The following is a 115,343-nucleotide window of genomic DNA, read 5'->3' on the forward strand; positions in this document are numbered from 1 at the left end:
CAGACCTCCCTGGGTAAAACAGACCTCCCTGGGTAAAAGTACAATCTTTCCCTCCACCTATCTGCTTCATTTACTTTGTATTGCTTTCGGCAGAAAGGACTTTGTTTTGTGTTGCAAACTCGTCCAACAATACTAGCCTCTTATGAAGTTCGTGTTCCTCAGACCGGAGGTTTGCCGCTCGCTTCCTTCAGATTCCACGTCACCATGGACACCCTTGCGTTAAGCTAACTGCTACTTCTGCCTTCACAGTTCGGGACTTACACCCTATAGATTGCACCCATGCCAGGCGCACAACCAAAAGAAGCAGGCTCCCCTATCGGGAACCTGCTTCTTTCAATACCAACTTCGCAACACTCTCAACATGCGCAGTCTGAGGAAACATATCCACAGGCTGGATGTACTCAACTTCATATGCATCGCTTAATGTCTTCAAATCCTTCGCAAGCGTTGACGGATTGCAGGATACGTATATGAATTTCTTCGGCTTCACTTTTAAAATTGTCTTTAGGAAGCTTGGTTCGCAGCCAGTCCTTGGTGGATCGACAACGACCACGTCGGGTCTCCATCCTTCTGCTTTCCACTTAGGAAGCCATTCTTCAGCAGTTCCCACTTCATATACGCTATTTTCCATTCCAAACTTTTCGCTGTTTTTCCTGGCGTTGTCGATGCTTTCTTTTATAACATCCATTCCGCGGATTTCTTTTGCCCCGCCTGACAGCCACATACCGATCGTTCCGACACCGCAATAGGCATCCACCAGCTTTTCATGCCCAGTCAATCCCGCCGCATCTCTCACCTCATTGTAAAGGTGGATGGTTTGTGAAGGATTCAGCTGAAAGAAAGCCCTGGCAGATAGTTCATATGAGAACTTATCAAGACGCTCAACAATTGATTCTGTTCCATAAAGATGAATCGTTTCATCTCCGAAAATGAGAGAGGTCGGTTTAGGATTGATGTTCTGTGCTACTGATTTAACTTCAGGCAGCCTCTTGTTGATTTCTTCTAAAATCATTTCTTTACGAGGAAGGTCTTTACCTACTGTTACAAGAACGACCTGGACTTCACCAGTTGTTACTCCGACCCTGGTTACTACCGTTTTGACAGTACCTTTTTTCGTTCTTTCATTATAAATCTTGACCTCAAAGTCGCTAAGGATTCTCTTCACTTCGTTAGTCACTTTGTTTGTAGACGGATGTTGTACAATGCATTCAGGAATGTCTACAAGCTTATGGGAATTCAAGCTGTACAATCCGGATATGATTTTGCCGTCCCTGAAACCCAATTGAAACTGGCTTTTATTCCGATAATACCAAGGCTCTACCATTCCGATCATCGGTTTAACATCGAGTTTTTCCAGATTGAATCTGGTATGCTTTTCGAGTGACTGCATGAGGATATCCCTTTTTTCTACAAGCTGCTGTTCATAGCTTAGGTGCTGAAGCTGGCAGCCTCCGCACTGCTCATAGACAGGACAAGGCGGCTTCGTTCTATGCTCTGATCTTTTTCTTACTTTTTTCACACGGCCTTCAGCAAACTTCGGATGTACCTTAACCGCTTCCACAACAACTTCTTCACCCGGCAGCGCGCCCGGTACGAAGACAACCTGTCTTTTGAAGTAGCCGACACCTTCGCCGTTGATCCCAAGTCTTTTGATAGTAAGCGGAAACTGCTGTTTTTCTTTGATTTTTATTGTTTGATCCTTCTTCACTTCTTCACTTCCTATTTTCAATACTTCTCCATAAATATAATGAGGCATAGCTTAAGTAAGGACTCCAGGCTGCACTCATTTTTTCAATCTCAGCCAATGTCGGTTTTCTGTCCATGCCATACAGCTTTTTCAAAGCATTCTGGATGCCGATGTCTGTTTTCGGAAAAAGATTCGGCCTGCCAAGAGCAAACATGAGATAGTTTTCGGCCGTCCATGGGCCAATTCCCCTCAGCTTCACCAATTCCTTTAAAATCATTTCATCGGTTTGTTCCTGAAGTTTTTCCAAGTCCAGACGTCCCTCTGCGATTTCCTTTGAGACACCGATCACATACTCGGCTTTCCTCTGGCTGAATTGAAGGTCCCTCAGTTCCGATACTTCAATAAGGGCTGTTTCTGATGGCCGGGGATAGAACCAGACGCCATCCTTCAACTGTCCATACTTGTGGACAAATCTTTCTGTCAGCGTGTGGGCAAATGACAGGTTAAGCTGTTGATGGATAATGCTTTTCATCAGTGTGGCATAGGGACTGAACTCAAGAACGACCGGCGTCCCGGAGTGCTCAAGAAAAATTTCTCTTAAGTCAGTTTCCAAAAAATGCTGATGAATGTTATGAAGAGTCCCTTCCCACTGAAAGATCCTTTTCAAAAAAGCAAGGCGGCTGCCATCTTCATCTGCACTATCCATCTTTATCAAAAAAGAAGGCTCATCGGTGCTGCCTGTGGCCGCCACCGTTAAAACCTCATTTTTTTCACTATAAAAAGGTACCTTCACTGTCCGATTTTCTATATCGACGATGTTCAATGGATCCAGGGATAATCTGTCCAAAACCAAATCGAAATTATAAGGAGGCGATACCGTAAGCAATTTTTCTCTCATAACACCCTCACTTTTAAAAACGTTTATGAGTATTATAGCATTTCTAGGCAAAAGGCATAAATTTTTACGATTATCAGGTATCGTGCCTTAAGCTACAGTTAACTGTACTGCTCTAAAGTGAGAGCGCATCGGTTATTTAAAGTTCTAAAGCACTAATAAAAAGGATAGAACATTACATGTCCTATCCCTATATTCCTTATGGTGTAAGCAGTGGATTTCTCCCGTTCTTACTCATTTCGTAATAATCTAGGCTCTTGAACGTATATCCCTCTTTCTTTAGATCCTTGATGACCTTTCCCAGTGCCTCAGCATTATCTTTGGATACAGTGTGCAATAGCATTACGGCTCCGGGATGGATCTGCTTCATAATATTATCATAAGAGTACTGCCACCCTTTCTGGCTGTCTGTGTGCCAGTCGACAAAAGCAAGGGACCATAGGACATGCGTATAGCCGGCATCCTTTGCAAGCTTCATGGTACGCTCACTGAACACCCCTCTTGGCGGTCGCAGATAGGCCATAGTCTGCTGTTTAGTGATATCGGCTGTTTTCTCCTTGACCATATCCAATTCTTTTCGCAGCTTTTCATCTGACACTGCCGTTAAATCAGGATGGCTCCATGAGTGGTTACCGACTATATGGCCCTCTTTCACCATTCTTTTCACCAAATCCGGCGCACTGTTTAAATAATGTCCTGTTACAAAAAAGGCTGCAGGCACCTTCTCTTCTTTCAGCACATCCAGTATTTTTTCTGTGTATCCATTTTCATATCCATTGTCAAAAGTCAGGTATAGAACCTTTTTATCAGGAGAATCTTTATAAAAAGCACCGTATTTCTTTAAAAGATCGTCATATGTTTTTCCGGCTTCAGCCTGTTTGCCTTCGCTGCCCTTTTTAAATCCCCAGCCGATACTTTTATTAGGCACCTGCGATGCTTGAGTATTTCCGTCAATGATCCCGAAAGTGAGAAAAGCACCTACAATTACAGTTAAGACTTTTTTCATCATTTCAACCTTCTCTCCATAGTAAGTCGATTGCCTAATTTCATTGCCTGGCCATTTCGTTCATATCGGCTTGGTTGAAAACTAACCGGTCACCCTATGACTAATAATAGGCATTATGAAATTACGTACTATTTTTAGTGTTGCAAAGGAGAACGGTAACATGCCTTCTAATTGATGGAAAAAGAGAAGAAACAGGAGAGTTGATGAAAAGGCTGCAGGTCAATGTGTAAAAGTTTAATTATAAGAAGCCTTTTTATTCCAAAAAAGAAAAAACCGCTGCCCAGTAAGACAGCGGTTCAGGACACTATATTCAGCTGAAGACCTTCTCTTTGAATTGAGAAAGCTTTTCTAGTGAGGATTTATCAATATCTTTATGAAGGCTGTTTCCGTGTGAATCCATTGTTACGACTGCAGTGAAGCCTTCCACCTCAAGATGCCACATTGCTTCAGGAATGCCGAATTCCATGAAGTCCACACCTTCTACAGATTTGATACAGTCAGCATAGTACTGGGCTGCGCCGCCGATGGCATTTAAATAAACACCGCCATGATCACCAAGAGCCTCAAGCGTTTTAGGTCCCATACCGCCTTTTCCGATTACGGCACGGATGCCGAATTTCTTCATGATATCCCCTTGATAAGGTTCTTCACGGATGGAAGTGGTCGGCCCGGCTGCTTTGACATGCCAGTTTCCTTCTTCATCCTTCATCATGACTGGCCCGCAGTGATAAATGACTTGGCCATCAAGATCTACCGGTGAATCATTATCGGAGAGGTGCTTGTGGATTGCGTCACGGCCTGTGTACATTCTTCCGTCGATACGCACAACATCACCGACCTTCAGGCTGCGGATTTTCTCTTCTGTAATAGGAGCTTTAAGAGTAATGACATCAGATTCCCCTTCTGATGCTGCTGCAGTTTCCTGCTGTGCTGTGTTTTCGGAGAGGTCTACCAGCTCGCCTTCCTGATAGAGCCATTCCTGTACCGTTCCTGTTTCTGCGTCAAGCTTGAAGCCCAATCTTCTGAAAGCCCAGCAGTTGTAGGCAACAGAAACAAAGAAGCTTGCCGGAATGCGGTTCATGACACCAACCTTACAGCCAAGCAAAGTCGTTTCACCGCCGAATCCCATCGTGCCGATTCCCAGTTCATTGGCATTATCCATGACATATTCCTCAAGCTTGCGGAGATCTTCATTGCTGTTTGTATCCTCCACAGAACGGAAAAGCTGCTCTTTCGCAAGGTCATATCCAGAAGAACGGTCTCCGCCGATTCCGACACCGATGAAGCCTGCAGAACAGCCCTGTCCTTGTGCTTGATAAACAGAATGCATGATGCACTTTCGAATGCCATCAAGGTCGCGGCCGGCACGCCCTAAGCCATCCAGCTCGCATGGCAGGCTGTATTGAATATTCTTGTTTTCACAGCCGCCTCCTTTAAGGATTAAACGGGCATCAATGTAGTCTTTCTCCCACTGCTCGAATTTGATGACAGGTGTACCTAGTCCCAAGTTGTCCCCACTGTTTGCTCCGGTGAGGGAATCCACTGAATTCGGGCGCAGCTTCCCATCCTTAGTTGCTTCTTTCATGGCGGCATAGATGGCTTCTTTAATCTGTAACTGGTTTACGCCAACTGGTGTTTTGATTTTAAACGTTGGCAATCCGGTATCCTGGCAGATCGGCGAAACTTTATCGTCGGCCATCTTAATATTGTTTGAGATGGTCGCCAAACTCATTGCTGAACGCGTTCCTGCACTCTCTCTTGCCTTCGCTGTCTTGATCGCTCTTCTAACATCCTTTGGCAGGTTCGTTGAAGTTTCAACAATCAACTGATACATGCTTTCTTGCAGTTTTTCCATGTTCATATACAATTCCCCTTTTCTCCCGCTGCGTTTTCTCTATAGTCTATAATTATCTAAAATTTTAATTTTTCACAATTCATTATACCCCTATAATTAGCAGAAAAAAAGACCTGATTGTAACCGATTACAGTCAAGTCGAGATTTTTTTTCTAAAATGAATTCTTTCGGCTTCTCTCTTATATGGTTGATATCCATTGTTCCTGTAAAAAGAGATGGCGTCACTCCATTCTTTATTAGTTTCCAGCACCGTATGTATGGCTCCTCTCCTTTGAGCTTCCTGCTCTAAGAACTGAAGCATCTTGCGTCCGAGCCCCAATCCTCTATAGGAAGACACCACTGACATCCTTACGACCCTGGCCTCTTCCGGTGTTTCGAGTATGAAGGCGCCTGTCGCTGCAAGTTCTCCCTTATAGTGACCAACATAGAAGAATTTATCTTCTTTGTAATATCCTGTTATGTCATCCAGATCCGGGTTCAATCCGTCGATGATGACACCAAAGCGCTCTTTGAAGCCTTGCAAGACGACATTTTTTGCCGCTTCTGTCTGTCCTTCGGTTATTAATGAAATGTTCATGAATCGATCCTCACTATCGTCATTTGGTATGTGTCCCTAAATTGATGAAGGACACCTGGTGGATTGTCGGGTGTCCCATTCCAAATTCTTGAGGAGCACCTTAGTGGCCTTTTCTTCTTTTGGTGTCACTCACCACTTCCTCGAGGGACACCTAAGGGGATTTTTTACTCTTCTGGTGTCACTCATTGCTTTCTCGAGGGACACCTGAGGGCCTTTTTTACTCTTCTGGTGTCACTCATTGCTTTCTCGAGGGACACCTAAGGGGATTTTTTACTCTTCTGGTGTCACTCACCACTTCCTCGAGAGACACCTAAGGGGATTTTTTACTCTTCTGGTGTCACTCACCACTTCCTCGAGGGACACCTGAGGGGATTTTTTACTCTTCTGGTGTCACTCACCACTTCCTCGAGGGACACCTAAGGGGATTTTTTACTCTTCTGGTGTCACTCATAACTTTCTCGAGGGACACCTGAGGGCCTTTTTTCTTCTTTTGGTGTCACTCACCACTTCCCCGAGGGACACCTAAGGGGGTTTTTTACTCTTCTGGTGTCACTCACCACTTCCTCGAGGGACACCAAAGGGGATTTTTTACTCTTCTGGTGTCACTCATAGCTTTCTCGAGGGACACCTGAGGGCCTTTTTTCTTCTTTTGGTGTCACTCACCACTTCCTCGAGGGACACCTAAGGGGATGTTTTACTCTTCTGGTGTCACTCATAACTTTCTCGAGGGACACCTGAGGGCCTTTTTTCTTCTTTTGGTGTCACTCACCACTTCCCCGAGGGACACCTAAGGGGGTTTTTTACTCTTTTGGTGTCACTCACCACTTCCTCGAGGGACACCTGAGGGGATGTTTTACTCTTCTGGTGTCACTCACCACTTCCCCGAGGGACACCTAAGGGGATTTTTTACTCTTCTGGTGTCACTCATAGCTTTCTCGAGGGACACCTGAGGGCCTTTTTTCTTCTTTTGGTGTCACTCACCACTTCCTCGAGGGACACCTAAGGGGATGTTTTACTCTTCTGGTGTCACTCACCACTTTCTAGAGGGACACCTAGATGCTTTTTACTCTTTTGGTGTCCCTGAAAACTACTCAAAAAACAAAAACTGACAATATCCCTAAGACTTACTTATAATAAGTGTAGTTTTTAGCATCCACTTTTGTAAAATTCTCATCAAGGACCTTTCTGATCGTCTTTCTTAAGTTAATAATCGCACACATAGCCTGAGTCTTAGTTGTAGTTAATTTCTCATTGGGGAACAAGAGCCTGAACTCCTCGATTGTCCGTAAAATAGCTGATGACTTGAGTTCACTTTCACCGCACCTATTGCAAAACAGTGATTTACCAAGATCAGCTTTATAAAAGATATTGCATTGAGGGCAAAAAATCCCTTTTTGAAGGCCATCAAAATCGTAATCAGGGAGTCTGGAATAAGGGGATTGTTCAATATGAAGGGACTTTAACTTCTCTGCTATTTTTAAGTCTCCATTGTTCACTTTTAGAGAACGACTTTGAAGTTTTCCCATAAATCGATTCAGTTGTGGGGCAAATATGATGGATTGGGTATCTGGAGGATTGTAAAGGTAGAATTCGGAGTTTATAAAAATCAGGTAAGACTCAACGTGGCAGTTGAATCCAAGTTGTTCAGTGTACTGGCGAATTAAAGATTCTGTTCTTTTCAACTGAAGCAATGGGTCTTTCTTTTCTTCACCGGATGGACTTATCCAATTACCATTCTTGACCCGGTAATCTCCTTCAAAATTCTTCACCTCAAAATTAAAAATTGTTTTAGAGGACAATGCACAGGAATCGATTTGAAATTTCGATCCTTGATGATCCAGCAGCAGATCGTTCAGGAAAACCATTTTACTTAACAATGGTGCGGCCCATTCATCAAATAATAACTCACCATGGTACCCTTTTCTTGCAGCATTTAATTTTCTCTGTTCACTTTCAGCCAAGCTCGTTCTCACATTCAGCGAACTCAACAGCTTCACCTCAGCCGGCTCAACTCGTTTCTTAATTATCATAAGCATCTCTCCTTTCCTGTCCATTTTATATTAGATTCCTTTTTCTTCATAGCTTATTGCAATAAATCTTTGAAAGAACAAAAGCGCATGCACCTCGATTAGCCCCGAGAGGCAAATGCAGCTGGACGTGGATCACATAGTTAAAGGTTGTCAACATTTAATTGTATAATTTTTCTAACAAAAAAAGAGCCAAAAACAGGCTCCTCGTTTGCATATACAATTCAAAAGGGAGTGCCCCTTTTACTTCTTAAATTGATCAACCTTCATTTCAAGATCATCAATCATTCCTATTAGACGGTCGATATCTTCTAAATCAGTGTGCTCTGGATCTATTGAGTCCAGCACTTCCAGGAACATGTTCAGTCTCTGTTTCAAATAAAGTACCTGATCGTCTCTGTTGCTTGCTGCTTTGCCCATATGTCCGCTCCTTTAAAAGAATTTCCTCTTTCATCCTACCGAATTCCGCAATGATTGACAAGCCAATTGGCCAGCCTGTCTTTGTCCTAGTAAAAAAACTGACACCCTATATTGATAGAGGTCAGCTTTTTGATGTTTAGCGTGGTTTATCAGTTGTAATGAATCCGAAAGAAACATGGTCCTGAACAGGGATCCAGGCACCGATTCCCTGGGATGTTACATTTTTAACCACAATGGAGCGTTTAGATCCTTTCATGACCAGATATACTTCTCCATAGGTCACTTTTCCTTTTTCGTTCACAGCAGGTGCATATCCATACAAGTAGCCAAGACGGCTTGGTGAAATGTTATAAACATGATCCTTTTTTGTTCCTGCTCCTACAATCGTTTGGAAGGAAAGTGGAAGCTGGCTGTTTTCCATAGCCTTTAACAACATCATTTTTTGAACATCATCTGAATGTGGAACCTTGGCCGTCAATCCGCCTTTGATGTTTTTTTGGGCTTCTTGTACGTAGTGTATCTGATAATTTTGATTTCCGCCGCGGTTGTCATAGTAGTTCGTGTTGATTTTCTGATACTCCCAGTTCGGAGCTGTCTCAGTTGATTCATAATTTAATGGCCATTCCCCAAGGTAAATGGTGGCCCTCATTCCTATTGCGAATGGTGTTTTATTCATACTTGACTCGTTAAACATTCTAATAAGGTTCGGGTTCTCAATTTTCACATCCGAGGTATCAAGCAATTCAGCAGTGAGCTCGCTTGGCTGAAGATATGGGAGATCCTGTGTCGGATTCGGATAAGTATTTTCTTTTGCGATATTCAAGACTGAAGATGGGATTTGGACTTTTGGCTCAGCCTGCTTTTCGGCAGCCTTCTCTTCATCCTTCTTCTGAACTTTCTCCTGCTTAGGTGCCTTTTGTTTGTCTTCCTGCTTTTCTGCTGAGGCAGAGGGCAGGATCAAAGATGAGAAAAGGAACATCATAAGTACGATGCGAAATAGTTTCATGGCGTTACTCCCTTCTTGCATTTGCTTTTTCTATTGTTAGTTTTTCCGTTGTTTGCATTGTTATCCAAGCTATTTTTAAAAAATGTGGGTTCTCACAAGCTTTAATGTTTATAAAGAAAAAGCTGCAGCTGGTTTTGGCTATAAAAAAAGGAAGAATATTATTAAGAAGGCGCTAACTGAGGTCCTTCACCCACTTTTAAAAATTGAATATTTACAAAATTCAATTTTTATATTATAATAAAAATACCAGCCGGGATACCGGCAAAAGATTTTCATTCCCTAAATTCCCTACTAAAGAACAAGGCGAGAGCTAAACAGCTTCGCCTTGTTTTTTTGCGGTTGCATTATAGACGGGCGGATCCCGGCAAGCTGAAAAATCATCTTAGTAACAGCGAGAAGCAGATGCTTATATATATTGGCTAGAGTGAATTGCGGTAATTCTCAGATTTGGCCACACAGGATGTGTTCTTTCACTTCTTGCACAGAATGTAACCATCCTTGTTACAGGAAGACCTGAAAAAACAGGCCCTTCTAAAAAACCTGGTTAAAACAACCTCCAATAGAACAGATTAATATCGTACATTTAAAGGAGGTTTAAATATGTCCGTTACATTAAAAGAAAAGATTGTGGAGTTGATCTCCCACCACAAAGTAGGAACATTGGCTACCATCAGGAATAATAGACCCTATTCCCGCTTCATGATGTTTTACAATGAGGAACTGACTCTATTCACTGCAACCAACCAGCATGCCCATAAGGCAGAGGACATTGCTCAGAATCCTCACGTCCATATTCTGCTTGGTTTTGACAGAGACAGCGATCATCAGCACTATGTGGAAATTGAAGCAGAAGCGGAGTTGGAGAAATCCGAGGAACTGAAGCACAAATTCTGGAATGATTATCTTAAGCCTTGGATTACTGCACCCGATGATCCGGAATATATGCTGCTCAAGCTCACACCTAAGACCATCCTTTATTACGAAAGAACAGGTAAAGAGCCTCAAGAGCTCAGTCTCTAATACTTAACACTTTAAAGCACGAAAAGGGACAGTCCCTTTTCGTGCTTTAAAGCGTGAACGCAAAAGAAGATGGTACGGTCATTAAGGAACCTTGCCGTACAGTAAGGGAATGAGATGGAAATGGTATGATTAATGAAATCAGGCTAATAGAGACCACCATGGCTGGAAATCGGCTTTGTTTGGGTCTTTGGGTCTCAAGGATGCGCTCTAGAGACCACTTCACGCGGAAATCAGCTCTGTTTGGGTCTCAAGAAAACTCCTAGAAACCACCTCACACGGAAATCAGCTCTGTTTGGGTCTCAAGGATGCATTCTAGAGACCACTTCAACGAGTAATAAGCTCTCTTATGGTCTCTAGGAACCACTAAGAAGCCACTTCAACCGAAAATGAACTTCGTTGGGGTTTCTAGAAAGTTCTCCTCTAGAGACTACTTCAACGAGTAATAAGCCCTGTTTGGATCTTAAGAAAAGCACTATAGAAATATAGAAACCACTTCAACTGAGAATAAGCTTTGTTAAGGTCTCTAGGAAACCCTTAGAGACCACTTTATGCAGAAATAAGCTCTCTCAGGGTCTCAAAGGAAGCACTCTAGTATCAACTTCGAAATGCACTAAGCGGACTGTCCCTCTAAACGCGGTGAAGCATAAATGCTTTTATGATTTTAATTCAAAGGTTTCTTCAACTTCTATGCTGCCGATGACCGACTGGACCATTGAGCAGTTCTTTCTTGTTAATTCCATGGCTTTCTGTATTTTTTCTTCTTTTAGGTTTTCTCCTGTTATGGTGAAGTGCAGTGAGACTTTTTCAATCCTGTTAGCTTCTTCTTCTTTCCTCTTTACGTCAGCTTTTATTGAAATATCTTTAAAATCCACCCTTTGCTTCTCAAGGATTTTCCTCAGTACTCCCCCGCTGCATACAGCGATAAAAGAAACCATTAATTGATAGGGGCGGAAGCCAAATTCCTCATTTCCTGAAACTTCCAATCGTCCATATGGAAGGCTGGCAGAAAAACCGCCTTCTTTCATGTTAAACTCCATTAAACTCACTCCTTTTTAAATCTGGAAGGTGCTTGACACTCTGTTCACTTTTACAGACGGTTTTCCAAACGGCCTGGTCAACACTATCCCTTACAGGACCAGCTGCCGGATATAAGCCGCACTGGAAAATAACCAGCCGCCCGAACTGAATGAACACATCCCTTGCCCAAAAGTTTACTTCATAATGTTTTATCTTGCCAATATAGTGAAATGACGATACCATCATAGAGGAAATACGTACGTCGGGAGATAGATATTTATGGATAAACAAATGAAATTCCGCTTTTGGGTGTTAATAAGTATTGTAGCCATTTCAGGATTCTCCCAAGGGATGCTCCTGCCTCTGATTGCTGTCATCTTTGAAGGAGACGGACTTTCATCTTCACATAACGGTTTGAATGCTGCTGGCCTTTACATCGGAATCCTTCTCGTTTCCCCTTTTATGGAGGACCCTCTTAGGAAGTTCGGCTATAAGCCAATCATTATTGGAGGAGGGCTGCTTGTCATTCTGGCCCTGGTTCTATTCCCTCTATGGAAATCATTCTGGTTTTGGTTTGGCTTAAGGATGCTTGTTGGAATCGGTGACCATGCCCTGCATTTTGGAACACAGACATGGATCACTTCCTTTTCCCCGGAAAGTAAGCGCGGACGTAATATATCGCTGTATGGATTGTTCTTCGGCCTGGGATTTGCGGTTGGCCCGCTGATGACTCCTTTAGTAAAAGTGAATGAATCACTGCCTTTCATCGTCTCTTCCTTGTTATGCTTAGCCGCATGGGTATTTTTATTTATATTAAAAAATGAACATCCAGAGCAAACAATGGAAGTCAGTTCCTTCCGCAGCACCATGTCGAGGTTCAAGAAAGCAACAAAGTATGGCTGGGTTGCCTTTCTTCCACCGTTGGGCTATGGGTTTCTTGAGGCTTCTTTAAACGGAAGCTTCCCCGTTTATGGACTGAGAAATGGCATAGATGTTACAAGCGTTTCCATCCTGCTGACCTCTTTTGCCATTGGCGGAATTGTATTTCAGCTGCCCCTCGGCATTTTAAGCGACAAATACGGAAGACGCAAAATCCTGCTGACGATCCTGCTGCTCGGTTTCATCAGTTTTACCGCTGCCGGCTTCCTTGAAGCGTATATACCGGCACTGACAGTTGTACTATTCATAGCCGGGATGGTTGTAGGCTCCACCTTCTCACTTGGCATCAGCTACATGACCGATTTGATGCCAAGCAAGTATCTGCCGACAGGCAACCTGCTGTGCGGAGTTGCATTCAGCATTGGCAGTCTTGCCGGTCCCTATACAGGCGGGATCTTCATCGAGCTTTTTAAAAACATAAGCTTCTTCATGATTATAAGTTTTATTCTTTTATTCATATTCCTGGTCATCCTGTTTTACGGAAAAGAAAAAGCGAGCATACAGCCGGGCCAGTCTTAACAGCCTGAACTTTATTCTTTCCAAAGCATATGCTGTATGGTAAAATTAGAAACAATCAAATAGGAAAATTCTGTTTTCAAACGTGCACTACAGCTGTCATCTCCCAAGATGACAGCTTTCGTCGTTTTAATGGGGAAATGATGCTGATTATTGTTATCAATTATGAACAAAAGCGGAAGCGCCTTGTACAGCCCCGACAGGCAAATGTTCTCAAGAGAAAAAAAGGCGCTCTTCCTTTTATTCTCTTGAGGTTATTTGACCCCGAGGGGCTAGGCGCTGAAGCTGGACGAAACAAAAGCGGGAGCGCCTTGTACAGCCCCGACAGGCAAATGTTCTCAAGAGAGAAAAAAAGGCGCTCTTCCTTTTATTCTCTTGAGGTTATTTGACCCCGAGGGGCTAGGCGCTGAAGCTGGACGAAACAAAAGCGGAAGCGCCTTGTACAGCCCCGACAGGCAAATGTTCTCAAGAGAAAAAAAGGCGCTCTTCCTTTTATTCTCTTGAGGTTATTTGACCCCGAGGGGCTAGGCGCTGCAGCTGGACGAAACAAAAGCGGAAGCGCCTTGATCAGCCCCGACAGGCAAATGTTCTCAATAGAAAAAAAGGCGCTCTTCCTTTTATTCTCTTGAGGTTATTTGACCCCGAGGAGCTAGGCGCTGAAGCTGGACGAAACAAAAGCGGAAGCGCCTTGATCAGCCCCGACAGGCAAATGTTCTCAAGAGAAAAAAAGGCGCTCTTCCTTTTATTCTCTCGAGGTCAAACCAGGCGCATACCGCATTTTTAAAAGAAAACGTTTAAAAGGAGAAGAGAATATGAGCTCACACGCAAAGTCGATGTCTGTAAACGCACGCACTGAATCCTCTGCTATTTCTATTCTTGAAAAAATAAAGCCGCATGCTGAACTGATCGCTGCACTCACCAGCGGAGTTTTCATTTTATTAGGCTGGCTGCTGGCAGATGATTCCTCTTCATTATCAGTCGCCTTCTATCTGCTTGCATTTGTGATTGGAGGCTTTGCCAAAGCAAAAGAAGGCATTGAAGAAACCATTGCCGAACGTGAACTGAATGTAGAAATGCTCATGGTTTTTGCGGCAGTTGGCTCTGCCATTATCGGCTATTGGACAGAAGGTGCCATTCTGATTTTTATTTTCGCTGTTAGTGGAGCATTGGAGACCTACACCCTTAACAAGAGCCAGCGGGAGATTTCCTCCCTAATGGATCTTCAGCCGGAAGAAGCTCTTCGTGTAACCGGCCAGTCTGAGGAAAGAGTGCACGTTTCCGAACTATCCATTGGAGATCATATCCTTATCAAACCGGGTGAAAGAGTTCCTTCTGATGGACACATCATCAAAGGATCCACAACCATTGATGAAGCTGCCATATCAGGCGAATCGATGCCGGTCACTAAATCCATTTACAGTGAAATTTTCGCAGGAACTGTAAATCTTAATGGAGCGATCACTGTGGAGATCACTAAACCAAGCAGTGAAACACTTTTCCAAAAAATCATTGACCTTGTCCATTCAGCTCAGAGTGAAAAGTCTCCATCGCAGCTTTTCATTGAAAAGTTTGAAGGAACTTATGTAAAGTTCGTCTTGCTTGTCGTCCTGCTTATGATGTTTCTGCCTCATTTTGTCCTGGGCTGGAGCTGGACTGAAACCTTTTACAGGGCGATGGTCCTTTTGGTAGTGGCCTCTCCCTGTGCTCTCGTGGCTTCCATCATGCCTGCCACGCTCTCCGCCATTTCCAATGGAGCTAGAAATGGCATTCTATTCAAAGGCGGTATGCACCTTGAAAACTTAAGCAATCTGCAGGCAATAGCCTTTGATAAAACGGGAACCCTCACGAAGGGAAGACCGCAAGTTACAGATATCATCACTCACCCTGAAATAACCGAAAGAGAAGTTCTCAGCATTACAGCCAGCATAGAGAAACAGTCAAACCACCCTCTCGCACAGGCAATAGTCAAACATACTGCCAGTTTATATCCTGACTTCCCATTAACGGAGCCCCAATCACTCCAAGATGTTTCAGGCTGGGGAGTAAAAGCAATGGTGAATGGTGAAGAGTGGAAGGTTGGAAAAGCGGAGTTTGTCGGAAGTGAAGCTGCAATGCAATTCACTGAAGGCAAATCGGATCAATTGGCTGCTGAAGGGAAAACCATTGTATATGCAGCAAATGAGAATGGAATAGCGGCTATGATTGCATTAAAAGATGTTATCCGTGAAGAGACGATGCAAGCTTTGAATTCTTTGAAAAAAGAAGGTATTTTCACCATCATGCTTACTGGAGACAGTGAGAGCACAGCTGGAGCAATCGCCCATGAAGCAGGAGTCGATGATTATATCGCCAAATGTCTGCCTGAAACCAAGGTGAATGAGTTAAAGAAACTCATCAATCAATACGGTACCGTGGCTATGGTCGGAGACGGCATCAATGACGCACCAGCCCTCGCAACGGCGAATGTCGGAGTGGCTATGGGGGAAGGGTCTGATGTAGCATTGGAAACTGCTGATGTCGTGCTAATGAAAAACGATTTGAAACGTATTGCTGATGCTGTTCGCTTATCGAGAAAAATGCAGCGGATCGTAAAGCAGAACATCATCTTCTCCTTGTCTGTCATCTTTGTACTGATAGCCTCCAATTTCTTGCAGGTTCTCGACCTTCCGCTTGGGGTCATCGGACATGAGGGAAGTACCATACTTGTTATTTTGAATGGACTGCGCCTGCTGCGTTCTTGACTATAGAAAAGTAATTTTACTCAAGTAGTTATAAGCTGCGTGCTCTATTACAGCTTTCATAAAAAAGGGTTTCCCAGTCGGGAAACCCTTCTTCCATATAGCTTCAAGTTCCCTAGTGGTAGCCGTTTTGACCATTAGCAGATCCTGAAGTTTTATTCTTTGGTTTCTGCTTGCTGTTCTGTTTAGTACCGCCATCTTTTTTAGTCTTTTTTGTCAAGGTCTTTTCCTCCCTTAAGTGGTAGTGAGGCTCCTTGTAAGCCTCTTTCCTTAGTCTGCTCTAACTGAAAAAAGAGTTTACCGGTAATAACCGGTAAACTCTTTTTAGTATCGAGAAACTTGTATTTTACTCTCAGCACCCTGATTTTTTCACATTCATGATAGCATTGATGTGGCCGCCAATCATGATAATGATACCCGTCAAATAGAACCAGATCATCAGGACAATGATACCCCCGATGCTTCCATATGTGGCAGAGTAATTTCCGAAATTGCTCACATAGTAAGAAAAAGCCAGCGAAGCACCTACCCAGCCAAGTGCTGCAAACACGGCTCCGGGAACAGCACTTAAGCATTTGATTTTCTTACTTGGGGCAATAAAGTAAAGCCCGACAAATACGATGAACAAAATGATAGGGGAAATCGCCCATCTTATGGCTCCCCAAATCGTCAGGAACTGATCGGAAAAGCCGAATTGAGAAAACAGAAACAGCCCGATCTGTCTGCCGAACACTGGGAGCAGCAAAGCAATGACAAACACAAAAATCATTGCGATGGTCAGAACGATTGACATAAGTCTCGTCACAATAAACGACCTTGTCTCCTCGACTTCATATGCATCATTTAAAGACTTGACAATAGCATTCATACCATTGGATGCCGACCAAATTGTCGCGATAATACTGAATGATAATAACCCTGTATTGCGATTGGACATGACTTCATTTATTGTGGACTGAATCATATCCATTGTTTCACCTGGCGCATAATCACTGATGACATTCAAAATATCTTCCTGTGCAACAGGCAGATACGGAATCAGCGTCACTATGAATATCAATAATGGGAAGAGTGAAAGAAGAAAGAAGTAGGCAAGTTGTGCAGCCAGTCCTGTCACATCTCCATCTGTTATCTTCTGAAATAGCTTCTTAAAAAATCCTTTTACTCCTCCAGCTTTGCTCCTCTTAGTCATCCTTTCACCTCTTATTATGCTTTATTTCTCCACACTGTTACTGGCGGAATGACCCTCCTCCTCGGTAAATACCTCTTTATACGATTCCGAAGAAGAATGCAAGGTTTCTTTGGTGTCTTCTATTAATTCCTTTACCTGTGGAGACAGCTCCTTAATTTCCTCTACTTTTGAATTGATGAATTCCATATCTTCACCAATTTGCTGAGCTGTTTCCCTGACCTTTTCATAAACCTCTCTAGTGGACTCCACCAGAAGCTGAGGATCACGGGCATAACGGCTGATGAATTCCCCGCCCTTCTTAGTGCTGTTCATCACATCTTCTCTGGTCTCTTTATTCAGCAATGTAATGAACCCCCCAGCTATAGCTCCAAAAACCAACCCTTTAAAAAATCTCTTCGTTCCCATAGTCATCCTCCGATACATTAATGTTGTTAGCTTGCACCTGTTTTCTTTCTTTAATCATATAACGATGAGAGCAAGTGAACAAATCTTAAAGACACCAACCTCTTCTATCTTCTTCCCGTTTCTTATCAGAACCTCTTTTTTACGGAGAGTTTTCTAAGAAAGGTTCCAGTGACAGAACAATAGTATTATTTATCCATCTGCGCTCTCATTCAAACATATCAATCGGCTTTGCCTCCCACCCTTAAGCGGTTTCATATTGACATCGCTCTCTAATAATGAAAAGATATTACTAATAACCAAACCCTAAAAGGATGGATGAAAAAATGGATCTTTCACAAAAATCAGCAGCAAACGTAGAATTTATGATTGAACAAATCAAAGAAAAATTAAGAGTCGTAAATGTCGGCGCCATTAAGCCTTCTCATTTTGATGGGGATATGTACGAAGAACTTCGTGATATTTACGAGATGGTTGAGCGCAAGAATAACTTTAGTCCCCGTGAAATGCAGGCAATCGTTGAAGAACTCGGGAACTTAAGGAAGCAGTAAAGCTTAACCACAAAGTGCAGTTATTGATGCTTTATGTCCTCCAGTAATCACTGGGGGCCTTTTTATTTGGCTGCTCAGCTTAACGTGGATGCTTGGTCTTTACTTATCAGGAATCTTTACAGTTTATAGGAAAGGACTGCCCTAATAGGCAGCCCCGTAATATTTTATTGTGCTTTCTTCAAAAGCTTTACTGATTCGCGGATAAATGCCGGGATGTCATCAGGGTTTCGGCTTGTGACAAGCTGGTCGCTGCATACAACAACTTCTTGATCTTTATATTCGGCACCAGCATATTCCATGTCGACTTTAATGGATTTGAATCCTGTCGCTGTTCTGCCCTCAAGTGTCTTAGCTGTAAGCAGCAGCTGCGGTCCATGACAGATAGCCAATACGGGTTTGTCTCCATCCATGAAGCTCTTTGTGAATTGAACGAAACGTTCATCTGCACGTAATTGGTCCGGAGAAAATCCTCCTGGCAGGAATAATGCGTCGAAGTCTTCAGGGTTAACATTATCGATAGCTTCATTAATTGAGACTTTTGCCTCACCCTGCTTACCCTCTACAGTCTTGCCTGCCTCTTTTTCAATAGTCACTACCGTATGTCCCTCTTCTTTAAATGCATCTGCTGGTTTGGTGTACTCCACGTCTTCAAACATATCTGTTACTAAACATGCGATTTTTGCCATTGTAACCTCTCCTTTTGCTCAGCATTTTTTTCTACACTTCATTTATTCCCTATGAAATTTCTTAAAAACATGCTCAGGGATATTAATTTATGGAAAAACCTTACTTCTTAAAAACAGCAATATACCAGCCGCCTTCTTTGATGATAGGATCAATGGATACCATCTTGAGCCCGGATTTCTTTGCAAAACTCTTCAGATCTTTTTCTGTTGGAACAGGATACAGATTATCAAATGTCATGAAAAAGCTGTTGAATGCACTTGAAAATTCTTTTCCATGCTTAGGCTTTTGGATGGGAGTTATAATCGAAAGAGCTCCATTCTTTTTAATCCATTGAGCAGCATTCTTAAAGAACCCAGCCCTTTCGCCTGGTTCAATATAGTGAAGAAGATTGTTGGCCATTACCAGCCTGTAGCGGTCCTCCGGCCGATACTCATTTATGTCTTTATTAAGGATTTCAATATTTCCATGTTCTTTTACTGCATCTCGGGCATTATCCGCTACTTCTTCATTCACTTCCACGCCGACCATTTTCTTATCCGGGAACTTTTTCGCCAATTTCCGGAGGTATCCTGCTTCCCCACAGCCGACATCCAGGATGGAATCCACTTTGTACCTTTTCATCACCTTTTCAACTTTTGGATAAGCAAGCTGTTCTAAAAGTGTGGAAGTTTTGGCAACCGTTGGTCCATGTACATCTGAATCAAAATGCTGCTTACTCTGATTCCTGAGAAGTTCGGGGTAGGCCAGTAATGAGGGAATATGAAGCTCCATCATTTCCTTTAAAATGATTCCTGAAGAAAAGCGATTGGATTTAGATTTTGGCAGTTTCCATTTCTTGATGGTCTTGACTTTCTCAGCTGATGTTCTTTTAAAGTGTTTGAGGATGATCCCAACTTCCACCCACTGCTCAAGAAGGTCATATTCAAGTTCTCTTTCCGCTGCCACTTCTTTTATTGATACAGGTTTTTTAAATGATTTAAATAAATCCAGCTCATATCCTACATAAGCATGCCAGCTCCGCAGGAACGGCATATTCTGTTTCATCCATCCCCTAGCCCGCCAAACCCTTATATACTCTCTTATCATACTAATTGCTCCTTCCATTTCCATGGGTAGTCCAGTCTATCCGTGAATAACTTGTCTTCTTTCTCTTGTTCTGTAAGCGGGGTGCTCCTCTTGGGAAGCAGGCCGCCTTGGATGAGCCGGTCTTTAATTGTGTCCTCCCACATACCGAGTCCTGATATATTCAGCATTTGTTTGAAATGAAGGATGGGATCTTGTTCAATCCTCATCAGGCTCCTTTTTCTCAGTTTCCCGACCGATTTATATGGATATGAATAGGCCAGGGCAGAAAGATGGCTCAGCTTCATTTGATTTTTAACCCTTTCCCTCCGCACATGGGGGTACCACTTTAGATTTTCTGTATTTAATTTCCCTTGAGAGTACATATCACATAAAAGCTCACCAAGTACATCTCCATCCTGAATGGCCATATTCATTCCTTCTCCCGCCATTGGATGGACAGTATGCACCGCATCACCAATTAATGCTTTATTGCCTTTTATATATTCTTCTGTATGATAGGCAACCGGCACCATGAGCTGAATGGTCTTCCAGTCCGGAATTTGGTTCACGTATCCCTCCATTTCAGGACATAATTCAATGTATAATTCATGGAAATGTTCAATTGGCTTTTTCCGCAGGTCTTTATACTCTCCTGCCGGAATGAGATATACCGACCGGACTTCGTTGTTCGGAAGGGGGAACAGCCCAAGGAAGCGATCGAAAGTCGATATGATTTTCCCTTCTGTAAAAGATGGGGGCCTAGGAAACGTGACTGTAAGAAAGTGATGATTGTACTGATTTTCTTCTTTTTCAATTCCCATCTCCTTCCTCGTGACCGATGCACGCCCTTCTGCGCCAATGAAAAAGGAGCTTTCATACAGTTCTTCTTTTTTATCTTTTCTATCTTCCACAATCGCCTTCCCTTCAGTGAATCCCTTGCAGCTGCTATTGGATTTATAATGAAAGGAAGGATAGGCAAGTGCAGCTTCCCTGATGATTTCCTTTAATTTTTCATGGTGGATCATCAAGGAATAGGAATACTGACCAGGCACAACATCGTATTTCATATTAGATTCATCAATGGAGCCAGCATTTTTATCTATTTCCAAAAGGTTTAATTCTTCGATAACATGTCCGTTTGCTTTGATATCTTCTAAAAGCCCCAGCTCGTCAAAAATCTGAAGGCTTTTAGGCTGAAGAAGTTCGCCTTTATATACAGGTGTTGGACCAGGAAGCTTCTCTATCACCGTTACGTCCACGCTGCATTTTGCAAGCTTGAGTGCAAGTGTAAGCCCTCCGATACCGCCGCCTGATATAAACACATCCGTCTTCATTTTGATCACCGCCTTTTCCCGGTATTTATCCTTTTTTTCAAATTTCGAAACCAGTCGATGGGCGGAGCATGCCTGCAGAAATTGCTGCTAGAGAAATTTTTCTTTAGAAATATTTCCCGGAAAATAAGAGCAATTGACGAGGGATAGGTTTTCTTGTGATATATCTGTACAAGACTTAAGATACCAGCCGCAAAAGCTGCCGATTTATGAGATGGAGTTCCATACAGCAGTCCGCAGATAATCAGGTTGTAAATAAAGAGCAGTGAATTTATCTTAGGGAAATGATAATCAAGTAGATGAATCAACTATTCTTAAGAAGAAAGATGCATCTCATCGGACTGTTTGTATTGCTGCCTTATGATTTTTCCTTGTGTACCAGGAATCTTCTCGGTGAACAGTGAGAGGGACCCTTTCATATTTGCTTAACAGAGATATCGCCGGAAGATTTCTCTTTCAAAGTCCTTTGAAAGAGCAGCAAAGTTTCGAGGAGAATCTTTTATGAGAAAAAAGCCGGCTGATGCATTGTGTACATCAGCCAGCTTCTTTTTAAGACTATTTACTTCTTTCCTATATCCTTGAGATAATAATGATCAGAAGTGAAAAACTCTTGAGTTAGCCTCTTCACTTCCTTGCTGAGAAGCAGTACGGCAATAAAAAAAGCGCACCAGCCAAATAGCTCAGGTGCGCTTTTAAATGCCAATATATTCACTGTATTACTCTCGGCAGAATCAATACTTCCACTCTTCTGTTTTTGGCTCTGCCTTCCTTTGTATCGTTATCAGCTAAAGGTTTGAATTCGCCAAAGCCTTTTGCACTGAACCACCGCGGATCAAGATTTTGGTTTCTCAAAATAATTTTCATGAAGTTGACGGCCCTCATGACACTAAGCTCCCAATTTGAGTCGTAGCTGGCATTGGAAATCGGGATATTGTCGGTATGACCACTGATGATGACACTTCTGGGAGTATCCATTTCCAGAAGTCCTGATAGTTCCCTTGCGACTCTCTCATCCTTACCTGCTACATTCGCTGATCCTGATTGAAAGAGTACGTTATCTCTTATAGTCAACAGAAGGCCTTCTGATGTAAGCTCTGTAGCGAATTGTTTCTGAAGCTCATTGGCTGTAATATAACCATTCACTTTGCTTTGAAGTTCTTCCAACTCTTGACGATCCTTCTTTTTTGCTGCTTCTAATTCATCGACAGTCAAAGGATTTTCGTCTTCCGCCTTTTTATTCTCCCCTAAATCACTTTCCGGAACTGGAGAAGGATACTCCATTACAGAGGCACCTCCAGTGAATATCTGATTGAAAGTTTGTGACAAGGCCTGAAACTTTCTCGCATCTACATTGCTAGCGGCAAAAAGAACAATAAATAATGCCAATAACAAGGTTAGTAAATCTGCATATGGAATCAGCCATGATTCATCAATATGTTCCTCATGATGTTGCTTCTTTTTACGCCGCCTCATCATTGACCACTTCCTCATCCGTAATTCGTTTTCTTTCACTTGCAGGTAAATATGATGCAAGCTTCTGTTCGATTACGCGCGGAGCTTCTCCTTCTATTATTGATAATATACCTTCTATCATCATCATTTTCTGTTTGACTTCCTGTTTTGATTTTCTTTTCAATTTGTTGGCAAATGGGTGCCAAAGGACATAACCAGTGAAAATGCCTAGTAGTGTTGCTACAAAGGCTGCAGAAATTGCTTGACCTAGATGCTCTATATCGTCCATATATCCTAGAGCGGCTATTAATCCTACTACTGCTCCAAGTACCCCTAAGGTTGGGGCATATGTGCCAGCTTGAGTAAAGATTAGAGCCCCAGCTTGATGGCGCTCCTCCATTGCATCAATCTCCTCATTTAGGACATCCCTGATGTAATCCGCGCTTTGTCCATCAACAGCCAGCCCCATCCCATTCTTTAAGAACGGGTCGTCAATTTCACTTGTCTTTGTTTCAAGGGCAAGCAGCCCCTCTCTTCTTGCTAAATCTGCCCATTCTGAAAACATACGGATTAACTCTTTAGGATCTTTAACTTCCGTTTCTTTAAAAATGATGCCGAATAACTTTGGCACCTTTACTATTTCCGATGTTGGAAAAGCAATTGTCACTGCTGCCACGGTACCCAAAACAATAATCAGTATGGCTGCGGGGTTAATCAGGGCTGTAATCTCCACCCCTTTTAACACCATACCTGCACCAACCGCTACAATTCCCAATACAACTCCAATAAATGATGTTTTATCCATAAAAATCACCCTAATTAATTATTCTTTCTTCTTATATCGGATGATGTAGAAATAATTAAAGGACAAATTTTGCATTTCAAAGATTTACACGTTTTTATCTTCAAATTTTCCTAATATGAATGGCTTGACCTATTCTCCCCTGCAGTTCAACATTCTGTCGGTATTTTTACTCAAAATTAATTATAAGCAGACAGAAAGTAAGAGTTAGTTCTACTATTTTATATTATTTTCCATTAAAGCTATTGAAAAATTGCGAAAACTGACGATAAAATAAGTAGAATGAATCACTAATCGACAGGAGAGACGTCCCATGACCATTGATGGTTTAAAACTGCAGGATTTAAAAAAGAAGAACCTTTTAATGCTGCTGCTCTATTCTGCTTCCTTGATGGCAGCTATCCTTTATACTGTTTTTAATAAAAACCCGTTAATTGAAACAATCCTCTACTCTGCCCAGCTCTCAGCCATGATTGTTTTCTTTCTCATTTTCCAGGCAGCTCTTAAAAAGTATCACTTGTTCCCCCTCTTTACTTTACCAGTTGTCTACATAATAATCGGAGTCGATATCCTGGTAAACGGCGGTTCTGGGAACAACCTGATCATTTTGCTGTTTCTTGCAGTTATCTCGGCCCTTCACTTTAAGCTTTCTCTATTCTCTATTGGATACGTCTCAGGTTTCATCCTGTTCATCATGAACAAGCAATTCTTTCAAGGACCTGGAGAAATTGATTCAATCTTTATTCCTGGAATTCTTGTTTATATAATGCTGGGAATTTTGCTGTACATTGTCGTCAAACTCAATACGAACCAATTTTCACAGCTTCAGAAGTTTATTGTAGAAGCTGAAGCCGAAAATATGAGAAAAGAAAATCAAAAAACTTTGCTGGAATCTGAATTGCAAACAATATTCAAAAGCATTAAGAAAGTGAATGATCAAATTCAGCACCATCTGCTCTCCCATAACGAGATGAAAACCGCACTACAGGAAATTTCGGCGGGCAGCCAGACCCAGAGCGACCAAATTAACAGCATTGCCTCCATTTCAGAGACTACGATGAGACAAATGGAAGGTATGGCCTCTATGGCAGAAGTACTGTTTCAGCATTCGGAAGAAGCGAATATCACTGCTATCAGCGGAACAGAAAAGGCAGACGGACTTCAGCTTGACATGAATGAGTTGAACACACTCATTGACGAACTTAGTATCACGTTCGCTGAACTGACGAATAAGTTTGAAGAAACGAACAGCTTTGTCGGCATAATTCAGGGAATAACAGAGCAAACCAACCTGCTTGCCCTGAATGCTTCCATCGAAGCCGCAAGAGCAGGTGAAGCAGGAAGAGGCTTCTCCATAGTGGCTGATGAGATCAGAAAACTTGCTGAAATGACAAGCACCACCGCTTCGCGCATCAATGAAAACCTTGCTTCTGTCAATCAGGTGAACTCCGCTGCACTGAAGAAGATGAATCTTAGCAGCAGCAAGCTGTCCGAAAACATTCAGGCTGTGGGAGATGTAAGCAGTTCATTCAAGGAATTGAGGTCCAAGCTTCACCTGCTTCAATCTGAGTTCCATACGCTGGCTGCTAATTCTGATTCTGTAAAAGAGCAAACCGTACACGCTGAACTTTCAACCAAAGAACTGGCTGCCGTCATCGAAGAAGCATCAGCAGGGCTTGAAGAGGTCAGCGCGACCATTGAAACATTGAATGAAGATACAGGCACCATTGCTTCATATGTCAATGAAACAGTGAAAAGTGCAGAAAAGATACAGGCCAACATCGATAATAAATAATGGCTGTACTCTGAAAATGGATATAGACGAAAAAAGGAGCATCCCGTCTGCAGAGGGGATGCTCCTTCAGTTTACAGAAGCTTTTTTTCTATTTTGTGTTCATAGTTTTTAAATACCGAACTATTCGTGCTGATTCTCTTCTTAGACATTAACCCATTAAACATCAGCAGTTTTTCATTCAAATTCTTTTTCAACTCTTCTTTCTCCAGCTGATCTTCGCAATCTCTGATTAAATCCTCTATTCGCAGCATTTCTTTTCTCAAGTGGTTTTCTTCTGTTGTAAAACCTGCATTTTTCATGATGCGGTGTGCCATACGAAGTTCTTGTGGAACATAGGAATCATCTTCCAGCTTCAAAGGTTTCCCATAACCTGGCAGCCGGTCAAACTCTCCGTCTTCGTAGGCTTTCTTGATTTTCTGTTCAGAAAGGATAGTGAATAAGTCCATGAAGATCCCCCTCCAGATTAAAAATTCAAGCACTCCACTCCCTAAAATCCCCTGTTTGAAAAGGGCATGGATAAGATAGTATAAAAAATAAGCGTAGAGCCAAATACTTACTATCATTATATCCTTTAACACATTATCGAACGTCTTCGATTCTGTCCATTTTTTGAAAATTACCCCAGGCATGATTTCTAACATAATATCTTCCGCAATGGCAAAACTAACAATACGATACAGGGAAAGGGGTGTTCATCATGAGCAGAGGAAAATCTTTTCAGCATAAAAAGAAAGGTCATCCAGGAAACAATCCTTCAGACTCACTGACCGAAAAACATACAAAAGAAAAAATTGAAGATGAAGAATATATCGTTACCCAGGAAGCATTCAAGAACCGTGTGGATGGGGATTGAGTTTTTGAGGGAATCTGCTTTTAGCGGGTTCTTTTTTATTTACTGAAGAAAAGATGAAAGAGACACCCGGACATACTTCGAGGTCACTGAAAAAGTCCACCAAAGACTTTTAATTGCTGAATCGTATTGTGCCGCTTTATGTGTTGTGAAGGGTGTTGGTTTCCGTTCAAGAAGCCCGCTCCACTTTGTTGTGCGCCTGATGGAATGGGCTTTATAGCGAAAGCGGCGTGTCATTTCATTAATTGGGGACCCAGCGGCAAAAATAAGCGAACTTTTTTCCCTTAATCACAAATTCAAGCTTATTTAGGGGTAAATAGAGGAACTTTTTACCCTTATATGATAAAAAAACTCATATTTTTAGTGTCTTAAGTTAAATAAGGGAACTTTATTCCCCTATCTTAGCTTTTTTCAGTGGTCTTTAGTAAATAACGGAACTTTTTTCCTCTATTTCCCACCAAAAAAGAACAACATTTGAAAGTACTATCGGTCACTGGATCTTTCTATCGACTAGATGAAAAACGAACCTTCCAACTCTAACAGGCAAATGTCCCTCAAATCATTACAGGATAATAAAGCCCATGTAGTATAGGGAAAGCACATACATTGCTTTTAAAGAAAGCTGTATTCGCATACATTGCGGCTTTCGGATATCCCCTTATACTAAGGTTTTCTCTCAAATCTGAGAGAGCAGCTCTTTCCTTTTCCTGTTTACGTGGTTATTCCGGTGAATATGTTTATTGTTTTCGGAATTAGACTGAAATAGCAACAAAGTTTACGAAAAGCGCCTAAAGAAAAAAAGTCAACTTTTCTTCCTATTTAAGGAAGGATAGTTGACTTTATCTTTGGTCATAACAAGCAGATTATAAAATTCAATAAATATTCAGTGCCCTTATTTGTTCCCCGGATACCTCTCACTAGAAATCGCTTCCTGCAATTCAAATTTCAAGGCGGGTCCAAAGAATTCGTAGCGGATGCGATCCAATGAGATGCCTATGCTCATTAATGAAGAAATGACGGCTTTCATGAATGGAGCAGGACCGCAGACATAGCAAGTACTGTCTCTGTCTACAAGGCTTTCCAATACATTTCTATTGATGTAGCCAAGATGGTCACAGCCTGCCTCAGAATTAATGTGACTTTCGTAAGCAAAAAATGCTTTTCCATTATCCATTTTGTCGATTATTTCTATTACTTCTTCTTTAAACGCCTGTACTTCTTCATTCCGGCTGGCATGCACGAATACTGTCTGCCTTGATGGATTCAGTCTGGATATGTCTTCAAGCATACTGAACATCGGAGTTATGCCTACTCCTCCACTGATGAGGGTGACAGGTGAATGGCCGCTTGGCTCAAGATAGAAATCCCCTGCGGGAGCGCTCACTTCGATCACATCTCCCGCACTCACCTTGTCATGAAGATAGTTCGATACCTTTCCTTCAGGAGAATATTCTGCCTCCCGTTTGACGGAAATACGGAAGTACTCTCCATTAGGTGCTGAAGATAAGCTGTATTGGCGATTGAAAAGATATTCCTCACCCGGCATTCCCAGCCTAACCGTAATATATTGTCCTGGTAAATAAGATGGCACCTTCTGTCCATCATTCGGTTTCAGATAAAAAGAAGTGATCAAAGAACTTTCGGTTTTTTTCTTGATCATGGTAAAGTCCTTGAATCCTCTCCAACCCGCTTCTTTTGCTTCAGCTTCTTGATACATTTCCTCTTCCACGTCAATGAAAACTTGTGCAATCACTCCGTATGCTTCACCCCATGCTTCCAGGATTTCATCGGTTGCTGCATCTCCCAAAACTTCCTCGATAGCCAGCAGCAAATGCTCCCCTACAATTGGATACTGTTCCGGCTTGATCCCAAGGCTGCGGTGCTTATGGGCAATTTGTTTCACTGCGGGAAGAAGTTGCTCCAGCCTGTCGATATTTTGTGCTGCGGCATATACAGTATTAGCAAGGGCCGTCTGCTGCCGGCCTTTCTTTTGGTTAACATGGTTAAAGATATTCAATAATTCAGGATGGTTTTTAAACAGTTTTTTGTAAAAATGAGATGTGATTTCCGTCCCCTTTATTTCTAAAACAGGGGCAGTTGATTTAATAATATCAATCGTTTGCTGAGCTAACATAAGATCGGTCCTTAAACATATATTTTTAATACACCTTTATGTTAGCTCCCGAATACTCTTAAAGCAATATTTCAAATACACCTTTAACTTTTTAGACACATTTAGACAGGTGCAGATTCAACTTGTATAATAAAAGTATCCTGGCAGCCTGCATATTTGAGGCTGCCACAATGAAGGTGACACAATTGAAACTTACTTTATATACTGATTACTCTCTGCGGGTACTCATTTACCTGGCAACAAGGACCGACGGCGAGTTGGCCAATATCAAGGAGATCGCCGACTCTTATCAAATCTCAAAAAATCACTTGATGAAGGTCACCCATGAGCTTGGAAAGATGGGCATTATAGAAACTATCCGGGGAAGAAACGGCGGGATCAGGCTCGCCATGGCTCCCTTGGAGATCAATATAGGCACACTTGTCAGAAAGACAGAGGAGGACTTTCATTTAGTCGAATGTTTTTCCCCTGAAAACAACACTTGCATCATCACGCCGGTCTGCGGACTTAAGCATGTACTTGCAAAAGCTTTGAAAGCCTACCTGGATGTTCTGGATCAATATACTCTGAAAGATTTAGTTCAGCGGCCCGAGGACTACCGTCTCCTGTTTTCATTAAATAACCCTCAAAAGAATGAATGATTAACCCCCGGCTGCTCTGGCCGGTTTTTTCATGATGAAAAACCTATCCATCTATTTACATTTTTTCTTTTTCCGTTAAACTCATTCTTAGTGCAATTCTCTTAAACTGCTTGTCAACGACTTACATGACATCGATTCTATTGAAAACATAAATTAAGAAATTCAGGTGATGAAATGAATAAAAAATATCTCTGGCTCTTTCTGCTCATTCTGCCGGCTGTCCCCTACTTCCTTTGGCTGTTAAAATCGGAAACACCTCTGAGTGTGGCTATCCTCGATAAGACTGTCCCGGCAGATGATTACAGAGAACACAGCGGGCTGACCTGGCTCCTCAATCACTGGAAAATTGTTCTGCCAGAAGACAGCAGTTCCTATCAACTGACTGATTATGCAGGCTGGCATCCTGAAAATGAAAAAGACGAAAAAATAAAGAACTTGGATTTGTCCACTATAAAACCTGATGTCATTTATATAGCCGACACCTACGGAGTATATCCTGAACAATCGGAAAACTCCGAGCGAGGGAATGACCCTATCTATGGCGGCTTAACACAGGAAGAAGTCTATCAAATAGAAAAGTCTTTAAAGGAAGATGGCTCCACCCTGATTACAGAATTCAACACTTTGGCCAGCCCGACAGATGAAAAAGCTAAAAAGTCCATGTATAACCTGCTGGGGATCCAATGGTCCGGCTGGACTGGCAGGTACTTTAATGAACTTGATCCTAATGAAAGTTCAGAACTTCCAAATTGGATTATTGACTCCTATCAATCTCAATCCTCCACCTGGACTTTTGCAGGTCCCGGATTTGTTTTCACAAACGAAGATGGAAGCCTGTTCGTCCTGGAGGAAGAAGAACATTACAACGAAAAAGGATTATGGATTGACTACACCGAAAAGGGCCGCAATCTATTCGAGCTGAAGGAATCCCCCTCCTACGGATACTGGTTTGACGTCATCCAAAACGATTCTGCGGAAGTATTGGGGAACTATAAGATGGACCTTACTGAAAGTGGTAAGACAGCCTTAGAGGAGTATGGTATTCCTGCTTCCTTCCCGGCCGTGACATTGCTTGAACAAGGGCCGTCCAAACGTTATTACTTCGCTGGAGATTTTGTTGATACAGGAAGTTCTCCAAGAATGCATAAGTATATTGGCCTTGAAAACATTCAGAAAATCTTCGCCTTTGAAAAAAAGGACAGGCCGCAGACTTTTTATTGGAAAGCTTATGTTCCGATGATGAAGGCTATCTTAAATGAGGCAAAAAACAGTGGTGAGGAAGCTGCTCAGCAAGCAGCAGATCCCAAGCCTATGCCTGCATTGGTGAAAGAGAATCAATATCAGGTCTTGAAAGATGGAAAATGGGAACAGCTGACAATCAAAGGCGTGAATATGGGAATTGCAAAGCCGGGCTACTTCCCTGGCGAAACTGCTATCACCCGTGATGAGTACTACCGATGGTTCGAAATGATTCATGAGATGAATGCAAATGCAATCAGAGTCTATACCCTTCATCCTCCTGGCTTTTACCAGGCTTTGAAACAGTTCAATGATGAACATAAGGATGATCCTTTGTATGTCTTCCATGGCATTTGGATTGACGAAGGGCCTCTGGAAGAGACGCTCGATGCGTTTGCACCTGGAAGCTCTGAACCTTTTATAGAAGAAATGAAACGGATTGTAGATGTTGTCCATGGGAACGCAAACATCTCAGATAAACCGGGACATGCAAGCGGAATTTATACTGCTGATATCTCTGATTATGTTATAGGCTGGATACTTGGGATCGAGTGGTACCCTTATATGGTTGAAAACACTAATAAGGTTCATGCCTCCATGGGTGAGTATGATGGCAGCTTCACTTATACAAAAGGAGCAGCACCATTTGAAAATTGGCTGGCGGGGATGATGGATACAATACTGGTTTATGATAATGAAAATTATGGCACCACCCGCCCTGTATCATTCACAAACTGGGTTACTACTGATTTGCTGGATCATCCATCAGAACCGCTTGAACAGGAAGACCTGGCCAGCGTGAATCCCAATGTCATTTACCTTAAGGAGGAGAAATCTGCGGGACAATTCGCCTCCTACCATGTCTATCCGTATTATCCGGATTTTCTAAACTTGGAGGAGAAGTATCTGAATTATGTAGACCATCGAGGGAATAAAAACAGTTATGCAGGTTATTTGAATGACTTACAGGAAGCACACCGCCTGCCTGTTTTGATAGCTGAGTTCGGGGTTCCGGGCTCAAGGGGAATGACACATGAAAACCCCTACGGCTGGAATCAAGGGTTCCATAATGAAGAAGACCAAGGAACCATTGACGCTTCCCTATTTGAAGACATCATAAACGAAGGGTACCTTGGCGGCCTTGTGTTTACCTGGCAGGATGAATGGTTCAAGAGGACCTGGAATACGCTTGAGCTGGATAATAGCGACAGGAGGCCTTTCTGGTCGAATGCCCAGACAAACGAACAGCAATTCGGCCTGCTCAGCTTTGACAGACACAAGGTGAAACTGGATGGCGATACGTCGGACTGGAAAGATGTACAAGCACTTTATGACCATACTGAAGAAAAACAATCCGAGCTTCAATCCCTCAAGATTGACCATGATGAAAAATACTTGTACTTGAATTTAAAATTGTCAGATTCAGCAATACAGGATTGGGAAGAAAGAGATATCCTCCTTCTTCTTGATAACGGTAAAGAAGGCGGAAATACGATTTCCACCTCAGACACCGATTTCGAGGGGATCGATTTTGTGCTACATCTGAATGGAAAGAAAAATTCCCGAGTTCTCACTGACAGCTTCTACGATCCATTTTATTATCAGTATAGTGAGCAATTGTCTTTCCTTTCCAGACAGCCGTATCACGGTACGCAAGGATCAGGTGTCTTCCATCCCATCAGGCTGGCACTGAATAAGCCGCTTTTCATCCCGAGTACTGGAGAAACCTTACCATTCAAAGCGTATGAAACAGGGAGATTAAAATTTGGAATCGGCAGTCCCGAAGACCCTGAATATGATTCACTTTCGGACTTTTACGTAAATGAGAAAGACGGCATTGTTGAGGTGCGGATCCCTTGGCTGATGTTGAACTTCAGAGATCCAAGCCAGAAAGAAATCATCGGAGATCTATGGAGCGCCGGCATGGATGCTTCAGAGGTAACCGATGGAATCAAGGCTTCTGTCCTTTTAGGCAGCGGGCTTGAAACGAATATCGAAAACCTGGCGATGAAAAACTTAAAAGTGACTGATATGCTCCCTGAAGACGGGAGTTCTGTAAAGAAGTATACCTGGGATAAATGGGACCTGCCTCAATATGAGGAGCGCTTAAAGAAGTCTTATTATATCCTTCAGGAATTATACGGAAAATACGAATAAGCAAAGAGGCTGGGACATAAGTTGAAAACTAATGGATTTAAGTCGAAATAATCAAAAATAAAACCGCATGAGATCAAGGTTGTATACCTTGATTCTTCATGCGGTTCTTTCATTTTATTAGGCCCTATTTAAATGATTTTGCTTTTAAGGTTATATACCACTTTTTTTGAACGTAGATGGATTGGAGCGGAAGGTGTGCGACCTCCTGCGGGACTAGCGGGACAGGTGAGACCCCACAGGCAAAGCCGAGGAGGCTCACCGCCCGCCCCGCGGAGTCGTGCACCTGGAGCGGAAATCCATTCTTTTTACCCTGGCTCAATCTTAGCGAAGAGTGCCTTTTATTTAGGTTTTGTCTCAGCCTCTTTCATATTTCCTTTATATAAGAATGACTTTTCTAAGTTAACTTTATGAAGGATTTCGATATCAGGACGAGACACCTTTCCTCTCCATGTCCCCCCATTGATGTTTTTTATTTCTTAATTGCAGCAAGCCTTGAATCCTGAAGAATGTCGTCATCGGACGGTACCAGAATGTTTCGGAAAGTGCGAGAAAGAATAGTTTGACCACATCTTTCAGCTTAGGATACTTCCGCAGACTCCACTCCTCGAGAAGCACTCCGCACATCGATAAAAAAGAACCGTACAACAGGCTCAAGCAAAATAGAAGGAGCGCCATTTTCCATGAAATCAACGAGAAGGTGATTCCCATAACAAGGACGACGTATCCGAGAAACTCTACCACGGCGCCGAGCAATTCGATCAGCAGAAAATAAGGAAGTGAAACGAGTCCTACACTTTTATATCGTGGATTCAAGAGCATTCCTTTATGAAGGTAAAGAGTTTCAAACAGCCCTCTCTGCCAGCGGCTCCGCTGTCTGCCAAGAACCTTGATCGATTCCGGTGCCTCTGTCCAGCATACCGGATCAGGAATATACTCAATCCGGTTCGTGCTTTTCTCATCTTTTAGAAGGCGGTGCAGCCTGACCACCAGCTCCATATCTTCGCCCACTGTATGTGGATTATATCCTCCTGCTTTCAATACCCAGTCCTTGTGGAATACACCAAAGGCACCCGAAACGATCAGAAGGATATTGAATTTGCTGAGCCCGATTCTTCCCATTAAGAATGCCCTGAGATACTCGATCACTTGCATGATGACAACAGGCCGCTTGGATAAGCCGACCTCAACGACTTCTCCGCGTTCAATTTTACATCCATTGGCGATACGCACTGACCCTCCTACAGCAATTACTTCTCCATTAGAATCAATGATCGGCTTCATCACTTGAAGGAAAGCATCCCTTTCAAGAATGGAGTCACCGTCCAGCGTGCAAAAATAAGGAAACTTCGAGATATTGATTCCTGCATTTAAAGCATCTGCTTTTCCGCCGTTTTCTTTATCCACAAGGTACACATGCTTGTACACCTTTGACTGGTAGACTGCTTTGATTGGCTGTGTGTCCAGCGACTTCCGGATGACCATCGGGATCTTCTCCATAGAGAACTGATTGATCATCACTTGAAGGGTATCGTCCTTGGAGCCATCATTAACAACGACAATCTCGTATTCAGGGTAGTTCATACTGAGAAGGGATCTTACACTTTGGACAATCCCCATCTGTTCATTGTAAGCAGGAACCAGTATGGTAACCGGCTTGGTATCATAAGAATATAAAAGTTCTTCATGCTGCCCGGTTTCCATGCCCAGTTTCTTTCTTAATTCAACCGCTGAAACAAAGAAAATGAACAGATAAAAAGTAAACACAAACAGCATATACACAATCAAAAGAGCACCAGCAAAATAAAAAATATCACTCAATACTGAATAGAACATCTATACACTTCCCAACCACTGTGAGGCCATATCTCTTGCAAATGCGTCCTGATGATTTTCGGCTGCATCCTTTAAGAGCAATTTTCCATCTTTAAATTTTGAAAGAGCTTCACCTGCATAGTACCTCACCCACCAATTGGAGGACGACAGCAATTCAAACAGCATATCTTTATAGCCAGGGTGGGCGATTTCCCCCGCTGCCTGCGCGAAACTCATCTGCTCCACCCAGCTTTCCGATTGGGAGTAGGGATACAGCGCCTGCGGTTTAGAGATGAAGCCTATACTCCTGATTGCCTTCACTGCATTAACCCTGACTTCATGATCCTCTGAATCCAGGCATGACTCTGTGAACGGAAGGAGAGACAAATCTCTTTTTTCCCCAATATAAGAGAGAATAGCCACCTTGAAGGAAGAAGAAATATCGTTGAAACTCGCTATAATAAGATTCAAGGTCTCCGGAGAAACCCTTCGGATGATTTGTTTATAAAAGAACGTCGATTGATAAGGTGAGGAGACAGCCAGTACATCCAGCAGCTTTTGATCATCAGCCCCCGCTGCTATTTGCAATATTAAGTTTTTCTCCTCCTGTGAAGTTCCGGACTTTTCATAGAGCTTCCAAAGATCCGGCACGAAGCTGTATATCTGAAAGTCTTTGATCGACACCAAAGCATTCATTCTATCGGCCCATCGACGGCTCGAAAGGTCCTTATTTAAAGAGTCAGAAAGGTATTTACCGGCAGTGTCCCCAATGGTTCTTTTAAAAGAAGAAGAATCAAGGTTTGCTCCCAGGTTTTTAAGCGTTTCTTCAATAGCTCCCTTAAAGACAGCATCTTTCTTGATCTGATTCAACTCTTCCTCTTCGCCCCTAAGGAGTTCCTGAATCAATAAAGGCCTGATTCTTTCTATCATCATACGAAGATCAGCCATCTTCCTTTGTTCGAGTTTTTTCCTGATAAGGAGGTAACCCAGCATTACCAAAAGGAGGCAGAGTGCCCCTGCTATCGCAATGGCAATCTGAAGATACGAAACATTAACCATCTCCGTTTTCCATCCTCTTGGCCACTCTTTTGATCCTTGCTATCAATTCGTTAATTTTGAACGGCTTTGTCACATAATCAAAAGCTCCAGCCTCCAGGGCAGAAACAATATCATTTTCCCGGTTGCGGCTGGTCAGCATGATAATCGAAACTTCACTTTCATTATACTTTTTTCGAATTTCACTTAATACTTCCATTCCGTCCATACGAGGCATAATCCCATCAAGAATAATGATATGTTTTCCATTCTCCTGCAGCCTTCCGCTGTTCAGGAAGGACTCCCCTTCCCTGTAAACCTGCAGGTCAACTTCCCACTCTCCCCAGTCTACCGCATCCAGTTGATCTCCAAGGAACATACGAATAACTTCATCATCATCCAAGATAGATAGTTTGAGATTCTTTTCAGAATAAGCAGTTTCTGTCTCTTCATGGAGGGACATCACTTCTGGGTCCACAACTTTTTTATAAGTGATTCCATCTAACTCAAGGTCTTCAGTGATATCTCTGCAGACTTTTCCTTCAAACACAGCGGTAAAGCCCTCTCCATTTCCGGCTGTCTCAATTGTGGCATTCAGAAGCCGCTCAGCTTCTTCTGCTGATTTTTCCGGCAGGATAACGGCCGCCCGGGAAAGACCCATTTCAAGGAAGAATGAATTATATGGCAGCATTTCTTTTACAGCCCTCCACACACTAGAATACTCTTCCTTTGCGAGGCGGTTCTCTATGCTGTAGTCCAATATATAAAAATCTATATGATTGATCCGCAAAAAATCCGTGTTCCTTTTAAGCGATTCCAAACCGATTTTCTTTTCCATGTTTAGGTGACCCCTTCCGTTTACAGCCTGGTCCATAGTGAACTGTTTCTTTCTATGTTTATATAGAGTCTCATCTCCTCGTGTTGTATATCAATTAAGGTACTCGCAGCTTGTTCCAGTCATTAACATTCGTATACCTCTGCTAGGATTCTTGGCCGGATTGCATTCCTGCTTCAGTTTAGAGCAGTGGCGTTTCTAAGAATCCTACCCTTACAGGCAAAAAGCCCTCAATAATCAATTCATCCATCTATTATAATTTACTTTTAGAAAGATATAAATTAATCATGTGCTTCTAAGAATAACTTTCCAGCTTAGTTTGCATAATAGAGGCAGTCTGTTCCGTAATGTTCAGTGTGTTTCTATAGCCTGTGCCCTTAGCTCGTGGTGATAGAGATCACTGCTGCTCTACTATAAAGGGAAACTGGTGTAATCAAGGTTTTAAGAGACCTTTACTTTTCTGAATGCTCGGGAAACTGGTTTCATTAGAGCTTTAAGAAATCAATGCGTCCGAGAGTTTTAGGCGAACAGGTCTTTAGGGAGCTTCTAGAGACCCATGCGATCAAGAATTTAAGGTGGACGGATCTCAACAAGTTTTCTAGACACCAATCAAACTAAAAACTCAAGAAAAACTTGTCTCACGAGACATTCAACGAAGATTGTATGAAAGAAATTAAATGAAAAAATTTGCAAAAGCCTTATGGATTGTTAAAATGAAGTTAGAAAGATTCTGAATTAAAGGAGAATACATATGGAAAATTTTAAACAAAACCTTGAGAAATACGCAGATTTAGCTGTGAAAGTGGGAGTAAATGTTCAAAAAGGCCAGACTTTGGTTGTCAACGCTTCCCTTGATGCAGCTGAATTTGTAAGACTTGTCGTTAAAAAGGCTTATGAGACAGGAGCAAAACATGTCTATGTAAACTGGAATGATGACACGGTCAACCGTTATAAGTATGACCTTGCACCAGATGAGGCATTCACTGAATTTCCAGAGTGGAAGGCAAGAGAAATGGAAACACTTGCGGAAAAGGGCGCGGCATTCATGTCCATCGTTTCTGCATCTCCTGATCTTTTAAAAGGAGTAAATCCTGAGCGGATCGCCAACTTCCAAAAAGCGGCCGGCCAGGCAATGGACAAATACCGTTCTTATATCCAATCGGATAAAGTAAGCTGGTCTGTTTTGGCGGCACCTTCTGAAAAATGGGCAGCGAAAGTATTCCCTGACGCGCCTGCTGAAGAGCAAGTAGACAGACTGTGGGATGCGATTTTCAAAGCTGTCCGTGCTGATCAGGCGGATCCTGTTCAAGCTTGGAAAGACCATGACCAGAACCTGCACGAAAAAGTGGATTACCTTAACAGCAAGAACTATAAGAAAATTCATTACACAGCGCCTGGAACAGACCTTACAATCGAGTTCCCTGAAGGCTACATGTGGGTCGGAGCAGGAAGCGTGTCAGAGCAAAATGTAAAATTCATGGCCAACATGCCGACTGAAGAAGTTTTCACTGTTCCATTGAAGACGGGTGTGAACGGTACCGTTTCGAGCACGAAGCCTCTAAGCTACGGCGGAAACGTAATCGACAACTTTAAATTGACATTCAAAGATGGACGCATCGTTGAAGTTCAAGCAGAGGAAGGCGAAGATATTCTGAAGCGCCTGGTAGAAACAGATGAGGGTTCTCATTTCCTTGGAGAAGTAGCATTGGTTCCACACCAATCCCCTATTTCCCAGTCCAATGTTCTATTCTACAATACACTGTTTGATGAAAATGCTTCAAATCACCTTGCCATCGGAAGCGCTTATGCATTCTGTGTGGAAGGCGGAAAGAAAATGTCCAAAGACGAGCTTGAAAAAGCAGGCTTGAATAACAGTATTACCCACGTCGACTTCATGATCGGATCTGCAGAGATGGATATCGACGGCATCACTGAAGACGGCAAAACTGAACCAGTGTTCCGCAATGGAGATTGGGCGTTTTAATTGAATGAATGACCTTGAACCAATTCGCATATTTGCGGATTGGTTTTCTTGTTTTACTGTCAACACTATTGGCCGCCAGCTAAGCCAGTCTTTGATTGTACCTTGTAGATTAAATCTGCCCCTTATGTCTCCCCGCTTTTTCAGCTATGGTGTTTACTATAATTCATCTTCTTTCGCCCTTTAGAAAACCTTCTTGCACCGGCCTTTCACTTCCGCTGATATTTACCTGCAGGCTCCTGATAGAAAAAAGAAAGAGATGCTTTCCTTGTTCATAAAAAAATCCAATACGTTTACCTGTGCAAATCCAAAAATTCTCTCCTAGTATAGTGATTAGCCCGTAAACACCCTACTAAAATCCAAAAAGCCTCTTCAAGTATAGTGATTAGCCGGTAAACACCCTACTAAATTCCAAAAATCCTCTCCAAGTATAGTGATTAGCCCGTAAACACCCTACTAAAWTCCAAAAAGCCTCYCCAAGTATAGTGATTAGCCCGTAAACACCMTACTAAAWTCCAAAAAGCCTCTCCAAGTATAGTGATTAGCCCGTAAACACCATRCTAAAWTCCAAAAAGCCTCTCCAAGTATAGTGATTAGCCCGTAAACACCCTACTAAAATCCAAAAAGCCTCTCCAAGTATAGTGATTAGCCCGTAAACACCCTACTAAAATCCAAAAATCCTCTCCAAGTATAGTGATTAGCCCGTAAACACCCTACTAAAATCCAAGAATCCTCTTCAAGTATAGTGATTAGCCGGTAAACACCCTACTAAATTCAAAGAATCCTCTCCAAGTATAGTGATTAGCCCGTAAACACCATACTAAAATCCAAAAGTCCTCTCCTAGTATAGTGATTAGCCCGTAAACACCCTACTAAAATCCAAAAATCCTCTCCAAGTATAGTGATTAGCCCGTAAACACCATACTAAAATCCAAAAAGCTTCCCCAAGTATAGTGATTAGCCCGTAAACACCCTACTAAATTCAAAAAGTCCTCTCCTAGTATAGTGATTAGCCCGTAAACACCCTACTAAAATCCAAAAATCCCCACCAAGTATAGCGAGCAGCTGGGAAGCACCAGGAAAATCCGGTCCACCGTTTCCAAAAACAGCCCCTTGTAATTATCTGGATTGAACTATATGATATTAAAGGTTAAATAAGGGGAACGGAGAGAATTTTTATGAGAATCAGAGATTGGGATCGGAATTTGAAAGTGAGACTTTTCGGGGAAGCGATGATGAACATTACGTTCTGGATGTTCTTTCCGTTTCTGACGATTTATTTTACAGAGGCATTCGGGAAGCAGATGGCCGGTTTGCTGCTTATTGCCTCGCAACTTTTTGCTGTATTTGCAAATTTGATGGGCGGCTATTGTGCTGACAGGTTTGGCAGGAAGACGATGATGGTGCTCTCCTCTGTTGGACAGGGATTGGCATTCCTCGTTTTTGCTTTTGCCAGCTCTCCATGGCTGGAATCAGCAGCACTTGGATTTGTCTGCTTCACTTTTGCGAGCGTGTTCGGTTCCTTTTATTGGCCCGCAAGCCAGGCGATGGTTGCGGACGTGGTCGAAGAGAAGCATCGGAGCCACGTATTCGCCATTTTTTATACGTCCATTAATATCGCGGTTGTAATCGGCCCGATTTTAGGAAGTATTTTTTATGTTCACTACCGCTTCGAGCTGCTATTGGTGTCAGCAATTATCTGCATGGTCCTTGGACTAATGCTGGCCAAAATGACAAGGGAGACAGCTCCTCAGAGAGAGGAAGAACTATCTGCTGCCCCTGGACAATCAAGGGTATGGTATCACGCTTTAATAGATCAATTTAGAGATTATAAAGTGATTATCAGGGACAGGACCTTCCTTCTTTTCATAGTGGCAGGTGTACTGGTCGGCCAGACCTTTATGCAGCTGGACCTTTTAATCCCGGTTTATATAAAAGATTCAATGGAAACTGCTACATTGCTGTCCTTCTCATTAACAGGAGAACAGGTTTTTGGTCTCATACTATCAGAAAACGGCCTTCTTGTTGCCCTATTCACAGTTGTCGTCACAAAGTGGATGACTAAGTATAAAGAAAGAAATGTGTTTATTCTTTCTTCATTGATTTATGCGGTATCCATCTTTATCTTTGGCCAGACATCCTCGATTTGGATGTTCGTCATTTCCATGGCCATTTTCACATTTGCAGAATTAATGACAGTAGGCATTCAACAGAGCTTCATTTCCAATCTTGCACCTGAAAATATGCGGGGTCAGTACTTTGCCGCTGCAAGCATGCGGTTTACATTAGCGAGGACGATTGCCCCTGTTTCTATTACTTTTTCATTATGGGCAGGGTACGAATTGACGTTCCTCATCCTTGCTGTTTTGGCAGCGCTAAGTGCCGTATTGTACTACGTGATGTTCTCACAGATCGATAAAGAAAACAGCATTAAGCAGGGTGCTCCAGCTCATACTGAACCCTGATTTGTTATGAATTTAAAAAATTGAACTTTACCCCTTTCGTCATAGATTTATAGATGTTACAATGGGACCCGGTTGAAATTTTATATTTCATTTAAGCTTTTTTCGTACACATTGCTGCCTTTGAATTAGGGTTGATCAAGCCATATCTAAACTCTATAACAATGCAGCGTCAATACTGAAAAAGCCGCTTGATTCCATTCAATAAATCGCAAAGAAAGGGTGTATTTCAATGCATTTCGGAAGCAAAGGCTGGTACGTGGAAAAATTAAAGGAAAAAGGTGTTCGCCGTTACGAGGAACGCAAATTGGAATCCTACAAAAAGCACGTTTTAGCTAACCTACTTGAGAAATATGAATAATATTTCCATCCAGCCGGAGAGTTCATCTTTCCGGCTTTTTATTTTGGGCTTTTTAAAAAGGCTGTTTTCACATAGAATATGGCTATTATAAAACTAATGGATTTCCACTCCTCCTCCGTAAAAACGGAGATGAGGATAATAAAGATAAAGCATTCAAAAGCAACATTTTTAAGAGTTGAGCCTTTTAAAAAGATGCTTTCTGCTGACTCACTATACTTCGTTTACATAGGGGGAATCCATTCACTTTTTTATCTGCCCTCACCAAATGAAGAAATTTTAATAAGAATATTCAAGCGTGTTTGTTTTGTATAAATTAGTGGATTATATAAGAAGAAGCCAAATTTGAAAGGTGATTATGATGATAGAATCCAAACGTGTAAAGGATACAAGGACGATCAAAACGAGCCATGTACTTCCTCCCGATACGAACCACCATGGAACATTGTTCGGTGGGAAGCTGATGTCTTATATTGATGATGTTGCTTCAATAGCTGCATATAAAATGGCGAGAAACCCCGTGGTAACGGCATCGACTGATTCGGTGGATTTTCTGAAACCAATCAAGGTTGGGGATGCCGTAACGCTTGAAGCTATGGTGACTTATACTGGCAGCAGTTCCATGGAGGTTTGTGTAAAAGTGACTTCCGAGAACCTGCTGACGGGAGAAACAGCAGTAGCGGCCATTTCCTTCCTCACTTTCGTGGCCCTGGATAATGAAGGAAATCCATGCCCTGTTCCGAAGATCATCCCTGAAACAGAAGAAGAAAAGTGGCTGAACGAAACAGCTGATAACCGGGCAGCACACCGGAAAGCGCGCAGAAAGCACAGCCAGGAACTTGCTGCATTTTTTGCGAATCAATAAGCAGTGCGAAAAACACCGTCCTTTCAACATTGAGGGCGGTATTTTTTTGGGGGTCTAAAATAGCCCAGCAAATGCTATTTGAATGAATGAGACTCAAAAGCAAACCAAAGCATTTTTCATTCAGAACCTGTACCATTTAGGCCTGACTGGTCTAATTTCCCTCACCGGCAATATAAATAAATGAAAGGGATCAGGGAAGGAGATCAGCCTGATGGTAAAAACATATTGGGGTGTGGATTCGTCAGCCAGCGTCACAAGCGATGTATATAACAATGTGTTGAAAAGATTTGGAAAACCTCTCTTTTGGGGAAGATGTTTAACGACTGTTGATGGCTATTCTGAGGGCCTGTCCAGAGCGGAAATTGAATTTTTGAGAAGCAGAGGGACAAAGCTTCTTCCCATATATAATAATTTCACTTCCGCAACAGGCGTTCGCAGCGGCATGACTTCTGCGGTGGATGCTGTATCAAGCGCAAGGAGAATGGGTATCCCAATGGGTGTCCCGATTTTCGCTAACCTGGAGCAATCATCTGGCGTTGATGGGGCCTGGCTAAGGGGCTGGTATGAAGGTATTCAGTCGAAAGGTTATACAGCCGGCTTCTATCAGGACCTTTCAGAAGATGAATTCAAAAATTCCTTTAGTGCGGCCGCAAAAGAGAATGAGAAGCTTCTTACAGATACCATCCTCTGGAGTGCTGAAGCAAGTTCACGTCCATCGGGAGAAAGAAATGCTCCTGCCTACAATCCAAGAACCCCCTCCCATTCAGCGAACGTGTGGAGCTGGAAATATGGAGGAGACTCTGAAACTGGTGCGATTGATACAAACCTCGCAACCAAAGCGTTGTATGATAGGCTGTGGTGACAAGTTCACTTTTACAAAAAGCAGCTTTGAGCGAGACCGGTTTTGTTGATGTGAATTTGTATCACAAAATGGAATGGCCAGCGGCTTGCCGCTGGCCATTTTCCATTAGGTGTTCGAGGGCAGTCTTCGCAGAGTTTGTGGCTTTCTTAGTGGTAATTAATTTCCATTCCGTGCGCCCGCCCTCCCGGCTTCACCTGTTTAAAAATTGGAGTTCCTTGGTCACCCTCGACTGGCCAATGTTCTAAAGAGATATAAAAGGTGATCTTTCCATTTATTTTCTAAGTGTCATTTGACTCCGAGGGGCTGCTTGTATTACAAAATTCAATTACCCACACCTAATTAATTTTCTTTATCACTTCCTCTTCATACTTTTCAATCTGCTTATTATTATCTTTAGTACCATATTTCTTTTCCAGTTGAGGTTTAAGCTTCAGCCAAATAACATTCTTTTCATAGAGATCTCTATCAAAATCGTGGTTAAGTTCTTCGATAGTTAACCCTAATGCATCTGCATAAGCTTGCTGCTGGGGCAGATCACTTGTATCAGGTCCTTCTTTGATAAACTCATCTATTTCTTCATCTGTTACGGTGATACCATATTCCTCTTTAGCAATGGATATCCACACTTCATATTCTTCCATCTCTCGTTCCGAAAGTTCCAACACCTCCTCATCTGTCAGCTCTGTTTCATAAAGTAATTTTTCATTGGCTAATGTTCTGATAATCCATTTGTTTAACTGTTCATCACTTTCCAATTTGTTTGCTTCAGAGACTGCTTCATCAAAAATCTTCCTGTAATCCTCGAGAGTATAAGTTTCCATGATCTTTTGTTGTTCTTCTTCACTTTTCATCTCAATTTCGATTTCCGTCTTTGCCTTCGGTTGACAACCGGAAATTAAAAGGATTGCCGTCACCCACAAAGTAAGCTTTTTCAGTACACTCACCATATTTTCCTCCCTGCATATTCTACTCTCCTTAAGTTTTCCATTCTTTAGTTGTTAGACGGAAAACATAGGATTTAAGTTTCAGATTATCTCAGTTTACTTTACAGTTGAACAAGAAGAATTATATTGGCTATAACTCAACTGCTGCCGAATGAACATTTTACAGGCGTTTCGATTTATCCAGGTTTTTTGAGCTCGAAAATTCATTTTTAATCTTAACAAACCTCTATAGCCGGCCGATACTAAAGGTACGGACATCTTATCTTTGTCCTACAACCGATTAGGAGGAGCATCAGTGAGAAATACATTATTTATACCTCTGATCATTGCTGTCTTATTTATAGCAGGATGTTCAGGCACTACAACTTCAAAAAAAATAGAAAAGGAATATAACATCGGGGTGCTGCTCTCTGATACCGGTCTTGGAGACGAATCCTTTAATGACTCGGCATTCAGAGGATTGGAGAAGGCCCGGGATGAATTGGGAATCCTTTTCGATTACCGGGAAGCTCCTGATGGTGATTTTGAAACACCGCTAGAAGAATTGACTCAACAAGGAAATGACCTTGTCATCGGCTTGGGCTTTTCTGTACAGGAAGCCATTGAAAAAACGGCTGAGAAATATCCAGATCAGGAATTCCTGCTCATTGACGGAGTCTCTGAACTTGAAAACGTCACCTCCATCACTTTTAAGGAACATGAAGGAAGCTTTCTTGTAGGGATGGTTGCTGCCATGGCAAGCAAGAGCCAGAAGCTTGGAATCATCGGTGGTGCCGATGTACCCGTCATCCATCGGTTTGAAAAAGGGTTCAGGCAAGGAGCTCAATACATAAATCCCAAAATCAATATTACCAACGAATATGCCAATACCTTCAGTGATGCCCAATTAGGCCGGGAGATAGCAGAAAAACAGTTTAAATCAGGGATTGACTTTATATATCCTGCTGCCGGTTTTACTGGAGTTGGGGCAATTCAAGCTGCCCAAGACAACAAAGTCTTCACGGCGGGAGTCGATTCAGACCAGTACTTTGTGGCGGAAAAAGCAGTCGTTACGTCCATGATGAAGAATATAGACGTTGCTGTATTCGACATAGCTGAAAGCCTTGTTAAAGAAGGGGCAATTCCACAAGATATTTATGAGCTCGGCTTGGCCGAAAATGGTGTTGGATTAGCACCAATCCGTAATTTCAAGTTGTCAGAAGAACAGTTAAAAGCAATTGAAGCCGCTAAAGATAAAATCATCTCCGGCAGCGTAACCATTAATTTAGACTAACAAGGGAGCAAGGTTTATGAAACTACGAAGCAGATTAATCATCTTAGGTATACTCCCTCTTGTATTTTCAATCAGCATTATCGCTTTTATGATATTCCAGATTGTCAATATCCAAAGTTCTGCCAAAGAGGATGTACATGTGTTAACGGCAACGGAATCACTGAACGGTACGCTGATTGTCACTAAGCAATCATTAGAAAATTACGCCTTCAACTCATCAGACTCAAATAAGACTGAAGCCCTCTCCTTGTTAAAAGATGCAGAAGAAGAAATTTACAGGCTGAGTAAACTTTTAATAAACAGTAGTGAGAAAGAAACTCTTAATAAGATTTCAGGAAAATTCTCACAATTAACAACAGCTTCAACAGAAGCGCTTGAAAGCCAAAATACAGCTGAAGTCAACCGGCAGTCTTTACGGATAGCCGGCGTCCTCAATGACATGCATCTGCTGAACAAGCAGACAGATGAATGGTATGAAGGGATTTTGAAGCAGACAGAACAAAAGATTTCATTCATCACCCTTTCCTCCATTATCGCCTCTGTCCTGTTGATCCTGATGTCCGTGGGGCTTTCTTTATACTTATCAAAAAAGATTGTTCAGCCAATCAACAGGATTGTACAGGATGCAGAAAGAGTAGCGGACGGAGATTTAACGGTGAGATCGCAAGCAGGGAGGAAAAACAGCGGATATGAAATTGACAAACTGCAAACTTCCTTTTCAGATATGGTCCAAAACCTGAAGCAGACGGTCCTATCTGTTGAATCCATTGGCGGCAGGGTCAAATCCTTTACCGATGAAGTGAACGTGCATATGCAGAGCCTGACTGAAAGCAGCAGCCAAGTAGCCGTCTCAACCGAAGAACTTTCAAGGGGAAGCCAGTCTATTTCAGAAGACATCAGCGCTGCAGCAGAATTAATGAATAACATGGGCGAAGAATTCGGAAAGAATGTACATGAAAGCAAACTTTCCGTTCAAACCAGCAGAGAAGCCTTGGACATGGTCACAATAGGAAAGACAACATTGGATAATCAGAAAGCATTTTCTGAACAGCAGTCAGAATCCTCCAGGGATATTATGCTTTCCGCGGAACAGTTCGCCAAGTATACGGATGAAATTGAGCAGGCTGCCTCCTCTGTTAAAAGCATTGCGGACCAAACGAACCTCCTTGCTTTAAATGCGGCAATCGAAGCGGCAAGGGCTGGTGAGGCTGGTAAAGGCTTCGCTGTAGTAGCAGAAGAAGTCAGAAAGCTTGCTGAAGACTCTTCAAAAGCTACTGAACTGATTGGGAAGATGGTTCTAAGTATTAAAGAAGGCATCGGCTCCATCATTCAATTGTCGAAGGACGGCAACCAAGTTTCACAAGAACAGCTCTCTTCTATGAACCAAACAGAAGAGGTATTTGAAAACATTTCTACCAAAATCACTTTGGTATATAAACAACTGAGTTCTTTGGTAGAAGGAATGAATCAATCCAATGAAATGACCAACAGTGTGATTTCGGCAGTTGAAAACATCTCTGCTGTTACAGAAGAAACAGCAGCAGGAACGGAAGAAATATCCGCCTCCACCGAAGAGCAATTAAATTTCTTTAACCAGATGAATACCAAAATCGGACATCTTCACCAAATGACAGAGGAAATGAACGAAGAACTGAGCAAGTTTAAATTATAAAAGAAGCCGGCTCCCATTGTGAAGTGGAGGCCGGTTTTTTGATGGAAAGAGGCTGCTTTCCAAAGGGAGTTTCAAGATTTTTGGATACATATGCTAAAGTTTCTCTGATATTTTTTTAAAAGGTGCTTTCCCCTGGACACCCCCCTCCTCCTTTTCTCCTAAACAATCTCCAAATTTTATCATTACAACTTTACAGCAAGTTTAAGTTTTATTAACACGGCAATATAACAACTATTGTGTTTTTCCTAATCTATTGCGGTGGATGATTGAGGAGACAATAAAAAAGGCCATTCTTCCGGAGAGGATCCTCTTGTAACAGGCTGTAACAATCAGTTTATGGTAAATTTATCCGGGACAATAACCGTCAAAAATCTCCTATAATTTATGAAGGATATAGAGATAGACTTTGAAACTGATAGTTTACTAAACATGAAAACAAGAAGAATGTCTAAAAGTTGGAGGAATAATGATGCTTTCAAACTCGGAAATCGGTATTGATTTAGGTACTGCCAATATTCTGGTGTACAGTAAAAATAAAGGAATCATATTCAATGAGCCTTCTGTTGTCGCCATTGACACAGAAACCAAAAGTGTTCTGGCTGTTGGGACGGAAGCCAAAAGCATGATAGGAAAAACGCCTGGCAAGATTATCGCAGTCAGACCGTTGAAGGACGGGGTCATCGCAGATTTTGATGTGACGACGGAAATGTTGAAGCAAATAATGAAAAAAGCAGGCAAGCAGCTTGGTCTATCCATCAGGAAGCCAAGTGTTGTCGTATGTACTCCTTCAGGTGCTACATCTGTCGAAAAAAGAGCCATCCAGGATGCAGTCAAGGGAAGCGGAGCCAAGTCCGTAACTTTAATCGAAGAACCGGTAGCAGCTGCGATTGGAGCAGACCTTCCAGTCGATGAGCCTGTTGCCAATGTAATTGTCGATATCGGCGGTGGAACCACCGAAGTTGGAATCATCTCCTATGGAGGTGTGGTATCCTGCAATACAATCCGTATAGGCGGCGATCAGATGGATGACGATATCATCCAGCATGTCCGCAAAAGATACAATCTATTAATTGGAGAACGCACTGCCGAGCAAGTCAAAATGGAGATCGGACATGCACTGATTCCACATGAAAAAATGACGATCGATATCCGCGGTCGTGACTTGGTAACGGGCCTTCCGAAAACGATTACGTTGGATTCGAATGAAATTCAGGAAGCCTTGAAAGAATCTCTGCTTCATATTCTAGAAACGATTCGTGCTACATTGGAGAATTGTCCGCCAGAATTGAGCGGTGACATTGTAGATCGCGGAGTAATCCTGACGGGTGGCGGAGCCCTTCTTGGCGGGATGCAGGAATGGCTGTCTGATGAGATCGTCGTACCAGTCCACCTTGCTCCAAACCCTCTGGAATCTGTAGCTATCGGTACAGGCCGTTCGCTTTCGGTCATCCATAAACTGCAGAAAATCGCTAAATGATGATGAATGTGCCTTGAGAATCCAATTGGATTCTCAAGGCATTTTTGTTTACAGCTCAGCCATTTAGATATGGTTTAATCATAGACAAACAAAAAAACCGGCTGCACAGCGTTCCGCAGCCGGGTATGAAGATGAAAGGAGGTTCTTCATAGTACATAGTATGAATAGATTCCTTCCGTGCTTGTACTTCTAACCATTTTTAAATTTTTTCAAGAATCGGGACCCTTCCTGTTGTTTATACTAGTACCAATAAACGGAAAGGATGTTTCCAATGACCGAATCACAAATGGAAGATCTATTTGATTTTTATGGCTACAGTACCCTTTATAAACGGTTCCGCTACCCGCTCTTCGTTTCAGCTTTATTGGATGAGTCAAGTACAGAGGAACTGGAAGACTTTTTTGAAAATTTTTCATTCCACGACCATCAGCCGCTGTTTGATGAGTTCAGGTACTGGTTTCAATACTTTTTAATTACCAGAAAAAGCTTTCACCAAGAATTCGGTCTTTAATTATAAGCTTTTTCCTGGTAAAAGTAGTTTGGTGATTTCCACTCGTTATTATAGCTTTTATGGAAAACATGAGTCGCTGCGGGTGAGACGGGCGGGATCAGCCAGGTCCAATCCCCTGTCAGTTCCCTTCCACATTGCTCCTCTTTATTTTCAAACACCTTGAATTGCTGGGCTGCGGTATGGTGATCGACAATGCTGACTCCCTTCTTTTTAAACGAATGCAGAACGGCAGCGTTCAGTTCAATCAATGCCCTGTCTTTCCAAAGAGTGGATGCTCTTGAAATATCAAGGCCCATACAGCTTCCCACCTTTGGCAGCATGTTGTAGCGATTTTCATCAGCCAGATTTCTTGCGCCGATCTCCGTCTCCATATACCAGCCATTAAAAGGAGCCGCTTTATAAGAAATTCCGCCGATTTCCAGTTTCATATCCGATATAATCGGCACTCCATACCACTTCAGGCCGAGATCTTCAAACCAGCTGTATTCGGGATGGCTTAATGTTACCTCCAGGAGATGATCTTGACTCACCTGCTTCCAGTGAGGTTTATTGTCCCCGATTCCAACTACCCATGGCAAAACATCAAAATGCGTCCCGGTGCCACTCCAGCCGAGTTCTTCACACTTTGCTGTAAACTCCACGGAAGCAGGATCGCCCAACACGCCATATTCACTACTATATCCCGCGTACCGAATCAGTTGATGGTTCCATATCCTGATATCCGGCTTGCCAGGAAGTGATGGACGAAATATAGTGATGGTTGGCCTGATTCTCCCGCCGTTAGAGGCAAACTTAAGATGCTCTTCCAACTCTGTAAATATCTCTTCTTCAGTGGATGCATCTCTTGCATCCCTCACATGCATAGTATCCCAGAACAGCCTTCCGATGCACCGGTTGCTGTTTCTCCACGCCATTTTAGCTCCATGTTCGATTTCCTCATAAGTATGGGTGTATACTCCAGTAGTTTCTATTTCCGATTGGACTTGGGTGATTCGCTGAGTGATTGATTCTTCAGCTTTTCCCAGTTCTCTATAACAAATTTGTATGAATTCGACAGCTTCTTCAATTAATTTAGCCAACATAAACTTCCTTTCGCCGCTAGTTGCTACCGTGATTATACCACGCATGAATTTAATCGAGAAAAACGAAAACCGCTTGATCATGACAACTTCATGAATTTCAGATACGAGGGTCTTTAAATTGATCCCTGTGAGGAGGGGCATGAGTTGATTTCTTAGAAGAAGGAGAGCTTAGGATGTCTCGAGCTATGCCTGTCTTGGCAAATGAAAAGAACGGCTGATTGTAGCCGTTCTTCCTTAGAGTTAATCATGACGTTTATGCTTGTTGAGGAATTCCTTCAACATATTGATAATGGTTGCTCTTTCTTCTTGATTGAATGTTGCCGTCCATTCTGTCACAAGCTTATTTTCATCGGGATGAAGCTCCCTTTGCAATCCATCTACCAGGATTTCATGTATCTCATCCAGGCTTTCTCTCCTGTTTCCTCCACGGATATCTTCCATGATGAAAAACCTCCCGTTCTTTTTTATAGGTTATTCCCTCAAGGAAGAAATCTAAAACTTTCAGGAAGACCACTGAGCACATTCATTCATTTTGCAGCGTTTTATCATTGTTCTCCGGAAGCTTCCTTCGTGCCCTTTTACGCATTTCCCTCTGGCAGCTAGAAGCTCCCTTGATTACCTTTTTATCCGTTCCTCATTCACTTTGGGCAGCTAGGAGACTTCTTGCTTACCTTTTTACTCGTTCCTCACTCAATTCGGGCAGCTAGAAGACTTCTTGCTTACCTTTTTACTCGTTCCTCACTCAATTCGGGCAGCTAGAAGACTTCTTGCTTACCTTTTTACTCGTTCCTCACTCAATTCGGGCAGCAAAAAGTCTTCTTGCTTACCTTTTTACCCGTTCCTCAGTCTCTTTGGGCAGCTAGGAGCTCCCTTGATTACCTTTTTATCCGTTCCTCATTCACTTTGGGCAGCTAGGAGACTTCTTGCTTACCTTTTTACTCGTTCCTCACTCAATTCGGGCAGCTAGAAGACTTCTTGCTTACCTTTTTACTCGTTCCTCACTCAATTCGGGCAGCAAAAAGTCTTCTTGCCTACCTTTTTACTCGTTCCTCAGTCTCTTTGGGCAGCTAGAAGACTTCTTGCTTACCTTTTTACCCGTTCCTCAGTCTCTTTGGGCAGCTAGAAGCCTTCTTGCTTACCTTTTTACTCGTTCCTCACTCAATTCGGGCAGCTAGAAGTTTTCTTGCTTACCTTTCCACTTATTCCTGACTCACTTTGGGCAGCTAGGAGCTGACGAGCTTACCTTTCCACTCATTTCTGACCCACTTTGGGCAGCTAGAAGCTCCCTTGCTTACCTGTTTACCCAGTCCTAACTCAATTCGGGCAGCTAGAAGTCTTCTTGCTTACCTTTTTACTCATTCCTGACTCACTTTGGGCAGCTAGGGACTTTCATGAATGCTTTATCTCTTGAAACTGGGAAACAGGCTGGTTATCCTTTTCATCTCTTATTCCTAAAACCCGTTTGAATACTTCGACACTCATCAATAGATTGGTTCAAGCTTCTATACCGGCTCTTACAGCAGCTGTTCAAGCAAAGAGTATTTGTCGTCTCGCTCTCTTTCCTTCAGTTCTTTTTCAGCATAAAGCTTTTGGAGAATTTCCAAATCCGTTTCCTTTGAGAGCTGCTGGTCTATGGACGTTATCTCAGCTTCAATGACAAGCAGCTCTTCTTCGAGGGCATCCAGCGACACCGAAGGCTTTTCTTTCTCCCTTTTGACTTGTTTCTCCTTGCCGGTTCCTTCTTTCGTTCTAGAGACAGGTTCCTCTTCCACTGTGAATTCATTGAGTTTTTCCTTTGCATAGGAATAGTTCCCAGAAAAGAAATACAGTTTACGGTCATGAATCCAATAAGTCTTCTCGAACAATTTGTTGAGAAAATATCGGTCATGGGATACCGCAAGTATAGTTCCGTTAAAGCTTTCGAGCGCATCTTCCAAGACCTCGCGGGAGTCAATGTCGAGATGGTTTGTCGGTTCATCGAGAACAAGGAAATTGATATCCTGGTGCATTAACTGTGCAAGGCGGAGACGCATTTTTTCACCGCCGCTCAGCTGGCCAACTTTGCGGAAAACAGCTGCACCATAAAAAAGGAACCCTGCCAGGATATGCCTTGCTTCTCCTTCTGTAACTGTGACCTCATCCCTGAAGGCATCAATCAGTCTTAAATTGGGATCAGCTGCTGTAAAGTGCTGTGAGAGGTAGCCAGTTCTGACATTGCTCCCCAGCCTCACTTCTCCTTCATCCTGCTCCATTTCTCCGAGGAGCATCTTGATGATTGTGGACTTACCGGTTCCATTTTTCCCGACGAGGGCAGTACGGTCTTTGAAGTGGACATCAAGAGAAGCGTCTTTAAATAAGGATTTATCATTGAATGACTTTCCTGCCTCTTTCATGGTAAAGACCATTTTTCCGCTGCGGTCACCATTTTCAAATTCCAGCCCCATTTTCTTCCTATCTAATACCGGGCGTTTTAGTTTTTCCATTCTCTCCAGGGCTCGCTCCATATTTCTTGCCCTTTTATGGAGGTCGGCATTAGGCGGGGTTGCCTGATTGGCCCACTCCTTCAGCCTTTTGATTGCTTCTCTCATTTTTTTGATTTTTTTCTGCTGCTCTTGGTACTGCTGAAACTCCAGCAGCAATCTATCTTCTTTTTCCTTCACAAACTGGGAATAGTTTGTATGGTAAAGGCGAACTTCTCCATCCTCAAGCTCAATTACCTTATTGATCGTTTCATCCAGGAAATATCGGTCGTGAGAAATCACGATAACCGATCCGCTGTATTCTTTCAGGAAGCCTTCCAGCCACTCCACTGCTCCGATATCCAGATGATTTGTCGGTTCATCCAACAGCAGCAGGTCAGGGTTTTTCAAAAGAATGAGTCCAAGACAAACTTTGGTTTGTTCTCCTCCGCTGAGGGCATTGAATGGTTTATGCAGCAAACCTGTTATTTCCAGGCCATTGGCTACTTTTGCTACTTCCGATTCTATTTCATAACCGCCCCCCAGTGTGAATGAATCCTGGAGAGGCCCATATTCTTCAAGCAGGCGCTGAAGTTTCCCGGCGTCCTGCTCCGTTCCCATTTTCCCTTCCAGTTCCTTTAACCGGATTTCTATATTCAGAAGTTCACTAAACGCCGATTTCAGAACTTCATTCCCCGTGACACTGTCCTCATATTGAGGAATCTGTGATAAATAACCGATCCTTGCTCCTTTTTTAAAATGAATCTCCCCTGTATCCGGCTGTTCGACACCTGCAATCAATTTGAAGACAGTCGTCTTGCCGGTGCCATTCCTTCCTACAAAGCCTATTCTATCGCCTTCGTGAACTTCAAAAGACAAATTTTCAAAAACAAGATTTCCTCCATACATTTTACTGATCTGCTGTACACTGTTCATTATCATTTTCATCTATCCTTTCTTCCTCATGGTTTTTAATGAGTAAGAGGATCTCTGACTATATCATTAAAGCTAAAGCGCCCTGTTCAACCCCGGGTATTTGACCCCGAGGGGCTGGGTTTTGATTCTGGACGCGGATTCCAATAGCCGAAAGTTACCCACAGTGGTGGATTTTCATAATTCCCTGAAATATAAAAAAGCCATGTATAAGGAAGGACCTTATACCATGGCTTTTGAAATTCGGGCATAAAAAAAGGAAAGCGTGACGCGCTCTCCCCCCGTTTTCTATAAAAGTGTGGGTATTGAGACCTCTTACCGTTCTGTTCATATGGAATTGCTAAAAAAGGGCATACGTATCCCGTTGACAGCAAAACCATGAAAAATCGCACGACAAATGTAGATATATTCTAAAAATTGACCGTGCAACCCGACAGAACTTTTCATCTCAATACACACCTCCTTATATTCCTAGTTATAATAATAGTATACAATTTTTCGAAAACTTTATACAAGGGGTATTTAAAATTTATCTTAAAGATTTTATCAGGCAAAGATTAAGTTCATCATCAAGCCTGACCATTTCTCCTGGTGCTGCCGGCTGGTAATCATACACTACTCCCTTTCCATCAGGAATATATCCATTTTAGCATACTCCTCCTGTGCGTCGAGCAATTTTGCCCCTATGCCTTCTCCTCATTGATTTGGAACAACTAACAAATCATTGATTTCGGGAATATTTTCTTCCCTGAAACCGGGATACCTGGATGTTAGCAGTAGATGACTGATGCCCACGGCAGTATTGCTGTCTGTCTTTGCAACAAACACGACCCGCAGCCCTTCTTTATAATCACGGATGCATAACTCCAGATATTCTTTACTTCTATTAACTCCAGCTGATTTTAAATCCCTCGATACTATTTCGACTTCATTTTCATGAAGGAAATCAATATTCACTCTGGACATTCAACCCTCTCCTTCTTACTGCCTATTAAAAAAGATTCGCCCTTTTAGAGCGAATCCCTTGTTTTACACCAGACGTTTGAAGTTCTGGCCGAGTATTTCATTCATGTTATGCACGGTGATGAATGCTGTATTATCCACTTCCGTAATAAAGCCTTTTAGTTTGGAGAAGTCCTTTCGACCAAGGATGGTTGTGATGACTTCTTTACTGTCAGAGGTGAACGCCCCCTTGGCTGTGTGGATGGTTGCACCCTTTCCAAGTTCTTTTACAATATAGGTGCGGATTTCATCGCTTTCCTTGCTGATGATGACCACTTCTTTGTTCGTATTGAATTGCTGAAGTGTGTAATCAATGACCAGACCATTTAAGATAACTCCGAAGAAGGCATACATCCCGACCTGTGTTCCAAATAGGAATGTAGACGACAGTGCTATGGCCAAATCGGAGAAAAGAACGGCACGGCCGATTTCAATATTGAAATATTTGTTTAAGATCATCGCAATGATATCCGTCCCGCCGGTTGAGGCTTTCTGATTGAAGACCAGTGCCATACCGGTTGCAGCGATGCATTGCCCGATAATCAATTGTATTAGAATGTCTTCGCTCATTGGCCCTTGCAAAGGGACAGCGGCTTCAAGCAGCCAGACATACCCTGACAGAGCAAAGCTGGCATAGACCGTTTTTGCGCCAAAGCTGAAACCAAGGAATATTATACCGATGATGAATAATACGATGTTAACCAGGATCATGAACATACCGATCGACATCTCCGGCATCACCGAATTCAGTAAAATGGATAAACCGCTGACTCCCCCTGTTGCCAAATTATTTGGTGAAAGAAAGAAATGAACATTCACCGCAACAAAAAAAGCACCCAGATTCATAAGGAAAAACGATATCAGCTTTTTTCGCATCACTGCAACCTCCTTTTATATAAAATAGTTATTATTTATTTTCATTAACAACGGGATTATATAGGTCATAAATACCTTTGTAAAGGGGTATGCATAAGGTTTAATTATTGAAAAAATTGCAAAGGTTTACACTGGTATTTTACTGAAGGACGGAACTTTTCGTCCTTTACAGCATCATCGGCCTGCTCGCTCACATTTATTGGTTTTCCGCTCGTAAATTGTCATTTTCAATCGCATTTGAATTTTCCCGCTCGCATTTCTGCATAATGCGCTCGTATTATGGATATTGCGCTCGCAAATCCCATTAGACGCACCTGCCACGCTTTCAACCTCTCGTCATAGTGCTCGCAATTACATTTCCTAAGCGAGTCAGAGCTCTTTAAAGCACTCTTCTCCTCTAAAAGTTGCTCCCAAAGAAAAAGACCACCCAAAATGGATGGTCTTAAGGCGTTATCCTGCGAATCCGACTCCACTGTCCTTTTCTTTACGGGCAAGCCGAACGAGAAGGTAAACTAGCGGAGTGTCGACTACAGCAACAACCAGTTTGAATAGATATTGTGTACCGATTAAGGCAAGAAGCGCTGTCAGCGGCATGGTGCCAAAGAATGCTATGGTGATAAAAATGGTTGTGTCTGCAAGCTGGCTCAACAGGGTGGATGAATTATTGCGCAGCCACAGTTTTTCAGATCCATGCTTAGCTTTGAGCTTGTGGAAAATTGAAACATCCAGGTTTTGGCTGACAAAGTAAGAAATCAGGCTGGCCAATGTAATGCGGAAGCTTCCGCTGAGGATAGACTCAAATTCTCCTTGCATTCCAAAGAACGGAGCCGCTGGCAGTTGGATCGCTGCTGCTATAAACACTAGTGCAAACACCTGAGTCAACAGTCCCGCTCTGACAGTTGAACGGGCAGCATCTTTTCCGTACACTTCGCCAATTACATCTGTAATCGGATAAGTGAAAACATAGACGATCACTGCAGCGGGCAAAACAGCCCAATCCCCAAGACTGAAGAGTTTTACGGCTAATATATTAGAAAGAATTAGAAGACCGACGAAGAGAGAATTGAGATAGATCAGCATGCTAATTTCTCCTTACCGGTTATCGATGGTTTCCGGATACAGATCATGATTCATCATCCGGTAATCGGCCATTTTTTCAAATTTGGTGCCCTTCTTTCCATAGTTGCAATATGGATCGATGGAAATTCCGCCTCTTGGAGTGAATTTACCCCAGACTTCGATATAGCGAGGGTCCATTAATTCGATCAAGTCATTCATAATGATGTTCATACAGTCTTCGTGAAAGTCACCGTGGTTTCGGAAGCTGAAAAGATACAGCTTCAGCGATTTACTCTCCACCATTTTAATGTCAGGGATATAGCTGATATAAATGGTCGCAAAGTCAGGCTGCTTTGTTTTTGGGCAAAGGCTCGTAAACTCCGGACAGTTGAACTTGACGAAATAATCTCTATTTGGATGCTGGTTATCAAAGGTTTCCAGCACTTGCGGTGCGTATTCAAATAAATAATCTGTCCCTTGGTTTCCTAGTAATGTAACATCTTGAAGTTGTTCATCTTTTCTTCCAGACATATTAAAAATCCTCCCTTTATTTACCTAAAATAAAGAGAATCCACAGCCAAAAGTTTATGATGAGGGACATAAAAAAACCATATCCGGCATGGATATGGTTACGAATGTAAGTCTCATCCATAGTTTTTTATAGAGGGTTTGGGCTATGAACCTCTCCTGCGATAGGAAACTATTTAATTAACACCTTTTATAGTAGGGCAGCATGTGAAGAATGTCAATAGTCAAAACAGAAAAAGATTATAATATTACAATAATTATTTTTATTTTCAGACTTATCATCTAGGGAGGCTTCAACTTCTTTTAATATGGATATATATTATTCTACAATATTATCAAATTGGAGGCAGACGCTCATGTTTAGTTGGTTGACATTCACCATAATCTCTTGTTTATTTTCCATGGGTCTTGTTGCATGGATTTCATACATAAAGACTAAAGGTTCTGTAAATGATTCTGATGGGTATTTCCTATCCGGAAGGGGACTGACTGGTACATTTATTGCCGGTTCTCTCTTGCTGACAAACTTATCGGCTGAGCAGCTGGTGGGATTGAACGCACAGGCATTCCGTACCAATTTAACCAATATGGCATGGGAAGTTACCGCAGCTTTTCAATTATTATAATGGCGATTTATCTTTTCCCGAAATATCTTGGAAGAAGTTTTACAACACTGCCTGAGTTCCTCACCCAGCGATATGATGAAGGAGTCAGGAAGTATACTGTCATCCTGTTCATGCTGGGATATGTATTTGTCACGATTCCTTCTATGCTTTACTCAGGTGCGCTTGCAGTATTAAAACTATTTGATGTTCCCGAACTTCTCGGCATCAGCTATACACAATCTGTTTGGCTTGTTATCTGGGTGATCGGGATCATCGGAGCCGTTTATGCTATCTTTGGAGGTTTAAAGGCTGTAGCCGTCTCAGATATGATCAATGGAGTTGGACTGCTTATCATCGGGATTCCTGTGCCAGTCCTTGGTTTCTTTGCACTTGGCGACGGAAACTTTATCGGCGGCATGAAAGAAGTGGCCACAACAAATCCTGAAAAATTGAATTCGATTGGTTCGAGTGAAGATTCTGTTCCTTTTTCCACCATATTTACAGGAATGATCTTTGCGAATCTCTTCTACTGGGCAACGAATCAATATGTGATCCAGCGGACGTTAGGAGCCAAAAATCTGGCTGAGGTCAGAAAGGTGTCATCTTCTCTGGATTTTATAAGCTTCTCGTTCCATTCATGATGATGATTCCTGGGGTCATTGCCTTCCATCTATTTGGTGACTCTTTAAGATCGGTTGATTTGGCTTATCCTACTTTAATAGCCAATATCCTTCCGAGTTACTTGACAGGGTTCTTCCTGGCTGTTCTATTGGGGGCTGTACTCAGTTCTTTCAACTCCCTTCTCAACAGTGCGGCAACGCTGTTTGCTTTAGATATCTATAAGCCTCACTTTAATAAGGAGGCGAATGACCAGCAGCTGATTTCCGTGAGTAAGAAGTTTGGTATTTTGCTCGCTGTCATTTCGATGTCAATTTCACCGATGCTTATGAATGCCACTGAAGGACTGTGGGATCTTATCAGGCGGTTCACTGGATTTTTCAACATCCAGATTGTCGTCATCCTGCTTGTAGGAGTTCTGTCAAAACGGATTCCTTTACTTGCGGCCAAGACGGTTATTATTTTCCATGTCATCACCTATTATATGCTGGTGTGGGGTACGAACCATCTATTTGGATATGAACTAGGCATTAACTTCATTCATATTTACGGCATTCTCTTTACGATTGAAGTATTGATGATGATTGTTATCGGTAAGTGGAAGCCGCTCGCTAAGGCTTATCACTATGTGGCAGATTCCAAAGTCGCTATGACACCATGGAAATATGCTTTGCCGATGTCGATTACCCTTCTCGCTTCTATAGCGATTGCTTATGTGATTTTCTCACCGATTGGTTTAGCCTATAGCGATGGTATCGTTTCTGCCTGGTTCTGGCCGGTCATTATAGGCCTTGTAATAGCAGGTGGACTTCTTATAGCTTATGCGTTGAAACATTGGAATAAGAAATATGCAGGCTATCTTGAACGGGGACATCCCAAAAAAGAGCTCAATCCTATCAAAAAACCATTAACAAGCTAAACCCGGCTCTTTCAAGTAAAAACGAAAATTAATACGGATATGATAGAAACAACGGACCGAAACCCGGTCCGTTGTTTCTGAGTTTCTCTGAATTTTATCTGATTTACCTATTCTCGTAACCCTTAAAGCTAGTAATGTGGACCATTTATGGTCTCTTGCTTTTCTTTTACAGCGTTACGTACTAAAATAGGGAAATAGACAAAACGAACTGCATAAAATATAAATATAACAAACTATTAATGGAGTGTCCCATTTGCAAAAACAAATTAGAAAACTAACTGAAATGGCGATTGCCGGCGACCTCCCAGAAATCCATAAATGGTACCAGGAAAACCGGGAACTGCCTCTCTCGACTATAGAATTTTATGAAAAGATCTTAAAACCTGTCATGGAAAGTGTCGGCAGTCTTTGGGAAAAGAATAAAATCACTGTTGCAGAAGAACATCTTGCAACCGCAAGCATTGACTACCTCATGACTCAGTTAAGATACCAGATTGTCCATCCAGGGCAATTGAAAAGGTCTCCTTCCATTCTCTTATTTTGCCTTGAGGGCGAGCAGCATTCTCTTGGTTTAAAGATGGTTTCTGATGTATTCAGGGAGAGTAAGTGGAATGTTAAATTCCTTGGTTCCAGTGTACCTACAGAAGAAGTCATCAAAACCATCGATAAATGGGAACCCGATGCCATTGGAATATCCATTGCACTTTCCCCCCTTCTGCCCAAACTGAAAGACTGCTTAATCCAGATTTCTGAGGCCAGAAAAGAGGTAGATATACTCGTGGGAGGGCGCGTCGTTTCTCTTTATGATTTAGAAGATTTCGGAATTAACAATGTTCATTTATGCCGCGATCTCAGGGATATTGAGTCGTTTGCCTTAAATGCCCAGAATAAATCCCAGCCTGTCTTGTCTGAAGGTGATTCATAATGGAAGAATTATATTATATCCCCATCCCTCTTTTTATATTAGATGCCCATCTGAATATCGAAGAAGCTTCATCAAAAGGTTCAAAGCTGATGCAAGGTCCAAGTTTTCTTGATATGATAGAAGAAGAAAGCGCAACAAAATTTTCTAAGTATTTTCACCGGCATTCCGCAGGGTCTATTGAAATCAACTTTAAATCTAAGGAAAAGCCGAGTATTCCGATTTTGCATGATGTCCACTTTCAATTCGTGGAAATTAAGCAGAAATACTTTGTGGCCGTCATCAGCAAAGCCGATAATTACTCGGATGTTTCAAAAAAACTCGACAGGATTCAGAAACAGCTGTGGAACCCGAATCAAGAGGATGAATTTCAAAAACAGCTGCATCCCAGCTCCTTTCACCTGGATTCTGCCGCCGGCCAGATCCGCAAACATGAGAATGATATCCAGGCAGCCCTGAAACAGCTTAAGCAGCTTAAAGATCAATTGGAAGACCTTGAACCAGAAAAAAAGTACCTGGTGAAACAATGCATGGAAATAGAAGAAACCCTTAAAAATAATATAAAATAATTTTGATCAATAGTGGAGGTACCCTATGTCTCTTTTAAATGACATTCTTTCCTTTAATAACAAATTTGTTTCTGAGAAAATGTATGAGTCTTATATAACAACAAAGTTTCCTGACAAACGGCTTGTCATTCTGACATGCATGGATACCAGACTGGTTGAACTCGTTACCAAATCAATCAATATGAAAAACGGAGATGTGAAAATCGTACGCAATGCCGGTGCGGTCGTTTCCCATCCATTCGGGAGCATCATGAGAAGCTTAGTGCTGGCCGTTTATGAACTTAAAGCCGATGAAGTACTTGTCATCGGCCATCACGATTGTGGAATGGCAGGTTTAAATGCAGATAAAGTCAAATCGAGCATGATTAAAAGAGGAATAGGTGAAGAAACATTTGATACACTGGAATATGCCGGCATTAACCTCGATGAATGGCTTACCGGATTCTCCAGCGTGGAAGAAAGTGTTGCGCACAGTGTAAAAATGATTCGAAACCATCCTTTGATGCATGAAGAAGTCCCGGTCCATGGATTGGTCATCGATCCTTCCACTGGTAAACTGGATCTCGTCACTTCAGGATATGAACTTCCAGAAAAATAACAGAACATATAAGCATCCATTTTGTTAACGGGTTCTGTGCTCGAGTACTGAATTAACAATTACACATCAAAAGGAGTGTCAAATCGCATTGATTTTGACACTCCTTTTTGGTTGATTTAGCGGTATTCTTGCTGATATATCTGTTCAATTGGTTAAACAAAATGCACCCTAATTAGCAAATGGAGAACTTTTTGTTCTTCAAAATTTGTGAAACAAGTTCCTTTAATCCTAACATTAATATGAAGGAAGGTGCGTGACCTGCGGGACTCGCATGCGTCTAATTCCAGCACCTAGCCCCGCGGAGTCACGCATCTGGAGTGGAAATCACTCTACCATTTCTTCGGCTAATTAGAAGTTTGTACTTCAAAACAGGACCCGTTACCATATTAAATGCTTTTTAATGCTCTAAGCGTAACCCCCTCGATCTACATACTTCTTGGATATTCGGGTATATATAATTAGAATATCAATTATTGAGAGGAGTATGACTGATGGATGAAATGACTTTACGAGTAAAAGAAGCGACGGATCGAACGGCTATTCAAAATTTAGAAAACGCCTTATTAAGCCTTGATGGAATTGAAAGAGCCCTTGTAGATACAGGAGACGGCGAAGTGAAAATCACTTATAACAATGATAAGATCTCCCGCATGGAAGTAGAAGAGATCATTCAGCAGAATGGCCTTAACGTACAATAAATAGTGTATTCACCATTGGTGTCTATCAAAAATAAGCCTAAAAAAAGAATCCCGTGGGATTCTTTTTTTAGATTGAAACTGGTATATGAATGATTAGTTTCGGATCATCCTGATGGGGATCATAATCAGCGGGATACTCTTCAAGATGCTGTAGAATTTGTTGATTCAACTTGCAGTCCTTCTCCTCTATCCATTTGTATAACACATTATAGGATGCCAGGATTTCAGGTCCCTCATGTTCCAGTACAGCATACGTATAAGCAGGCACTTCTATAATTTCAAGACCATACCGAATCTCCTCGATTTCTCTTACTTCCTGGCATAAGTAATAGGTGAATCCCCCAGTAAGATTATGATAGGACAGTCCTTTCACAATACCAGGTTCTGTTCTGTGTTCTATGCCCTCGGAAACCTCTCTCAGGTCATGGAACAGCTTTTGGAGGCCCCCTTGAGAAGCCTCATCAAATGTACCCTGCCATTTCAAACCGAGTGCCTTGAATCCTTCTTTTTGTACAATTCTTGGTTTCATTTTTCCTCTCCTATCCCGGGTTTTAGTAAAAAAAAGAGGCTGAAGGATATTATTTCCTCATCTTTTTTCTTCTGTCCTCCATTATTTCACAGCTACTATGTAAAGTATTTACCCAGAAAAAAATTTTTAATGGCAGTCTTTAATTAATTCTTTTATGACCTCTTTTGTCTTAATTACGCTCGGATTCGGAAAAAATTTACCTATTCAAAATTTGCTGCCTCACCGATAAACAGTATCAAATCGTGCCTTTTCCTAATTCTGTTGATCTATACAATTTTTTGAACCAAGGCAGCACCAGCGGAAAGGATTATTTAAGAATTCCCTTACTTCTTACGTCATTTCTATACACCTCTTTCCTGCCTTTATCATACTCTAATGTGAAGGAGGTGGTTGATTTGCTTTCACGCATTAAATGGCTTTCATTCTCAATAGAAGCCTTTCTCGCTCTTCCTATTTTCGGGAGTGTCGCTTCTGAATTGATGCCATTTTATCTCTGTTTCATCGCTGTATGGCATGCCTGTGTTTTAATGGTTTCAAAATCAGAAGATCAACCGGTTCTCGGCAGTGCTTTTGGGATAATTGCTTCCTTTTTGAACTTCTTTCCTTATGTACGGATCGCCGCACATGCTGTCACTGCATTCATCTTATATTTCGAAATCAAAAAAGCTCCCGGAATGGAGTGAACACTGCCGGCTCACCTGCTGAACCGGCTTTTACTTTTTCTTTTTCACCGTACAATCCTCTACCTTGGTGTTTTCATCCATTACCGCATATAAAGATCTTCCCAAATACAAAGGAATGGCTAACTTTCCGAAGTCAGGCAGTCCATTTTCATCAAATAGCTCCTCATCTTTATAAAACGTTGTTATATCCGCAGCAAACCAATCGTGGTCTCCATAAGAGTTAACATCGATCGTTTTACATTCATAGGCTACATAAGCTTCTTTTAAAATAGGCGCATTTGTTGTTTTCCCGCGTTCAAACTCCATTTTGCCTATTTCGAATTTATTTTCCTCACTGCCTGAATATACTCCTGATTGTTGAATGAATTCTGCAAATCGTGCCGGAACAAAGTTGATTGCAAACTCTCCAGCCGCTTTGACTAATCCGTATGTATGTCTTTCTCTCCCTATTGCCACACCATAAATGGGCGGCTCATAGGAAATATAGGAATGCCACCCGGCTGCCATTATATTATCTTCGCCTTGATGGGAGACCGTAACAAGAGCCACCATCCCTGGATAACTATGCATCACTGTTTTCTCCTGAATTATTCTCATATCATCACCTCTGTTGTTATTATCACACACTTTCGAAATATCTGTCACTTGTAAGAACAAAAGCGGAAGCGCCTTGATCAGCCCCGACAGGCAAATGTTCGCAAGAGAAAAAAAGGCGGGCTTTCCTTTTATTCTCTTGAGGTTATTTGACCCCGAGGGGCTAGGCGCTGTAGCTGGACGGAACAAAAGCCGAAGCGCCTTGATCAGCCCCGACAGGCAAATGTTCTCAAGAGAAAAAAAGGCGGGCTTTCCTTTTATTCTCTTGAGGTTATTTGACCCCGAGGGGCTAGGCGCTGTAGCTGGACGGAACAAAAGCCGAAGCGCCTTGGTCAGCCCCGACAGGCAAATGTTCTCAAGAGAAAAAAAGGCGGGCTTTCCTTTTATTCTCTTGAGGTTATTTGACCCCGAGGGGCTAGGCGCTGCAGCTGGAGGAACAAAAGCGGAAGCGCCTTGATCAGCCCCGACAGGCAAATGTTCTCAAGAGAAAAAAAGGCGGGCTTTCCTTTTATTCTCTTGAGGTTATTTGACCCCGAGGGGCTAGGCGCTGTAGCTGGACGGAACAAAAGCGGAAGCGCCTTGATCAGCCCCGACAGGCAAATGTTCTCAAGAGAAAAAAAGGCGGGCTTTCCTTTTATTCTCTTGAGGTTATTTGACCCCGAGGGGCTAGGCGCTGCAGCTGGACGGAACAAAAGCGGAAGCGCCTTGGTCAGCCCCGACAGGCAAATGTTCTCAAGAGAAAAAAAGGCGGGCTTTCCTTTTATTCTCTTGAGGTTATTTGACCCCGAGGGGCTAGGCGCTGCAGCTGGAGGAACAAAAGCGGAAGCGCCTTGATCAGCCCCGACAGGCAAATGTTCTCAAGAGAAAAAAAGGCGGGCTTTCCTTTTATTCTCTTGAGGTTATTTGACCCTGAGGGGCTAAGTCCGTTCCAGTGGGTACGGACTCTCAGGCGCTTCAGCTCTACGTGAATAACATAGCTATAAGTTACCCACAGAGGGTGATTTTACAATTTAAGCGGCAAGAAAAAAAGGTCAGGCATTATACTCTCCGTTTGATACCGGATTAATTTTCCTTCTATATAAAATTTCTCTTAAGTGCAACCTAGCAGATGAGGATTTGTACGTGCTATATAAAGGAGGATGTTTTATGAGCAGTGCTGGATGCGGGACTGGCACCGGAGGCCAAGGCAATAAAGGCAGTTCCGGTAAAGGAGATTTAAAGTGGTGGCAGCTGTCACTAATGGGGGTCGGATGCACCATCGGCACCGGGTACTTCCTCGGGTCGAGTATCGGAATCAAGCACACTGGCCCTTCCATTGTATTTGCCTTCATTTTAGCGGCAATCGGAACTTATATCGTTTTTAATCTGCTGGCAAAGATGACAGCAGAAGATCCCCAGGAAGGATCATTTTGTTATTATGCCAATAAAGCTTATGGAAAATGGGCAGGGTTCAGCTGCGGATGGAATTACTGGTCATCGAATATCCTGATTATGGGGAGCCAGCTGACAGCCCTTTCGCTTCTTTCACAGTTTTGGTTCGAGAAAGTCCCTCTGTGGGTGTTTGCAGCAGGATATGCTGTATTGTCAATTTTAGTTGTTCTGCTCGGAACAAAAGGGTTTGATAAAGTTGAAGATATCCTTGCTGTCATTAAGACAGCAGCTATTATCATGTTTATCATACTGGCAGCAGCTGTGCTGTTTGGCTGGATTAAAGGCGGCGGAGGCAAGCCTGATTTCCCTTCATCCACAGGAAAACTGTTTCCGGAAGGATTCAAGGGCTTCTGGTCTTCACTTATTTATGCCTTTTATGCTTATGGCGGTATTGAAGTCATTGGTTTAATGGCGATGCAGCTAAAGAACAAGGAAGATGCACCTAAAGCAGGAAAGATCATGCTTATTCTCCTGCTCGTTATCTATGTGATTTCACTTGGACTGGCCGTTTTATTGGTGTCTTATGATAAATTCACACCGGATGAAAGCCCATTCGTCACAGCTCTGAATGGCACAAATCTTAAATTTTTTCCACATGTATTCAACGGGGCTATCATTATTGCCGGATTTTCGACTATGACGGCCGCTTTATTTGGGGTAACCAACCTTCTTGTCACGATGGCAAAGGATGGAGATGCTCCTAAGCTTTTTTCAAAGAAGCTTGAGAAATTCAAAAAACTTCCGCTTCCCTCACTAGGTTTAGCAGCGGCGGGACTTTTGCTTTCTGTCATCACCGCCCTGCTCCTGCCAGGGAAGATTTACGAATACATCACGACGGCTGCCGGAATTTTGATTTTATATAACTGGGCTTTCATCATTATTTCAGGACTGAAAATACTGGAGAATAAAATGTGGAGTAAAGTTCTCGGAATTTTCGGGATGGTTCTGCTTCTGGCAGCAGTCAGCGGTACAGTCATGGAAAAAGAGATACGCTTCGGCTTCTTCATATCTCTACTTCTCGTCGCCCTGATTGCCATCGCTGCCTTTATCATGAAAAAGAAAAAATGGGACAAAGAGCAGCAAACGAGCGGGTAGAAACAAAAGTGGAAGCGCCCCGGGCAGCTCCGACAGGCAAATGTTCCGACGAGAAAAAAAGGTGCTCTTCCTTTTATTCTCGTCGGGTTATTTGACCCCGAGGAGCTGGGCGCTGGAACTGGACGAAACAAAAGTGGAAGCGCCCCGGGCAGCTCCGACAGGCAAATGTTCCGACGAGAAAAAAAGGCGCTCTTTCCTTTTATTCTCTTGAGGTTATTTGACCCCGACGAGCTAAGTCCGTTCCGGTGGGTACGGACCCTCGGGCGCTGCAGCTGGACGAACCAAAAGTGGAAGCGCCCAAGGATTCAAAATTTCCAACTTAAAAAGGCTGCCTCATATAATTCTCCTTGATGAGTCAGCCTTCTTCTGTTTTTTTTATTCAACAAGCGCATGTTTGAATGCATAAATGACCGCCTGAGTACGATCGGCTACATTCAATTTTCCAAGAATGTTGCTGACATGGGTTTTGACCGTTTTCAGAGCGATGAACAATTCATCGGCAATTTCCTGATTCGTTTTCCCTTCGGCCATGAGCAGTAATATTTCCATCTCACGGTTCGTTAACTCTTCATGAGGCTGGGAGGTATTCCTTCCTCTCATTTTCAACATCATTTTTCCAGTGACTTCCGGCTCAAGGATTGTCTGCCCTTGATAAGTAGCCCGGACTGCATCGGCTATTTCACTTGCTTTTGAGGTTTTCAGCATGTAACTTGTGGCACCTGCTTCAAGTGCCGGATACACTTTATCATCATCCAGGAAGCTGGTGACGATGATGATTTTGGCTTCTGGCCACTTTTCTATGATTTGGCGTGTTGCCTCTATTCCGTCCATTTCCTTCATCACTAGGTCCATCAAGATAATATCCGGCTTGTGTTCCAGAGCCAGACCAACGGCTGTACTGCCGTCATCCGCTTCGGCCACCACCTCGATATCCGGCTGTGCTGTCAAATAGGAGGATACCCCGATTCTTACCATTTCATGATCATCTACAAATAAAACTCTAATCATTATTCATCACCCTCTGTTCCCACCATTGGAACTTTTACTTCCAGCCTTGTTCCTTTGTTTGGCACACTGACGATTTTAAATGAACCGCCAATCTCCAAAGCGCGTTCCTGCATATTCTGTAAGCCATAAGAGCCTGTTTTTTCTATATCACTATCAAATCCTATCCCGTCATCCATCACCCTCAAGATGACAAGCGAATCTCTTTTAATCAAGAGGACTTCCAAAGAAGATGCTTTAGAATGACGGAGAGTATTCGAGACGGATTCCTGCAGAATTCTGAAAAGATGGTCTTCAATCCCTTTATCCAAAGCGATATCTTCCACTTTCCAATCCACTTCCATTGGCACCTTATTAGATAGTTCCACCAGGAGTTCCTGAATTCCTTCTTTGAGGGTTTTGCCTTTTAATGCGACCGGACGCAGATGCAGAAGCAAGGCTCTCATCTCCAGTTGTGACTGGTGAATCATTTCTTCCACCATCTTCAACTGTTTTGTCTCGGTGGGATTAGCCTCTGCTTTTTTCGATTCGTTGATTGCGGACATCATCATGGAAGCCGCGAATAACTGCTGGCTGACAGAATCATGTAATTCCCTTGCCAGGCGGTTCCTTTCTTGGGATACGATTTCCTGAATGCGTTTTTCCTGTTCTTCGGCTTTTTCATTAACAAGTTTCTGTGATTGCTTGGTCCTGCGGTTGATTTGCTCCTGTACTTTAACGAGCCCGTTCCACACTGTGGTCAATTCTATAATGGTGAAGATTTTATGAGAATCCAGAAGCCGCCCTTGTTCCAAGTCCAGCACCCCGGATTGGATCTCATTCAGCTTCCTTCTTAAAGGCAAGGATGCCCAGACACCGCCTGATATTCCGATCAGAATGGTGAGGAACGGAATATAGACAATCAATGGAATGTCCATGATTTCTTTTTTTATGAAAAACTGCCAATCAGGAAGTGGAAAAATGAAGGTGAAGATAGCTGTAAAAACGATTAGCAGAACAATTGACAGTATAAGGTTGTGAAGAACCTGGCGCTTAAGGATACTCATACTCTTCTCACCTCAAGGTCTCCCACAGCCAGCGCGGTGATGATTTTGACCTTCTGATGTGCACTGTCATATTCACTTGACTGATAATAAATGGATTGGTTGAACGATCTGGGTTCAGCACTTTCAAAGATATTGACTGCTCCTGCAAGACCATTATGATGAATGCTGACTTCAATATCATACGGCACCATGATCACAATATTACCGAGAATTTGACGCACGGATATAACTGAGGTTCCTTTTGGCAGAACGGTATTTCCTAAATCAATGACTGTATCGCCAATGCCCCCCTGAATATTGATATCATTCCACTCATATACATGCCCAGGGGTCTGCTGGCGGCCGAACCAGACATTCTGGAAGGTGGATTTTTTTATATAAACGGGTTCTTCTCCATCCGTTAGTGTCTGAACTAGATGCGGTTCAACCCTATTCGGATTTTTCTTGGACTCTGCGAACTTAAGGATCACCATCACTAAGAGAGCCAGCAAAAAGAACCTGAACGCCATTGTATTGAGAATCGTAAGCGAAAGACCGATGATTCCGGACCAGAACAATACTTTCCCTGATGATTTTGGAAGTCTTTTTCTTCCTGCATAAATGCATCCAATGGCTAAAATTAGAAAGAAAACAACTCCCCCATCATAAAAGGACATTTCAAAAAGGAGCATGATGATTCCAATCAGCAATATCCAACTGAACCTTTCCGTCCTGAATTTATCAAGCATGGGGGAACCCTCCTCTCTTTTGTTTCATATTCACAAGCAATTTTCAGTTATGATTATATGTTTGGGTTCTAGTATTTTACCTTCCAAAAAGACGCAGAAACCTGCGCCTTTTTAGAATACCATGTTTTTACTGTGAAATAGAATGAGTTTCTTCTATTTTCATCTCTTTTTCCAGTTGAGCAATTCTTCCATCAATGCTGCTGCGGTAATAGGAAGTGTTCACCCCATGCTCGAGGCGCTCAAGATAGGCTTCCATCTCCTCAAATCTTGAGAATGATGCGTCTGAGTATCCTTCAGATGATTGTAGCACCTTATTCATCCGGTGGTTCGCTCTGGCTATATTTTCGCGCCCCATCAGCTCCAAGCGTTTGATATACATATCTTTCAATTTATGCTTCATTTCTTCATACTTTCTTTCAAGCTCATCCAATCCATTTTCTGCTTCCTTCAAGGAAGCTTGAAGCCTCTCAGCCCTATCATTTAAGTTTTCATGCTCACTCATTGCAAACTGATAAAGTTCTGTTTCACCTGCATTGGAAGCAATATCTGCCTGGTGCTTTCTTTTGTCAGCCAGCTTTCGGGTTTCTTCAAATTTCTTTGTGAATTCCTGCTTTAATAAATATTGGCGCTCAACCAGCTTCCTCACTTTCTCCACTTCCGTTTCACATTGGCGCAGGTATTGATTCAGCATCGAGATGGGATTCTTTTTTTCCTTTTCATCGAGCATTTCATGAACATCTGAAGTGATTGAGTTTTTTAGTCTGTTAAATAAGTTTGCCATTGTCATATCTCTCCTTGTTTTTTAAAATATGAGGATAGCACCTTTAGCAGGTGTCCCTCTTAATCGCTTGTAAATCTTGAACTTAATTGTTTTTCAGATTAGCCCATTCGTTTTCAAAATTTGTGAAGGGGTCATCGTTTTCGATGATTTCCGGCTTTTCTTCATTCCACTTCTTTATCACGACGTATAAAAGGTATATCGCCGCCAAGCCGATGATGGCCGGGAAGTTCGAAGCTGAAGCACTTAGTGCAGCTAGACCAATGATGGCCCAGATGACTTTAGCAAAAGTCGAATCTGTCTTCATAAATTGCTTGAATGAGTAGTAAAGAACCAAGAGACTGACGGCCAGGCCGATCATCGGCCCCATATTCGCCAAGAGCACAATGGCTCCGATTCCTCCTAACACCAATAAACCAAACTTCCTCATGTTGCTTCCTCCTTAGGGCTGACAATTCAGCCTGATTTCGAAAGAATGTTTTGTTCTTCCGATTTCTTGTTTCTATCGTACCTTTTTAAAAGGTTCTTCATAACGAGCTTGAGCTTTATTTTCCTCTAAGACCTGAGGCTTAGTAAGGATAGGACTTCGCTTGGCTTATGTACCTATTTTCACTAAGAACAAAGGCGGAAGCGCCTCGATCAGCCCCGACAGGCAAATGTTCCAAAGCGAAAAAAAGGCGTCTTTCCTTTTATTCGCTTTGGGTTATTTGACCCCGAGGGGTTAGGCGCTGTAGCTCGACGTGGATAATACAGTTATAAGTTATCCACAAAAGATGGTCTTATAATTCCTACAACAAAAAAAAGCGCGGAGAATCTCCGCGCTTTACTACCTGCCTCTTCACCACAGTACATCTGTATACTCATTATCAAAAAGATTGGTGTCTATATTGCATTCTTGTGCATCCAATCCATATTGCCAGCCGATCACAATTGCTCCCTCTGGTGCAGCAGGCTGGTATTCAGGTGCATTTGCTTCGGTTGTGATGCCGACATTCGGAGCTGCGGTCCAGATGTATGTGTCTTCTTGTATATTGGAATTTTGACTGACCGCCTGATTATACGCCGCTGCAAGATTCCTCTCACTGGAAAAGATGCCGTATATTCCTGGTACATAGGCTGATGAAGACAATGCATCATACCAGCCTCTGATGAAGTCGCTGTTCACTGGATAGGTAGGTTCGATATCAGCAAAGATCGCTGTGCCTTCCGGTGCTCCCAATTCACGGGCAAGAGAAATGGCTTCTTCTCCTTCTTGTACTCCATTCTCAAAACCAGTGGCATCAGAGAAGCGGTTATGAATCAATAAAATCTCGTCATTGTTGGACTTTACCAACTCAGCTTCTTCCTGTGTCAACCCTGCAGAAACCCCTTCTTTATCTCCTAAATACCTTCCGACAACTTCAGGATCACCAAAATTATCACGGACGCACATGTTAAATTCCTCATTGGTGGCACTCGCAGTATCGATTCCCCAGACTAAATCTGACTCGCCATCTCCATTGCCGTTATCTCCGCCGCTGCCATTGCCACTGTCATTTTCATTTCCACTGCCGTTTCCATTGCCGTTTCCATTGCCACTGTCGTTGCCGTTTCCTGTACCATTCATGACGCCGTTTGAGATTGAATTCGTGACAGAATTAACGACATCGCCGTCACCTTCCACTGTCACTTTAACATTATTCGTAATATTATTCGTAATATTATTTTGGACCTCTTCCCCGCCCTGATTCTCAATCGTGTTTTCAACATTATTTTGTGCGGAATCAGCTCCATTGTTGTCTATGTTGTTTTGGATATTATTTGTTCCGTTCATGGATTGTGCAGCGTTAATTGATTCTTTTCCTTCAAGAAAACCTGTTTTATAGATATACAGCCCCGAGAAAAGTGATAGCAGTAACAGCCCGGCCGCCAAAAGCACTCCAAGATATTTTCCCTGGTTCACGCTTGATTCACATCCTTCATAGCTATTCCTTACAGCTTATGAGGGATAGGTGGAGATGTGCGGGCTCTGCCAACTGTATTATTATGGTAAAAACCTGCAAAGTTGTAATTGTAAATCTGAACCAGCCTGCCTGATGAATGAGGTGAAAAGAATTCTGTAACTAGGTGAGATTCTGCCAAGCTGAATAAGGATAAATAGAGAAATTTTGAAATCTTAGAGTTCCCTTTTTATACTGACACCTCTAAAACAAGGCACCTTAGATCCATAATCTTTAGAGTGCATTTCCATCCTTTCAACACATGTGACCTGCCCTTACTCTTTTCCGAGCTCCCTGAACTGGTAAGATGACTTCTCTGTCTCCAATGCTTCTCTATCCAATTTATATAAATCAAAATTGGTATAGTTTCGGCCTGGAAACTTTTTATTGTAAGCAAAATACACTTGGTTAGTGGATTCTGAATATACTGGATCTGTGACAAAGGCTTCCAAGAAGGTGAGCCTCTTCGTTTTATGCGTATCCAGATTCACACTGAATAGTTCATACTTATAGGTCGATCCGGAATCAGGGTTAGAGATTCCGCTGAAAATAATTTCATTTTGTGCTGTGTTAAAATCTGCGTCAAAAATATCTTGATGTCCTGTCTCTATACGCTGAATCGTTTGGTCTTTGATGGATAACTCATAAAGCCCCTGCTCTGCTTCGAACGGGTCTCCGCTTTTTGATTGATTCATAATGAAATAGAGTTTTTGAGACTGATCATCAAACACAAGTGATGAGATATATAAAGCATCTTTTTTCGTTAACTGTTGGTGCTCCTCAGTGTTAGAGTCATAGGAATAGATATCATAGAAGTGGAACGGATTGCCCTCATCGTCGGAATGCTGATAATTCCCTTTAACATAGAAGATTTTCTCGTTGGATTCAACAAACTCGCGTACTGGTGCATCCATCGTCATATGCTTTTCTATCTTATGGCTGTCGAAATCTATGGAATACAAGGATGTTTTTTCTGGGGAGTTTGCAAGATAGGTAACGTTTCTTGAAGCTGAATTCACAGTGGGATCCAAAATCTGATCGCCTTCCTTGGCGCTGATAAGCCTTTGGGTTTCTCCCGTTAATTCGTTTGCAAGATTGAGAGTCTGTAAACCTTCTTCATGATCTACATAAACTAAGAATTCTTTATCTATCGATAGTGTGCCATGCTGATAGGTGTTTCCTCCACTTTCATTAGCCATGTACATTTTACTGAAAATAAGCAGTGACACCAAAACAGTTCCACTTAACAATATGACCAATATAACGGTTTTCTTTTTCCCCACGTTACTCCTCCTTTTGGTCAGGTCATGTACCTGAGCATAATCAAAAATATTGCAATAAAGTCAGCTGTCAGGAACAAAATAGATATGGAGAGCCTCTTTTGGTAAAATTTCATCTGTGCCCAATAAGAAAGAGACCAGAGCAAAATCAGTCCCAGCGGTATAAGAAGCATTGGGCTATAACCGCCGAACAGAAGCACACCCATGCCAAAAATAAACGAAAAAGGGATCATCACAATTCCTAAAAGGATGTTGACCGTATGAAGAAGCGTCCTTTTCTTTTTCGTGCTCTTATCCATAGCTGCCGTCTTCCCGCTTCTGACCAGTGTCATAAACAGCGAAATAATAACAAGGACAGCGAGGATGCCAGCGAGAATTTCAAGCGGTCCTTTATACCATTTATCTGTTGTATCAATGATCAAGAGCCCCCAAAATAATAATGGAAAATAGAAAAACAACAAAACCGTCATCAGTATTTTCCGCCCAGCTGCAATAGAGGGGTAAAAACCGGAGAGGGTCATAAATACCCCAATGGAAAACAAGATGGTCAGCCAAATCGGGTGTGGTTCATTAATATGGGTCACTCCGTGCAGAAAAACACTTACTGCGTAAATGATGCTTGCGAGACCCAATCCAATTAAAACATCTTTCCGGTAAGGAGAGATACTTTCCTGCAGCTCGTCACCCACTTCGGAGTCTCCTCCAAAATCGTCAATCGCCTTTCTTTCCGCTTCTTCGTCAGAAAGTCCTTGTGCGATGTACTCTTCTTTTGCCGATAAGAGATGGTCTTTCATTTCTTCAACAAGCTCCCGCCTCTCCTCCGGCGTCCCTTCAACACGCTGCAGCACTTTTTGAATATGATGATCGATCGTTGTCATTCTGTTCCTCCCAATGTTTTGTCGATCAGGCGGTGGACAGCCTGCCAGTCCTTCAGCTTTAAGACTAATTCTTTCTGTCCTTTATCCGTGATATGGTAATACTTTCTTCTAGTGCCCTTATCCGTTTCATTCCAGTAAGAAGTGACCCACTCCTGTTTCTCAAGCCTCTTCAATGCTGGATACAGAGTTCCTTCACTCATGTTGTAAAGATCGTCACTGGATTCCTTCAGTCTTTTGACCATTTCGTACCCATACATATCTTTTTGTGAAATCAGGGACAAAAGCAAAATATCGATACTGCCCTTCATCAATTCCTTATTCAATGTTTTCCCTCCCTTAATTTTCCTTGAATACATTGTAATACTACTTGCATCGTATTACAAGGGTACCTTTTTACAAAAGTCGAAAAAATTAGTTTACTCTCTTAAGGCAGTCGTTCAGGCTTCACTTCTACTAACATCTGCTCGGGTTTATGGCTTGTCTGGCGGCACAGATTAGTATAAATAGAAAAAAGTTCACAAAAAAACCAGAGGCACTGCAATCTGCAAAATGCCTCTGGCTTTTTCTGTTTGTCTCACTATCTAATTCTTCAGACCTTCAACGATCCTCTAAATCCTCTCGCCGCATAATAAGAATCTGCTCCATTGTGATAAAGGAAGACATGACCGAAGCGGAAGTCGCAAAACAGTGCGCCTCCAAGCTTTCTGATATCGGCAGGTGTCTGCACCCAGCTCGATGTTTTCTTATCAAAATCACCAAGTTCCTGTAAAGCGCGATATTGTTTCTCATTTAAAAGTTCAATTCCCATTTCAGCAGCCATCTCAACTGCACTATTTTCAGGTTTAAACTTTTTCCGTGACTCTAAAGCATCCCGGTCGTAACACACACTCCGACGGCCTTTGGGGCTTTCCGTTGAGCAATCAAAAAAGATGTATTTCCCGCTTTCTTCGTCAAAACCCACAACATCCGGTTCTCCCCCGGTTTTTTCCATTTCAAAGAGCGACCATAGTTTTTCGGGAGAAGCATCCAGCTTCGATTGAACATTGTCCCATTCGAATCCTTTATGGCGGTTCATATTTTTCTCGAAACGTGACTTCAATCTTTGTAGTATATCTTCCACTTGGTCTTTAGATAACTTCTTGTTAGTCAAATTTTCTCCTCCTAAAACAAAATATTTACAGTTTGTCCTTTTTAATTTTACAGAATGTCAGAGCTGATCTAAACTTCCCAGTTATTCAATAAATCTTCGTTAAATGTTGGATCGTATCTAAGAGGCATCCTTCCTTGAGACGAGAGACTGCAATGTTTTCAGATGATTGGTGCTGCTGATGACTTTGTAATCATTGAGGTAATCCTGATCTAATTTTATGTTAATCACGTTAGTTAGATAACGATCTTCGCCTGCTTGATTTGTCACAATAATTTCTACATGGTATTGATAAAATTCCCTGGCCGTACCATCTTCTTTTTTTAGCTCTACTTTTGAAAAATCATTCATTAAGCGTTCAATGGTATCCTGATCTTCTATAACTTTGCTTGCACTTGTTTCTAATGAGTCATCCGAGGGGTCATACTCTCGAATATTGATCTCCTCAATAACGCTGTCTTCTTTAAGGGTTTTATCATAGAGTTCTGGAAAGCTTGTATACTTTAATTGCTGAACAGCGAAAAAAAATCCGATCACCAAAACTGTCATTACCATAAACAACGTTCGTTTTCTATTAATAAATTTACTCATAACTAGTGTAACAATTGCAATCAAGACTGCAATAAGAAAAAGATGAAAATATTGTAATGTAAAGTCAATAAACCCTCCCAATGCGCATTACTCCCCTCTATAAAATCAGGTTAGCTTCTCTAAATAAATCCGATTCACTTATTAAAAGTCCCGCTCCTTTAAACAGAATAAAGAAAAGCAGACCCAAAGTTTTACAAGTTGGTCTGCTATTCTTTATGTTTTTAGTTGTATTTTAGAAATTTAATTTTTAACTGTGAGTCCCTTTTCGGCTTTCATGGTAATAATAGGGACTGGTTTAAGGAAATTATTCAGTCAAACTCAGGAACTCTTCTACGTCATTGATACAAAGAGCGATTCCCTTTTCCCAGAATGCCTCTTTTGTAATGTCTTCGCCAAGATGCTTCATCGCCAGTTCCTCTACTGACATAACAGCCGTATCCCTGAGCAGTGCCATGTACTTCTCCTCATAGTTCTCATTCGCCTCCAGCGCTTTAGCATAGATGCTTAGTGAGAAAAGGTAGCCGAACGTATATGGGAAGTTATAGAATGGCACACCTGAAATATAGAAGTGCAGTTTGGATGCCCAGAAGTGCGGATGAGTTTCCTGGAGTCCTCCTGCAAAAGCTTCTTTTTGGGCTTCAGTCATAAGCTCATTCAGGCGCTCTGCAGAAACCAAACCATTTTTGCGCTCTTCATAGAATCGCGTTTCAAACAGGAAGCGCGCATGGATGTTCATGAAAAACGCGACGCTTCTTTGCAATTTATCTTCCACCAGGGCAATCTTTTCTTCCTTCGTCTGCGCTTCTTTCACTGCGGCGTCCGCCACGATCATTTCTGCAAAAGTGGAAGCTGTCTCAGCTACGTTCATCGCATAGTTCTTGTTTAAAGTGTGCATCGGTTTCAAGGCATGTGAATGGAAGGCGTGCCCAAGTTCATGTGCTAAAGTCGCGACGTTGGACATGCTCCCGGAATAGGTCATAAAAATGCGTGACTGCTCACTTTGCGGGAAAGAAGTACAGAATCCGCCCGGCCTTTTTCCAGCACGATCTTCTGCCTCGATCCATCTGTCTTCAAAAGCCTTTTTTGCGAAGGATGCCATTTCATTTCCGAAACGCTCAAAGTGCTTCAGGATAAACTCTGCTCCCTCGTTGTAGGTCATCGTAGAATTCGACTCGGCAACAGGTGCGTCCATATTATGCCAATCCAGTTTCTCTTTGCCCAGCAATGTCGCTTTGCGATCTAGGTATTTTACAAAAGGGGCCTTATTCTTCGAGATGGCTCCCCACATGGCATCAAGTGTTTCTTGCTGCATACGGTTATACTCAAGAGGTTCTTTGAGCACTTCATCCCAGCCGCGCTTTTTATAAACATTCAAGCGGAAACCGGCTAGATGGTTCAATGTCTTCGCAAATAACTCTTCTTTTTCGGTCCATGCTTTTTCAAGACTTTCAAAAATGTCTTTTCTAACCTTCTCATCCTGGTGAGAGCTGAGGTTATTCGCCTGTCCGATGGAAAGCATTTCACCGTTATAAGGAATCTCCATGCTGCCCACAATCGTGTCATACATCTGGCCCCATCCATGGTAACCATCAATTGATAGAGCCTGGATAAGTGCTTCTTCCTCGCTCGATAATTTATCCTTGGCTTTCTCCCGCCATTCGTTCAGTACGAAGGTCAGTTGGGAAAGGGAATCCGTTTGAAGAAGTTCCTCCCAGATATTTTCCGGCGTTTCGGAAAGCTTCTGCTGAAAACTATTAAAGGAAACCTGAAAATCTGCGCTGGCCGTTGTCAGTTCCCCGCGGAGCGAATTTGCTTTCCTGTCCTTCATATCCTGTGCTTCAAGACATCCAATAAATGCACCTGCCTGGCGGAGATAAAGCATGATTTCTTTAGCCTCTTCAATCAGGTTTGCTACCTGAACACTGTCTTCTTTTGACTGAGGTGCCTTAAATTCTTTTTCTTTCTGAGCAAACTCCGCCTTCTTCTTATCCAGTGTCTCCAAGTGATCTCTCAGCTGAGGCGAGCTGCTTCCTCCCTCAAAAAATACATCTAAATCCCAAACATCAGAGTATGTCATTTTGAATTTCTCCCCTTTTAAATATGTAATCTACTTATGTATATGTACAGTTTATCATTTTCCGACTTTTCTTGCTTTTATTTTTTACTTAAAAATACCTTTTCCAGACACCGTTATGTAAAAACATCACAGTGTTTCTAAAAAGGCGCTCGTGGAATAGTAGGAATAATAAAGAAATAATGGAGGTCTTATTATGGGCAGACTTTTACTTAATATTGCTGCATTTATACTGGTCGTCGTGGTGAATGCTTTAGCTGTGACACTTCCCTTGAACGGACAGACGACGGGTGAAATTTCGAATCGGCTGGATGTCTTTTTCACGCCTGCGGGTTATGTATTCTCCATTTGGAGCGTAATCTACTTGCTGCTGGGCATCTGGATTATCCAGCAGATACCAAAAAAGAACAGGGAATCTGACTATTATCGGACACTCAGTCCTTACTTTATTGCTACCTGCTTATTGAATTCCACCTGGATCTTCATGTGGCATTACAATTACTTCGGGTTATCGGTCATCGTTATGCTCAGTCTGCTGATTACCTTGATCCTTCTTTACAGAAAAGCGGAAGACTTATCAAATGGCTTCTTGGATATGCTTCCGTTCTCGGTATATCTAGGCTGGATTTCAGTGGCAGCGGTTGCAAACATCAGCTACTACCTTACCTTCCTAGAGTGGGGTGGCTTCGGATTGGGAGAAGCTTTTTGGGCCATATTCCTTTTGGCATTCTCTCTTGCACTTGCCGTTTATTTCAGGATCAAAAAACGGGATTGGATCTATCCACTGGTGTTTGTCTGGGCGACCATAGGAATCGGTGTCAATAACCAATCTGAACATCCAATCCTTTCTTCCCTGAGCTATGCAGTGGCAGTGCTGATCTTTCTAGCGGTTATGTTCTTTAGAGGTTACAAACAAACATAAATAAAGCCTCTCTGCACAAAATAGGGATGCCGAGGTGAAGATATGAAAGAGCAGAACAAGAAAAATCTCACAACGACTGGAACCGACATTGATGAGGTAAAGAGGCTCAATGCACAATCCGGCCTCTCCTATAATCAAGTGAAACAAGTGCTTGCCGATAGAGAGCGTAAGAATAGTTGAAAGTTCCGTTCACAGCATAAAAAGCGCAAGCGCCTTGATCAGCCCCGACAGGCAAACAGAATCGTGTCTTTTCCGCTTTAGGTGTTATGAAAAAGCGTTGGTTTCAGTTCAATAAGTCCACTCCACTTGGATATGTGCCTGATGGAACCGGTTTTATAACGAAAGCGGCGTCTCTCGTTTCATAATTGGGTAACCAGCGATAAAAATAAAGGAACTTTTTTCCCTTAATTGCAAATTCACGCTCATTTTGGGGTGATTAGAGGAACTTTTTTCCCTTATATGATAAAAAGGCACATTTTTCTAGTGTATTAAGTTAAATAAGGGAAATTTATTCCCCTATTTTAGCTCTTTTTAGTGTTTTGTAGTAAATAAGGGAACTTTTTTCCTCTATTTACTATCCAAAATACTGAACGACATGGATAAGTGCTATCGGTCACTGGATTAAATCAGTGTCTTTCTATCGAATAGATGAAAAAGGACCCTTTCAGCCCCGAGAGGCAAATGTTCCAAAGAGAGAGAAAAAAAGGCGGTCTTCCCTTTTATTCTCTTTGGGTTATTTGACTCCGAGGGGCTAGGCACTGGAGCTGGATTGCATAAAAAGCGCAAGCGCCTTGATCAGCCCCGACAGGCAAATGTTCCAAAGAGAAAAAAAGGCGGGTTTCCCTTTTATTCTCTTTGGGTTATTTGACCCCGAGGGGCTAGGCGCTGGAGCTGGATTCAGAAACGCTCCCTAATTTCCGAACTAAAAACTTTATACTTTCTTACCTTCTAAGAAAACCCCCTTGGGAATCCATCCCAAGGGGGTTTTCTGTTCTTATTTTTCTTTCTTGTTCTGTTTAGCTGGTTTTTCACGCTGTTCCACCAGCTTCTCCTGAATCTTATTGAATTCCTTGCATGGCTGCGTCAAACTTACGACAACATCTCCTGCTTCAGCCTTAGCTGATCCGTCCGGCGTGAAGAACTCAATTTTACCAGAAGGCTTTAGAACAAATAGAAGAATTGTATGCTCTTCTCTTTCTGACAAGTATTCATCAAATGGATATTTCTCCGTTATGTTGGTTTTTCTGATGATGTCTCCTCGTTCAATACGTTTGTTCAATTCATCCCAGGTGGCATTTTCCTGGAAGAGTATTCTTCCGCCAATTGTATGGACGAGATCTTCAATATCATCACTTCTTTTCCCTTTCAAGCTGAGCTGAAACAAGTTAGTACGGCCGATGGAAGGAACAAAAGTGGTACAGACTAGAGCGTTGTAAGAGTCTATCTCTGTCGCTGCAACCAGGTATTCATATGGCGTTAAATCCATATGATAATCTGTTTGTTCCGATAGAATTTCTCCCTTATAAAAAGGAACGCCGGCTTTTCGTGCTGAGAAAAGCCTTCTCCAGGAAGAGTCAGCAATCAAAACGGGAGTATTCAGTTCCCTGAATGTCTTTGCAAGCTCTGTATTGAAGCTGCTGCCGCCAATCAAGAGAACTCCCGGCCTGTCATTGATGGCGAGGTCAAGCTTTTTCGCAAGCCAGCCAATGGAAAATCCATGGACAGTTACTGTTCCAAATACGAGTGCAAACGTAACAGAAGTCAAAACCTCAGCATCTTCAAATCCAGTATCGAAAAGGATCGACGCAAAATAACTGGATACAGTTAGAGCAACTATTCCCCTGGGTGCGATCCACCCGACAAGAGTTTTTTCCTGCCAGGAAAGATCCGTTCCTAGTGTTGATAGAAAAATGGACAGGGGCCTTACAATGAAAAGCATCAAAAGGACGAAACCAATGATCTTCCAATTGAATATTTCAATTAATGTTTCTAACGAAAGAGACGCAGTCAGCATCACAAAAATCGTTGATATCAGCAGCACTGAAATATTTTCCTTAAAGTGACGCATATCATCAATGGATGATATGTGCATGTTTGCAAGCGTCATTCCCATCGCCGTTACTGCAAGAAGACCTGTCTCATGTGTGATTTCATCAGAAATCGTAAAGCAGGCGATTACCACCACAAACACGACGGGTGATTTTAAAAATTCAGGAACATGCCCTTTTTCAAACATCCAGCCTATTCCCTTGCCGCAAAGCCATCCGAACACAACAGCAAAGAAGGAAGACAGAAAGAACATTACAAGGGCATTCCCTCCTCCTTCTGTGGTGAAAAAGAGAATGAACTCAAAGGCAAAAAGTGCCAATAGCGCTCCGAAGGGGTCTACGACAATCCCTTCCCATTTCAGTATGGCTGCCGGGCGCGGCTTTAATTTAGCCTGCCTTAACAAGGGCAGGATTACAGTAGGGCCTGTTACGATGAATAATCCTCCAATGACGAACGCAACGGCCCATGAAAGTCCTGCAACATAATGAGCCGCCAAGGATCCGAGAATCCAGGCAAGGAAAGCCCCTATCGTGACAATCCGGAATACCGGCCTCCCGAGCCCCTTCACTTCCCGAAAATCAAGATTTAAGCTGCCTTCGAATAAGATGATAGCCACTGCTATTGAAATAATAGGTTTAAATAAATCCCCAAAGTCTTCTTCAGGGTGGATGATTCCAAGTAACGGCCCTGCCAGAAGTCCGACGATGGACATGATCACAATAGCTGGCATCCTGAACCGCCAAGCTGCCCATTGTGACAGGATGCCCAGCAGGCCAATAAGCATTAAGTTGAATAATATCGAATCAAACATTTAGTCTCTCCTTAAAGGATAAAAAGTTAGCTTTATTTTAGCTTGCCCTTCACAGTATGTAAAACCATGTGTTTCCCTAATGTTCTTAATTCCTGATGTTCGGCAAGAAGCTTATCCTTACACCCTTACTGAGCTCTTAAACCAAAGGGTGAGATTAAGGCGGCTGCATACGGTATGGTAATGAAGGAGCGTCAGGAGCACAGCACCTGCATTCATGCCGATCAGCACCCCCGCCATTCCGAACTGAGGAAGCGAACCCAGGAAATAGATCAGTGAAAATGAAACAAGGGTAGCCCATATAGTATGATACAAAGCATCTTTTATCAGTCCAAAACCAATCATGAATGCCTGAAGAGGCATCACGAAGAAATGGAAGAAAAAGTACGGCCACAGTAATTTCAGGTAATAAGCTGCCGAGGTGGAATGAAAAAATAGTGCTGTCAGCTCATCTCCCCAGAAGTAAAAGATCATGACAGCCGGCGCTCCGTAACTCAACGTAATCAAGACAACTTGCCTAAGTATTGAATGTATACCTTTAATATCATTCTTTGAAACCTTTTCCGATACGATTGGAATAAGGGCGATCAACAAAGAATGGGCAATAAAAGCGGGGAAAAATCCAATTGTCAAAGCAATTCCTGCCATCACGCCAAAGTGTTCAGTCGCCATAACATCGGTCATCCCGGCATGAAGAAGAGCTGCTTTGATCAAAAATGGCTGAATGGCGTGGGATACAGCATGAAAAATCCTTAAGACCGTCGTAGGAAAGGAAACCGACAACAGCGCTTTTCCCACTTCCGCTTTGTCTGCTGACTTAAAAGAAGAACCTTTCATCTTCCTTATAGATAAAACATAGGCCTGCATGAAATAAAGGAAAACCACACCTTCACTCCCGATAAAGGTACACAGGGCAATGATAATAGCCATATTAGTATCAAAAGAAAATAACTGATAAACCACGACCAGAAGAAGCAGCTGAGCAATCTTTCTTAAAAAATTGGCTGCGGCGATCTTGCCCATCTGATGGACTCCCATAAAGTAGCCCCGTGCTATTGAAGAAAAGGCAATGATCGGGATCAGAAGCAATGTCAGCCATCGTACGCTTGGATGATACTCAGCAAGAAATGGAAAAACAGAATATAGAAGTGTGGCTGCCAGCAAAAAAATACAGGTGAAAATAATGGTCATCCTCCACACCTGAGAAAGGATATTCCGGTGGTAGACGACATCCTTCTCAGCAATGAATTTGGACAGCGACACCGGCAGTTCAAGGCTCGCAATGATAGCAATCAGGAAGATGGAGGGCAAAATCGACATATAAATCCCCATCCCTCTCTCGCCAAGTTCCCTGGCCAGAATCATATTCACGATAAACTCCAAACACTCCCCCAAAAAAGCGGTGATTATTAAAAAGGATATTCCCCTGATAAATAATTTCATCTCTTCAACCTCCGAAATTTGTACATGCCCTATCATATGATGGAGGAGATGGGTTTAGGATTTTTTTCAGTTTTTACTGAGTTTACACATTATGGTCATAGGCACCCCCCCTCCAAAATGTATCAACTATTGACCTTTCCTGTTTAATAATTTTACTATTCCATCTATTTCGATTACCATTTATATATAGAACTGAAAAGGCGGGATTTCAATGGATTTCAGCACTAAAGAAGATTATGCATTCGAACTGGATAAGAAAGACGATTTGTCTCGGTTCAAAGAAGAATTTTACATAAAAGATGATTGGTACTATATGGACGGCAACTCCCTTGGCCTTCTTTCTAAAAAGGCAGAACAATCTCTTCTGACTTCATTGGAAGATTGGAAGCAGCACGGAATCGACGGCTGGACGGATGGCAGGGAGCCATGGTTCTATTACTCTGAAAAACTTGGAAAGATGACTTCACCCCTCATTGGCAGTAAAGAAGCCGAGACTATTGTAACAGGATCGATCACTACGAATCTTCATCAATTAATCTCGACTTTTTATCAGCCGGCTGGTGCCAAAACAAAGATACTTGCCGATGAGCTGACCTTCCCTTCGGATATCTATGCCATTAAGAGCCAGATTGAGCTTAAGGGATATAACGGAGAACAAGAATTGGTTCAAGTTAGAAGCAGAGATGGGCTGACCATTTCAGAAGAAGATATCATTGGGGCGATGACTGATGAAATTGCCCTTATCCTTCTTCCATCCGTTATGTACCGGTCAGGCCAGCTTCTGGATATGAAGCTTTTAACAGAAGAGGCGCACAAAAGAGGAATCATTATCGGTTTTGATTTAGCGCACAGTATTGGAGCCATCCCTCATGAACTTCATGACTGGAATGTTGATTTTGCCGTATGGTGCAATTATAAATATTTAAACAGCGGTCCAGGAGGAGTCGGAGGGCTCTTTGTACATGAAAAGCATTTAGGGAAGAAGCCGGGGCTGGCGGGCTGGTTCGGTTCAAAAAAAGAAAAACAATTTGATATGGAGCACACGTTAGCACATGCTGATACAGCGGGGGCATACCAAATTGGAACTCCCCATATCTTCAGCCTGGCTCCCCTTCTTGGCTCTCTGGAAATTTTTGAAGAAGCCGGCATTGAAAATGTGAGGAACAAATCACTGAAACTGACAGGTTATTTAATGCAACTTATTGAGAACAGATTATCCGATTACGGCTTCTCCATCTCCAACCCTAAGGAAGACCACGCGCGTGGAGGCCATGTTTGTTTGCAGCATGATGAAGCTGCCCGGATTTGTAAAGCTTTAAAGCAAAACGGGGTGGTCCCTGACTTCAGGGCTCCCAATGTGATTAGGCTCGCTCCTGTCGCACTCTATTCTTCCTTCCATGACGTCTGGAAAACCGTCGGAATTTTGGAGACCATTATGAAAGAAGAACTGTATAAACAATTTGAGAAAGGCCGCAATGTTGTGGCGTAGGAGGAACGAGAATGAAACTCATAGATATTTCACAAAGATTGAACAGCTCTACCCCTGTCTGGCCTGGAGACAGCCCCTTTTCCTTTTCATTGAATTGGTCAAAGGAAGAAACCGGTTCTGTCAATGTAGGAAAAATATCGTTCAGTGCACATACCGGAACGCATATTGACGCTCCCTTTCATTTTGATGATAATGGCAGGAGAGTTGCCGACCTTCCTCTTGACAGCTTTTTCGGGAAAGCCTTAGTGGTCGATCTTACTGGGAGGGAATCGATTGGTGCAGACGATTTGGAAGGCCTGGATTTGGAAGGGGTCACGAAATTATTGATCCGCACCGGCAGCTGGGAAGATAGAAATGCTTTTCCGGATAAAATCACCTATCTTCAGAAAAGCGCTGGTCCGCTGCTTAAAGAAAAAGGCATCAACTTAATTGGAGTGGATGTACCTTCCGTCGATCCTTTAAACAGTAAAAACCTCCCAGCGCATCACTCGCTTCAATCAAATGGCATCGGGATACTGGAGGGCATCGTCTTGGATGGTGTGGAGCCAAAAACGTATGAACTTTCGGCCTTTCCCTTGTCTCTTGAAGAGGGTGACGGCTGTCCGGTAAGGGCGGTTCTCATCGATCGTTAATTAAGGGAAAAATTGCTATTTTCATCTCGCAAGTTCCTTTACTTCATGCTGAGATGTTGGGTATAATTATAACTATAAGAATAATGGAAGACATGAGAGCTCCGGCTGCAACCAGAACCCTCATGCAAGCACACATTACAGGAAACAGCAGCTCAAATTTTTAGATACGGAAGTAACCTACCCTGGTTGGGAGCCATGCGGGTGGGTTACTTCTTTTTTTGGGTGACTGCGATTATTGCTACTGTCAATGTTCCAAACGCAATCATGATTTGAAGAACGTCAGCTACTTCTACCATTACAGTGACTCACCTCCCCTCAAGAAAGGGAGCAGCCGCTGCCCGCCCGGCATGTATACTATAGCACTATTTTAACACACAAAGGAACGTATGTTCTATTTTTTGTTTGTTTTTTCTAAAAATGGTCCGATTCTACTGAATTCTTCTTAAGGTCTATATGGATATCCCCCTTCATAAATTAGCAATAGGACGCGGAAAGAAGGAGGAGAAACCTTATGGACTTATTTGTATTTATTGGCTTTTCTGTTGTGCTGCTCTTGATTGGCGGTTTTTTTGTCTATTTTCTTAAAAGCACTTTAAACGTTTCAGACAGTACCTCGATTGATCCTCTTCCGGAAGATGAAAATATTACAGAATCTCAGAATAAATAGGTTCTGAGGTACTCAAGCCAGAAATTCTGGTTATAACGCCATGCTTTTGTGGGTCAACAGAAGCAAAAAAGACTCGTCAATTGACGAGTCTTCTTCCTTGTTTAAAGATAAGGGGTTTTTCGCAGCGAACGATAATGTTTAGATTGGTGCTTACTACTTCAATTTTATTGAATCCGCAATCTCAACAAAGACTTCAGGTGTTACCTTATCAGATAACCGTTTATCGATTCCAAACATATATTGCCAATCAGAGTTTTCAACAACAAAGAAGATAAAATTGCGGTCTACCACATAAATGGCTTTTTTCCCGTTTTTAAGAGTATATTCTGTTAGATTTTCTCGTCCTTGAAACTCTATCTTATTTCTTAAAGGTCGAATATCCATTTTGTAATGATTTGCTGAATTGTGTTGATCAAGAAACTCAACTTCTAAGGAATCGTTAATATCCCCATCAAGGTCAGTAAATCTTCCAAAATGGTGGGTGAAGGCAATCGGAGGCAGCCTATAGGGTAAAGGAATCTCTTTATTGAAGTGTAACTCAGCAGCCGATAATGCATCATCGATTGATGTATATCCAATTTTGATAAGAAGATCTTCGAACTGCCTTTGGTTTGCAAAGGCAGTGTAAGCCGGCTGAAACCCTAAAAATACAGGAACAAGGATCAGAACTATTCTTTTCATGCCAACCACCCTTTTTTACAGGTATTGTTCCCTAGCGTTTTTCCTATATACCGAATCATTTGCTGAGAAAATAAAAGGGGGTTGCTGCTTGTTCAGCAAACGCCCTGGTTAAACGTACTCATTCTGACCTTGCTCTCTAACCAATTAAGCAAAAGTAATACCAACAAACCAAAAACTAAACCTTTACATATATTTCATTCCCCCACTAATGCCTTTTATAAAAAAGCGAAATTGAAAACCATGTCCTTAATAGAGGATTAAGCGGGGTAAATAATAAGGGAAGATTATACCCTTAATTGCAGTCTTGAGCTTATTTGGCTGGTGAATAGGGGAAGTTTTTTCTCTTATCTGAAAATAAAGCACCCTTTTTTTTGATTTTGAATCTAATAAGAGAATATTTTTCCTCTATTTAAGCTATTTTGGGTGCTATTTAGTAATTAACGGAAATTTATTCCTCTATTTAAAAAACTCTTTTCTAAAAGATTGTTGCTTTTGAATACTATTTAATCCTCCTCCCTCTTTTACCTACTAGAAGGATTGTAGCGGAAGGCGTGCGCTCCCCTGCGGACTAGCGGACGTCTAGTTGCAGCACCCATCCCCTCAGGATCAGATCCACACAAAAAAACACCCAGTGTCCTTTTCACACTGAGTGTTGAGTCTTTTACCCGCTCACCCTTTTTTCACCTTTGACCATCCGTGCCTCGCACAGCGGACACACTTTTCTTTTTATACTTTGCTCGGCTTCTGTCTTGATCCTTGACCAGGCAATACAGTTGTCGTTGCTGCAAATCCAGGCTGAGACCTTTATCATCGGGCGCTCCCTCTTCTGCTTGTCCATTTCTGTTCCTGCTTGTTTCTCTGAAAATACATCAGTGAGGAAACGCGAAATTTCACGTTTTTCACCTTGATAGTATGCAGGGGAGCTGATGAAGAGCTCATTTTTGGCTCGGGTGATGGCGACATACATGAGCCTTCTCTCCTCTTCTAGTGCAAGCAGGTCCTTCTTTTTCCCATTCTGCTGAATTTTATCTTCCAGTTTATCCGCATTGAGTGCAGAGGAGTGAGGAAGATTTCCTTCACTTGCACCAATGACAAAAACAGATGGAAACTCCAGGCCTTTTGCCCGGTGTATCGTCATCAGCGAAACGGCATCCGAGTTTATTTTCTTATCTTCTTCCTGCATCCTTTTGTGTTTCTCTGTCATGCTGTCAATGAACGAGATGAAGGCAGAAATGGATGGAAACCTCGCTGCTGAGGCTTCAAGTTCTGATAATGTTTCTTTGATTGCCTCTTTATGTTCAGTTACTGAAAGGCGCTCGTTCGTATCCATGAAGGTATCATAAAACTCTTTTCTCATTCGCTTGATGGCTGATGCCGGCGGCTCTGCCGAAAGGTCTTTGATTAGCTTTATTCTTTCTTTCACTTTATCTTTCTGAAACGCCTTTAACTGGTCCATTTTTATCAAGTGGATGAGGGGGTATTTCTTTCTGGCTGTTTCCTCCTCGATGCTGATTTTTTTCATTCCGGCGTCCCTGTTGATATAAAGCGTGGAGAGGATTCCTTCAATCGCTGTAAAATTACGCGGCACAAGAGAAAGCCTTAGATGGTCAATCAGCGGTTTGACGATCCACTGGTCATAGAAATGCTGATCTCCGAGATTATAAGAGAAGAACGGAACTTCCTCGATGACTAACCGTTCGAATATGGCACGGCTGCTGCTGATTGTCCGATGCAAGATGGCAATGTCCTTATAGCTTGTATTTCCTTGCTCAATCATCCTTTTGATTTGGGAGATAGTCCATTCAGCTTCTTCATCCGAATTGGAGGGGCGGCTGTATTTCGGCTTAACCTCTTCTCCTTTTACAGCTTGAAGAGCCTTTTCTCTCCTGAAACGGTTCCGGCTGATTACTTCATTTCCAAGACCGACAATATATCGGTTCGACCGGTAATTCACATCCAGCGTGACCACCGTTGCACTGGGATATTCTTTATCAAAATCAAGGATAAAAGCATGATCAGCTCCGTTAAAGGAATAAATCGTCTGATCATCATCCCCTACAACAAAAAGGTTTCGCGATTGACGTGCGATCATTTTAATCAGCTCATATTGAAGCCAGTTTGTGTCTTGAAACTCATCCACCATGATAAATTGAAACCTTCCCTGCATGGCTTCAAGCAGAACTGGATCCTCATGAAGCAGCTCATACGCTTTAACGAGAATATCATCGAAATCCATTTTGTGATTACTTTCTTTCCATTCTTCGTACCTGGACAGAATCTTTTTTATCTCTTTTTCACCTGCCGTTTTATCTGGCAGCTTTTCAACCGGCAGCATTCTTATCTTAAGGCTGGAAAGAGTGGATAATAACGTCTCCGGCTGATAAGGTTCCTGAATTCCTATTTTTCTCTGTATCTGCTTTAAAATGATGTGCTTGAATCTTTCATTTCCCAGGATTTCCTGGTTCACTCCCCTACTTCTCAAAAGAAATAGGAAAAAGGAGTGAAAGGTTCCGGCTTGGATTCTATTCACTTCATGGGGATTGATGCCCGGCAGCGCTGAAACTCTTGTCTTCATTTCCATGGATGCTTTCTTTGAAAATGTCAAAAGCAGTATTTTTTGGGGAGAAACCCCTTGAACCTGCAAAAGATATCCAGTCCTGGCTACGAGGACCGAAGTTTTTCCGGAACCTGCCCCAGCCAGTGTCAGGCAGGGTCCTTCTAAATGTCTGACGGCTTTCATTTGAGATTCATTCAGGCGTATTCCATCCTGCTCGATCATCCGGAAGTAAAAGGCGTCTTCTTTGCTCTCTGGCTGCCTATTCTTATTTTGATAAATATCTGCATTTGGCATTACTTCATTTGATGAACCAAATGGCCTGTTGGAAAAATAGTTCATTTTAATAGTCACCCAGCTTGATTTTTATAGATTCTCTTCTTAAGTACATAAGCATATAACATCGGTCATCATCCTACATCCCCAAGCTTATCCGAGAATGGCAGGAACTCTATTAAAAGATAAAAAGAGTGCAAAGACAGACTGAGTCTTTACACCCTTAAAAACGTATTATTTTTGCTGAAAAAAGTCAATGAATGCATGATAGATTTCAACAGCTTGATAAGATAGAAGCGTTAACGCGGTAAACGAAAAAACTCCCATCATTATAAATCTGACCCACATATTTCTCCCTCCTTGAATATCAATTAAAACATTGATTATTCAAAGAGAAAGGCTTTACATAATTTGCCCCGAAATAAACGGGGGTTAGCTGAAGACGGATCCTATTTCCAGCATTGGGACGGTGACTCCCATTGGCTGTCAGACATAACGCCGTTAAAATCCCCGCTATGAAACTGGCAAAAGGATAAAAAGCATTTTTCCCAAGATCAGGATCTTCACCAGAAAGCAATTTATCATAGGCAAACTGCTCCATACTGGAAGCCTCATGAACTGCCTTTAATGCAACATGGGAAAACCCGATACTGTTGGCCAGGAACGCGAAGGATAATAGAATTGCCAGAAACAGATTTCTATTCATCATTCACACTCCCCATTTATTGATATCATCATTATATTCTATAACAAAGAATTAAGCACCATCAACATTTAGGAAATGACAAATCAATCCATCTTCAATGAAATTGGTAATTGTTTTTTCCTTGCTGCTTGACGGCATACATTGCCATGTCGGCTGCCTGAAGCAGTTCGTCCGCATTTCGGCTGTCTTCAGGAAAGAAGGATGCACCGAGGCTGAATGTTATGTTTACCTCTTCCCCATAGATGGAGTAGCCTTTTTGGTTTGCCTCAAAGAACTTCTGAATGAGGAATTCAATCTCTTTCTTCAATTTCCATTCTTCCAAAATAACCACAAATTCATCACCTGACTGCCTTGCTATGAAGGCGTCTTGAGGGAATACCTGTTTTATCCTAATAGTAAATTCAACCAACAGTTCATCACCGTAAGAATGGCCCAGCCGGTCATTGATTTCTTTGAATTTATCTATGTCGATAAATATAAGGGCAAATTTAACCTCTTTTTCATCAAGAGATTTTTCAAATAAGGTTTTCAATCTTCCTTCCAGTGCCCGCCGGTTCCATATATCCGTAAGCTGATCATGAAGGGCCATGTACTTCAACCTGGAGGAAGACTGTTCAAGTTCAGCATTTTTCCTCCTTAACTCTTCCGTCCTTTTATCCACTTGATTCTCCAAATCCCTGGCAAGCTCTTGATAAGATAATGTCATTTGATTCAATTGGGAACTTGCCAGAAGCTGTCTGAAATAAACAAGGAAAATGATCACCAGCAGCCCAGCGCCAGCTGTTAAATCATGACTGGCCGTAAAAATAAGAAAAAGAATGAGTATACTCCCAATATTGACGATGCTTCTTGCCACGGGGTACGAGCCTGCTTCATAGTGGAAGGTGTTTTCTCCCCTTCTGAAGGAAGATCTTTTCAGATATAATCGCAGCGCAGCAATTCCCTGGAGGACGATTGCTGAACTCCACATTACTTCCAGCAGGCTGTTCGGTTCAAATCTGCCGTAATATAAAGCAAGCAAATGCATAGTATCACTTATGAAAAACAAGGCTATAGAAAAGATGAGTGAAAGCATGGTTTTCAAAGGGAAAAAATATCTTTTCAGAAACATGGTCGCTGACAAGGCAAATAACAGGAGCAGTTCCAGAGCCGGATAAATAAATGATGTTACCCCCGGCCCATAAGCAACACCAGCTTCTTCATAAAGAGGATGAAGCCAATAAACCCATAGTATGGCAGTGACAGAAAAATAGATGATCAAAATATCAATCGCAAAATAGACAACCTGATAACGGTTCTTTATCGCAAAAGTCAATAATGAAAATGCCGCAATATACGACAGAAGATTCAATATGTATAGGATATTGCTCCAAAGCGGAACTGAATTAAGACCGCCGGCCAGTTTTTCTTCATAGAACCAGACAACTTCAGCTGCTGCATAGAGAATGGTTGCCAGCAGGAGCAGGCCGATAAACCTCCGCTGCAGCCCTTCTGTTCTCCTGACTGCCAGGATCTGCATCAGCAAGGTGAACACAATGGCCGCCGCAGCCATTGCGCTTACTCCCAAAGCTTTTATCTCTCCGTCTAATGTAAGGATCCCCCCGCAAAATATCATGACAAAAAACGCCAGGCCAAATAGTGCATTTCGTATGTAAATCGTTTCCTTCATGTCCATCGCCCTATTCTACTTTATTCAAGCAAGGTATTTTCGTACAGTGAATTCAATAAGTCTTGGTTTCCGCACACTCGTTAAACTATTTACAAAGTTTAGAAAGGAGTCTGTTTCTCTCTTTCATTAAACCTCTATTTAGTGTTAACAAGCTGGTCCATGACCCCTTTACCCTGATAAAGTATTTCCAAAACTCTTTTCGTTACTTTCAGACTAGTATATAATAACCATCCACCACACACTCCGGAGGTTTATAAAAATCGCTTAACGAGACAAGGGCCAAATAAAAGCTGTGAGGCTCGGTGAATAGCATTGGTGAACTTCTGTCTCCCCGCTCATTGGCTGCGGCCATAAAGATTGTTCCTCTATAAAAGATTGGGCTTCATACAATTCCCAAGGTTTATGCTTAATCGCCCCTTTATAGACTTGTTCATTCTTTATAGTCCAAAGACAATATCTTTCTGTCAGCCACTCTGTCAGTGACCCTTTAACTGTATTAATTCTTTTCCCGGGGGTATACTCTATTTTCAAACTCTCTCCATTTGTTCCTTTATGGACTCTCCTCGTGCTGTACTTCACTGTTCCATTACTGACCTCCATCTTCATATCAGCATTGAAGTAGGGCAGGGAAAAGAAACGCCGTGCACCGGCAACTGCAGGACCATGATTGGCATCAAGGCTGAAAAAATACACACCCGGTTCTCCTTTATACGTAACATATGTACGGACATTGCACTCAAGGAAGGACCGCGCAAACGGAATCTCAGGGAGTCCTCGGACCTTGATATGATTCATGGAGAATGGTACGATCCCGATCCACGCTTTTCCTTCATATGTATCAAGTTCCAGCTGGGCTGGCAGCTTTTCTCTCAGTTCATCCACTGGTACTTGCCAATGAAGGAACAATAAGTTTTCCCAAGTTTGCGTCATCATCCAGCCGGCCATTTCTTTATCCATGCTTTCTCCTCCTCTGCTTCTTCAGAATGAATCCTAATTACTTAGTTTTACTACAAAGCCAATTACTTTTTCAAATCAAGAACTGCCTTCTGTAACGTTTGCCCCTATATCGGAACCGGGAATATATACTATACCAATTAAAAGGGGGAGTCACAGCGTGAAACTCACGAGGTGGAGTTATTCCAGAAGATTCAACATCAAAGCGAGCTTTGACAGCTTTCCCCATTCGACCGTCCTCTTCCGTAAAATCAAAGGGTATTACTTTGTCTATAACGTCTATTGGTCTCCGGATGACCCCGTCGTCACCCGGAGAGAACTCATTGAAATGGAGCTGCTCCTAAACAGGGAGCTGGGGTCAGAAGAAGAATACATCAACCGCCGGAGCCTGAAATGACTTCACTCGATGTTTATAGTAAGGGGTATAACCTGTACCTGCACTTCCATTGTTTCGATTAATTTTTTCCATATACTATTCATCTGCTTTTAACACCTTTATAATGAAATGAGATAAAAAGAATTCAATAGAAAAGGTGCTTCCAAATGAGTATATTAACGGTAAATAATTTAAGCCATGGCTTCGGTGACAGAGCCATTTTCAATGACGTATCTTTCCGCCTGCTAAAAGGCGAACACATCGGCCTTATCGGTGCCAATGGAGAAGGAAAATCCACTTTCATGAATATCATCACCCGCAAGCTGGAGCCGGATGAAGGAAAAGTACAATGGGCAAAACGGGTCCGAGTCGGGTATCTCGACCAGCATACTTCCCTTGAAAAGGGCATGACGATCAGGGATGTACTAAAGACCGCTTTTCAATACCTATTCGATATGGAAACCGAAATGAATGAGCTTTTTGCCAAAATGGGAGAGGTTTCCCCGGAAGAACTTGAAAAGCTGCTTGAAGAAACCGGTACACTTCAAGATGCGCTCACTAACAATGATTTTTATATTATAGATGCAAAAGTTGAAGAGATTGCCCGCGGACTTGGCCTTGATGAAATCGGCCTCGAGCGCGAAGTACAGGATTTAAGCGGCGGACAAAGAACGAAGGTCCTCCTAGCAAAATTATTGTTGGAAAAGCCTGATATCCTGCTGCTTGATGAGCCTACCAACTACCTTGACGAACAGCATATCGTCTGGCTGAAGCGATATCTGCAGGAATATGAGAATGCATTCATCCTCATTTCCCATGATATCCCGTTTTTGAACAGTGTCATTAACCTCATCTATCATATGGAAAACCAGGAGCTTAACCGTTATGCCGGTGATTATGACGATTTCCAAAAGGTATATGAAATGAAACGCCAGCAGCTGGAGTCTGCTTATAAGAAACAGCAGCAGGAAATCTCTGAGCTGAAGGACTTTGTGGCGCGGAACAAAGCCAGAGTGTCCACAAGGAACATGGCTATGTCCCGCCAAAAGAAACTGGATAAGATGGACATCATCGAACTTGCAGGCGAAAGGCCCAAACCTGAATTTCACTTCAAACCGGCCAGAACTTCAGGCAAATTGATTTTTGAAACAAGGGATCTTGTGATTGGATATGATGAACCGCTGTCCAAGCCTCTGAACCTGCGAATGGAACGAGGCCAGAAGATTGCTCTTTACGGAGCAAACGGAATCGGAAAAACCACACTGCTGAGGAGCATCCTGGGCGAAATCAAACCGGTATCCGGCGAAGTAGAATTAGGAGAACATCAGCACATTGGCTATTTCGAACAGGAAATCAAAAAAGCCAACTACAACACCTGTATTGAGGAAGTCTGGAGCGAGTTCCCCTCTTTCACACAATATGAAGTCAGAGCCGCCCTGGCCAAATGCGGCTTGATGACAAAACACATCGAAAGCAAAGTTGAAGTGCTGAGCGGCGGCGAAAAAGCGAAAGTCAGACTCTGCAAGCTGATCAACAAAGAAACCAATATCCTCGTCTTTGACGAGCCGACAAACCATCTGGATGTCGAGGCCAAAGCAGAACTCAAAAGAGCACTGCAGGAATACAAAGGCAGCATCCTCCTCATTTCGCATGAACCTGAATTTTATCAGGACATTGCGACAGATCTGTGGAACTGTGAAACATGGACAACGAAAGTATTTTAAGATGAACTCTAAGGCTTCTGGATTGGAGGTTATGCAGCGGGAGCCATACTGCATATACCTTCCATACCCGAAGCCTTTTTGCTGCAGGCAGAAGAACGATTAATAGTTCATGATACAGGGAAAAGAAGAATATAGTCAGAATCGCGAGGGAGAGATTATATGAAAATCAAGACAACAGGCGCAGCCTTATTATTGTCGTCGAGTATGCTGCTGGCCAGCTGCACCAGCGAAGAAAACTCACTGGCGGAAGACGAAAATATGAATCAAGGAACCCAGGAAACTGACAAGGGCACCACTAATTCAGGCACACCTGCAGAAGAACCTGAGGCCGCCGGCTCAACAGAGGACGATTCTGCCGGCCAGGCAGATACCAATGAGGACCAGGCGGGTTCAGAAGATCAGAATAACACCGACCACTCTTTACAAAACAATGATACATCAGGGCTGCCAGAAGGAATCCAACAAACCGACTATGAAACCGTAAACAAAGCCGCCAAAGCATTTGACAATTACCGTGAAGTAAAACAGACGAACACTGACCTTGGGTATTCCATTCAGGCACTTGTCGAAGGAGCTGCCGGCCACCAATATATCTCATGGAATGAGGGGCGCTGGCTGATACAGATGGATTTCCCTACTGATCCACAGTACGCCTATGATCCTTATCCCGAGGGAGTTGATTTTGCCAAGGAAGTAGTGGAGTATCTTGAGACCCATTACCTTCCCGCACCTGAAGACCGCGGGATGATTAGCATCAATGGATTCGCAGAACACCCTCAGACCGACATCCAATGGCAAAAAGGGAAAACAGTGTATGAAATCAACAACGAAAACGGCAAGCCGTTCGAGGCGATCGATAGAGCTGTCGAATTTGGTGACGCGAACGAGTCATGACAAAGATGCTGAAAGGCCGGAAAACAATGATTGGTTTCCGGCCTTTTTCCATTAAAGCTTATAGGTATAATGAAATTCAGTATGTTTTTTGAATCCGAATTTTTCATATAGTTTTTGAGCGTTTTCATTATCATGGCCAGTTTCAAGTGTCAGTCCTTTGGCCCCTGTTTTCTCAGCCAGCTGCCTTGCACTGTTAAGCAACCCGGCCCCGATGCCCCTTCTTCTCGCTTTCTCTGTAACAAATAAGTCGTTCAAAAGCCAGTGTCTTTTCAAAGAAACGGATGAAAATATCGGGTACAGCTGTGTAAAACCCAATACTTCTAAAGCATCATCCCCTTCCTCTACAGCCAGGAAGATGACAGATTCATCCTTTTCCAGCCGCTCTCTTAAAAATTCACGGCATCTCACTAAATCATTATCCTCACCATAGAAAATTCTATACTGATTAAAAACCCCCGAAAGAATACCTAAGTGCTCTATTCCAGCTCTCATGTTCCTCATCTGAACTGCCTCCTTTTACGCTTATTCAATAGTATTGTAATCCAATCACCGTTATTGATTTCCTGCTTCTTTTGCTTCTTCATCATTCACAAGGATCCGTCCATTTAGACTCAAGTTATCACCCGGATCCTGCTGATATCCAGCACCCTCTTACTCAATGACTTATCAAGCCTGAAAACTTCATACACGCCATTAATTTTGATTTTCACTTATGAATATCCATCCGCCTTCAACTGCTCAATATTTATCTCTTCACCAACTTTTTCATTTTCCAAAAGTTCTTTTCGGAGTCTCACATGCCCGCTGAAACTTTTATCCGTTTCCAATTTCATGTTCTACTTATGATTTTTCTCACATTTGAAATGGTAGAATGGTAAATATTCTTTCCATTGGCTCCGGTTGAGTGTATCTCGAAACTTGACGGTTGGCCCTCAATTCGAGCAATGTTTTTCTATATACAATTCACTTTCCAAATTAATCAGCTGCCATGAAAAATTGGCTGTTTGCCTGTTCCTTCACCTCGTTGTAAAGGAACGGACCACTATTTGAATATTCTTTATATGCAGGGATATTCTCAAAGAAAACAAAAAAAGCTTCCCCATCTGGAGAACCTCACTTAACACACTGAAAATTGTTCCGTTCCTTTGTAATGGGATTAAAGACAGACGGGTTTCCGGTGGAAAAACGGGTTCATTTTTCCGTAAATCTGCTATCCTCATTTTAGTTTCCATTACAAAGTAGTCGTTGGCATACCAGGACAACTTCCTTTCTATTCAAATAGTATCGAGTTTATAGTAACATGGTTCATAAGTGATTTCCATAATTTTCTCACTATTCAACCACAAGGAGAAATGTAATTTGAATAAACAAAGTGCAGATATCATCATTAAAAGCGACTCGATTTTTACGGCAGATACAGACTTACCGATCCAAGGGGCTGTCGCGGTAAAGGGCGATACAATCCTGGCAATTGGATCAGAAGAGGAATTAGGGCAATACAAAGGTTCTCATACAAAAGAAATCGAAGCTTATGGCAAACTAGTCACTCCCGGTTTTCATGACTTTCATGTTCATTTGTGGCTAGGGGCAATGTTCCAGGAGTATGCTTCACTCACCTTCTGCGGAAGTGAGGAGGAAGCAGCAGATAAGATAGCACAGTACGCCGAAGAACATCCAAACGATCCATGGGTGCTCGGGTTCGGATGGCATCATGTCAGGTGGCCCGGCCAAAAGCTTCCTGCCCGCCATTCCCTGGATCAGCGAATAAAGGACCGTCCTGTCTTTCTTTTGAATGAAGAAGCACATAGTGCCTGGCTGAATACCAAGGCATTGGAAATCCTGGGGATCGATGAAATGACACCAGAGCCTCCATTCGGCGTAATAGAAAAGGATGAGGATGGCAAACCTACAGGGTTCCTATATGAAACGGCTGTTGGTTTGGCCGTGGAAGCCTTCAATCTTCCTTCTGAAAAAAAGCACAAGCTGATGAAATCTTTTTTAGAAAAAGCGGGCAGTCTCGGTATTACTTCGATCGGGGATATGCTTCCGCTCCCAGGTTTTACATTGGGGGATCTTGAGGAATACAAAAGATTTGAAGATGAGGGAAAGCTGACAGTGCGTATTCACTTCCTTGCTCCCTTGGACGGAAAACTTGAGAACCTTTCCTATTACACAAGGTTTGACTCGGACAAACTCCAATTTTCCGGACTCAAACAATTCATTGATGGTGTTCCTTTAACCTATACAGGCTATCTGTTGGAACCTTACTCTGACCGCCCTTCCACAATTGGCGGTACGATTTATTCAAGAGAAACTTACTTTAAATGGATTGAAGAAGCAGATAAAAAAGGATACAGAGTGAGGCTTCATGCTTGCGGAGATGCAGCAGTGAGGATGGCGCAGGATGCTTTTCAACATGCTAGAAACGTTAATGGCGTGCGGGACTCCAGGCATACAATCGAACATATCGAAGTCATCCATCCTGATGATATACCAAGATTTTCGGAGCTGGGTATTCTTCCTTCCATGCAGCCGGAGCATTTATCATCGAGCTCCATGGAATCACATGAATATATCGATAGGCTGGGACCGGAAAGACTGCCCTATACATGGCMAATCGGGGAGTTAGAGAAAAGCGGTGCCCAACTCGTTTTTGGCAGTGATTACCCCATCGTGGAGCTGAATCCGATGCTCGGGATCTACAGGGCAGTTACAAGGAAGCATGAAGACGGAACACCTTCCGGAGGCTGGAACCCTCAGCATAAAATCAGTCTTGCTAAAGCACTTACACATTTTACAAGGTCACCAGCTTACGGAAACTTCCGGGAGAACGACCTGGGAACTCTCCAAGCAGGTAAAAAAGCGGACATCGCTATATTGGACCGCAACCTATTTGAATGCGATCCTGAAGAAATCAAAGAGTGCAAGGTCCTGTTGACGATAATGGATGGCAGGATTGTTTATGACATAAATAAGCCAAAAGCATAAGCACCGGAGAAACAGCAACGCGCTGCCGCACCGAAGGGACATTCCCTGGTGGTACGGCAGCGCGTTGCTGTATCAAAAGGGACTGTCCCTCTTACCCTAGTGGTTAGTGTATCGCTCAGTTGAGCCAGGTTCAATTCACGCTTTTTGAGCCTGGCTCAGATTCCACCTTTGAGCCTGGCTCAGTTTCCCCTTTTTGAGCCTGGCTCAATTCACGCTTTTTGAGCCTGGCTCAGATTCCACCTTTTGAGCCTGGCTCAATTCACGCCTTTTGAGCCTGGCTCAATTCACGCCTTTTGAGCCTGGCTCAATTCACGCCTTTTGAGCCTGGCTCAATTCACGCCTTTTGAGCCTGGCTCAATTCACGCTTTTTGAGCCTGGCTCAATTCATGCCTTTTGAGCCTGGCTCAGATTCCACCTTTTGAGCCTGGCTCAACTAATTACCTTTATTACAAAACTCCCGAGAAGAGCCTCGCAAAAGATTCCTTCGCCCGCTCCACTACACCTCTCTTGTAGTATTCAACCGGCCTGACCCTCACGCTGTCCTCCATGTCTTCTTCATAATGGGCCGACAAATCGCGAATGGAACTGTTCCCCAGCAGAAAGACATTGACTTCAAAATTCAAGTGAAAGCTGCGCATATCCATATTGGCTGTTCCTACCGACGCAAGATTCCCATCCACTATGATGATTTTCTGATGCATAAAGCCTTTTTGATAAGAGTAGATTTCCACTCCACAGCGGATCAGCTCGGAAAAATAAGACCTTGTGGCATATTGTGTAAGAAAGCCGTCATTGATTTCCGGGACCATGATCCTGACTTCAATGCCTTTTGAGGCAGCGATGCGAAGCGCTGTCCTGATTGATTCAGTCGGTACAAAATAAGGAGTGGCAATCCAAATCGATTTAGTTGCTGAAGAAATTAGTGAATAGTACAGATCGCTCATAATTCCAAGCTGAGTGTCCGGTCCGCTGGCGACAACCTGAACCGCACCATCCAGTTTTTCCGATTGTATATAGGGATGCCCCTGGTATTTTTCAAGAATCATTTCACCTGATACGTATTCCCAATCCAGCAGGAATACTGTGTGAAGCGTAAATAATGCACCTCCTTCAAGCATCATATGAGTATCCCGCCAGAAGCCGAACTTTTCACTCTCCCCCAGGTATTCGATTCCTACATTCAAACCTCCCACAAAACCGAATTCCCCATCAATCACGATGATTTTCCTGTGGTTTCGAAAGTTGAACTTTTGATTAAAGAAACCGTATTTCAAGGGCAGGAAAGGCTGCACTTTAACCCCAGCCTGATCCATTGCCTTGACGTCCTTTGAAGAAAGATGCATACTGCCGACAGCATCAAAGATGAAGAGGACTTCAACACCCTGTTCTACTTTTTCTATCAGAATTTCAATAATTTCTTTTCCCAGCCGGTCGGAACGGAAGATGTAGTATTCCATGTGAATATATTTTTTCGCGTTCTTTAATTTATCCTTGATCTCATTAAAGGTTTCATCCCCGTTTTTCAAGATTTTTGTTGTTGAAGAAGTGCTGATCGGTGACCAAGCGACTTTATTTGAGAAACTGGCGAAATTTCTTTGGTTATCCTGAAGAAAGGCCAAATCAGGTGAATTCTCCTTTTTAAGCAGCTTCTGCCATTCCTCGCGGTCATTTCTGCGCTTGCTTTTAAAAAGGTACCCTTTTAAATACAACTGACCGGAGTACAGGTAAAAGAAATAACCGAAGACCGGGAAACAGACCAATACATAAATCCATAGCAAGGTATGCTGCGCTGATCGATTTTCAAGAATAAGTGAAAGCACACTAATCAAGATGATAATAATGTAAATAGCTGCTGCCGCCATTTTTATGTAAGTGTGATATTCGCTGGAAAGGAAGATGTACACACACGCAATCAGAATGATGACAAATAAAAATTCGAGTCTTCTTTTTTTCATATGACCAATCCCTCAAGTTAAGAAATACTTCCCTGTCGGATAAAAAATTCTATCCTCTATTGTTTCACATAACCCAATAACTACGCTAAATAATTTTTATTATGCTGAAAGTAGAAAAGTTCTTTTATGTATTCCCTGTTTCCTATAAAACCTAACCTGTATCCACCTATGTTTAACTAGAGCTCAAAAAGGAAAAAGAATAGTAAAATAACGAAAGGGTGATTCTGATATGAGTAAAGATAACGGTATGAAAGACAAGCTTAAAGGTGCGGCAAAGAAGGCTGAAGGAGAAGTTAAAGAAAGAACAGGAAAAGCTTCGGATAATCCAGACATGCAGCATGAAGGCAATGTCGATAAAGCAAAAGGAAAAGTACATGAGACAGTTGGAAAAGCAAAGGATGACCATGCAGACAAATTTTAATCCTCTACAATTTTGCTTAGGCACTCTGCAGCAGAGTGCCTTTCTTCTTTACTAGTTTAATTTTTTCAAAATGAGGGAAGTTAAACTTAACATGTCAAAGGAGGTTTCCATACATGCTCTGGACGATAATCGGTATATTAATTGTCTTATGGCTGCTCGGTCTTCTTTTTGAGATCGCCGGAGGTATCATTCATATTCTCCTTATCATTGCGGTCATTGTCCTTGTATACAAATTATTTATGAAAAAAGGAAAACGATAAATGAAAGCCCGGATTGAATGTTTCAATCCGGGCTTTCATTTATCGTTCCTTTGCTATTCGGCAAGAGCGCTGCATTACTGCCGGAGGGAGCCCTCCATGTTATCGATCTTCTGATATTTGCCCGCCATGAATACGCTTCTTGGACACTTTAAGGTCCAACTCGCCGGCCATCTTTTCCAAAAAGCTTTCCTCTCTTTTGGTGACCAAGGAAATGACTGTCCCTGATGCACCCATTCTGCCTGTTCTGCCAGAGCGGTGGATATATTGCTTTGTGTCTGTCGGAAATTCGAAATGGATGACATGGGTGACTCCGCTGATATCCAACCCTCTTGCTGCCACATCTGTAGTAAGAAGCATAGGGACTTTCCCGGCCCTGAATCTATCTAATGAATGCTTCCGCTCCATCTTCTTTGATTCTCCTGCCAGGACCTCCAAGGAAGTTTTCTGGTATTTCAGCTTTTCTTCCACCTCTGATAATTTTTCAAGGCTATTGAAGAATACCAATGCTTTGATATCCTTTACGTTTGATAGCTTTCGGAGCACTTCTATCTTATCTCGCTGCTCGGACAGCAGATACCCATGCTCCACATTGGAGGATGAAACGATGCCTTGATTGACTCGGATCACTTCATAATTGTCCATGAGTTCTGAAGCAACTTCGTCTGTAACATCCGAAAGGGTAGCTGAAAAGAATAGAAGCTGTCTGTCGGCCATAGTTGATTTAATGACCTGCCTGATATCGTTGATGTGTTCCTTTCCGATCATTGAATCAAATTCATCAACAACAATCGTTTTGATCTCATGCATTTTCAATTTCTTCATCTTAATCAATTCCATGATTCTGCCGGTGGTGCCAACAATGATTTTTGGTTTCTTTTTTAGTTTTTCTATTTGATTCTTCACATTGGCTCCACCAATCAAGGCAATGCTGTTAATTTCAGAAGCCTTTGTCCACTTCTGCACTTCCTGATGAATCTGCATGACCAGCTCATGTGATGGGGCCAAAATGATGGCTTGAGCCTGCATTCTCTTTTCATCAATCCTATTTAGGATGGGCAAAAGGTAAGCGAGTGTCTTTCCTGTACCTGTCGGCGATTCGCAGACAAGGTTTTTTCCTTCCAGGATTTCAGGAGCTGCTTTTTTCTGAATTTCAGTCAGTTCCTGAAATTGTGATGTTTTCCAAGCGTCCTGTAAAAAAGGCTTTAGTTCTGTTAGATATTCCATTTATTGATTCCTCTCTCCGTTAAAGATGCTGTAGTCCATTCTACACCATGTGCAATGGAAAAGCTGTATTGTCATAGTATTTTCTTGATAGAACTCTCATGATAGCGGCAGGGTGATGGTAACCGTTGTTCCTTTGCCTTTTTCACTCTCATACGTGATTTCACCCTGATGCCGTTCAATGATTTTTTTGCAGACAGCAAGGCCAAGGCCCGTCCCTTTTTCTTTTGTAGAATAAAAGGGTTCCCCAAGGCGGTCGATCCGCTCCTGGTCCATACCCGCTCCGCTGTCCTGTACCTTTATTAACGCCTGCGTCTCTGTTTTTGCTGTCACGACTTTTACGAACCCGTGATCATCAATTGCCTCTACCCCATTTTTGATTATATTGATTAACACTTGTTTCAATTGGTTTTGGTCGGCGTTAACGAACATGGGACCAACTTGGGAAGGAGCGAACTCAATTTCGACGTTATCCAGATTCGCTTGCGCTTCCATCAAAACAATGACCTGTTTAATGGTATCATTGACCTCTTCCTTGCCAAATAAGATGTCCTGCTGTTTTCCAAGAATGAGCATTTCACCTGAGATGAGATTGATTCTTTCAATCTCAGACAGCATTATACCGAGATGCTTATCGTCTGCTTTCTTGGTTACCTGCATTAATTGTACAAATCCTTTTAAGGATGTTAAAGGATTCCTTATCTCATGAGCGACTGCCGCTGCTAACTGTCCGATGACCGAAAGTTTCTCAGAGGCGATCATCATCTCCTCATTCTCCCTATAATGGGTGATGTCCCTTGCCATGCCGAAGACCCCTATGATTTTCTCGTCAACAATGATGGGGAGAAGGGTGCAGCGAAGGAGACGATTATTTCCGGATTTACCGAAAATGTTCATTTCAAACTTTTCAGGTTTTCCCATAATAGTGTTCTTGAATAGCCCTTTTACATAGTCCCGATCATCAGAGTGTATTAGACATTCTAATGGCTTGCCTTTCAAATCATCCACCGGGCGGCCTATGATTTTTTCTCCCTCAGGATTCAGTGCCGCCAGATTCCCGTCCCGTGTAATTTCAAATACGGCATCAGGATTGTGGTGGAACAAAGATTGGTAATGCTGATTGCTCTTTTGCAGCTGCTTCTCTTTATTCTTAAGTTTTTCTGCTGACTCCACCAGCCTGGATGCTCGTTGATAAACAAGGATATAAATGAGAAATCCAGTTATCAGTATGAATAACCAGCCTTTATATCGTTGAAAAAAGACGTATGCCCTCATCTCATTCTCAGCCAAGATCAAGGAGAACATATCGGAAAATATAATCCATAAGGCGCCGATGACTATATAAACGACCGCTATTTTCGCTGCAATTTTTTTTGATTCTTCCATTTGTGGTCTTCCCCTGCCTGCTGTTAATTTATACACCTATAATACCTCACTTAAAGTAATTTATGTTTGCCATCTTTAAATAAGGAAGTTCTCGCAAAAAAGGAGAGCACTATATTTCTTTTGGCATACCAGAATAGAAAGGAGTTATCACGAAATTATTATATACAGATATTTGAGGTGAACTTTATATCGTCTATACAGAGTTTAAGAAAAGAACCTTCACTAATCAAAGGCTCAACGTTTTAGTTCCATCTCCACAGGTTATTTAATAATAAGAGGTGAAAAAGCTGATGTGGGAAAAATACAAGTGCAAAGATTTCAGCAAAACCGGAAATGTAACATTGCCAAATCAATGGAGGAAGCAGTTCGGGCTCGTTCCCGGACGGCAGGCGGAAATTTGCTATGATGAGGAAGCCATCGTGATCAAAAAACCGGAACAAAACAGCACGAATAATAAGCGGTATATTTCCGAGAAAGGCGCGATTCATATCCCAAAAGAAATCCGGGACATCAGCGGCATCCAACCACACCAAGAATTCTGCCTGTTTGTGGATGAGCAGGACAAATGCTTCATTTTGAAAGTTGTTTAAGACAGAACTATAGCGCAAAAAAGTGAAGCGATTTTACTCACTTCACTTAAAGGAATACAGGATTTATTTATTTTTAGGTACCTTTATTATCTTCACTCCATGCGATTCAAGCTCATCCACTTGAGCAGAAGTGGTGGCTTCATCAGTTAAAATGATATCCAGCTTCTTCAAAGGATACATACTGGTGAATAAATCGGCCCCCACTTTTGTGTGTTCGACTAAAGTTATGATCCGGCGGGAGTTTTCATATACTTTTTCATGAAACAGAGCCACTTCGGGAGTAGCAGTACTTAAACCTCTTGCTGTCAATCCTCCTCCAGTAGCAAAACATAAATCATAATGAAAACGTTCCGCGAATTGGGCAGCGAGAGGGTCTGTGATATTGCCCGAAACCTTCATCTTTCCGCCGATTACATAAGTATGGATATTCTCAAACTCTCTCAGCTGATAAGCGATTTCAACAGAATTCGTTACCACTGTAAATGAAAATTCCTTTGGCAGGTAAGGAATCATGGCAAAATGGATGGACGCACCGCCGATAAAAACGGTTTGCTCTGGATGGATATAGGCAGCTGCCCTTTCAGCTATCTCTTTTTGGTAAGAAGTGCTCTCTCCAAATCTTTCATCATTATTCCTTGGCATTGACCTTACTGCTGGCAGAGGGATGGCGCCGCCATGCGTCCTTTTCAGCTGCTGGTCGTTTTCCATGATGGACAGGTCCCGGCGAATGGAATCGATCGACACTTCAAATTGTTCCGCGAGCTCTTTTACAAGAACCCTGCCTTCTCTTTCAAGGGTTTCAAGGATTTGCTTTCTTCTCTCCTCAGAGAACATTTTAATCCCGCCTTCCAATTCTTTTATCACTTCCTATTATTTCCGTTTTACTCACGCATTGTCAACTCATACTGCTTTTTTACGCTTATTTATGCCCGCTTAATTTGTTGAGCCGTATTCAAATTCCCAAGCAAGTGTAAAGTTATTAGGAATAGGTTCGCTTTCACCTGACCATCAAAAGCAAAAAAAACCAGTAAGATACTGGTTTGAATTTCTTATATCTCAATGCGATAGTAACTTCCGACATGTTTGACCACACTGGAATCATTCAACTCTACTAAGATATCTTGAAAGCTTTTTCTGGAGGCTTTGTGTGTCACCAGTACTATTTCAGAGATACTGCCTCTTGTGGGATTTTGCCATATTTTTTCTACAGAAATTCCCTCTTTTGAAAAAAGAGTTGTCACTTCTGCAAGTGTCCCCACTTCGTCTTCAACCACCAGCCTGATAAAATACTTTTTGAACACTTCATCCGCTTCCATCACCTTTTTGGTGAATTGCGGAAAAGCTGCACTGTGTCCGTTGACCCCAAGCCTCATATTCCTCATGACTCCGACAAGATCGGAAACCACTGCAGTTGCTGTAGGCAGACTTCCTGCTCCCGGACCGTAGAACATCGTTTCTCCAACTGCTTCTCCGTAAACATACACTGCATTATTCTCATTTTTCACTGCTGCCAAAGGGTGCGAATCAGTCACCAAGGCAGGCTGAACGGTAACATCGATCTTCTCGCCATCTCTTTCAGCGACCCCGATCAGTTTCATAGTATAGCCCAGTCTTTTTCCATACTCAATATCCTGCTGTGAAATGTTGGTTATCCCTTTGAACCTGACATCATGGAGTCCGACATTCATTGAAAACCCGAGCGTTGACAATATGGCCATTTTCCTTGCTGCATCGATTCCCTCGACATCAGCTTCAGGGTCCGATTCTGCAAATCCCAATTTCTGAGCCTCATTCAGGGCTTCCTCATAGGATTTTCCTTCATCACTCATTTTAGTGAGTATATAATTCGTTGTCCCATTGACGATCCCGATGATTTTGTGGATACGGTCTGAGGCAAAGCCATCTGCCACACTGCGTAAAATAGGGATACCCCCTGCCACACTTGCTTCGTAAAACAAATCACATCCATTCTTTGATGCGGTTTCTAACAGTTCCGGTCCGTGAAGTGCCATTAAATCCTTATTGGCCGTTACCACGTGCTTCTTTTTTTCAAGAGCTCTCAGGAGGAGTTTCCGCGTTTCCTCTATTCCTCCCATCACTTCCACAATGATATCAATGGCCGGGTCATCCACTATTTCATTGGAATCTAACGTCACCAGCTCCTGATCCACCACAACTTCCCGGGACTTCGCGGAATCCTGGACCAATATTTTTTTTATCTCAACTGGACATCCTACACCATGCACCAGTTTATCCTGATGATTGCGTATCACCTTCACAACGCCGGAACCAACTGTACCCAATCCTAATAGCCCGATCGAAATCTTTTCCAATCCTCCGCCTCCTGTCACTCACACTTTCGTATTGTATGAATGTATTCAGCAAGATTCGGGGTATTCCTGCATTATTTCAATAATATTTTTTTCTTAACTTCATGTTGCAGAAATATTCAGAGTATGATAGATATGTAATGTACAGACAATTTCATATTTTGAACAACACTAGGGGTGCGTTTAAGCTGAGAGAGACATTTACATGTCTTAACCCTGACTACCTGATCTAGGTAATACTAGCGAAGGGAAGTGGCGGACATATGTATGCATTGCAGACAGTAGGATCGTACTGCCTGTATTCTCTTTACATACTTAAATTTGTGCCAGACCACTTTCTTTTTGAAAGTGGTCTTTTTGTTGTCAATAAGGGGGAGGACAAATGGAGAACATGGTCAACCGTCTCATCCTTGAGGCTGAAGAACGGAAGGAAGAACTCATTGATTTACTGAAAAACTTGATTCGTTTTGAAACACCGAGTCCTCCTGCACGCAATACGAGGGAAGCTCAAAACTTCATTGCTTCGTTTCTCGAAGAATCAGGATTCACGATTGATCAGTGGGATGTATACCCTGGTGATCCTAATGTGGTCGGTACCAAAAAAGGAAGCGCTCCAGCTAGTCATAAAAGCTTGATTATCAATGGCCATATTGATGTCGCTGCAATTGAAGAGGGTGAAAACTGGACAACTGCTCCTTTTCAGCCAGAAGTAAGGGATGGCTTCGTGACCGGACGAGGCGCCGCAGATATGAAAGGCGGTCTCGCCGGCGCCTTATTTGCCATAAAGTTATTATCTGAGGCAGGAATCGACCTTCCGGGAGATTTGATCTTTCAATCGGTGATTGGAGAGGAAGTTGGGGAAGCAGGCACCCTGCAATGCTGCGAGCGGGGATATAGTGCCGATTTTGCAGTCGTGGTCGATACAAGTGACCTGCATATCCAGGGCCAAGGCGGTGTCATAACCGGCTGGATTACAGTGAAAAGCCCGACGAGCCACCATGATGCGGTAAGAAGAAACATGATTCATGCCGGCGGCGGCCTTTCCGGGGCAAGTGCCATTGAAAAGATGATGGTGATTATCCAGGGGCTGCAAGATTTGGAACGCTTCTGGGCAGTGACAAAACAATACCCTGGATTTCCTCCAGGTTCCAATACCATCAACCCGGCAGTCATTAAAGGCGGAAGGCACCCTGCTTTCATTGCTGATGAGTGCAGGCTGTGGATAACCGTTCATTTTTATCCTGACGAAACCTATGAAAGTGCGGCCAAAGAAGTGGAGGATCATATCCTTGAGGTGGCCAAATCTGACATCTGGCTTCGCGATCATCCTCCTTCCTTCCGTTGGGGAGGCACTTCAATGATTGAAGATGAAGGAGAAATATTTCCTTCGCTTGAAGTGGATCCTGAGCATCCGGGTGTGAAAGCCTTGTCTTCCTCTCATGCCGTGATGTCTGGCCATAATGCTGTCATAGATGTATCACCTACTGTCACGGACGGCGGCTGGCTGGGCAATGCGGGTATTCCGGCTGTCATTTACGGTCCTGGTGATTTACACAATGCCCACAGCGTGAATGAACGAGTATCGATAGATCAACTGGTCCGTTTCACTCAAGTACTGGTGAACTTTATATACGAATGGACCCGCACAAAGAAGGAGGAGAAATGATGGAGTTTACTGACCGTTTGTATCAGAAGGTACTGCCCATTTGGAACAAAAATCATCAGCACCCTCTCGTCCAGGGAATCGGCCAAGGGACGCTCGACCGGAACAAATTCCGTTTTTATATGATTCAAGACTATGTTTATTTAATAGATTTCGCCAAGCTATTTGCTTTAGGGGCCATGAAAGCAAGAGACCCAAAGACTATGGGGGAATTCGCAAAGCTGCTGGATTCCACTTTGAATGAAGAGATGGCTTTGCACCGCCAGTATGCAAAAAGGTTTGGCATTTCAACAGAGGAGCTTGAAACCGCTGAGCCCTCTCCCATCACACTCGCTTATTCTCATTACATGCTTCATGTCTCTGAAAATGGAACTCTTGCTGAATTGGTGTGCGCCCTTCTTCCCTGTATGTGGAGTTACTGGGAAATCGGCAAGGACTTGAACACCATAGATGGTGCCGCAAGCCATGAATTCTATGGAGAATGGATATCGATGTATTCATCTGATGAATTCGGCTCTTTATCTCTGTGGCTGATTTCCCTGCTTAACCGCTTAGCAGCCGGAAAAAGCGAAGAAGAATTACTGCGATTAGAAGAAATCTTCTTGAACACAAGCCGCTTTGAATTCATGTTTTGGGACATGGCCTGGAACGAAGAAATGTGGCCGACGGATGACTGATCTGCTCACCCTTGACCGTGTTTCTTTCTCTTACACAGGCGGCACAAAACAGTCCCCCGGCCACGTACTCGATGGACTCTCGCTTTCTATCAGACAAGGAGAATTCGTATCAATCATCGGTCCCAGCGGTTCTGGAAAAAGCACTTTGTTCCGGCTGATTACCGGCCTGGAAAATCAGACCTCCGGCAGGATCCTTTTCCATGGAGAAGAAATTGAACACCGCTTGGGACAGGCAGGGTATATGCCGCAGCAGGACCTATTGCTGCCATGGCGTACGGTTAGGGAGAATGCCATCCTGCCTCTTCAACTGCAAGGGATGAAGAAAGAAAAAGCGTGTGAAGAAGTCGGAGGGCTATTAAAGGAATTCGGCCTAAGTGGATATGAAGACCGGTATCCTCATAATTTATCCGGCGGCATGCGCCAAAGAGTTTCTTTCCTGAGAGCAGTACTGAGCGGGAAAGATCTTCTTGTACTAGATGAACCATTCAGTGCATTGGATGCTATCACAAAGCTTTCCATGCAGGAATGGCTTCTTGATCAATGGAGCAAATGGAAGAAAACCATCCTGTTCATCACCCATGATGTGGAAGAAGCCTTGTTTCTGGCGGACCGTATTTTTGTATTCAGCACCATGCCCGTATCACAACTGACGGAGATTAAGGTTCCTCTGCCAAGGCCCCGCGATTTCAGGGATCTTGCTCACACAGATATTCAAGGCTTGAAAACAACGCTGATTTCCGAGTTAAGGAAAATGGTGTCCCATTCATGAGAAAGCGGCGTAATTACATAAGCTCTTCTCTTGTGATCCTTTTCTTTCTGATCCTTTGGCAGCTTGGAGCAGCCCTCTATAATAAACCTTTTATCCTGCCGACTCCAGCGGAAATCGCGGCAGAACTCTGGGAATTGAAAGTAGTTCTGCTCATAAAACACCTGCCTGCCACCATGGCCATCATTTTAATCGGTTTAGCATTCTCGGTTGCAATCGGTATTATCCTGGCTGTCTTAATGAATTTTAGCAAATCGGCAAAACGGGCTTTTTATCCGATTCTCATTGCTTCCCAAACCATCCCGGTCATTGCCCTGGCCCCTATTTTTGTACTTTGGTTTGGCTATTCGATTTGGAGCAAGATCGTGGTAACCGTACTCATCACCTTTTTCCCCATCACCGTCAGTACCTTTGATGGACTTCGGTCTGTCAGCAAGGACTTGAAAGAACTTATGCTGACGATGGGTGCCGGAAAAAGAGAGGTCTTCCTGAAACTCAGCGTCCCTTCTGCCCTTCCGCATTTTTTCTCAGGATTGAAGGTGGCTGTCACCCTGAGTGTCATTGGCGCCGCTATCGGAGAATGGCTTGGGGCAGAAGCCGGGCTGGGGTACTTCAGCCGCAGGATGATGACCCAGTTTAACGGTGCAGCAGTGTTCGCACCCATAGTCCTATTATCGATTGCCGGCATCGTCTTATTTCTGCTTGTGACTCTGTGTGAAAATATATTTTTAAAATGGAGGAAATCCTTATGAAGAAAATGCTTATGTTCATGATTCTTGTAAGTCTTGTCATAATAGGAGGCTGTTCTCAAGAGGACACGTCTGCTTCAACAGAAGAAGAATTGGAAAAACTGACGATAATGCTGGACTGGTATCCTAATGCCGTCCATAGCTACCTTTATGCAGCAAAAGAAAAAGGATATTTTCAAGATGAAGGGCTGGACGTAGAGATCAAATTCCCAGCAAATCCAACCGATCCTATCAATCTTGCGGCGGCCGGGCAGATTGATCTCGGAATCTCTTATCAGCCAGATGTCATCAGTGCAAGAGCCAACGAGGGCATTCCCGTCAAGTCTGTTGCAGCCATTATCCGCTCTCCATTGAATCATGTGGTTTTCCTGGAAGACAGTCCGATTCAGTCACCCAAAGACCTGGAAGGAAAGAAGGTCGGATACCCCGGGATTCCCCTTAACGAAGCTCTTCTCAGCACAATGGTAGAGGCTGACGGTGGAGATCCGGCCAAGGTTGATACGATTGACGTCGGATTCGAGCTGGGCTCATCGATTGTCAGTGAAAAAGCTGATGCCGTCATCGGAGCCTATATCAACCATGAAGTTCCGGTACTGAAACACGAAGGCTATAAAACCCGCCATTTCAATCCAGTTGACTACGGCGTACCGAGCTTTTACGAACTGGTTTTTACCACAAATGATGAGACATGGAATGAAAAAGAAGAAAGCATCCGTTCATTCTGGCGTGCTGCCACTAAAGGCTACGAATTCATGAAGGAAAACCAGGATGAAGCACTGCAAGTCCTGCTGAGCAGCCAGGATGAAGCTAATTTCCCGCTGGTCGAGGAAGTCGAGAAAGAAAGCATGAGCATCCTGCTGCCCAAAATGGAGTCAGAGGATGAAGCGTTCGGAAGCCAAAGCGAAGCCTCTTGGCAGGAAACCATCGATTGGCTGAAGGCGTCGGGGCTGATTGAGGAAAAACCGGATACAAAAGATATTTATGTTAATATCGCAGAATGAATGACCAGCAGAAAAGGACTTCTTTGCCGGAAGTCCTTTTCTCATACTCTGAGCGTTTTGTTGCTCAAGGCAACTATGGTACTCAGATTTGTTTATGTTCTGAAATCAAAGTCTCCAGAGGATGTTTTGACTTTTATAGTATATTTGCCATCACCCATTGTCCCTTTGATGCGGTGGTCTTTCTTCTTTTCATAGTGAATGCCGTCCAATTCCAGGTGAGCTTCTCCTGAACTTCCTGAGAAATCAAGGGAGAAGGATTGTGGTTTCTTGTCAAAGTAGAGCATGACATCTCCACTCGAAGCTTCAGCCTCTATATTCCCTGTCAATTCTGTAGAATGAAGGTCAATCCCACCCGAATTTGATTCAGCGGTAATATTCCCCGTCCACTTCTTTCCGACTACTTTTCCGGAAGAAGCTTTAGCATGGATGTCAGCGGCTGTGAGGTTTTGCAGTAAAACTGTTCCGCTGTTTGCCTTGGCATATATCACAGGAGCCTCAATCCCATTCAAATGAATACCTCCGCTGTTTGTTTTACACTTAAATTCGGTGTGAGCCTTTATCCTTGCTGCATCCACCTCTCCTGAACTTGCTTTAAACTTCACTTTCTTTCCTTCCACGTCTGAAGCTTCCACTCCTCCTGAAGAAGTTTCAACTGTGATTTCCTCATACAGTTTGTTTGGAACCTGAACGCTCAGGGCCAGTTTGATTATTTCAATTCCGAAACTGAAGCCGCTGTCCCGCTCAAATTTCACTTGTACATTTAGTGCACGCCCCTGCTGCGTTACATTCATCCTGATGCTTTCTTCTAATTTAGGGCTGACCTCCCCTTTAAGCTCTAATTTGATATCTTCTGATGCATGGGGAGATAAAATGACTTCTGTTGAAGAGGTATCAATAGCCAGCACATTGATCTCGCTGCCATCCACTGTTTTCTCTCTATAGATTTCTTCTGTTTTTTTAAATCCTAACATTTTGTCACTCCTTCAAATTTTGCTTGCTTAGTTACAGCCTGTTTTGGTAACACTTGATGCCATGCTTCCAGATGAACTCTCATGAGGGTTACACCCAAGGTAAAGTTCAGAGCATTTACTTACATGAAACAACCAGTATCCTCCGAGGAAATTTCTCGATAGTTCTCTTTAACACTATTCAATGTATAAGGCGATATCCCTTTTAAATTACTAAAAAAGGGACACGATTGGTTATCATGCCCCTTCCTTGGACTATTCCATCCAGGTATACATATAGTTTTTGTCTTCGATAACGTGAGCTTTTTTGACGATTTTTAACGGACGGAATGTATCGATCATGACGGCGAGCTCGAGAGTTTCCTTTTTTCCGATACTCTTTTCAGTTGTGCCAGGATGCGGTCCATGTGGGATGCCACTTGGATGAAGGGTGATCGATCCCTCGCTGATTCCCTTCCGGCTCATGAAGTTCCCTTCTACATAGTAGAGAAGTTCATCGCTGTTCACATTACTGTGATAGTAAGGTGCCGGAATCGATTCCGGATGGTAATCATACAGTCGGGGCACAAAGGAACAAACGACGAAATTGTGCCCTTCAAAAGTCTGGTGCACCGGAGGCGGCTGATGGACACGCCCGGTGATTGGCTCGAAGTCTTCAATGTTGAAGACCCATGGGTACAGATAACCATCCCAGCCGACCACATCAAGCGGATGGTGATTCAAAACATGTGAATTCATCAATCCGCGGGATTTTGTGATGACTTCAAACTCCCCTTTTTCACTGAACGTTTCCAGCTTTTCAGGTCCGCGGATATCGCGTTCACAAAACGGACTGTGCTCGAGCAGCTGCCCATATTCATTTCTATATCTTCTGGGAGTTGTAATTTGGCTGAAGGACTCAATAAAGAGAATTTTCGTATCTTCTTCAGGCAGGACTCTATATATGGTGCCAATCGGGATGATGACGTAATCCCCTGGACGGTAGGTCAATGTTCCGAACATCGTTTCCACGGTCCCTTTTCCTCGATGGATATAAAGCATTTCATCTCCATCGCCATTGCGGTAATAGCTTTCCATATTTTCAGTTACCAGGATTGTACCGATGAGCAGGTCCTCATTCCCCAGCAAGTATTCTCTTCCTTTTAGAGCATCTCCCGACTTGGCTGCATTATCAGTCAATAAATGGCGGTGCTTCAGTTCTTGATTTTCTTCAAATTGCGGCAGATAGGAGCCCAGCAGTTCTGCTTTCGCCACCTCCGTCGGCATATGGTGATGATACAGAATTGACTGAGTTCCCGAAAAGCCTTTCGTGCCCATCACTTGTTCCCGAAACAGCGTTCCATCGTCTTTCTTGAACATCGTATGACGCTTATGAGGAATTTTCCCCAGGGTGCGGTAATACATTAAAATCCTCCTTCCTTAACCTCATTGCTCAATTTTCCCAAGGCTGTGATTTCAAGTTCCACAGTGTCCCCAGGCTCAAGCCAGCGGTGGACATCCGTGCCAAGTTCAAGAATGCATCCAGTCCCGACGGTGCCGGAACCGATTACCTCTCCTGGATAAAGGGTGACATCTGCGGAAGCCCTCTCAATCATCTCGGCGAATGTATAGTAAATGCTCTTAAAATTCCCGGAAGAAAGTTCCTGTCCATTCACCTTCGCTGTCATCTTCAAATCGTAGCGGTCTCCCTTGCGGTAAGGTTCCAGTTCATCCTTTGTCACGATATAGGGACCGATGGAGGTGGCAAAATCCTTCCCTTTAGCGGGACCTAATCCGACTTTCATTTCTTCTCTCTGAAGATCCCGTGCACTCCAATCATTCATGATGCAATAGCCGAATATGTATTCTTCAGCGTTATCTCTGCAGATATTCCGACCTTCTTTGCCTATCACACAGGCAATTTCCAGCTCATAATCAAGCCAGCTGCAGTTTGCGGGACGTTGAATCGCTTCTCCATCTCCTTTAACAGCGAGATGATTCGAAAAATAAAAAACCGGCATTTCATACCATTCGGGAACGACATCCAGGCCCCGGTTTTTTCTGGCGGTTTTCACATGTTCTTCAAAAGCATAGAAGTCGCGGATGCTGACCGGAAGGGGTACAGGAGCTTTAACCAATACTTCCTCCATAGAATATATGCCCTTACCGGCAGGGTTCAGTTCCTGAAGCAGCTTCAAATTCTTCTCACTGTTTTCCAAAAAAGACAAGATATTATCTGGCAGGGCACCTTCACTTGCTTCATGGACATCCACTACTGTATGTTTATCCTGCAGGATGCCGAGCCTGAGTTTACCATCCTTGTTTTGATAGCTTATAAATTTCATAGCCTCACCTTTTCCTGACCATTTCAAATGTCTCTGCCATAGGCTTTGTATACATCTGGCCGGCCATCCTGCCGACAGGCTTCAGTTGCTCGGTGTCAATTTTGCCGTCGTAATAAAGCTCGTCTGCCACACGGACATACTCTACCTTCCCGATGACCAGGCTTCCTGATCCGGCTCCATCGCCGAAATGAAGCACCTGTTGAAGGGAACATTCCAGCTGGACTTTGCTTTCCTTGACACCCGGAGGCTTCACCATGACGGACTCCAGCTTGTTCAATCCTGTTTCCTCAAACTCATCGATCCCTGATTCATATTCAATTGCGGTATTATTCATCTGTTCTGTAATCTCTTCGCTCACGACATTAATAACGAATTCCTTGGTGCTCTCAATATTGTTCAGCGTATCTTTCTTGCCGCCATCCGTTCCCCTTCTCATCGGCGAAAAACAGACAAGCATCGGATCTGCACTGATAGCTGTAAAAAAGCTGAAAGGAGCAAGATTGGCTCTTCCATTTTCATCGAGAGTCGAGACAAAGGCGATAGGACGGGGAACAATCGATCCGACAAGCAGCTTATAAGCATCTTTCCACTCGAGCGTGTCCGGTTTAATTTCCATGGGTTCTCTCCTTCTCTTCTGCAATGACCTGTTTCAGTCCTTGGATGAATGTGTGATTGTCCGTATCTGTTCCAATGGTGACCCTGACTGTGGTTGGATACCCAAGCAATGTACCGGCCCGGACAATGATTCCACGCTTCAGAAGCCCTGCTGCCACAATGTCTCCTCTCATGCCGCAGTCCACCATGATGAAGTTTGATTGAGAGGGAAAGCAGGATAATCCCATTTTACTGAATTCAGCCTGCAGATAATTTCTTCCTTTTTCGTTCATCCTCGCACACTCTTCAATGAATTCCTGATCCCCGATCGCGGCTATGGCAGCTCCCTGGGCAAGCCGGCTGACATTGAATACGTCTTTGACCTTCCTTAATTGGGTGGCAATCTCTTCATTCATCACCCCAAAACCGACACGAAGACCGGCTAATCCATATATTTTTGAAAAAGTCCGTAAAACAATTAAATTTTCAAACTGCCCGAGGAGAGGAATGCAGTGAAGATAATCCTCTGTCGTCACATACTCCACATAAGCTTCATCCACAATGACAAGAACATTCTGAGGGACCTCTTCCAAAAACCTTAAGAGCTCCAGTTTTCCATTTATCGTCCCAGTCGGATTATTCGGATTGCAGACAAACACCATTCTGGTCCGCTCTGTAATCTTCTCCAGCATCCCTTTTAAATCATGGACGCCATTGACGAGGGGAACAATAACGGGTGTGCCTCCTTCTAAAAATACATTGGTCTGATACCTCGGGAATGTGACATCCGCCATCACAGCTTCGTCACCTTC

At 42.7% G+C, this 115,343-nt stretch carries 109 protein-coding genes, 1 pseudogene and 2 riboswitches (1 of these 112 running past the window's edge); of the genes and pseudogenes, 46 read left to right on the forward strand and 64 right to left on the reverse strand.

The features are described from left to right. Positions 1-313 precede the first annotated feature (313 nt). The 8 genes from rlmD to FZC78_RS16695 form a co-directional block, all read right to left on the reverse strand. Positions 314-1,756: a 23S rRNA (uracil(1939)-C(5))-methyltransferase RlmD gene (gene rlmD / locus FZC78_RS16665; RefSeq protein WP_252183654.1), complete on the reverse strand. Its 1,443-nt coding sequence runs from the start codon at positions 1,754-1,756 to the stop codon at positions 314-316. Further along, positions 1,713-2,585: a DNA-3-methyladenine glycosylase family protein gene (locus tag FZC78_RS16670; RefSeq protein WP_148941253.1), complete on the reverse strand. Its 873-nt coding sequence runs from the start codon at positions 2,583-2,585 to the stop codon at positions 1,713-1,715. Before FZC78_RS16670 ends, rlmD begins: the two co-directional genes overlap by 44 nt. A gap of 196 nt (positions 2,586-2,781) precedes the next feature. Continuing rightward, the gene (pdaA, locus tag FZC78_RS16675) at positions 2,782-3,588 is read right to left on the reverse strand and encodes a delta-lactam-biosynthetic de-N-acetylase (protein WP_148941347.1); all 807 of its coding nucleotides are present in this window, start codon (positions 3,586-3,588) and stop codon (positions 2,782-2,784) included. A 310-nt stretch (positions 3,589-3,898) separates the two neighbouring features. Next, positions 3,899-5,449, reverse strand: a complete 1,551-nt coding sequence (locus FZC78_RS16680) for a fumarate hydratase (RefSeq protein WP_148941254.1) — start codon at positions 5,447-5,449, stop codon at positions 3,899-3,901. 127 nt (positions 5,450-5,576) lie between these two features. Further along, entirely contained in the window at positions 5,577-6,020 is a 444-nt protein-coding gene (locus FZC78_RS16685; protein ID WP_148941255.1) for a GNAT family N-acetyltransferase, read from the reverse strand. A gap of 1,124 nt (positions 6,021-7,144) precedes the next feature. Then, complete coding sequence (locus tag FZC78_RS16690; protein WP_187444972.1) at positions 7,145-8,050, reverse strand: nuclease-related domain-containing protein; 906 nt, start codon at positions 8,048-8,050, stop codon at positions 7,145-7,147. A gap of 240 nt (positions 8,051-8,290) precedes the next feature. Beyond that, positions 8,291-8,467 (reverse strand): SE1561 family protein, encoded by a 177-nt coding sequence (locus tag FZC78_RS23760; RefSeq protein ID WP_187442717.1) that lies wholly within the window; start codon positions 8,465-8,467, stop codon positions 8,291-8,293. A 136-nt stretch (positions 8,468-8,603) separates the two neighbouring features. Next, the gene (locus FZC78_RS16695; RefSeq protein WP_148941257.1) at positions 8,604-9,473 is read right to left on the reverse strand and encodes a YfkD famly protein; all 870 of its coding nucleotides are present in this window, start codon (positions 9,471-9,473) and stop codon (positions 8,604-8,606) included. A 600-nt stretch (positions 9,474-10,073) separates the two neighbouring features. On the opposite strand from FZC78_RS16695, the gene FZC78_RS16700 reads away from it, so the two are divergent. Further along, positions 10,074-10,493 carry a pyridoxamine 5'-phosphate oxidase family protein gene (locus tag FZC78_RS16700; RefSeq protein ID WP_148941258.1) on the forward strand — a complete coding sequence of 140 codons (420 nt, stop codon included), beginning with the start codon at positions 10,074-10,076 and terminating at the stop codon, positions 10,491-10,493. A gap of 653 nt (positions 10,494-11,146) precedes the next feature. Here the strand turns inward: FZC78_RS16700 and FZC78_RS16705 are convergent. Then, positions 11,147-11,530: an OsmC family protein gene (locus FZC78_RS16705; protein WP_148941259.1), complete on the reverse strand. Its 384-nt coding sequence runs from the start codon at positions 11,528-11,530 to the stop codon at positions 11,147-11,149. 259 nt (positions 11,531-11,789) lie between these two features. Between FZC78_RS16705 and FZC78_RS16710 the strand changes: the two genes are divergently transcribed. The 3 genes from FZC78_RS16710 to FZC78_RS16725 all read left to right on the forward strand — a co-directional run bounded on the left by FZC78_RS16710 (position 11,790) and on the right by FZC78_RS16725 (position 15,706). Further along, a complete protein-coding gene (locus FZC78_RS16710) occupies positions 11,790-12,968 on the forward strand; it encodes an MFS transporter (RefSeq protein ID WP_148941260.1) in 1,179 nt (392 codons plus the stop codon). Positions 12,969-13,105: 137 nt separating this feature from the next. Then, positions 13,106-13,354, forward strand: a complete 249-nt coding sequence (locus FZC78_RS24355) for a hypothetical protein (protein ID WP_252183655.1) — start codon at positions 13,106-13,108, stop codon at positions 13,352-13,354. 423 nt (positions 13,355-13,777) lie between these two features. Next, complete coding sequence (locus FZC78_RS16725) at positions 13,778-15,706, forward strand: heavy metal translocating P-type ATPase (protein WP_148941261.1); 1,929 nt, start codon at positions 13,778-13,780, stop codon at positions 15,704-15,706. Between the two features lie 349 nt (positions 15,707-16,055). Here the strand turns inward: FZC78_RS16725 and FZC78_RS16730 are convergent, their stop codons facing one another. Then, complete coding sequence (locus FZC78_RS16730; protein ID WP_148941262.1) at positions 16,056-16,895, reverse strand: YihY/virulence factor BrkB family protein; 840 nt, start codon at positions 16,893-16,895, stop codon at positions 16,056-16,058. Between the two features lie 21 nt (positions 16,896-16,916). Continuing rightward, the gene (locus tag FZC78_RS16735; RefSeq protein WP_148941263.1) at positions 16,917-17,300 is read right to left on the reverse strand and encodes a YtxH domain-containing protein; all 384 of its coding nucleotides are present in this window, start codon (positions 17,298-17,300) and stop codon (positions 16,917-16,919) included. Between the two features lie 323 nt (positions 17,301-17,623). Here FZC78_RS16735 and FZC78_RS16740 point away from each other — a divergent pair, with 323 nt between their 5' ends. Next, positions 17,624-17,848, forward strand: coding sequence for a DUF1128 domain-containing protein (locus tag FZC78_RS16740; RefSeq protein WP_148941264.1), 225 nt, complete (start codon positions 17,624-17,626; stop codon positions 17,846-17,848). A 164-nt stretch (positions 17,849-18,012) separates the two neighbouring features. Here FZC78_RS16740 and FZC78_RS16745 read toward each other — a convergent pair whose 3' ends face one another. The 6 genes and pseudogenes from FZC78_RS16745 to motA form a co-directional block, all read right to left on the reverse strand. Beyond that, the gene (locus tag FZC78_RS16745; RefSeq protein WP_148941265.1) at positions 18,013-18,534 is read right to left on the reverse strand and encodes a type 1 glutamine amidotransferase domain-containing protein; all 522 of its coding nucleotides are present in this window, start codon (positions 18,532-18,534) and stop codon (positions 18,013-18,015) included. 100 nt (positions 18,535-18,634) lie between these two features. Further along, positions 18,635-19,579, reverse strand: coding sequence for a class I SAM-dependent methyltransferase (locus FZC78_RS16750; protein WP_252183656.1), 945 nt, complete (start codon positions 19,577-19,579; stop codon positions 18,635-18,637). A 38-nt stretch (positions 19,580-19,617) separates the two neighbouring features. Beyond that, positions 19,618-20,934, reverse strand: a complete 1,317-nt coding sequence (locus tag FZC78_RS16755; protein WP_148941267.1) for an FAD-dependent oxidoreductase — start codon at positions 20,932-20,934, stop codon at positions 19,618-19,620. Positions 20,935-21,490: 556 nt separating this feature from the next. After that, positions 21,491-21,586, reverse strand: a pseudogene (locus FZC78_RS24360) (hypothetical protein); the annotation flags it as partial. A gap of 53 nt (positions 21,587-21,639) precedes the next feature. Beyond that, positions 21,640-22,404 (reverse strand): flagellar motor protein MotB, encoded by a 765-nt coding sequence (gene motB / locus FZC78_RS16760; RefSeq protein WP_148941348.1) that lies wholly within the window; start codon positions 22,402-22,404, stop codon positions 21,640-21,642. Beyond that, positions 22,391-23,188 (reverse strand): flagellar motor stator protein MotA, encoded by a 798-nt coding sequence (gene motA / locus FZC78_RS16765; protein WP_148941268.1) that lies wholly within the window; start codon positions 23,186-23,188, stop codon positions 22,391-22,393. Before motA ends, motB begins: the two co-directional genes overlap by 14 nt. Before the next feature lie 310 nt (positions 23,189-23,498). Between motA and FZC78_RS16770 the strand changes: the two genes are divergently transcribed. After that, complete coding sequence (locus tag FZC78_RS16770; RefSeq protein WP_148941269.1) at positions 23,499-24,980, forward strand: methyl-accepting chemotaxis protein; 1,482 nt, start codon at positions 23,499-23,501, stop codon at positions 24,978-24,980. A gap of 71 nt (positions 24,981-25,051) precedes the next feature. Here the strand turns inward: FZC78_RS16770 and FZC78_RS16775 are convergent, their stop codons facing one another. Then, complete coding sequence (locus FZC78_RS16775) at positions 25,052-25,426, reverse strand: DnaJ family domain-containing protein (RefSeq protein ID WP_148941270.1); 375 nt, start codon at positions 25,424-25,426, stop codon at positions 25,052-25,054. A gap of 251 nt (positions 25,427-25,677) precedes the next feature. On the opposite strand from FZC78_RS16775, the gene FZC78_RS23765 reads away from it, so the two are divergent. Then, positions 25,678-25,833 (forward strand): hypothetical protein, encoded by a 156-nt coding sequence (locus FZC78_RS23765; protein ID WP_187444522.1) that lies wholly within the window; start codon positions 25,678-25,680, stop codon positions 25,831-25,833. A gap of 889 nt (positions 25,834-26,722) precedes the next feature. Here the strand turns inward: FZC78_RS23765 and hmpA are convergent. Further along, positions 26,723-27,964 (reverse strand): NO-inducible flavohemoprotein, encoded by a 1,242-nt coding sequence (gene hmpA, locus FZC78_RS16780; RefSeq protein ID WP_148941271.1) that lies wholly within the window; start codon positions 27,962-27,964, stop codon positions 26,723-26,725. A gap of 185 nt (positions 27,965-28,149) precedes the next feature. Here hmpA and FZC78_RS16785 point away from each other — a divergent pair, with 185 nt between their 5' ends. Beyond that, positions 28,150-28,605: an RrF2 family transcriptional regulator gene (locus FZC78_RS16785; RefSeq protein WP_148941349.1), complete on the forward strand. Its 456-nt coding sequence runs from the start codon at positions 28,150-28,152 to the stop codon at positions 28,603-28,605. Positions 28,606-28,779: 174 nt separating this feature from the next. Further along, positions 28,780-32,001, forward strand: a complete 3,222-nt coding sequence (locus FZC78_RS16790) for a hypothetical protein (RefSeq protein WP_148941272.1) — start codon at positions 28,780-28,782, stop codon at positions 31,999-32,001. Positions 32,002-32,424: 423 nt separating this feature from the next. Here FZC78_RS16790 and FZC78_RS16795 read toward each other — a convergent pair whose 3' ends face one another. Genes FZC78_RS16795 through FZC78_RS16805 form a run of 3 tightly spaced genes read right to left on the reverse strand, consistent with a single transcriptional unit; the run spans position 32,425 to position 35,686 of the window. Next, positions 32,425-33,834 carry a glycosyltransferase family 2 protein gene (locus FZC78_RS16795; protein WP_148941273.1) on the reverse strand — a complete coding sequence of 470 codons (1,410 nt, stop codon included), beginning with the start codon at positions 33,832-33,834 and terminating at the stop codon, positions 32,425-32,427. Beyond that, the gene (locus FZC78_RS16800; RefSeq protein WP_148941274.1) at positions 33,835-34,872 is read right to left on the reverse strand and encodes a HEAT repeat domain-containing protein; all 1,038 of its coding nucleotides are present in this window, start codon (positions 34,870-34,872) and stop codon (positions 33,835-33,837) included. Beyond that, the gene (locus tag FZC78_RS16805) at positions 34,865-35,686 is read right to left on the reverse strand and encodes a response regulator transcription factor (RefSeq protein WP_187444973.1); all 822 of its coding nucleotides are present in this window, start codon (positions 35,684-35,686) and stop codon (positions 34,865-34,867) included. The genes FZC78_RS16800 and FZC78_RS16805 overlap by 8 nt, the downstream gene beginning before the upstream one ends. A 748-nt stretch (positions 35,687-36,434) precedes the next feature. On the opposite strand from FZC78_RS16805, the gene FZC78_RS16810 reads away from it, so the two are divergent. From FZC78_RS16810 to FZC78_RS16830, 5 genes are all read left to right on the forward strand, one after another. Next, positions 36,435-37,667 (forward strand): aminopeptidase, encoded by a 1,233-nt coding sequence (locus FZC78_RS16810; protein ID WP_148941276.1) that lies wholly within the window; start codon positions 36,435-36,437, stop codon positions 37,665-37,667. A gap of 1,175 nt (positions 37,668-38,842) precedes the next feature. Next, complete coding sequence (locus FZC78_RS16815) at positions 38,843-40,129, forward strand: MDR family MFS transporter (protein ID WP_148941277.1); 1,287 nt, start codon at positions 38,843-38,845, stop codon at positions 40,127-40,129. A 229-nt stretch (positions 40,130-40,358) separates the two neighbouring features. After that, on the forward strand, positions 40,359-40,487 hold the full coding sequence (locus tag FZC78_RS16820; RefSeq protein ID WP_148941278.1) for a DUF2639 domain-containing protein: 129 nt from the start codon (positions 40,359-40,361) through the stop codon (positions 40,485-40,487). 358 nt (positions 40,488-40,845) lie between these two features. Further along, complete coding sequence (locus FZC78_RS16825; protein ID WP_148941350.1) at positions 40,846-41,349, forward strand: acyl-CoA thioesterase; 504 nt, start codon at positions 40,846-40,848, stop codon at positions 41,347-41,349. 211 nt (positions 41,350-41,560) lie between these two features. Then, entirely contained in the window at positions 41,561-42,211 is a 651-nt protein-coding gene (locus FZC78_RS16830; protein ID WP_148941279.1) for a glycoside hydrolase domain-containing protein, read from the forward strand. A gap of 335 nt (positions 42,212-42,546) precedes the next feature. Here FZC78_RS16830 and FZC78_RS16835 read toward each other — a convergent pair whose 3' ends face one another. Continuing rightward, on the reverse strand, positions 42,547-43,158 hold the full coding sequence (locus FZC78_RS16835) for a hypothetical protein (RefSeq protein WP_148941280.1): 612 nt from the start codon (positions 43,156-43,158) through the stop codon (positions 42,547-42,549). Positions 43,159-43,450: 292 nt separating this feature from the next. Here FZC78_RS16835 and FZC78_RS16840 point away from each other — a divergent pair, with 292 nt between their 5' ends. The 4 genes from FZC78_RS16840 to FZC78_RS16855 all read left to right on the forward strand — a co-directional run bounded on the left by FZC78_RS16840 (position 43,451) and on the right by FZC78_RS16855 (position 48,088). Continuing rightward, positions 43,451-44,428, forward strand: coding sequence for a BMP family lipoprotein (locus tag FZC78_RS16840; RefSeq protein WP_435874152.1), 978 nt, complete (start codon positions 43,451-43,453; stop codon positions 44,426-44,428). 16 nt (positions 44,429-44,444) lie between these two features. Further along, on the forward strand, positions 44,445-46,100 hold the full coding sequence (locus FZC78_RS16845; RefSeq protein WP_148941281.1) for a methyl-accepting chemotaxis protein: 1,656 nt from the start codon (positions 44,445-44,447) through the stop codon (positions 46,098-46,100). 469 nt (positions 46,101-46,569) lie between these two features. Beyond that, positions 46,570-47,577, forward strand: coding sequence for a rod-share determining protein MreBH (mreBH, locus tag FZC78_RS16850; protein WP_148941352.1), 1,008 nt, complete (start codon positions 46,570-46,572; stop codon positions 47,575-47,577). Positions 47,578-47,848: 271 nt separating this feature from the next. Continuing rightward, positions 47,849-48,088 (forward strand): hypothetical protein, encoded by a 240-nt coding sequence (locus tag FZC78_RS16855; protein ID WP_148941282.1) that lies wholly within the window; start codon positions 47,849-47,851, stop codon positions 48,086-48,088. Here FZC78_RS16855 and FZC78_RS16860 read toward each other — a convergent pair. The 8 genes from FZC78_RS16860 to queF all read right to left on the reverse strand — a co-directional run bounded on the left by FZC78_RS16860 (position 48,085) and on the right by queF (position 56,030). Beyond that, a complete protein-coding gene (locus FZC78_RS16860; RefSeq protein WP_148941283.1) occupies positions 48,085-49,170 on the reverse strand; it encodes a nitric oxide synthase oxygenase in 1,086 nt (361 codons plus the stop codon). The two genes, FZC78_RS16855 and FZC78_RS16860, sit on opposite strands and share 4 nt — an antisense overlap. A gap of 240 nt (positions 49,171-49,410) precedes the next feature. Then, positions 49,411-49,611, reverse strand: a complete 201-nt coding sequence (locus FZC78_RS16865; protein ID WP_148941284.1) for a hypothetical protein — start codon at positions 49,609-49,611, stop codon at positions 49,411-49,413. 1,073 nt (positions 49,612-50,684) lie between these two features. Continuing rightward, positions 50,685-52,571 (reverse strand): ribosomal protection-like ABC-F family protein, encoded by a 1,887-nt coding sequence (gene abc-f / locus FZC78_RS16870; RefSeq protein ID WP_148941353.1) that lies wholly within the window; start codon positions 52,569-52,571, stop codon positions 50,685-50,687. Positions 52,572-52,889: 318 nt separating this feature from the next. Next, positions 52,890-53,009, reverse strand: a complete 120-nt coding sequence (locus FZC78_RS24605; protein ID WP_286365503.1) for an RAxF-45 family protein — start codon at positions 53,007-53,009, stop codon at positions 52,890-52,892. 249 nt (positions 53,010-53,258) lie between these two features. Continuing rightward, on the reverse strand, positions 53,259-53,528 hold the full coding sequence (locus FZC78_RS16875; RefSeq protein ID WP_148941285.1) for a hypothetical protein: 270 nt from the start codon (positions 53,526-53,528) through the stop codon (positions 53,259-53,261). Between the two features lie 63 nt (positions 53,529-53,591). After that, entirely contained in the window at positions 53,592-54,440 is an 849-nt protein-coding gene (locus FZC78_RS16880; protein ID WP_148941286.1) for a YitT family protein, read from the reverse strand. Between the two features lie 450 nt (positions 54,441-54,890). Beyond that, entirely contained in the window at positions 54,891-55,520 is a 630-nt protein-coding gene (locus FZC78_RS16885; RefSeq protein WP_148941287.1) for a queuosine precursor transporter, read from the reverse strand. A gap of 12 nt (positions 55,521-55,532) precedes the next feature. Beyond that, entirely contained in the window at positions 55,533-56,030 is a 498-nt protein-coding gene (queF, locus tag FZC78_RS16890) for a preQ(1) synthase (protein ID WP_148941288.1), read from the reverse strand. Between the two features lie 113 nt (positions 56,031-56,143). Then, a riboswitch (PreQ1 riboswitch) is annotated at positions 56,144-56,190 on the reverse strand. Between the two features lie 193 nt (positions 56,191-56,383). Between queF and FZC78_RS24880 the strand changes: the two genes are divergently transcribed. The 7 genes from FZC78_RS24880 to FZC78_RS16915 all read left to right on the forward strand — a co-directional run bounded on the left by FZC78_RS24880 (position 56,384) and on the right by FZC78_RS16915 (position 60,956). Next, positions 56,384-56,653 carry a sodium:solute symporter family transporter gene (locus FZC78_RS24880; RefSeq protein ID WP_435874153.1) on the forward strand — a complete coding sequence of 90 codons (270 nt, stop codon included), beginning with the start codon at positions 56,384-56,386 and terminating at the stop codon, positions 56,651-56,653. Continuing rightward, positions 56,653-57,273 (forward strand): sodium:solute symporter family transporter, encoded by a 621-nt coding sequence (locus tag FZC78_RS24885; protein WP_435874154.1) that lies wholly within the window; start codon positions 56,653-56,655, stop codon positions 57,271-57,273. The genes FZC78_RS24880 and FZC78_RS24885 overlap by 1 nt, the downstream gene beginning before the upstream one ends. Then, positions 57,270-58,169 (forward strand): sodium:solute symporter family transporter, encoded by a 900-nt coding sequence (locus FZC78_RS24890; protein WP_435874155.1) that lies wholly within the window; start codon positions 57,270-57,272, stop codon positions 58,167-58,169. Before FZC78_RS24885 ends, FZC78_RS24890 begins: the two co-directional genes overlap by 4 nt. A gap of 253 nt (positions 58,170-58,422) precedes the next feature. Further along, positions 58,423-59,094 (forward strand): cobalamin B12-binding domain-containing protein, encoded by a 672-nt coding sequence (locus FZC78_RS16900; protein WP_148941289.1) that lies wholly within the window; start codon positions 58,423-58,425, stop codon positions 59,092-59,094. Continuing rightward, positions 59,094-59,660 (forward strand): hypothetical protein, encoded by a 567-nt coding sequence (locus FZC78_RS16905; protein WP_148941290.1) that lies wholly within the window; start codon positions 59,094-59,096, stop codon positions 59,658-59,660. Before FZC78_RS16900 ends, FZC78_RS16905 begins: the two co-directional genes overlap by 1 nt. Before the next feature lie 25 nt (positions 59,661-59,685). Then, positions 59,686-60,258 (forward strand): beta-class carbonic anhydrase, encoded by a 573-nt coding sequence (locus tag FZC78_RS16910; protein WP_148941291.1) that lies wholly within the window; start codon positions 59,686-59,688, stop codon positions 60,256-60,258. Between the two features lie 491 nt (positions 60,259-60,749). Then, complete coding sequence (locus FZC78_RS16915) at positions 60,750-60,956, forward strand: heavy-metal-associated domain-containing protein (RefSeq protein WP_148941292.1); 207 nt, start codon at positions 60,750-60,752, stop codon at positions 60,954-60,956. A gap of 67 nt (positions 60,957-61,023) precedes the next feature. On the opposite strand, the gene FZC78_RS16920 is transcribed toward FZC78_RS16915, so the two are convergent. Continuing rightward, positions 61,024-61,485 (reverse strand): GyrI-like domain-containing protein, encoded by a 462-nt coding sequence (locus tag FZC78_RS16920; protein WP_148941293.1) that lies wholly within the window; start codon positions 61,483-61,485, stop codon positions 61,024-61,026. Between the two features lie 395 nt (positions 61,486-61,880). Between FZC78_RS16920 and FZC78_RS16925 the strand changes: the two genes are divergently transcribed. Next, on the forward strand, positions 61,881-62,168 hold the full coding sequence (locus FZC78_RS16925; protein ID WP_148941294.1) for a hypothetical protein: 288 nt from the start codon (positions 61,881-61,883) through the stop codon (positions 62,166-62,168). A 30-nt stretch (positions 62,169-62,198) separates the two neighbouring features. On the opposite strand, the gene FZC78_RS16930 is transcribed toward FZC78_RS16925, so the two are convergent. Then, a complete protein-coding gene (locus tag FZC78_RS16930; RefSeq protein ID WP_252183657.1) occupies positions 62,199-62,738 on the reverse strand; it encodes a flavin reductase family protein in 540 nt (179 codons plus the stop codon). Positions 62,739-62,838: 100 nt separating this feature from the next. On the opposite strand from FZC78_RS16930, the gene FZC78_RS24365 reads away from it, so the two are divergent. The 3 genes from FZC78_RS24365 (at position 62,839) to FZC78_RS16945 (ending at position 65,288) form a co-directional block, all read left to right on the forward strand. Further along, the gene (locus FZC78_RS24365; protein ID WP_187444974.1) at positions 62,839-63,219 is read left to right on the forward strand and encodes a hypothetical protein; all 381 of its coding nucleotides are present in this window, start codon (positions 62,839-62,841) and stop codon (positions 63,217-63,219) included. After that, positions 63,216-63,596 carry a hypothetical protein gene (locus FZC78_RS24370; RefSeq protein ID WP_252183658.1) on the forward strand — a complete coding sequence of 127 codons (381 nt, stop codon included), beginning with the start codon at positions 63,216-63,218 and terminating at the stop codon, positions 63,594-63,596. Before FZC78_RS24365 ends, FZC78_RS24370 begins: the two co-directional genes overlap by 4 nt. A 312-nt stretch (positions 63,597-63,908) precedes the next feature. Continuing rightward, positions 63,909-65,288: an amino acid permease gene (locus tag FZC78_RS16945; protein WP_148941295.1), complete on the forward strand. Its 1,380-nt coding sequence runs from the start codon at positions 63,909-63,911 to the stop codon at positions 65,286-65,288. A gap of 375 nt (positions 65,289-65,663) precedes the next feature. Here FZC78_RS16945 and FZC78_RS16950 read toward each other — a convergent pair whose 3' ends face one another. The 12 genes from FZC78_RS16950 to FZC78_RS17005 all read right to left on the reverse strand — a co-directional run bounded on the left by FZC78_RS16950 (position 65,664) and on the right by FZC78_RS17005 (position 76,797). After that, positions 65,664-66,296, reverse strand: a complete 633-nt coding sequence (locus FZC78_RS16950; protein WP_148941296.1) for a response regulator transcription factor — start codon at positions 66,294-66,296, stop codon at positions 65,664-65,666. Then, a complete protein-coding gene (locus FZC78_RS16955; protein WP_148941297.1) occupies positions 66,296-67,339 on the reverse strand; it encodes a sensor histidine kinase in 1,044 nt (347 codons plus the stop codon). The genes FZC78_RS16950 and FZC78_RS16955 overlap by 1 nt, the downstream gene beginning before the upstream one ends. Beyond that, positions 67,336-68,067 carry a cell wall-active antibiotics response protein LiaF gene (gene liaF / locus FZC78_RS16960; RefSeq protein ID WP_148941298.1) on the reverse strand — a complete coding sequence of 244 codons (732 nt, stop codon included), beginning with the start codon at positions 68,065-68,067 and terminating at the stop codon, positions 67,336-67,338. The genes FZC78_RS16955 and liaF overlap by 4 nt, the downstream gene beginning before the upstream one ends. Positions 68,068-68,194: 127 nt before the next feature. Next, positions 68,195-68,848: a PspA/IM30 family protein gene (locus FZC78_RS16965; protein ID WP_148941299.1), complete on the reverse strand. Its 654-nt coding sequence runs from the start codon at positions 68,846-68,848 to the stop codon at positions 68,195-68,197. An 82-nt stretch (positions 68,849-68,930) separates the two neighbouring features. Beyond that, positions 68,931-69,275 (reverse strand): flagellar basal body rod protein, encoded by a 345-nt coding sequence (locus FZC78_RS16970; protein WP_148941300.1) that lies wholly within the window; start codon positions 69,273-69,275, stop codon positions 68,931-68,933. A 408-nt stretch (positions 69,276-69,683) separates the two neighbouring features. After that, positions 69,684-70,787 carry a glycoside hydrolase domain-containing protein gene (locus tag FZC78_RS16975; RefSeq protein WP_252183659.1) on the reverse strand — a complete coding sequence of 368 codons (1,104 nt, stop codon included), beginning with the start codon at positions 70,785-70,787 and terminating at the stop codon, positions 69,684-69,686. A 312-nt stretch (positions 70,788-71,099) separates the two neighbouring features. Continuing rightward, positions 71,100-72,107 carry a DPP IV N-terminal domain-containing protein gene (locus tag FZC78_RS16980; RefSeq protein ID WP_148941301.1) on the reverse strand — a complete coding sequence of 336 codons (1,008 nt, stop codon included), beginning with the start codon at positions 72,105-72,107 and terminating at the stop codon, positions 71,100-71,102. Positions 72,108-72,124: 17 nt separating this feature from the next. Continuing rightward, positions 72,125-72,982, reverse strand: coding sequence for a permease prefix domain 1-containing protein (locus tag FZC78_RS16985; RefSeq protein WP_148941302.1), 858 nt, complete (start codon positions 72,980-72,982; stop codon positions 72,125-72,127). Further along, a complete protein-coding gene (locus FZC78_RS16990; RefSeq protein ID WP_148941303.1) occupies positions 72,979-73,305 on the reverse strand; it encodes a PadR family transcriptional regulator in 327 nt (108 codons plus the stop codon). The genes FZC78_RS16985 and FZC78_RS16990 overlap by 4 nt, the downstream gene beginning before the upstream one ends. A 266-nt stretch (positions 73,306-73,571) precedes the next feature. Next, positions 73,572-74,132 carry a DUF4256 domain-containing protein gene (locus tag FZC78_RS16995; RefSeq protein WP_148941304.1) on the reverse strand — a complete coding sequence of 187 codons (561 nt, stop codon included), beginning with the start codon at positions 74,130-74,132 and terminating at the stop codon, positions 73,572-73,574. A gap of 117 nt (positions 74,133-74,249) precedes the next feature. After that, positions 74,250-74,801 (reverse strand): hypothetical protein, encoded by a 552-nt coding sequence (locus FZC78_RS17000; RefSeq protein WP_148941305.1) that lies wholly within the window; start codon positions 74,799-74,801, stop codon positions 74,250-74,252. Positions 74,802-75,024: 223 nt separating this feature from the next. Continuing rightward, positions 75,025-76,797 carry a M3 family oligoendopeptidase gene (locus tag FZC78_RS17005; protein WP_148941306.1) on the reverse strand — a complete coding sequence of 591 codons (1,773 nt, stop codon included), beginning with the start codon at positions 76,795-76,797 and terminating at the stop codon, positions 75,025-75,027. A 193-nt stretch (positions 76,798-76,990) separates the two neighbouring features. Between FZC78_RS17005 and FZC78_RS17010 the strand changes: the two genes are divergently transcribed. After that, on the forward strand, positions 76,991-77,716 hold the full coding sequence (locus FZC78_RS17010) for a tryptophan-rich sensory protein (protein WP_148941307.1): 726 nt from the start codon (positions 76,991-76,993) through the stop codon (positions 77,714-77,716). A gap of 42 nt (positions 77,717-77,758) precedes the next feature. Beyond that, positions 77,759-77,896: a hypothetical protein gene (locus tag FZC78_RS23775; RefSeq protein ID WP_187444975.1), complete on the forward strand. Its 138-nt coding sequence runs from the start codon at positions 77,759-77,761 to the stop codon at positions 77,894-77,896. 814 nt (positions 77,897-78,710) lie between these two features. Here the strand turns inward: FZC78_RS23775 and FZC78_RS17015 are convergent. Next, entirely contained in the window at positions 78,711-80,576 is a 1,866-nt protein-coding gene (locus tag FZC78_RS17015) for a cation:proton antiporter (protein WP_148941308.1), read from the reverse strand. Between the two features lie 117 nt (positions 80,577-80,693). Then, complete coding sequence (locus FZC78_RS17020) at positions 80,694-82,016, reverse strand: oligosaccharide flippase family protein (RefSeq protein ID WP_148941309.1); 1,323 nt, start codon at positions 82,014-82,016, stop codon at positions 80,694-80,696. A gap of 211 nt (positions 82,017-82,227) precedes the next feature. On the opposite strand from FZC78_RS17020, the gene kynU reads away from it, so the two are divergent. Beyond that, positions 82,228-83,505, forward strand: coding sequence for a kynureninase (kynU, locus tag FZC78_RS17025; protein ID WP_148941310.1), 1,278 nt, complete (start codon positions 82,228-82,230; stop codon positions 83,503-83,505). A gap of 11 nt (positions 83,506-83,516) precedes the next feature. Further along, entirely contained in the window at positions 83,517-84,137 is a 621-nt protein-coding gene (gene kynB / locus FZC78_RS17030; protein WP_148941311.1) for an arylformamidase, read from the forward strand. A gap of 206 nt (positions 84,138-84,343) precedes the next feature. Here kynB and FZC78_RS24375 read toward each other — a convergent pair whose 3' ends face one another. Beyond that, complete coding sequence (locus FZC78_RS24375; RefSeq protein WP_222928531.1) at positions 84,344-84,433, reverse strand: putative holin-like toxin; 90 nt, start codon at positions 84,431-84,433, stop codon at positions 84,344-84,346. Between the two features lie 215 nt (positions 84,434-84,648). Between FZC78_RS24375 and FZC78_RS23780 the strand changes: the two genes are divergently transcribed. After that, a complete protein-coding gene (locus tag FZC78_RS23780) occupies positions 84,649-84,804 on the forward strand; it encodes a hypothetical protein (RefSeq protein ID WP_187444976.1) in 156 nt (51 codons plus the stop codon). A gap of 153 nt (positions 84,805-84,957) precedes the next feature. Here the strand turns inward: FZC78_RS23780 and FZC78_RS17035 are convergent, their stop codons facing one another. From FZC78_RS17035 to FZC78_RS17055, 5 genes are all read right to left on the reverse strand, one after another. Then, entirely contained in the window at positions 84,958-85,485 is a 528-nt protein-coding gene (locus tag FZC78_RS17035; protein ID WP_148941312.1) for a hypothetical protein, read from the reverse strand. 661 nt (positions 85,486-86,146) lie between these two features. Further along, positions 86,147-88,381: a UvrD-helicase domain-containing protein gene (locus FZC78_RS17040; RefSeq protein WP_148941313.1), complete on the reverse strand. Its 2,235-nt coding sequence runs from the start codon at positions 88,379-88,381 to the stop codon at positions 86,147-86,149. 301 nt (positions 88,382-88,682) lie between these two features. Then, the gene (locus tag FZC78_RS17045; RefSeq protein WP_148941314.1) at positions 88,683-89,024 is read right to left on the reverse strand and encodes a hypothetical protein; all 342 of its coding nucleotides are present in this window, start codon (positions 89,022-89,024) and stop codon (positions 88,683-88,685) included. Between the two features lie 91 nt (positions 89,025-89,115). Next, positions 89,116-90,690 (reverse strand): GGDEF domain-containing protein, encoded by a 1,575-nt coding sequence (locus FZC78_RS17050; RefSeq protein WP_187444977.1) that lies wholly within the window; start codon positions 90,688-90,690, stop codon positions 89,116-89,118. A 264-nt stretch (positions 90,691-90,954) separates the two neighbouring features. Beyond that, the gene (locus FZC78_RS17055) at positions 90,955-91,647 is read right to left on the reverse strand and encodes a YqjF family protein (protein WP_148941316.1); all 693 of its coding nucleotides are present in this window, start codon (positions 91,645-91,647) and stop codon (positions 90,955-90,957) included. Between the two features lie 157 nt (positions 91,648-91,804). On the opposite strand from FZC78_RS17055, the gene FZC78_RS17060 reads away from it, so the two are divergent. The 3 genes from FZC78_RS17060 to FZC78_RS17070 all read left to right on the forward strand — a co-directional run bounded on the left by FZC78_RS17060 (position 91,805) and on the right by FZC78_RS17070 (position 94,638). After that, a complete protein-coding gene (locus FZC78_RS17060) occupies positions 91,805-92,041 on the forward strand; it encodes a hypothetical protein (protein ID WP_148941317.1) in 237 nt (78 codons plus the stop codon). A gap of 146 nt (positions 92,042-92,187) precedes the next feature. After that, positions 92,188-93,744, forward strand: coding sequence for an ABC-F family ATP-binding cassette domain-containing protein (locus tag FZC78_RS17065; protein ID WP_148941318.1), 1,557 nt, complete (start codon positions 92,188-92,190; stop codon positions 93,742-93,744). A 159-nt stretch (positions 93,745-93,903) separates the two neighbouring features. Continuing rightward, the gene (locus tag FZC78_RS17070; protein WP_148941319.1) at positions 93,904-94,638 is read left to right on the forward strand and encodes a hypothetical protein; all 735 of its coding nucleotides are present in this window, start codon (positions 93,904-93,906) and stop codon (positions 94,636-94,638) included. 51 nt (positions 94,639-94,689) lie between these two features. On the opposite strand, the gene FZC78_RS17075 is transcribed toward FZC78_RS17070, so the two are convergent. Continuing rightward, entirely contained in the window at positions 94,690-95,139 is a 450-nt protein-coding gene (locus FZC78_RS17075; protein ID WP_148941320.1) for a GNAT family N-acetyltransferase, read from the reverse strand. 858 nt (positions 95,140-95,997) lie between these two features. Here FZC78_RS17075 and FZC78_RS17080 point away from each other — a divergent pair. Further along, entirely contained in the window at positions 95,998-97,626 is a 1,629-nt protein-coding gene (locus FZC78_RS17080) for an amidohydrolase (protein WP_148941321.1), read from the forward strand. Between the two features lie 446 nt (positions 97,627-98,072). On the opposite strand, the gene cls is transcribed toward FZC78_RS17080, so the two are convergent. Further along, positions 98,073-99,581 carry a cardiolipin synthase gene (gene cls, locus FZC78_RS17085; protein ID WP_148941322.1) on the reverse strand — a complete coding sequence of 503 codons (1,509 nt, stop codon included), beginning with the start codon at positions 99,579-99,581 and terminating at the stop codon, positions 98,073-98,075. 229 nt (positions 99,582-99,810) lie between these two features. Here cls and FZC78_RS17090 point away from each other — a divergent pair, with 229 nt between their 5' ends. Together FZC78_RS17090 and FZC78_RS17095 are read left to right on the forward strand one after the other, a co-directional pair. Beyond that, a complete protein-coding gene (locus tag FZC78_RS17090; RefSeq protein WP_148941323.1) occupies positions 99,811-100,002 on the forward strand; it encodes a CsbD family protein in 192 nt (63 codons plus the stop codon). Between the two features lie 113 nt (positions 100,003-100,115). Beyond that, positions 100,116-100,262 carry a lmo0937 family membrane protein gene (locus FZC78_RS17095; RefSeq protein WP_148941324.1) on the forward strand — a complete coding sequence of 49 codons (147 nt, stop codon included), beginning with the start codon at positions 100,116-100,118 and terminating at the stop codon, positions 100,260-100,262. A gap of 99 nt (positions 100,263-100,361) precedes the next feature. On the opposite strand, the gene FZC78_RS17100 is transcribed toward FZC78_RS17095, so the two are convergent. Together FZC78_RS17100 and FZC78_RS17105 are read right to left on the reverse strand one after the other, a co-directional pair. After that, on the reverse strand, positions 100,362-101,486 hold the full coding sequence (locus FZC78_RS17100) for a DEAD/DEAH box helicase (protein WP_148941325.1): 1,125 nt from the start codon (positions 101,484-101,486) through the stop codon (positions 100,362-100,364). Positions 101,487-101,582: 96 nt separating this feature from the next. Further along, positions 101,583-102,869 (reverse strand): ATP-binding protein, encoded by a 1,287-nt coding sequence (locus FZC78_RS17105; RefSeq protein ID WP_148941326.1) that lies wholly within the window; start codon positions 102,867-102,869, stop codon positions 101,583-101,585. 290 nt (positions 102,870-103,159) lie between these two features. Here FZC78_RS17105 and FZC78_RS17110 point away from each other — a divergent pair, with 290 nt between their 5' ends. Then, positions 103,160-103,459, forward strand: a complete 300-nt coding sequence (locus tag FZC78_RS17110; RefSeq protein WP_148941327.1) for a hypothetical protein — start codon at positions 103,160-103,162, stop codon at positions 103,457-103,459. Between the two features lie 63 nt (positions 103,460-103,522). Here the strand turns inward: FZC78_RS17110 and FZC78_RS17115 are convergent, their stop codons facing one another. Both FZC78_RS17115 and FZC78_RS17120 read right to left on the reverse strand, forming a co-directional pair. Continuing rightward, complete coding sequence (locus FZC78_RS17115; RefSeq protein WP_148941328.1) at positions 103,523-104,293, reverse strand: DeoR/GlpR family DNA-binding transcription regulator; 771 nt, start codon at positions 104,291-104,293, stop codon at positions 103,523-103,525. A gap of 215 nt (positions 104,294-104,508) precedes the next feature. Continuing rightward, positions 104,509-105,792, reverse strand: a complete 1,284-nt coding sequence (locus tag FZC78_RS17120; protein ID WP_148941329.1) for a homoserine dehydrogenase — start codon at positions 105,790-105,792, stop codon at positions 104,509-104,511. Positions 105,793-105,952: 160 nt separating this feature from the next. Then, a riboswitch (TPP riboswitch) is annotated at positions 105,953-106,057 on the forward strand. Between the two features lie 114 nt (positions 106,058-106,171). Between FZC78_RS17120 and FZC78_RS17125 the strand changes: the two genes are divergently transcribed. The 5 genes from FZC78_RS17125 to FZC78_RS17145 are packed head-to-tail and all read left to right on the forward strand — an operon-like array spanning position 106,172 to position 110,645. Next, the gene (locus FZC78_RS17125) at positions 106,172-107,455 is read left to right on the forward strand and encodes an acetylornithine deacetylase (RefSeq protein ID WP_148941330.1); all 1,284 of its coding nucleotides are present in this window, start codon (positions 106,172-106,174) and stop codon (positions 107,453-107,455) included. Beyond that, the gene (gene tenA / locus FZC78_RS17130) at positions 107,455-108,129 is read left to right on the forward strand and encodes a thiaminase II (RefSeq protein WP_148941357.1); all 675 of its coding nucleotides are present in this window, start codon (positions 107,455-107,457) and stop codon (positions 108,127-108,129) included. The genes FZC78_RS17125 and tenA overlap by 1 nt, the downstream gene beginning before the upstream one ends. Beyond that, positions 108,122-108,898 (forward strand): ABC transporter ATP-binding protein, encoded by a 777-nt coding sequence (locus FZC78_RS17135; protein ID WP_148941331.1) that lies wholly within the window; start codon positions 108,122-108,124, stop codon positions 108,896-108,898. Before tenA ends, FZC78_RS17135 begins: the two co-directional genes overlap by 8 nt. Further along, positions 108,895-109,647 carry an ABC transporter permease gene (locus tag FZC78_RS17140; protein ID WP_148941332.1) on the forward strand — a complete coding sequence of 251 codons (753 nt, stop codon included), beginning with the start codon at positions 108,895-108,897 and terminating at the stop codon, positions 109,645-109,647. Before FZC78_RS17135 ends, FZC78_RS17140 begins: the two co-directional genes overlap by 4 nt. After that, entirely contained in the window at positions 109,644-110,645 is a 1,002-nt protein-coding gene (locus FZC78_RS17145) for an ABC transporter substrate-binding protein (protein ID WP_148941333.1), read from the forward strand. Before FZC78_RS17140 ends, FZC78_RS17145 begins: the two co-directional genes overlap by 4 nt. Before the next feature lie 92 nt (positions 110,646-110,737). Here the strand turns inward: FZC78_RS17145 and FZC78_RS17150 are convergent, their stop codons facing one another. The 5 genes from FZC78_RS17150 to hisC form a co-directional block, all read right to left on the reverse strand. After that, positions 110,738-111,616, reverse strand: coding sequence for a DUF4097 family beta strand repeat-containing protein (locus tag FZC78_RS17150; protein WP_148941334.1), 879 nt, complete (start codon positions 111,614-111,616; stop codon positions 110,738-110,740). 252 nt (positions 111,617-111,868) lie between these two features. Next, positions 111,869-113,023 (reverse strand): homogentisate 1,2-dioxygenase, encoded by a 1,155-nt coding sequence (locus FZC78_RS17155; RefSeq protein ID WP_187444982.1) that lies wholly within the window; start codon positions 113,021-113,023, stop codon positions 111,869-111,871. Beyond that, the gene (locus FZC78_RS17160; protein WP_148941336.1) at positions 113,017-113,937 is read right to left on the reverse strand and encodes a fumarylacetoacetate hydrolase family protein; all 921 of its coding nucleotides are present in this window, start codon (positions 113,935-113,937) and stop codon (positions 113,017-113,019) included. Before FZC78_RS17160 ends, FZC78_RS17155 begins: the two co-directional genes overlap by 7 nt. Before the next feature lie 4 nt (positions 113,938-113,941). Continuing rightward, complete coding sequence (locus FZC78_RS17165; protein ID WP_148941337.1) at positions 113,942-114,553, reverse strand: flavin reductase family protein; 612 nt, start codon at positions 114,551-114,553, stop codon at positions 113,942-113,944. Further along, a protein-coding gene (hisC, locus tag FZC78_RS17170) for a histidinol-phosphate transaminase (protein WP_148941338.1) crosses the window boundary here: on the reverse strand, positions 114,543-115,343 show its 3' portion. It continues 321 nt past the right edge of the window; 801 of the gene's 1,122 nt are visible here — the last part of the coding sequence; the start codon falls outside the window, past its right edge — the gene reads right to left on this strand; it ends in the stop codon at positions 114,543-114,545. The genes FZC78_RS17165 and hisC overlap by 11 nt, the downstream gene beginning before the upstream one ends.

The sequence above is a fragment of the Rossellomorea vietnamensis genome, assembly GCF_008180415.1.
Classification (GTDB): domain Bacteria; phylum Bacillota; class Bacilli; order Bacillales; family Bacillaceae_B; genus Rossellomorea; species Rossellomorea vietnamensis_C.

Bases quoted from the DNA above. Each gene is read 5' to 3' on its own strand.
- rlmD (WP_252183654.1), bottom strand. From the start codon at position 1,756: ATGCCTCATTATATTTATGGAGAAGTATTGAAAATAGGAAGTGAAGAA.
- FZC78_RS16670 (WP_148941253.1), bottom strand. From the start codon at position 2,585: ATGAGAGAAAAATTGCTTACGGTATCGCCTCCTTATAATTTCGATTTG.
- pdaA (WP_148941347.1), bottom strand. From the start codon at position 3,588: ATGAAAAAAGTCTTAACTGTAATTGTAGGTGCTTTTCTCACTTTCGGG.
- FZC78_RS16680 (WP_148941254.1), bottom strand. From the start codon at position 5,449: ATGAACATGGAAAAACTGCAAGAAAGCATGTATCAGTTGATTGTTGAA.
- FZC78_RS16685 (WP_148941255.1), bottom strand. From the start codon at position 6,020: ATGAACATTTCATTAATAACCGAAGGACAGACAGAAGCGGCAAAAAAT.
- FZC78_RS16690 (WP_187444972.1), bottom strand. From the start codon at position 8,050: ATGATAATTAAGAAACGAGTTGAGCCGGCTGAGGTGAAGCTGTTGAGT.
- FZC78_RS23760 (WP_187442717.1), bottom strand. From the start codon at position 8,467: ATGGGCAAAGCAGCAAGCAACAGAGACGATCAGGTACTTTATTTGAAA.
- FZC78_RS16695 (WP_148941257.1), bottom strand. From the start codon at position 9,473: ATGAAACTATTTCGCATCGTACTTATGATGTTCCTTTTCTCATCTTTG.
- FZC78_RS16700 (WP_148941258.1), top strand. From the start codon at position 10,074: ATGTCCGTTACATTAAAAGAAAAGATTGTGGAGTTGATCTCCCACCAC.
- FZC78_RS16705 (WP_148941259.1), bottom strand. From the start codon at position 11,530: ATGGAGTTTAACATGAAAGAAGGCGGTTTTTCTGCCAGCCTTCCATAT.
- FZC78_RS16710 (WP_148941260.1), top strand. From the start codon at position 11,790: ATGGATAAACAAATGAAATTCCGCTTTTGGGTGTTAATAAGTATTGTA.
- FZC78_RS24355 (WP_252183655.1), top strand. From the start codon at position 13,106: ATGATGCTGATTATTGTTATCAATTATGAACAAAAGCGGAAGCGCCTT.
- FZC78_RS16725 (WP_148941261.1), top strand. From the start codon at position 13,778: ATGAGCTCACACGCAAAGTCGATGTCTGTAAACGCACGCACTGAATCC.
- FZC78_RS16730 (WP_148941262.1), bottom strand. From the start codon at position 16,895: ATGACTAAGAGGAGCAAAGCTGGAGGAGTAAAAGGATTTTTTAAGAAG.
- FZC78_RS16735 (WP_148941263.1), bottom strand. From the start codon at position 17,300: ATGGGAACGAAGAGATTTTTTAAAGGGTTGGTTTTTGGAGCTATAGCT.
- FZC78_RS16740 (WP_148941264.1), top strand. From the start codon at position 17,624: ATGGATCTTTCACAAAAATCAGCAGCAAACGTAGAATTTATGATTGAA.
- FZC78_RS16745 (WP_148941265.1), bottom strand. From the start codon at position 18,534: ATGGCAAAAATCGCATGTTTAGTAACAGATATGTTTGAAGACGTGGAG.
- FZC78_RS16750 (WP_252183656.1), bottom strand. From the start codon at position 19,579: ATGAAACAGAATATGCCGTTCCTGCGGAGCTGGCATGCTTATGTAGGA.
- FZC78_RS16755 (WP_148941267.1), bottom strand. From the start codon at position 20,934: ATGAAGACGGATGTGTTTATATCAGGCGGCGGTATCGGAGGGCTTACA.
- motB (WP_148941348.1), bottom strand. From the start codon at position 22,404: ATGAGGCGGCGTAAAAAGAAGCAACATCATGAGGAACATATTGATGAA.
- motA (WP_148941268.1), bottom strand. From the start codon at position 23,188: ATGGATAAAACATCATTTATTGGAGTTGTATTGGGAATTGTAGCGGTT.
- FZC78_RS16770 (WP_148941269.1), top strand. From the start codon at position 23,499: ATGACCATTGATGGTTTAAAACTGCAGGATTTAAAAAAGAAGAACCTT.
- FZC78_RS16775 (WP_148941270.1), bottom strand. From the start codon at position 25,426: ATGGACTTATTCACTATCCTTTCTGAACAGAAAATCAAGAAAGCCTAC.
- FZC78_RS23765 (WP_187444522.1), top strand. From the start codon at position 25,678: ATGAGCAGAGGAAAATCTTTTCAGCATAAAAAGAAAGGTCATCCAGGA.
- hmpA (WP_148941271.1), bottom strand. From the start codon at position 27,964: ATGTTAGCTCAGCAAACGATTGATATTATTAAATCAACTGCCCCTGTT.
- FZC78_RS16790 (WP_148941272.1), top strand. From the start codon at position 28,780: ATGAATAAAAAATATCTCTGGCTCTTTCTGCTCATTCTGCCGGCTGTC.
- FZC78_RS16795 (WP_148941273.1), bottom strand. From the start codon at position 33,834: ATGTTCTATTCAGTATTGAGTGATATTTTTTATTTTGCTGGTGCTCTT.
- FZC78_RS16800 (WP_148941274.1), bottom strand. From the start codon at position 34,872: ATGGTTAATGTTTCGTATCTTCAGATTGCCATTGCGATAGCAGGGGCA.
- FZC78_RS16805 (WP_187444973.1), bottom strand. From the start codon at position 35,686: ATGGAAAAGAAAATCGGTTTGGAATCGCTTAAAAGGAACACGGATTTT.
- FZC78_RS16810 (WP_148941276.1), top strand. From the start codon at position 36,435: ATGGAAAATTTTAAACAAAACCTTGAGAAATACGCAGATTTAGCTGTG.
- FZC78_RS16815 (WP_148941277.1), top strand. From the start codon at position 38,843: ATGAGAATCAGAGATTGGGATCGGAATTTGAAAGTGAGACTTTTCGGG.
- FZC78_RS16820 (WP_148941278.1), top strand. From the start codon at position 40,359: ATGCATTTCGGAAGCAAAGGCTGGTACGTGGAAAAATTAAAGGAAAAA.
- FZC78_RS16825 (WP_148941350.1), top strand. From the start codon at position 40,846: ATGATAGAATCCAAACGTGTAAAGGATACAAGGACGATCAAAACGAGC.
- FZC78_RS16830 (WP_148941279.1), top strand. From the start codon at position 41,561: ATGGTAAAAACATATTGGGGTGTGGATTCGTCAGCCAGCGTCACAAGC.
- FZC78_RS16835 (WP_148941280.1), bottom strand. From the start codon at position 43,158: ATGGTGAGTGTACTGAAAAAGCTTACTTTGTGGGTGACGGCAATCCTT.
- FZC78_RS16845 (WP_148941281.1), top strand. From the start codon at position 44,445: ATGAAACTACGAAGCAGATTAATCATCTTAGGTATACTCCCTCTTGTA.
- mreBH (WP_148941352.1), top strand. From the start codon at position 46,570: ATGCTTTCAAACTCGGAAATCGGTATTGATTTAGGTACTGCCAATATT.
- FZC78_RS16855 (WP_148941282.1), top strand. From the start codon at position 47,849: ATGACCGAATCACAAATGGAAGATCTATTTGATTTTTATGGCTACAGT.
- FZC78_RS16860 (WP_148941283.1), bottom strand. From the start codon at position 49,170: ATGTTGGCTAAATTAATTGAAGAAGCTGTCGAATTCATACAAATTTGT.
- FZC78_RS16865 (WP_148941284.1), bottom strand. From the start codon at position 49,611: ATGGAAGATATCCGTGGAGGAAACAGGAGAGAAAGCCTGGATGAGATA.
- abc-f (WP_148941353.1), bottom strand. From the start codon at position 52,571: ATGATAATGAACAGTGTACAGCAGATCAGTAAAATGTATGGAGGAAAT.
- FZC78_RS24605 (WP_286365503.1), bottom strand. From the start codon at position 53,009: ATGAAAAGTTCTGTCGGGTTGCACGGTCAATTTTTAGAATATATCTAC.
- FZC78_RS16875 (WP_148941285.1), bottom strand. From the start codon at position 53,528: ATGTCCAGAGTGAATATTGATTTCCTTCATGAAAATGAAGTCGAAATA.
- FZC78_RS16880 (WP_148941286.1), bottom strand. From the start codon at position 54,440: ATGCGAAAAAAGCTGATATCGTTTTTCCTTATGAATCTGGGTGCTTTT.
- FZC78_RS16885 (WP_148941287.1), bottom strand. From the start codon at position 55,520: ATGCTGATCTATCTCAATTCTCTCTTCGTCGGTCTTCTAATTCTTTCT.
- queF (WP_148941288.1), bottom strand. From the start codon at position 56,030: ATGTCTGGAAGAAAAGATGAACAACTTCAAGATGTTACATTACTAGGA.
- FZC78_RS24880 (WP_435874153.1), top strand. From the start codon at position 56,384: ATGTTTAGTTGGTTGACATTCACCATAATCTCTTGTTTATTTTCCATG.
- FZC78_RS24885 (WP_435874154.1), top strand. From the start codon at position 56,653: ATGGCGATTTATCTTTTCCCGAAATATCTTGGAAGAAGTTTTACAACA.
- FZC78_RS24890 (WP_435874155.1), top strand. From the start codon at position 57,270: ATGATGATGATTCCTGGGGTCATTGCCTTCCATCTATTTGGTGACTCT.
- FZC78_RS16905 (WP_148941290.1), top strand. From the start codon at position 59,094: ATGGAAGAATTATATTATATCCCCATCCCTCTTTTTATATTAGATGCC.
- FZC78_RS16910 (WP_148941291.1), top strand. From the start codon at position 59,686: ATGTCTCTTTTAAATGACATTCTTTCCTTTAATAACAAATTTGTTTCT.
- FZC78_RS16915 (WP_148941292.1), top strand. From the start codon at position 60,750: ATGGATGAAATGACTTTACGAGTAAAAGAAGCGACGGATCGAACGGCT.
- FZC78_RS16920 (WP_148941293.1), bottom strand. From the start codon at position 61,485: ATGAAACCAAGAATTGTACAAAAAGAAGGATTCAAGGCACTCGGTTTG.
- FZC78_RS16930 (WP_252183657.1), bottom strand. From the start codon at position 62,738: ATGCATAGTTATCCAGGGATGGTGGCTCTTGTTACGGTCTCCCATCAA.
- FZC78_RS16945 (WP_148941295.1), top strand. From the start codon at position 63,909: ATGAGCAGTGCTGGATGCGGGACTGGCACCGGAGGCCAAGGCAATAAA.
- FZC78_RS16950 (WP_148941296.1), bottom strand. From the start codon at position 66,296: ATGATTAGAGTTTTATTTGTAGATGATCATGAAATGGTAAGAATCGGG.
- FZC78_RS16955 (WP_148941297.1), bottom strand. From the start codon at position 67,339: ATGAGTATCCTTAAGCGCCAGGTTCTTCACAACCTTATACTGTCAATT.
- liaF (WP_148941298.1), bottom strand. From the start codon at position 68,067: ATGCTTGATAAATTCAGGACGGAAAGGTTCAGTTGGATATTGCTGATT.
- FZC78_RS16965 (WP_148941299.1), bottom strand. From the start codon at position 68,848: ATGGCAAACTTATTTAACAGACTAAAAAACTCAATCACTTCAGATGTT.
- FZC78_RS16970 (WP_148941300.1), bottom strand. From the start codon at position 69,275: ATGAGGAAGTTTGGTTTATTGGTGTTAGGAGGAATCGGAGCCATTGTG.
- FZC78_RS16985 (WP_148941302.1), bottom strand. From the start codon at position 72,982: ATGACAACGATCGATCATCATATTCAAAAAGTGCTGCAGCGTGTTGAA.
- FZC78_RS17005 (WP_148941306.1), bottom strand. From the start codon at position 76,797: ATGACATACTCTGATGTTTGGGATTTAGATGTATTTTTTGAGGGAGGA.
- FZC78_RS17010 (WP_148941307.1), top strand. From the start codon at position 76,991: ATGGGCAGACTTTTACTTAATATTGCTGCATTTATACTGGTCGTCGTG.
- FZC78_RS23775 (WP_187444975.1), top strand. From the start codon at position 77,759: ATGAAAGAGCAGAACAAGAAAAATCTCACAACGACTGGAACCGACATT.
- FZC78_RS17015 (WP_148941308.1), bottom strand. From the start codon at position 80,576: ATGTTTGATTCGATATTATTCAACTTAATGCTTATTGGCCTGCTGGGC.
- FZC78_RS17020 (WP_148941309.1), bottom strand. From the start codon at position 82,016: ATGAAATTATTTATCAGGGGAATATCCTTTTTAATAATCACCGCTTTT.
- kynU (WP_148941310.1), top strand. From the start codon at position 82,228: ATGGATTTCAGCACTAAAGAAGATTATGCATTCGAACTGGATAAGAAA.
- kynB (WP_148941311.1), top strand. From the start codon at position 83,517: ATGAAACTCATAGATATTTCACAAAGATTGAACAGCTCTACCCCTGTC.
- FZC78_RS24375 (WP_222928531.1), bottom strand. From the start codon at position 84,433: ATGGTAGAAGTAGCTGACGTTCTTCAAATCATGATTGCGTTTGGAACA.
- FZC78_RS23780 (WP_187444976.1), top strand. From the start codon at position 84,649: ATGGACTTATTTGTATTTATTGGCTTTTCTGTTGTGCTGCTCTTGATT.
- FZC78_RS17035 (WP_148941312.1), bottom strand. From the start codon at position 85,485: ATGAAAAGAATAGTTCTGATCCTTGTTCCTGTATTTTTAGGGTTTCAG.
- FZC78_RS17040 (WP_148941313.1), bottom strand. From the start codon at position 88,381: ATGAACTATTTTTCCAACAGGCCATTTGGTTCATCAAATGAAGTAATG.
- FZC78_RS17045 (WP_148941314.1), bottom strand. From the start codon at position 89,024: ATGATGAATAGAAATCTGTTTCTGGCAATTCTATTATCCTTCGCGTTC.
- FZC78_RS17050 (WP_187444977.1), bottom strand. From the start codon at position 90,690: ATGAAGGAAACGATTTACATACGAAATGCACTATTTGGCCTGGCGTTT.
- FZC78_RS17055 (WP_148941316.1), bottom strand. From the start codon at position 91,647: ATGGATAAAGAAATGGCCGGCTGGATGATGACGCAAACTTGGGAAAAC.
- FZC78_RS17065 (WP_148941318.1), top strand. From the start codon at position 92,188: ATGAGTATATTAACGGTAAATAATTTAAGCCATGGCTTCGGTGACAGA.
- FZC78_RS17070 (WP_148941319.1), top strand. From the start codon at position 93,904: ATGAAAATCAAGACAACAGGCGCAGCCTTATTATTGTCGTCGAGTATG.
- FZC78_RS17075 (WP_148941320.1), bottom strand. From the start codon at position 95,139: ATGAGGAACATGAGAGCTGGAATAGAGCACTTAGGTATTCTTTCGGGG.
- cls (WP_148941322.1), bottom strand. From the start codon at position 99,581: ATGAAAAAAAGAAGACTCGAATTTTTATTTGTCATCATTCTGATTGCG.
- FZC78_RS17090 (WP_148941323.1), top strand. From the start codon at position 99,811: ATGAGTAAAGATAACGGTATGAAAGACAAGCTTAAAGGTGCGGCAAAG.
- FZC78_RS17095 (WP_148941324.1), top strand. From the start codon at position 100,116: ATGCTCTGGACGATAATCGGTATATTAATTGTCTTATGGCTGCTCGGT.
- FZC78_RS17100 (WP_148941325.1), bottom strand. From the start codon at position 101,486: ATGGAATATCTAACAGAACTAAAGCCTTTTTTACAGGACGCTTGGAAA.
- FZC78_RS17105 (WP_148941326.1), bottom strand. From the start codon at position 102,869: ATGGAAGAATCAAAAAAAATTGCAGCGAAAATAGCGGTCGTTTATATA.
- FZC78_RS17110 (WP_148941327.1), top strand. From the start codon at position 103,160: ATGTGGGAAAAATACAAGTGCAAAGATTTCAGCAAAACCGGAAATGTA.
- FZC78_RS17115 (WP_148941328.1), bottom strand. From the start codon at position 104,293: ATGTTCTCTGAGGAGAGAAGAAAGCAAATCCTTGAAACCCTTGAAAGA.
- FZC78_RS17125 (WP_148941330.1), top strand. From the start codon at position 106,172: ATGGAGAACATGGTCAACCGTCTCATCCTTGAGGCTGAAGAACGGAAG.
- tenA (WP_148941357.1), top strand. From the start codon at position 107,455: ATGGAGTTTACTGACCGTTTGTATCAGAAGGTACTGCCCATTTGGAAC.
- FZC78_RS17135 (WP_148941331.1), top strand. From the start codon at position 108,122: ATGACTGATCTGCTCACCCTTGACCGTGTTTCTTTCTCTTACACAGGC.
- FZC78_RS17140 (WP_148941332.1), top strand. From the start codon at position 108,895: ATGAGAAAGCGGCGTAATTACATAAGCTCTTCTCTTGTGATCCTTTTC.
- FZC78_RS17145 (WP_148941333.1), top strand. From the start codon at position 109,644: ATGAAGAAAATGCTTATGTTCATGATTCTTGTAAGTCTTGTCATAATA.
- FZC78_RS17150 (WP_148941334.1), bottom strand. From the start codon at position 111,616: ATGTTAGGATTTAAAAAAACAGAAGAAATCTATAGAGAGAAAACAGTG.
- FZC78_RS17160 (WP_148941336.1), bottom strand. From the start codon at position 113,937: ATGAAATTTATAAGCTATCAAAACAAGGATGGTAAACTCAGGCTCGGC.
- FZC78_RS17165 (WP_148941337.1), bottom strand. From the start codon at position 114,553: ATGGAAATTAAACCGGACACGCTCGAGTGGAAAGATGCTTATAAGCTG.